The sequence below is a fragment of the Nostoc sp. genome, from assembly GCF_036919675.1.
Taxonomy (GTDB): Bacteria; Cyanobacteriota; Cyanobacteriia; order Cyanobacteriales; family Nostocaceae; genus Nostoc.
The window spans coordinates 1-97,152 of the sequence record NZ_JBALCP010000042.1 but is presented as its reverse complement, the minus strand read 5'-3'; the positions used below and the strand labels follow the sequence as shown (position 1 = coordinate 97,152).

Sequence of the window (97,152 nt, the reverse complement as noted above, 5' to 3'; positions counted from 1 at the left end):
CAGTTAGTATGATTCCTAACGCGCTAGGCATCATTTATCACTTAATTTCGGAACTCTATCTATCTTACGTTTTTTTTGGTTGACCTACTTATCTGGATTTAACCAATTGACTGCATCCGGTGGAACGTAGTTTTGCTGGTAGAATTTGGTATACCAATCTAAGCTTTTAACAATTGAGCCTCGCACGTTGGGGTCATCAAAACGAAGTTGACGTTTAGAGTCTAAAATTTGGACATTGTATGCTTCTAAAATCTGCTCAAATATGTAGTATGTATCCGCAGAAGCAACAGAGTAAGGAAAACCTAAGCCGTAAATTTTTGGTTTTTGATTCTGTTTTGGCTGTGCTTGTAAGTCATCTTGCACTTGTTTCCAGAATTCCCAAAAAGCATCCCAATCTTTAGGGATATCTTTTTGACTCCGACCGACTTGCTTTAATAAATCGCGCCAATAGTGGATATGAATTGTTAACTGATTAATTGGGACTGCATAATAGCTACCACTTTTAGCAACGTTATTATAAAAATGAACAGCTTCTAGTACAGTATCAGAATAAAGGCTTTTGACTGGCTCAAGAACATCTGAAACATCTGCCAGTTTACCATCCCACGCCAGATGCGGTATCAACTCCCTCTCGGCACTGCTACTCATCACGATGTCAGGCTGATTGCGCGCCTGAAGTGCCCTGTTAGTCTTCTCAGATAGTTCATCGTTAGTGTAAAAAGTCAGCTTGACTTTTTTACCACTTTGTTTTTCCCAGTTGCTAATCAGCAACTTGAGCGCTTCATCCTCTTCTAAATTAGAACCTTTATCCCACCAAATCCTTAAATCTGTACTTTGACTGGATAACTTATTGACTGGGGAAGGGGATGATTGATATGTGTTGGTGCAAGCAACAATTATCAAGCAGAGGATCAATGCCATGAGTGCATAGCGACGGTTGGTTCGTCTTGGCACTATGGTAAAAGCTTCCTTAGCTCTCTGCTGATTCTTAAAGACTTTAGTAATTTGACTGGCTTTTTTTTTTGGATACCACACTTATAGAGCTTATATTTTAACTGTGTAGATATACCCAATTTAATGCCTTTTGTCGCTAACTTGAAACCTAACTGCCATTGCCACTGGTAAGTTATGTCTGATGCATCTATAGGATTTACGTGTCAACCCCCTTAAAAAGGAGGCTTTAAGAGTTCCTTCCTTTTTAAGAGGGGATCTAGGTTTCAGGTTTTCAGTGCGTAGTGGAGCAACTGCCGTTCCCAACAAACTGAAACTGAAGTTGGGGAATCCTGGGCGCAACCTGTTGAATCAGCAAAATGCCTGTTTGCTTTCTCATTTTGGTAGATTTAGTAAGTATTTTGCTTGAATGCTTTCACAAAACGCCTAATTGCTTTCTGATTTTGGTAGATTCAGCAAGCAAACAGGTATTTTGCTTTCTCAAAATGCTTGAATGCTTTCTCATTTCGATATATGACGTATTCATTTCAGTAAATTCAGCAAGCAAACGGGCATTTTGCTTTCTCAAAACGCTTGAATGCTTTTTCATTTAAGTAGTTCACGCATTCATGTTCATATTTTCCGCATTTTCATGCTTCGGGCTGAAATTTTTTCCTTGGGATTGTCTTCTACCTTATGCCATTGATACTTCTCTTTTAACTTGGTACACGTCACCGCAAAAAGGGGTCGGAAATGCAAATTGCGATCGCATTAGACGCTACTCATTCCAAAGGTTAATTCTATACCTCCTTTAGGGTTGGCTATACTTAGCACCCTCAAATTATCCCAGCAATATTAAGAAACCCCTAGTAAAAGGTTAAAACAACAAATTATTTGTCAGCAAGTTGCCCTTAGCCTAATAGGGGAAAGGAATGGAAGCGAGCTTTTCCAAATTCCGTGAAAAATAAATTTGTTTTACTCTTTGCATAAATGAATAGAAATGGAGTGAAAAATAATCAATCTACTCGTGGAAGATAAGCACTCCACGAAACAAAAAATTTATAAACCCCATCATGATTATGGGGTATGAGGTAATTAAGTATGATTCATCACATATCTATTTCTGTTCAAAATCCCCTACACGTTGCCCAAGTTCTGGCTGAAGTCTTCAATGGGCAAGCTTTTCCCTTCTTCCCTAACTCAGGTAGCTATATGGTTTTTCCCTTTGACGAACATGGAACAGGGATTGAAGTTTATCCGTTAAAAACTCAGCTAATGCCTGGTGAAGGAGATAACCAGTGTATATTTGCAGAAGATGTTACTCCTTCTGGGTTCACAGCTACTCATGCAGCAATCTCGGTTTCTTCTAGTCAAGAAAAAATTGAGTTGATTGGCAAACGGGAAGGTTGGAGAGTATTACGTTGTAACCGCGACTCTTTATTTGATGTTATTGAGTTCTGGTTGGAAAACAAAGTCATGATAGAACTACTCACACCGGAAATGACGGCTCAATATTTGGCGGTAACGCAGCCAGAAAATTTGAATAAAGTTTTTAATTCATAACTCTGCTACTGCTAATTTAACAACACCATTAACAATTTAAAATTCAAAATTCTTCGCGCAGCGTCACGTTAGTGCAGCCTCTTGTAGAGAAGTGAAGAGAGTTTCAGGCTTTTATTTTAACCCAGACTGAAACTGAGCGGAGCCTGAGCCACTCCGCTTCCGAGGCAATATAGTTTGGTTAAGCTCTAAGCAGTATTAAGTATTGAAAACGAGAGCATTTCTAATTTGACTCTCACCTCCTTGTGTCTCAACTTTTTGGACGGAAATTTAGGCAGCACAACTCTTCAACTTCTTTCACCACAGTAGCGTGTTGTTGTAGTAGGGAAGTCTTTTGAAAGAACCATGTCTTGCACTAACAGATCAGTAATTTTTTTTATCTGTACTTGATTGAATAGCTTTGTTAAAATCCCGCAGCAAGTCTTCTTCCGCATCCCGCTCTTGCTTAAGTTCTCGAATCATTTCCTGACTCGAACCAATCACCAAACCAGCAACTGCACCGACAATGGCATATTTTTGATCCAAGTCTTTATACATTTGACTTGTGTAGGGACAAGGAAATAAATCAGCAGCAATAAAACCAATTCCTGCACCCACAAATGCTGTCACAATGCCAGAGAAAGCGATCAGTCTAGCATTCATTTGCTTTCCTTCAAAGTTTATAACTTTGCTAAATTATTAGAAGATACTCTACATTGTCTCAGCAGCTCCCAAAGTTGTAACTTAATCTTTACCTCTTGTAATAGAAGGCAGAATGGGGGAATAAGGAGGATGAAGGGGATGAAGATAATAACTCTTAACTCCCAACTCCCAACTCCCTATTCCCTTTTTCAATAACTCGAATCATTAGGTCTGTTATCATCAGCATTTTGCTTCACGATTACAGATGAATGTTGATGAGTGTTCGTTGTCGTTCGCGTTAGCGTCTCCGAAGGAGAAGACGTTGCCGTTGGCGAAGCCTCTCCAAGAGAAGGCATCGCTCTTGATTGTTCATCCTCATCTGCATTTGAGGCAGGCGGTTGGGAGCGATTAGAAGGTTTGTGCTTCAAGAAGCGATCTTCCAAAGTCTTGATGATTACGTATAGCACTGGAACAAAAAGCAAACTTAAGATCGTTGCCACGAGTAACCCCCCAAACAACGCCGTAACGACCAGCGCGAGGCAGAACCCGCTCCTGTGGCGATTACGAGAGGGAAAAATCCGAGCAGTGCTGCACTCGAAGTCATGACAATTGGTCGAAACCGCTCTTCGGCTGCGGTCAAGGCTGCCTCTCGAATCGTCATGCCTTGTTTATAGGCTTGGTTAGCAAACTCGACGATCAAAATGGCGTTTTTTGAGGCGAGTCCGATCAGCATCACCAACGCCACGTTCGCGTAGACATCGTTCATCAAACCGCGCAACGCCAGCGCACTCAACGCACCCAACAACGCTAACGGTACGGTCAGCAAAATAATTGTGGGATCGATATAACTTTCATACTGAGCAGCAAGTGTGAGAAACACCATAATGATCCCGAAGCCAAAAATTAGAATGCCCAAGTTACCTGCGCTTAATTCTTCGCGGGCAGTTCCAATCCAGTCACTGCCAACCCCTGGTGTTGCTACTTGGGTCACGGCTTGCTGCATTGCCTGGATCGCTTGTCCACTGCTGTAGCCCGATGCTTCTCTGCTTTGCAGATCGATAGCGCGGAAGCCGTTGTAGTGATTGATTACAGATGGTTCGATTGAGTGAGGTTGCAAAACTCACTCAATCGAACCATTTGGTTGTTTGTCGATCGCACATAAAGCTGACGAATATCATTCGGCGATCGCCGATAGTTGCCGTCTGCTTGAACATAAACGCGGTAGCTCTGCTGTCCGAGGATAAAATCATTTACATACTGCGAACCAATGGCGGTTCCAAGTGTGGTCACGGCATCCTGAAAATTGACATTGAGCGCTTCGAGACGATCACGATCAAAGTCGATTTCAAACTGTGGGGTACTGGCGGTAAACTGTGTAAACACACCGTCTTTGAGGGCTGGTTTTTGATTTGCTTGCGCTAGAACCGCTTGGGCATTGGCGAAAAAATCATCGATTGTCAATCGCCCGTTGGTGCGGTCTTCCAGCTGCAATTCAAATCCACCTAACATACTAAAGCCTTGAATCGGTGGGGGACTGACTGCGGTGATCACGGCTTCGGGAATCGTTTGAAATGCGCCATTAATTCGGGTTAAAATTGCAGAAGCACTTTGATCGGATTTGCTGCGATCTTCCCACGGCTTGAGCTGGGCAAAAAACACGCCTCGATTTGACCCACTACCTGCAAAGCCAAATCCCGAAGTTGCAAAAACGTTATTAATAAGCGGTTCTTTTTGGAGAATTTGTTCAACTTTTTCAAGTACTTGATCGGTATAGCCGAGGGCAACCCCCTCCGGGCCTTGAATAATGCCTAATAGAATGCCCTGATCTTCACTCGGAACAAATCCGGTCGGAACACGGGTGAACATAAAATAAGTCGCAGCTAAACCGACCACAAACAATCCAATGACAACGTAACGAATCCGAATCAGAAAATTGACGATCGCTAGATACCGTTGAATGATCCATGCCAATACTTGATTAAATCGGTCAAAAAACCAGCCAAGTGCGCCGCGTGCGGGTCGTGGCGGGCGCAGCAAAATCGCCGACATACTGGGACTGAATGAAAGCGCATTAAACGCTGAAATCGTGATCAAAAAGGCAATTACTAACGCGAACTGCTGATACATTTTTCCAGTCGAACCCCGGAAAAATGCCACTGGAATAAACACCGCCATCAACACCAGCGAGGTAGCAAGTACCGCTCCAGTGAGTTCGTCCATTGCCTCGACCGACGCTTGAAACGGTCTAACACCCTGTTCAATTTTACGGGCGACTGCCTCGACAACGATAATCGCATCATCTACGACTAATCCTGTCGCCAAAATTAATCCAAATAAAGTCAAATTGTTCAACGAGAATCGAAACGCGTAAGCAAATGCTAATGCGCCAATCAGCGAAACGGGAATGGCAACAATCGGAATAATCGTCGCTCGCCAGTTTTGCAGAAACAGAAAAATTACCAATACGACCAGGGCGATCGCTTCGACGAGGGTTTTCACCACTTCTTCGAGTGACGCTTGCACAAACCGAACGGTATCGTAAACAATCTTGGCTTTTAATCCGGGCGGAAAGTCTTTCATCAGGTCATTCATTTGCGCTTCAACGTTTTTCGCCACATCCAGCGCATTACTACCTGGTAATTGATAAATTGCGATGCCGATCGCCGGCTTGCCATTATTTCTCGCATTGCTGGCGTAAGTCTCCGAGCCGAGTTCAGCATGACCTACATCACTAAGTACAGTTTTGCGTAAAAGCGTAGCGTTTTTAATGCATCGGGATGCATTGGCATTGCAGGGGGACACATTAACATTGCACAGGAAATTCTGGATTTACACCTGCCTTGAGGCATCGGAAGATACCGAGTTTTAGTCCTTTAGGGGCGATGAGTTCGTCCATTATTGCTGAGTGGTTAATCCGATCGAAGCATTTTTCGATATCGAGTTCAATAACTCGTTTTTCTATTCCATTCGCCTTGGAGTTTAGGTTGTTGTAAATATACCGTTGGGCATCATGGGCAGAGCGCCCAGTTCTGAATCCATAACTCCTAGAGTGGAAAGTGGCTTCGTGTGCTGGTTCGAGTGCGTATTTTACTAGGCACTGCCAAGCCCTATCCGCGATGGTTGGTATTTTAAGCATTCTGGTTGTCCCGTCCTTTTTGGGGATGGGGATTTCCCGTAAGTCTTGATGTTTCCAATTTCCACTATTGTCTTTGAGTAGTTCTTCTAAATTGAAGCGTTCCTCGAATGATAGGGATTTCTTACCATCGATACCAGCCGTCTTCTTACCAGCATTTAGCTGAGATACTTGTCTTTATTGCAAGAAATCGAGCCGAGGTGGATTTAGAAATAAGCTTTTGGAGTGACCGAGCTTTCCGCTTGTCTCCAACAAGAATCGCTTTGTACACGCGATGAGTGAAGGCGGAAAAGATTTCGGCGGAATTTCTTCCACGGTAATGCTCTCCAAGATTCACTAGTTTTGTAACTGTGTCTAATCATTTTCTCTTCTGGAGTTTGTGTATTCTGAACACCTCAGACCAATTACGGTCTGTCCTACCCGAATTGTGGGGATTAATCCGCTCGTCTGGTCTACACGGGGTTCGACATCCCCTAGACCCACAATTCGTTTTTATTCGTTCCCTCGGAGAGATTGATTGTTCCGTTAGATGTAGCCAATTCGACTACTGGATTCCCTGGACTCTTACCGATAGTATTTAAATGTTCGGTGGGAATGTATTCCAGTGAAGTCAGGGGTTTTGTGTTGCGCCCTGCTCATGGCTAAGTCGCTTTTCTAGGCTCGATTTCATCATAGGAACTCCCTATTAGCGCCAGTGTCAACCCGCAACGGTCGTCTGATTGCGCCCTGTTCCCAGCTTCACTCTGCAAGAACCGAGCTTGTTCGGTGTGGGCAGGTAAGGAGTCAATTCTGAGTCTGAATGGTAGGGCTTTCACCTACATCTGACCGAGAGTTCAGCCTTTTTGGTGACAGTAATCTGCTGTCAGGCTGGATTAGTTATTTACGGACTGATTACCGTTATTCACCAATCAACGAATCGCACTTAAACTGACCATTGTACTCGCAGCGGAATTTCTATAACTTTGACCCGGAGGTACAGGCTGTTGACCCAACGTTCCGGCTCCTGCGAGAATGTTTTGCGATCGCAGTGCCGTTGCCACATCTGTCACGGTTAATTGCCGACCCGCCAGTGCATTCGGATCGAGCCACAGCCGCATGGCATACTCCTTTTCACCAAAAATCGTGATATCGCCAACTCCCGGTGTTCTCAGCAGCTGATCCCGCAAATTGAGGTCAATATAGTTACTAATGAAGAGTGCGTCATACTCATTATTTTGGGGATAAAGCGCATATACTAACAAAATGCTGGTTGAAGAAGTTTGCGCCGTCACACCGAATTATTGCACAGTCGTCGGCAAGCGAGGCGTGGCCCGGGCAATCCGATTCTGAACGTTCACTTGGTCAATATTTTTATCCGTCTGCGACTCAAAATATACCGAGATTTGGCTACTGCCTGCTGAACTATTCGAGGTCATGTACTGCATTCCCTCGACACCGTTTATTTGTCGCTCCAACGTGGTCGTCACCGCAGTTTCGACAGTTTCTACATCCGCCCCGGTATAGGTCGCTGAAACCTGAACGCGAATCGTTTTGCGTCAGCGTGGTGATCGTTTGTCCGGTGTTGACATAATCTCCCACTTTCACGGGAAAATAACCCACTACGCCAGTGTTCGGTGCTACCACTCGTTTGAAATTGAGATTGACTTGCGCGGCAACGGTACTCGCTTGGGCAGAGCGCACATTTGCCTGTGCTTGCCGAATCGCTGCGCCTGATGCAGCAACTTGTTTGTTTGCAGCTTGCAAATCGGCGTTCGCACTTTGTAAATTATTTCTGGCAAGGTCTAACTCTTGCCTAGCTATGGCTCCTTCGTTGACTAACTGTTGGTTACGATTGAATTGTGTTCGTTGCAGCTGAACATTTGCCGCGGCTTTAGTTCGCTGGGCTTCGGCTTGTTGAAACTTGTGCTTGAGCCGTTCCTAATACCGCTTGCGCTGAACTAGCCGCTGCGATCGAACTTGCAACATTTGCCTGCGTCTGATCCAAGCTCAACGATGCGATTTCTGTACCTTGCTGCACCTGCTGACCGCTAGACACGAGAATCGATTCGATTCTACCCTGAGTTTGTGGCTGGAGGGTGACTTTTTACTGCGCCTCTAACGTTCCTACAAACACAGAACTTTCTTCGAGCGTGCCTGCATCAATTTTCTGAAGTTTCACCGGCAATGCTGGGGGGCTGAGTGCCTTTGCTGCCGGATCGCTGTTTTGACAAGCGCTTGTCAATGCTGCGAGCATTAGGATGCTAACTAATACTGGATTTGCGAGTAATACGTTTAAGTATTTAAGTAGAAAATAACGTTTTAACATGAAACAAAATGTTAAGCGGCTAAATTTATACAATGCATAATTTTTCCGTCTCAATCCCTTGGCTTGAGAAGGCTTAACAACTCCAGCTTTACCGCAGTAAATTTTCTAGATGTTTAGATATTTTGTTGATCATTAGATGTATCTTTCGTCAGAATCGCGGCTTGACGGCAAACAAACTCATCTTTAGAAAAATCTCTGGATTAATACTACGTGAGTTCGAGGGCTTAAAAAAAATACCAAAGATAAAGATAATTAAGTTTGTCGGGTAGATATCAACGATTTTTGAGATTGATAAATCTTGATGAACAATCCACAATTGAATTGAGTAGAAACTTAAAAATACTACCCTAGCCAGTTCCACTGTTGAGAGTGTTAGGGGTGAGGTACTTGTACTCGACCTTAGACTTTGGAATAGTTACAGGGGTACAAAACTGAGACATCTGTGGAAAGCTTATAATTCTATGGAATTATCAGCTGACCCGTGTTTTGTGTGTTTAGCTGAAGAGTGGTTAACTTCGTAAACCCAACACAACCAAAGGAGTAACCCCAATGAGAGAATACCAAGACTTCATAGTAAACGCTTCTAAATTGATTGAGCAGGACCCTGATGCTAACTGGCTATTTCGCTACATCGGTGATGGACTCACCGAGCACGGATTCAGCAATAAGATGTCTGAAACTTATGCTGCACTCGTCATTGGGCAAGAGTTCTTCGATCCCAGTGAAAGTGATTTTACCTCTTATATCAGCAACGTCCGGTCAGAGTTCCCACAGGTAAGTCCTGAAGGTCACGACAAACTGCTAGAAGTGACTAGTAAATACGTTCAAGACTACTATCACCCAAAAGTAGACACACAAGAACCGTAGTCAGCAGAAAGCCGCTACTCTCAAGCGGCTTTCAAGCTCAACTGGTTACATATAGGGCAATACAACCATTTTTGTCTTCACCCTCTTGCCAACACCTACCCATCCGCGCTTCTAGCAAAACAAATCTGATTGCAAAGCTGTTCACATTAAGGCATTGTTGGGATTACAGCCTGTTGTAGTCGGATGATCGCAGAGTTTATTACTTAAAAGCGATCGCTCTTAAACTCACCGAATGTCGCCACCTGCTTGATCGGATTTTGGCGACTTCTCCCTAATCTAGGTCAAGCAATTCTTACTAATCTGGATTCAAATCGTTGTCGGGTAATAACTGGACTTTAGAGAATGTTTAATTTTTCCTATCACCCTATTCTATAGTTTTATACACCCTCATATAGAATTGGTATCAGCAGGTAAAATACAAGTTTAATCGGAGCAAATAGAATCTAGAAAAATCCCACTGGCTGGACGTTGCAACTATTGGCGCTTCTACTCCAACTTTAAATATAAATGTATCGTTTGCTGTAGATTCACTTACTCCAAACTGGAAGCTAAGAAGTTCAAATGTGGTGAGTCCAGTGCTGAAGACGGGTTTCCCGTCGCAGGCAACTGGCGAACCCGAAGGGTCAGATGTCTGAGATAAACCAAGGTTAAAATTATTTGTTCTTTTATTGCTCTCTACGCCAGGGAGGTTTTAGTGAATTTTGAATTGCTTACTATAATTTCCCCTTAGGAATTGACCCTTCAATTCCCTCAACATACCAATCCATCGCCAGTTGTCCCTGATCATCCAACACCTTACCCGTTGGGACTCGCACCACCCCTTTTTGGTCTTTCACCGGTCCATCAAAAGGATGTGCAGTACCCTGAATAAACTCATCGCGCTTCGCATTCACCAATTCTTGCACATCCGCAGGAATCGCCTGATTCATTGGGGAAATATCCACCATCCCTTCACCAATGCCATCCCAAACCTCTTGCGACTTCCAAGTATTACTCATTACAGCCAAGGCTTTATCTGTATAGAATTTGCCCCATTTGTTAATAGCTGATGTCAGGTGGGCTTTTTGACCAAATTTACTCATATCAGTGTTGTAGCCAAAAGCATAAATGCCTTTTTCCTCAGCCAATTGGACAACAGCACCAGAGTTAGTATGCTGCGTCAGTACATCCGCACCTAAATTGACCAAAGCTTGAGCCGCTTCTCTTTCTTTAGCTGGATCGTACCAACTTTGTACCCAAAGTACCTTAACTTTTGCTTGGGGATTTGTTAGCCGCACTCCTTGAGTGAATGCACCGATTCCCCGAATTACTTCTGGAATTGGGTATGCGCCAACAAAACCAACTACATTCGATTTTGTCATTTTGCCAGCAATCATGCCAGTTAAGTAACGCGGTTCTTCAAAACGTCCCAAATAAGTGCCGACATTGGCAGCACGTTTGTATCCTGTACAGTGTTCAAAGACAACATCACCAAAGTCTCTGGCAACTTTAATTGTTGGGTTCATGTACCCGAAGGAAGTTGTAAAAATCAACTTGTTACCATCTAATGCTAGTTGGCGAATCACCCTTTGAGCGTCAGCACCTTCGTTGACATTTTCGACAAAGGTAGTTTTTACCTTATCGTTAAGATTGGCTTCCATGTCTCTGCGACCTAAATCATGGGCATAAGTCCAGCCAAAATCACCCACAGGGCCCATATAAACAAATCCCACCTTCAGAGGTTCATTTGCCGCCACAGGCGACGCTGAGGGAGACAACTCACCCTGCGATTTGGAATTTTTGCCTTGAACACAACTCGTTAAGGCAAAGCTAGATCCTGCTAAAGTGACATACTTTAGAAAATTCCGACGATCCATATTTTATCGATGGGGTTTAGTTGCTGAAAAAGATTTTTCTGATTTCTAGTAACGATAGATACTCTATTTAGTTAATTTTAGCTCTTGTTTTTTGCCATCAACTTACTGACAAAAGAAAGCAAATAATGGTTGAATTGGGCATTGGGCACTTGTACTGAGCTTGTCCTGAGCGTAGCCGAAGGGCGGCGTCAAAGTATGGGGAATGTGGACAAGGAGGATAAGGGGGACAAGGAAAAAGTTTCTTTGCCAATGCCCAGTCCCTTTTACTAACAACTCCCACAAGAGGATGCGGTTTACTGGAGGTTTTTAATGAACTTATTTGAGCTTTTAGCAGGGGAAGACAATCATTCAGCCTTAGTTACACCTGGGGGGCGATCGCTAACCTATAAGCAATTGCGCGAGAATGTTGTTGGACTAGTATCCCAACTCAACAGCTTTGGATTGAAACGGAACGATCGCATTGCCATTGCCATGACTAACGGTTCACCAATGGCTATTACCTTTTTGGCTGCCGCCCTGTGTGGCACTGCTGCACCCTTGAATCCCAAATACAAGCAAGAAGAATTTGCCTTTTACTACGAAGATACCCAGGCAAAAGCACTGATTACGTTGTCTGAGGGGCCAGAAGCAGCCATTGCCGCCGTCACACCTAACATGATCCTGATTAATGCCAAGGTAAACACTGACGGCACATTGAGCTTTGAATTAGTCAAAACAGGCTCAGAACCAGCAGAATCCTCGAATCCCGTAGCCCCCAACGCCGATGATATGGCGATGATTCTCCACACTAGCGGCACTACCAGTCGTCCCAAGCGTGTGCCGATTCGTCATCGCAACTTAATCGCCTCAGCCGGCAACATCATTGCTGCTTACTCACTCACTGCGGCTGACACTACACTTTGCCTAATGCCCCTGTTCCACATTCACGGATTGGTCGGCTGCTTGCTGGCAACCCTGGCTTCGGGTGGCACACTAATTTGTCTCAATGGTTTTAATGCCCTAGAGTTTTGGAAACTGGTAGATACCTACAAACCTAGCTGGTACTCCGCAGCGCCAACCATGCACCAGACAATTTTGGCCCGCGCTAGCCGCAACACAGAAATTGTCAAAGCTAATCGCTTTCGTTTCATTCGCTCTAGTAGCGCTTCCTTGCCCCCGATAATCATTGAACAGCTAGAGGCAACTCTCAATGCTCCCGTGGTGGAATCTTACAGCATGACTGAAGCATCTCACTTAATGACCACCAACCCTCTACCGCCAAAAGTTCGCAAACCAGGTACTGTAGGTTATGGCTTTGGTGTGGAAGTCGGCATTATGGACTCTGAAGGCAATCTGCTATCTCAAGGAAGCTTGGGCGAGGTGGTGGTAAAAGCACCTAATGTCATAGATGGCTACGAAAACAACCCGGAAGCCAACGCCACAGCTTTTGTAAACGGTTGGTTCCGCACAGGGGATCAGGGCACACTGGATGCAGACGACTACCTCCGCTTAACTGGACGCATTAAAGAATTGATTAACCGGGGTGGGGAAAAAATTTCTCCTTTAGAAGTGGATGATGTCTTGCTGCACCATCCCGCCGTCGCCGAAGCCTTGGCCTTTGCCGTCCCTCACAAATCTTTAGGAGAAGATATCCACGCCGCTGTTGTTCTCAAGGCAGAAGCTGGCGAAAAAGAACTTTTAGCCTACTGTTCAACCATGCTAGCAGACTTCAAAGTTCCCAAGCAAGTTCACATTTTGGATCAACTACCTCGTGGTGCTACCGGGAAACTGCAACGGTTGGCTATGGCGAAATTGCTTAACATCGGGCAGTAGTGAGATGAGCAATCATTTGTTACATCTACGACTAACTTGGGTTAATGGACGCCCATTGTATGCAGACCAGAAGATATTGCCTTCTTGATGGGCTACAAAGCAACCTTATTTCAATGTAAGAGTTCAAACGACAGGTTAAGTCAGTGCTTGACATTCTTCAATAGTACATTTAAACTAATTTTTATTTAACCGGCCGGTTAAATAAAAATGTCTACCGATCAACTGAGCGTCATCTTTGCCGCCCTTGCCGATCCCACACGCCGTGCGATCCTGGCTCACCTCGCCAAGGGTGAGGCATCGGTCACTGAGTTAGCCAAGCCCTTCGAGATGAGTCTTCCGGCAATTTCTAAGCACCTGAAGGTACTGGAGCGTGCCGGACTGATCACGCGGAGTCGTGAGGCTCAATGGCGACCCTGCCAGATCGAAGCACAGCCACTCAAGGACGCGGCGGATTGGATCGAGCAATATCGCCAATTCTGGGAAGAGAGTCTTGATCGGCTGGATGATTACCTGCACGAATTACAAACCCAGGAGAAACAAAATGAGCAATAAAAATGATTCCACTGATGCTCAATCGGAACGCGAGATCGTCATCACCCGCGTCTTCAACGCGCCGCGTGAACTCGTGTTTAAGGCATGGACTGATCCGAAACACGTAGTGCAGTGGTGGGGACCGAAAGGCTTTACGACCCAGGTGACTGAATTGGATCTGCGTCCGGGCGGTAAATGGCGCTACGTCATGATTGGCCCAGACGGCACGGAGTACCCGGCTAAAGGCGTCTTCCGGGAAATCGTGCCCCTTGAACGGATTGTTACCAGTGATGAATTTGATGAAGGTTTTGAAAAGGTCATGAACGTTGATCTGCCAAGGGGAATGGTTACGACGGCGGTTTTCGAGGATTTGGGCACTAATACCAAACTCACACTCCGAATTATGCATGAGTCTGCTGAGGACCGTCGCAAGCATGAAGAGATGGGGGTTATCGAAGGCTGGAACTCCAGCTTTGACTGCCTCGACGAGTTATTGGCGAAGGCTTGAGTCTTCCTTGCCACGGAAAAGGCACGAAGTCTGCCAAAGGACATCTTTTGAAGTTGTCAGGCAGACAGAGACATTTCAGAAAAGACTGTGACCATTTGCTGAATAAGTGATTGGCTCGGTCTGTTCAGTCCGGTGCAACCTTAGTTTTTGAAGACCTCACGAACATTCGTAGTAGAGCAAAGATACGAAAGACTCAACGCCGCCGATTGCATGGATGGAGTTTTGCCTCGTGTTGCCTTGTTCCCAGTCTGAGACTGGGAATGCCAGTTCGGAGGCTCCGCCTCCCTCTCCTGGCGGCAGAGCCACCAGGGTATGCATTTCCAGCCAGAGACTCTTAACGAGATTTTACAAGGGTTATAGCTTAAGTTGACACTTATGGTTTGAGTGTCACACTGACTACAACACTGCGATGAATATTCGTGAGGACTTTCTAAAACTTAGGGCTGCGGTCAATCAGCCTACTGTGGTCTGCCCAGAAATGGGAACTTGAATCATAAGCCCCATCCCAAGAATGGGTAGGGCAGTTGACACACGTAAATGAGCTTTCAAAAGGAGAAAACATGGCTACTAAAATTTTCGTGAATCTCCCAGTAAAAGACCTCAATCGGTCTGTGGAGTTTTTTACTAAACTTGGCTTCAGTTTTAACGCCCAATTTACTGATGAGACGTCTACCAGTATGATCGTGAGCGATGACATATTCGTTATGCTATTGACTCACGAAAAATTCAAGACTTTTACGCCCAAAGAAATCTGTGATGCCACGAAAAGCACAGAAGTGCTTGTGTGTTTATCTTCCCAAAGCCGAGAAGAAGTCGATGAAATGGTTCGTAAGGCAGTCACCGCCGGCGGAACAACCTACAATGAACCACAAGACCACGGTTTTATGTACGGACATGGTTTTAGTGACTTAGATGGCCATATTTGGGAAATTATCTATATGGAGCCAAGTGCAATAAATCAAGCTTGAAAATGCAATGACACAATGCGCTCTCCAAGGCGCTCCAGCCGACCGTTTACGGCAAAACGTCGGCTGAACTGGGGCGTTATGCTGCCTGAGTGACCGCTGAGGGCAGCATTTGGAGATCATTTGTCGTTATTTCTGGATCTGAGCAAGAGTCAGAAGAACCACAAGATTGAATTCCCAGATTATTCGTGAGTCTACATCGCGAATAATCTTTCTTCTTTTATTTTTGCCAAATTGGGATGCTCCCTCTAAACTTACTTGCATAGGCAAGTAATAGGCAACATTCAAGAAGTATCTTAAAATTGGACTGAGTTTTTTAAAAAATAAAATAGGAGTCCTTTCTGCCTATTATAATAAATAGAAATACTTCTGATAAGAAGGATATATAACTGAATAAGAAAGCTGTGGATTCTTCCGCAACAGAAGTAGATTTAACCCTCCATATTCGTTGAACGATTGAAAGTGACCCTGATTATGGACTGTATTAATACTCACCAAATTTAACGAATTATAACAATACTATTTTTAGTAACTTGGGATAAGCGATACACTAAGGAAAATTCCTTGAGGAAGCGTTGATGGCACGGTCAAACGGGGTTAAAAATGAAACGTCTGCACAGGAATTGCCGACAATTTCAGACCAAGATACAGTGACAATTGAAGATTCGGCCGAACCAGTGGAGGATGCCCAGGATATTGACGACATCTTGAACTCACTTAAAAGCTTACTCAGTAACCTAGAAAAGCTTCAAAAAGTCCGTCAGGAAGTGGGCGACATCAAACCGTTGATTGGGCGGATGCTTGATGGGGAACTGGTTGCTGGTGAAGAACTTGAGCAACTCAAGGCAGGTGTAAGCAGTCTTTCCCGCCTTGTTCGTGCTTATAATGACCATCAACTAGCGTTGGCTAAAGCACAACCTGCTAGAAACTTGCTAGATCAAGTTCTCAAAGAGCGGAAAGCTAATTGAGATAAGAGCGATGTCTATGACGGGCTGTTCGGCGTCGCATTTTTTAATTTTAGGAAATGCGATCGCACCCAAGCATCTGTATTAGCGTTGCGGGCTGGTTTGCTTAATTAAAGTCACTGTACAGAAGCAACTGTACAGTGCTTGGTTGATTAACTTGAGAGGGGAGCGATGTCTACGATGGGCTGTTCGGCGTCGCACAGGAGTGACCTAGGAAAATCGCCTGCATAATACTGACTTGCGTTGTATACAAGGAGTAGCGCAACGCCAAAGTTTTGGCTACTGTGCAAATCCACAAACATATTTATCTGTGATTGAATTTGTAATTTGAGATTATTGTAGATTTGCCTTGCTAGCTTATCTTCAAAACTAGAGAGTGTCAGGTTGTGTAGGTCTAGGCATTAGCGAATGAATCTTTTGTTTTCCCTTCACCAGAGATAGTCCACTTCTATAAGCAAATTATCGACTTTTGTAAACAGGTTTTTGGTCAGGAACCAAAAATTGTGCAAGAAGCAACTTGGATGCTGACTGTATTAAGCTTAGTTGCAGGTGGAGTTGGGGTATCATTACTCCTGAAAAATGTCCAAAACATTCAGCGTCAGGGAGTTGTCTACAGACCAATTGAAGGAGAAAACTTGGAAATCCAGATTGTTGCACTAATGCGGCGCAATCACCAATCTACTGTGTTAAATGAGTTTTTACAGCTTGTCAAGGATATAGTAGCTACCAATTTGAAAAAAGAACGCGACAGATGGGAAGTGTAAGAACGGTCGTGGAGAATTTACGAACTAAAGTTGCTCAAAGAAATGAAAATTTGCACATAAGGCAGAAATGCTGATTTTCTCGTTGGTTCTTAACCTTAGTCGCGATCAAGAGTAATAAGGATATCAAATTTTGATAAGATATCTACTTATGATGATCAACGTTGCACCCGCCATTGTAGTACTAGGTCAAAATAGCGTGACAGTAGCACGCAAAATAATCACTGTCCTACCAGGGGCAACACTATACGGTCTAGCGGGCCGCACATCGGGAGTGGATGTCAGCTTTACTAATTTTGGCGAGACGTTGCGTGAGTTATTCGCCCAAGGAACGCCGCTGATTGGCATTTGTGCCGCCGGCATTCTGATCAGGACGCTGGCTCCCGTACTCTCGGATAAACAACAGGAACCACCAGTGCTAGCTGTGGCTGAAGATGGTAGTGCTGTTGTGCCCCTCTTGGGCGGACTTGCTGGAGTAAACGATTTGGCTCGCCGCATTGCCGAAGCGCTTGATGTCAAGCCTGCAATTACGACCACAGGTGACCTCCGTTTGGGCACAACGTTATTGTTTCCTCCCCCTGGATACCATTTAGCAAACCCAGACGATGCGAAGAAATTTATCTCAGATTTACTAGCTGGGGCGCAAGTCAAATTAGAAGGCACAGCAGCTTGGTTGAGCGATAGTAAACTGCCCATAGATCCAAAAGGAGATTTGACTATCCAAGTTACCGAACGTTTGGTCACTCCTAGAGCCAACTGCCTTGTCTACCACCCAGCAACTATAGCGATCGCAATTAGTGGCATGATTGGCTATGCAGATGATGCAGTCGCTTTAGTACAGCAGCTACTAGCTGATGCCAGACTAGAAAGAGCATCAGTCGCCGGGATATTTGCACCCATCACCGCTGCTGCCGATCCAGCAATCCACGCCGTAGCTAGCGCCTTGGGAGTGCCTGCCCGCTTTTTTACCCCAAATCAGCTAGAAAGCCTACTTTCACAAGGTTATAGCCCCGCCCAAGCAGCAGCGATCGCTGCCACAGGTACATCCCCCTTATCTCCCTCATCTCCCCATTTGGCGATCGCCATTGCCCCTCAACCAATTGACCCCAACACCATCGGTCAGCCACGCGGACGGTTAGCGATTATAGGCACGGGTCCTGGTGGATCGCAATGGATGTCTCCAGAAGTGAAGGAGATACTCAAGTCTGCAACTGATTTAGTAGGTTATAAAACTTATTTAGATTTAGTTGGTTCTTTGGCTAATGGCAAGCAACGGCATGAGTCCGACAACCGCGAAGAAGAAGCACGGGCAAAAATGGCCCTTGATTTGGCAGCATCTGGGCGATATGTAGCTGTAGTTTCATCTGGTGATCCCGGTATCTATGCAATGGCAACAGCGGTTTTTGAAGTATGCGATCGCTATGCCAAACCCGAATGGGATAGTATCGACATTCATGTAGCACCAGGCATCTCAGCCATGCAGGCAGCAGCAGCAGCGATTGGTGCGCCTCTTGGGCATGACTTCTGTGCTATTTCCCTTTCTGACATCTTGAAGCCTTGGTCTGCGATCGAACAACGAATTGCCGCTGCTGCTAAAGCTGATTTCGTAATTGCTTTCTACAATCCTGTTTCCAAAGAGCGTACCTGGCAACTGGCAGAAGCGAGAAAGATTTTACTGCTACATAGAACACCGGATACGCCAGTAGTGTTGGCGCAAAATCTCGGCAGACCAGGACAGACAGTGAAAGCGATCACACTTGACCAGTTAACACCAGCAACCGCTGATATGCGGACAATTATTCTCATTGGTTCCACAAAAACCCGAACCATCAAGCGCCGCGATGGTAATATCTGGGTTTATACGCCGCGTCGCTATATTGAACAGTAGGCATAATCAGCGCTGTAAACACAAGGCAAAACTTCTCTTTTGTTGAGGAGGTAGGATAAGTTTTCAGGCTAGATTTTGATAAACCATCAGCCTGCTATAGTTTGAGTGATTCTCACCCATCTCCTCACCTAACCTAATACGAAGATAAACCATCAACAGATAGAGGAAAAGTAGGGAAACCAATGATAGCTTGAAAGGATAGAAAACAAATAACAACCCATTATGAAGAATTCAGTATTAATTGCCCTCCCCCTATTAGCATGTATAGTCCTGTCGCCAGTTAGCAAAGCTGATATTGCCCAAGGTTCAACCAATCATGCCATCAAAATGTCTTCATTTAACCTCAGTTCCCAAAAATGGAAAAACCGCGTGCTACTAGTCTTTGCACCGTCTGTTGATAACCATACCTATCAGCAGCAAATGCAACTATTGCAAGAGCATAACAGCGGTTTTGCAGATCGGGATTTAGTTCTTGTTCAGGTTTTGGCAACAGATGAAAGCTATGCCAACAGACAGCCAATAGATGAGTCTTCTGCCGCCAAGTTGCGCGATCGCTTTGGAGTTGACAAAGAAAATTTCCGCGTGATTTTGGTGGGCAAAGATGGTGGTGTTAAGCGCAGTGATGCTACACCAGTCCAGGCGACAGCAATTTTTAAGGAAATTGACGCTATGCCCATGCGTCAGCAAGAAATGCAAAAGCGAGGCCGAAAGTAACTAGAATTGCTGTAGTTAAGATTAGCCTTTTCAAAGTGTAGGCATAAAAATAAGATTTTTCTTCACGTCTTCGTAGTTAAAAAACATTTTTTAACCGCAAATACACGAAGCAGACAAAGGTTAAATGCCAAAAATTGAATATATTTATCCAGGTTTTTGACCACTTTGGAAAGGCTAGTACCGCAAGGCGGAAGTCACTCATTCAAAAGTCAAAAGTATTATGGAATAAGCTCTTTAGGGATTTTAAATGGTTGCTCTATTTCCGCCGTGGTGTACTAGTCCGATGAATATACAGCTGAGAGAATAATCTGATGATCACTGTCCATCATTTGAACAACTCCCGTTCCCAGCGTGTGCTTTGGCTGCTGGAGGAACTCGGCATAGAGTACGAAGTCAAGCGCTACGATCGCAACCCGAAAACTATGTTAGCACCAGCGTCGCTGCGCGAGGTACATCCGCTCGGCAAGTCGCCAGTGATTACTGACGGCGCCCTGACCCTGGCCGAATCCGGTGCCATCATTGAGTATCTGGTCGAACGCTACGGTAACGGACGGCTGATTCCTGCTCCGGGTACGCCGGAGCGGCTACGCTACACCTACTGGCTGCATTACGCAGAAGGCTCGGCCATGCCTTTGCTGCTGCTGAAGCTCGTCTTTGACCAAATCGAAAAGGGGCCAATACCCTTTTTCGTGCGGCCGATCGCTCGGGCCATTGTCGAGCGCGTCAAGAACTCGTTTATTCAGCCTCAGATCGCGCAGCACCTAGATTATCAGGAAGCGGAGATCGGAAAAAGCACGTGGTTCGCTGGCAACGAATTCACCGCAGCTGATATCCAGATGAGCTTCCCCCTGGAGGCGGCTGCCGCGCGAGCCGGACTGGACGCGAGCCGTCCGAAGCTCATGGCCTTCCTGGATCGCATTCACACGCGTCCGGCCTACCAGCAGGCGCTGGAGCGCGGCGGTGCTTACGAGCTTCTGAGTTAAGGGAAGGCTCTGATGAATACAGGTCTAATTCCGCATCAGCCCTAGTTAGCTATGGAATTGACCAACAACCAGGGGATTTGAAAACTGCTGTTACTTACCACAACCAAGCGATCGCTCTTGAGCCAGACTTGCCAGTGGTGTATTATAACTTAGGCAGCATCCTGCAAGAACATGGTCAGTGGGTATGACCAAGCCTTAAAACTCAATCCCCAAAACTGGAAAATCTATAGCCGTTTGAGTCAAGTTTACCAAGCTCAAAACAATATTACAGAAGCGATTTCTGTGTATGATCAGGGATTAACTTTACTCAATCCCCACTATGCCAAAGCGGTGTCCGCTTACCAGAATGCTGCCATCACCCAAGAAATGCTCGCTATGAGGGGGCAGCGCTGCTAGGGCGGTTAAGGAGGGAATTCAATATTATCTGAAAAAATTTGTAGGGGCGCAAGGCCTTGCTACAAATGTACAAATAATTTTGGATAATTTATTTTTTGTCAGTCCCTAAAATGAACTACAATGACTGAAATTGGCCTGATGATGATGGACGTGTTAACAATAAGACAAGCATCTGGGGCCAATTTGCCACAGCAGCAATTATTTCAGATGGAAAATGACGTAAAGCAGTCAAAACAGGGTCAGTTAGAGATAACGGCTGAAGCCACACCACCTGAATTCATCCAGACAGATGGAATTTACCAGGTTTCTCCTTGTGCGATCGCAGTGGATAAAGAACACATACTTAAGAAAATCAGCAAAAAGAATCAGTTCCTAGCTTCTTCTAACTTAGGTGAGTCTAAGAAGTATTCTCAGCCTGGAGGTAAAGTCCGTGCAAAGGCTACAGGACGGTTCCAGAAGTTTAGTAGCCAACCTCTACCTACTCTTAATTTCGGTAGCTCTGGTGTTGCTGTTAGAGCCTTACAACAGCTTTTAGTGTCTAACGGTTATGCCGTAAGAGTAGATGGGATTTTTGGCGCACTGACAGAGACTGCTATCAAAGCCTTTCAAAACCAGCGGAATTTAGCAACAGATGGAATAGTTGGTCAACGTACCTGGCGGGCGTTGACAATTTAGACGCGATTAATCGCGTCTGTACAGGGGTTTGGAGAGACGCGATTAATCGCGTCTCTACAAGGGTTTGGAGTTAAGAAAATTTATTATTCTCTATATATTAAAAATAATCAGGGGGTGGAACATACTCATATTGGCTTACTTACAATCCCACTTTTTGACATTTCTTACCAATGACAATGAGAAGAATAACCCTCACACCTTACAGGGTATGAGGATAATAGGGTATTGATACCCTTGTTTTTTGACTGCTAGTTTAAATTATTTGCTTTCTCAACTGCTTCCTTTAACTCTTCAAAGGTAATACTGCCGTCTTTGTCTGAATCATAATTTACTAGCAATTCCTGGGGACTAGTGGTATTTGTTTCTGATGAGATGATTGCACTTAAGCCAGGACTTAAAAAAAGATCATTAATGGAGACTTTGCCGTCTTGATCGCTATCTAAGGTATTAAAAAGAGATTGAAGCTCTTGCTCGGTTGCCATAAGTTTCTATCTGAATTAATTTTTCAATTTAATATCTCAAAATCTTGACAAAGACGCAAGGATACTTAAGACAGTTCAGATGTACGCTGTGATACAGGGTATACAGTCTGACAATGAAAATCAATCGGCACGGTCGAGCCAAGATTCTCACACAGCAAGAGATACAGCTAATTTTCAGTGATGGCTTAGACAACGACCGTGATGCCTGCGGTTTTTGCTAGCCGACGCACTTTGTTTGGTGTCTGCCTGTTCAGTGCTGCGAGAATCCGCTTATTTCGTTGAAAAGGGACGCTTTATTTCAAACTCAATTACTTGAGGGTTACGACTTGCTGATGCTGGACGCTGATTGGTAGAGAACTAAGGCATTTTCACGTAAAATTGCTACAGCGATCGCCTCTGCTTGAGTCACAGTAATGTCAGAATCTGCAATTGCTTGCTCTAGCACTTCTTTTAAAAGCTGACGACCCCACTTTGCACCCAAGTAGTACAATTCTGGAATTGAATGGGCATCAGAAGAATACATTAATTTAGTCGTGGGAGTTAATTCTAACAGATGCCTGATTACTTCCCGCATCCCGGATACGCTTAAAACGTTCTTCAATTGATAAATATCCAGGGTCTTGATTCACCGGGTTTCCAGGTGTTAGACCACGCTGCACACCATCAAGTCCGGCAGCAATCACTGCTTCTATTGCTAAGTAAGGATTAGCTGAGGCATCCACAGTTTTCAATTCTAAGTGGCTGGGACAGCCCAAACCAGGGTCACTGGGGACTCTCACGGCTAGGCTTGAGGCTAGACCAATCTGGTACTAAGCGAATTTCACCTACTGGCCCTAAATCAGTTTCTGGCACAACCGCATCATACATCACAGGAATTCCCTGCTGCCCTAGGGAAATACCCATCCCATGCTCAAAGTAGTGAGCTAGCATCCCTACATGTACGGCTTTGCCACGGATAATGTTAGCATTATCGCACCAAAGAACTCGCACGAATTTGACACCTGTTTCTTCAAAATATTTACGTGTTTTTTTCCAGTTATTTTTTTCAACCATTGCCATCGCAATCCTAAGTGATTCATGAGAAAACACTATCTTGATTTATTAACGCTCAGTCAAAAATATGACAATTAAATTATGATTAAAACAAAGGCTTTCACAGCGCAAACAAGCAACCTACACATAGCATCTTGTAGAAAAATGGACATCGCCCACTAATTTTTCTTGGGCAAGTAGATTTGCTTATATACACAAAATTATTTATAAGCTAATCTGATGAATTATAGTGGATTTGCGGTCTTTCCAAGTCCATGAACTTGGAGATGGCAGATCCTTGCTAAAGTAATGGTTATGAATATTCAGAACCACAACCCATCTTCTATAAGAATATATGGATAACTATGAAATTATTTAGGGCGAACGATGGGAATTGAACCCACGAATGGTGGTACCACAAACCACTGCCTTAACCACTTGGCTACGCTCGCCATTCAACAATTTGAATTATAGCAATTATTTGGCAAGCGATCAAGAGTTTTTGTTCCAGGAACGGACTCAGTTGATTTAGAGTCTCTGAAATCTAACGATTACAAGGAATTTCACTTGGCAAATATGAAACCCCTAACCATCATTGCATATACTGGAGCAGCAGCAGGACTCGCCGCCTTAGGTGTGACAATGGCGAAGACCAATCCCAGTCAGCTTGAATATGAAGAATATGCAGTGCAACGGTTGACAAAATACTTAAAAACCGATGTATGCAAAAAAACTACGAATATTATCGAAAATTTAATCCGTTTTAATTGTGATAAGTTGGTTGACTCGGCTAACCCGCAAATCCAAGAAATTGTTGCCAGGACTACAGAAAGACAAGATTACATGATTTTTAGCATTTATCGTACAGATTTAAAAATAAATTCTTGGATGCCTTCTTACAAATTTGAAACGGTGGGAGCCTTTGATCAATTTTATACTTACACTGCCAAAGAAGAATAAGACAAGCAGGAGTGGGAGAATATAAAAGTGATTAATAATACTTATATTTAGTAATTGAGAATAGTTTCAATAATCACCAGAGTCCTTATTACCACCAGCTTAATATTAAGTAAAATATGAGAATTAGTAACTGAGAGTTTAAGCTTTGCCGATGTCATCTGCCTATCTGCTAGTATCTCACGGAAGTCGCGATCCGCGCCCAGAAATTGCTATGCAGCAACTAGCAAAGCTGGTATGCAACAAATTGCCAAAAAACCACAACCCATCAAATAGCGAACATCTGGTTGGTATAGCTGCTTTGGAAATGAGTTCTCAGCCTTTATCCGAGCAGATTCAACAATTTGCCAAGAGTGCTTTTTGCGATGTCTACGACGGGCTACGCCTACGCAAACTATCTGAAAACGAGAATCGCCTGAAAATTGTACCGCTATTTCTGCTGCCGGGAGTGCATGTGATGACAGATATTCCAGCCGAAGTAGCACTAGCACAACAGGCTCTTGGTCAAGATATGATCATTGAGTTGCAACCATATTTAGGCTCTCACCCAGATTTAGAAAAATTACTGGCAAAGCAAATCGCTACTATAAAAGCACAAGCATGGATTTTGTTAACTCATGGTAGCCGTCGCCCCGATTCTGAAAAACCAGTCCAAGCAATAGCAGGAAGTTTGGCAGCAGTGGTTGCTTATTGGTCTGTACCTCCTAGTTTAGAATCACGAGTCAAAGAGTTGGTAGCTGCTGGTTATCGGGAAATTGCAATTTTGCCATACTTTTTATTTGCTGGTGGAATAACTGATGCGATCGCCGCCTCAATAGAGGAGCTAAAATTACAATTTTCTGCGGTGAATTTCCAATTGGCAGAGCCACTAGGAGCAAGTGCAGAATTAGCCGAGCTAATTTGGGATTTAATAGATAGATGAACCGCACAATGACAGAGAAAAGTAAGTATTTGGGAAAGGTTTATTTAGTAGGTGCGGGGCCAGGAGATCCAGGATTAATTACCCTGAAGGCGAAAGGTTTATTAGAATGTGCAGATGTAGTTATCTATGATGCCTTGGTGAGTCCGGCAATTCTGGCAATGATTAATCCCCAAGCAGAGCAAATTAATGCTGGTAAGCGTGCGGGGAGACATTCGTTGTTGCAGTCAGAAACAACCCAATTGCTAATTGATAAAGCGCAGGATAATGCAATTGTGGTGCGGCTAAAGGGTGGCGATCCGTTTATTTTTGGTCGCGGTGGCGAAGAGATGGAAGAATTAGTCAAAGCTGGAATATCAACGGAAGTTGTGCCAGGGATTACATCGGGAATTGCAGCCGCCACCTATGCAGGTATCCCTTTGACTCATCGTCTATATAGTTCATCAGTGACATTTGTTACTGGTCACGAGGCGGCAGGTAAATATAGACCGATAGTGAATTGGAGTGCGATCGCCCATGGTTCCGAAACGATTGTAATTTATATGGGAATTCACAATCTGCCTTATATTGTGGAACAATTAAGTGCGGCTGGGTTGAATTTAGAAACGCCCATTGCTTTGGTGCGCTGGGGTACACGGCCAGAACAAGAAGAATTGATTGGGACTTTAGAGACAATTGTCAAACAGGTAGAGCAAACTGGATTTGGTGCGCCTGCGATCGCAGTAATTGGACAAGTAGTAAATATGCACAGTATTTTATCTGGTTGTCGTCCAATTTGATGGTTGGCACAAAAAAAGAAAAATCAGAAGTGGAGAGAAAGCCCTTTAGATGGTAGGGGTTTTCTCTCCACTGTATTTAACTTTCTCGAATCCAAAATGCCAATCCTCCTGCACGACCGCGAGCTGCAATGAAATCTTCCGTCTGTAAAAAGAAGCCGAAGAAGGGTAGTTTAGCTATGGGCAGGTTGTAGAAATCTTCTGTTTTAATTTTACCAAAACGGATTGGTCTGTTGTAAACGACACGACCAAACAGACTGATAAGCATGTGGTTAAAGTCAAACGCCAATAAATTTTTCTTACTGAAATATTGCACTGGCCCCGTGAGCTTCAACAAAAGTGGGCCATATTCAACCTGATTAACAATTTCGCCTCTGCCTGAATCCTGTTCCAAAGTGGCATTAAAGGAAACATGGATTGTTATAAACTTGGGTACATACAAACCCTTGCCTAATACAATTCCCCCGCGCTCTCTAACTTTATTAGTGCCAGTGACAAAGCAAAGTTGCCATTTACCTAAAAGAGACTCAAACGGATAAGTTAACCGTTGCTGCTTGGCAGATTTTTCTGCTTGTAGCAACGCATTTACTAATATTTCAGGATTAGGACGTGTGCCTTTGTGTTCTCGATACGCAGCCGCAGCCTCGGATAGCACGGTCACAAAGTTAAATATCGCTGTAGATGTTAAATCAGCGGTCATGAAGGCGCTCTGGATTTAAGTATTTCTTTGCTTTTCTGATAGATTGTAGCGTTATAGGGAGCAGGGAAGAGGTCTTTTGATGGTTGATTGTGAGATTTTTTCGGGATTGAGTGTCTTCATGAGCTAGATTGATTCTCTTGTAGGGTCGGCTGCGCCAACGGCGGTAACCATCCCTCCCCGATGAAAATACAGTGTGTCTAGACCTTTGGCTCTTGTTAATGACCAAATTCTGTGACAATGGTTAACAATAAGCCGGAATACTGAATCTAAGCTACTCATGAGCCAGAGTTATCAAAACAGCCCTTTGCCAGGCAAACCCGTTCAATCCTATTTCCATTGGTTATACGCTTTCTGGAAATTCTCTCGCCCTCACACGATTATTGGTACAAGTCTGAGTGTGTTGGGTTTGTATTTAATAGCCATTGCTGTTTCCTCTACTGGATTTTCTGGCATTCCACTGAGTCGGGTTTTGGGTGCGTGGATTGCTTGTCTGTGTGGCAATGTCTACATTGTGGGGCTGAATCAATTAGAAGATGTTGAGATTGACAAGATTAATAAGCCTCATTTACCGTTGGCATCAGGTGAGTTTTCTCAACAGACGGGGCAATTAATTGTCGCTTTGACTGGGATTTTGGCGCTAGTTGTGGCGTGGCTAACTGGGCCATTCTTATTGGGCATGGTAGCAATTAGTTTGGCCATTGGTACTGCTTATTCTTTACCGCCAATTCGCTTGAAACAGTTTCCATTTTGGGCAGCGCTGTGTATTTTTTCGGTGCGCGGCACGATTGTTAATTTAGGATTGTATTTGCACTATAGTTGGGTGCTGAAACAAAGCCAAGGAATTCCCCCTGTGGTGTGGGTGCTGACATTATTTATCTTGGTGTTTACTTTTGCGATCGCTATCTTTAAAGATATCCCAGATATGGAAGGCGATCGCCTCTATAATATCTCTACTTTCACTATCCAACTCGGTTCGCAAGCTGTGTTTAATCTGGCTCTTTGGGTGATAACTGTCTGCTATTTGGGGATAATTATAGTTGGTGTGCTACATGTTGCCTCAGTTAACCCCATATTTCTGGTAATTGCCCATTTAGCGCTGCTAGTTTGGATGTGGTTGCGGAGTTTGGCAGTAGACTTACAAGATAAAAGTGCGATCGCTCAATTTTATCAATTTATTTGGAAACTCTTTTTTATCGAATATCTTATTTTTCCTATCGCCTGCCTTTTGGCTTAGACAATGTTAGAAACCTTTCCCACTAGTTCTATTATCCCTGCTCTGGTAGTTGTTCTCAGTCTATCAATTCTTGGCTATTTCGCTTGGAAAACTTTGATTACCTCAGACTTGTTTCAAAAAGGAATCAATCTTGCTCAAGCAAAAGATTACCAAGGCGCAGAAGCAGCATTTCGCAAAGTGATTTCCCTCAACTCTACTAATGATGTGGTGCGCTTGTTTTTGGGAGATGTTTTAAACCAGCAAGGTCAAGTAGAGGAAGCAACAGAATTATTTCGGGAAGTGATTCGCCGCAGTCCGAAAAATCCTGATGCTTACTTGCGTCTGGCGAATATTCTCATGCAGCAAGAGCGAGAAGAGGAAGCCAAAACTAACCTGCTAGAAGCTAAAGATTTATTACAAAAACAACGTCAACCTGAAAAAGCTAAAAAAATCACTCAACTGTTAGATAAAATGAGTGCTAAGTCAAGTCAATCTGAAGTTGAGTGAAAACAAACTATTGATTAAACTTCAAATTGACTACTTTTACGCCTTTATAAGTTGCTATTTTTATTACCTCTGTTTTTCAATTTCGCAGCAACTATAAAGGTGCTAAATCGAAGTGCGCCAGCGACAAATGATGGTTCTGGAACAGCCTTCACAATACCGACATTAGTCGCTGCTAAATCAATGCCGCCAACAGTGTTAGGAGTATCTTGAGGAAATACAGATGCATTTGTCCAATCAAGCAGGTTAATTGGATTACCTTTATCATTTACATCTGGAGAAAATAGTGAGTAGCCGTAGATTTTGCTACCTGTTGTTGCTAATTTACAAAGAGGGATTAGCAAGCTGCCAAATTGTTGGGTAACACTTAAAACATTGCTAAAAGCACCAGCACTATTAGTAATTGTTGCTGGATAACCACCTCTTCTTATATAGCAATCCTAAATGAGTCGTGAAAATCTCCGATTGCGCCTCTGCGGTTAATTTATTTGTAAGGATTCAGGTCATACCTAAATCTCTACAATCATTTACCGATAACGCTTTCCGTGGATTAGCCACAATTTTATATTATCAATAAGAATTGCGTAAAGACTATATTATTGTACAGTGACAAATTAAATGGCGTTGAGACAAATTAGTGTCATCAAACTAGGACTGACCCACTTTAGACTTGTAACAATTTGTGTTGATACAGCTTGTAAGTTTCACATGGTGATTCTAGTCCGAACGCTTTTTGAGTCCAGGATTCATACCTTGATGACACTAATTTGTCATGGCGACAAATAAAAAGTCACTGTACAGTTTATTAATCAATCGTCTGAAACTTTTACGAGCGGATTTTAACATTAGTTCTAAAATTAACACAATATTTATAATTCCAGATTATATAATATTTATATAAATAAAACTTATTGTGTTTATTGCTCATTTGTGGTAAGAATAAGGAGTTATTTGAAATAGTGATTCATCATCTAATCTCTGACTTTCTCAAATTAGCATAATGAAGGATAGTATTTTTTAATTTTTTCCTTTAAAAAATCTTTAAATTATATAATATTAATAGAAATATAAAAATTAATAAAAAAAGTTTTTGCCATATCTAAATAGTTGAATGAAGTGTGTAGAAATGGAAAACTATATTCAATTCCAGTTACTTGTCAACTCAGGAATTAAAGTAACAAAAATGCTGAAAAGTAAGAATCTACTGGGAGTAGCTATTATCTGCTTGTGTTTGAACAATGCTAATACTGTTTTTGGTAAAGATGTTGGCGTTGTTTTATCAAAAATTCCTGGCTCAAATCAAGCAGCAGTTCCTCAGAAAAAAAACGCAGTTGCTAACTTTGAGCAAGGAACCAATCTCTACAAACAAGGAGATTTAAAAGGAGCAGAGGCGGCTTTTCGCAAAGCAATTGAACTAGAACCCAACTTTGCACAAGCTTATATTGCTTTGGCAAATACTCTCAACGATCAAGGTAAACCACAACAAGCGATCGCACAATACAATAAAGTTATCAGCTTCGATCCTAAAGACTCTGGAGCCTACTTGAATTTGGGTTTGACTTTAGCAAAACTGAATCAGTTAGAAGCTGCGATCGCCCAATATAAGAAAGCCCTCAGTCTTGATCCCAACTATGCAGACGCTCACTATAACTTAGGAAATGCTCTCTACGCTCAAGGAAAGCCAGCAGAAGCAGTCGCCGAATATACAGCAACCATCCGCCTCGATCCAAAAAATCCAGCAGGTTATAATGCCTTGGGAAATACTCTGTACGCTCAAGGCAAACTAGAAGAAGCGATCGCCCAGTATAAACAAGCCATTAGCTTCGATCCCAACTATGTAGATGCTCACTATAATTTAGCAAGTGCTTTTTACGCCCAAGGCAAGCTAACAGAGGCAATCGCCGACTATACCGAAGCGATTCGCCTTGATCCCAAACATGCACAGGCTCACACGGGTTTGGCAAATGCGATGGATGATCAAGGGAAATCAGAAGAAGCGATCGCACATTACAAAAAAGCCATTAGCCTCGTACCCAATGATGCATACACTTACTATAATTTGGGAATCACTTTGGGAAGGGAACAACAGCTAGAAGAAGCGATCGTTAATCTCAAAAAAGCCAGAGAGTTATTCCAAGCTGAGGAAAACAAGGAGATGGTTGAGCAAGTTAATCAGCTAATCCAAAAAATTAATCCCCGAACGAATTGAATAAAGGGCATTATCCATAGCTATCGATCTAGGCATTACTTAAAGATTACTGGTTGACGACCACCTTAAGTTCGTTGCACAAAGACCACACCAGTGATTAACAAAATTACTCCAACAACTCGCCAGAGACTCAGTGGGTGTACAGGAAAACCAACTAAACCAAAATGATCCAAAGTTATTGCCGCCAGCATTTGTCCCAGGATGATTAGCCCAATCATAGTGGCAGCCCCCAATAAGGGAGCCAAGACGATTGTTGCGGTTAGATATATCACACCAAGGAGTCCTCCTAACCATAAATACAAAGGAATCTGAATTAATCGTCCCAATGCAGGTAATGAGAGATGTGACATGACAGTAAACAGTAACAATGCCACTGTTCCCAATGAAAAGGATACTGTCGCTGCAAGTAGTGGATGTCCAAGCTGTTTGGCTAATTGAGCATTAATTCCAGCTTGAGTAGGCAGCAGCGTCCCTGCAAGCAACGCAAATACTAAAAACAGCAACTGCATCGTCTTAATTCCTCATACCTGGTTGATTCAACCCAGCGTTAACAGCATTGACTTGCGCTAATCCTGCCAATCAATTTTAGCTTGCTCGTGAGCGATCGCTGTGAAAGAATGCTCGCTTGGTCACTACATCCCTGAAGAGCGCCCTGACTATCTGATAGAGCAAATTCTTTCCTTCTTTGGAGAGGAAAAGCCATGAACACTAAAACATTTTGAACCTAATAACCGCGATCCGAAAAGACTATTGAAATGAGATATGGTATCCACACGTTTCTGTGGACGCAGAGGTTCCACAAGTCGAACCTCTAACTTTTCACGGGATGTAGAAATCCGGGTAAAGTTTGCAATATATTAAACGCGAACTTAATCGGATAACAAAAAACCTATTAGCGCTCCTTGACTGTCTAATCAGTATTTAAAGGTTTGAGACTCAAGCACAGTGCGAAGTTCTTGATAGGCATCGCCGTTCAGCAAAAACTTTTTGGTTTCTTTTTGGTTTACTGTTAACGGAGTTCTAAGCCTGATTAATGAGTATCAAAGATTCATTAAACTATGTCGTCACCCCAAGTTGTATTCTAAAACATATCTCTTCTGCCCCAATACTTCGACGCCGCTCAGTACAAGTGCCCAATCACAAATAACAAATGACAAATGACTATGACTCAAGAAAGGGGCAAAGTTTACCTCGTAGGTGCTGGACCTGGAGATGTGGCATACCTGACGGTAAAAGCTTACAATCTCTTAGCTGCTGCTCAGGTTTTAGTCTACGATGCCCTAGTAGATGCTCAATTATTGCAGTGCGTACCAACTGATTGCTTGAAGTTGAATGTCGGGAAACGCGGTGGTAAACCCAGTACAACCCAAGCACAGATTAACAAGTTACTGGTAAAGCATTGCCAGCAAGGAAAACAAGTTGTCCGGCTCAAATCAGGCGATCCGTTGATTTTTGGGCGTTGCACTTTTGAAATTGAAGCGTTGAAAGCATCTGGTTGTAATTTTGAACTCGTACCAGGAATTTCCTCAGCCCTTGCAGCACCTTTGTTAGCAGGAATTCCCCTCACAGATCCGGTGTTGAGTCGCACTTTTGCAGTGCTTACAGCTCATGAACCAGAGGTTTTAGACTGGGAAGCACTCTCACGCTTAGAGACACTGGTAATTTTGATGGGAGGGCAACATCTGCCAGAGATTGTCCATCAACTAGTGCGACACGGGCGATCGCACTTAACACCCATTGCCATCATCCGTTGGGCAGGAACTCCTCGTCAACAAATTTGGACAGCGCAACTGGGCAATATTCTGGAACAAACCACCGAATTATCCCTTTCCCCGGCAGTAATTGTTATTGGCGAAGTTGTTGGGCTACGCAAGTACTTACAACCTGAGAATATATATTTAGACGAAATTATCAGGCAGGAGCCTGGAGAAACGCATTCCCAACTTCTGCCTGGGAACGAGAGTACTCCCACACCCCAACCTATGTTAAGTAACTTCCCCCCCTCATCTCCTCTTCCCCTGACTGGCAAAACAATTCTGGTGACACGTTCAGTAGGACAGTCAAGCCAATTTAGCGATCGCCTGATTGCATCAGGTGCAACAGTGATCGAAATGCCTACCTTAGAAATCGGACCACCCTCCAGTTGGGAAGCTTTGGATAATGCGATCGCTCATTTATCTGACTTCGACTGGTTAATTCTCACTTCTACCAATGGCATAGACTACTTTTTTGCAAGGCTAATCGCCCAAGGTAAAGATACCCGTGCCTTAGCAGGCGTCAAAATTGCCGTTGTTGGCGAGAAAACAGCCCATAGTCTCAAACAACACTCTCTCCAACCAGATTTTATTCCCCCCAACTTTATTGCCGATTCTTTAGTGGAAAATTTCCCAGAGAAACTGGATGGTAAAAAGGTTTTATTTCCCAGAGTTGAAAGCGGCGGCAGAGAAGTTTTGGTTAAGGAATTAACTCTCAAGGGAGCAAAGGTGATAGAAGTTGCCGCATATCAATCTTGTTGTCCTAGTGGTATTCCACTTGAGGCAGAGTTAGTTCTCCAAAACCGCAAGGTAGATGTGATTACCTTTGCCAGTTCTAAAACTGTACAATTTTTCTGTCAACTTACTAACAACATATTTCCCAGCAACTCTGATGCTAGTCAATTATTAGAAGGAGTTTCTATTGCCTCTATCGGCCCGCAAACCTCCAAAACTTGTCATGCTTTATTCGGACGTGTGGATATAGAAGCTGAAGAATATACTTTAGATGGTTTAACCCAAGCAATGATAACATGGGCGACAAATTCTTAGTATTAAATGACCAATGTCTAAACGTATAATCGGCTTAACCGGAGGTATTGCCACAGGCAAAACCACTGTCACCAATTATTTAGCTAGCATTTATAACCTGCCGATTTTGGATGCAGATATTTATGCTAGAGATGCAGTATCTTTAGGTTCGCCTAATCTTGGTGCGATCGCTCAACGTTACGGCGAACAAATTTTACTACCAGATGGCAGCCTCAACCGCCAAAAGCTGGGTGAAATTATCTTTAATCGTGAAGATCAACGCAACTGGGTAGAGAATTTGATTCATCCAGATGTGCGTGATCGCTTCCTCAAAGCAATTGCCCAATCTTCCTCACAAACACTGGTGTTAGTAGTGCCTCTATTATTTGAAGCTGGGATGACTGATTTGGTTACAGAAATCTGGGTAGTGCGTTGTTCCCAAGAGCAACAACTACAAAGATTGATACAACGAAACCATTTAAATAGAGAACAGGCACGAGCCAGGATCAACAGCCAATTATCTATCGAAGAAAAAGTAGCTCATGCAGATGTCGTTTTAGATAACTCCTCCACCCTAGAAGTACTACTGAAGCAGGTAGATGTAGCCAGAAAAACCACAAGTAGGGACTAGATCGTATTTATCTTAAATAAATATACATATCCGACATTATAAAGATATAAAAGGTTTATAAATTGAATATTATCTAGTTAAAAAAATACTTATATCTAACCCCATATTGGCCAAGAATTCGGTGATTTTACAGTTGAAGCTGCGGTTGATGGTACTGTAAATTTAAGTAGTTAGTCAATCAATAGCTGCTATACACCTCTGATATGGTACGGGATAATATGATTAGCATGATGCTCAAAATTCAAGGTAAGAAACTAATCAATAGTATTATCAATAGTGAACTTTTACCTGATATATGCAACATGAGCAACGACCTCAAAGGGTGATTGGGCAAAATATATCATTTGGGAAAAATTAAACAATAATAATTTAAATTTTTTTTACAAGTACTTTATCAAAGAACTGCTTGTAATTTAGTTTTGCTAATTATAGGTGCAGACACTTAATTAGACATTGGGTGATTCATTGGCTTTACTAACTGTCAATGCGGTTGATTCCTAACTAGTACACTGTGGCGTCAGTTTGCCTACAAGACTTGGGACAAAATCCCTTGTTAAGCCCCAAGTCTTGTTAATTGAGATAGTAGGTGGATTTTTGCGCCCGCTGTACTAGATTGTCTACCTATTCGATTCTGGATTGGTGATTGAAAGGAATTGAGATTCACCTAGAGTCCAAAACTCTTCGTTATAGATTTCTTCTTTGGGAAAACTCACTTATGTCTTTGATCAGGACAAGTATGAACTTAAGTTTTAGTTTTTTAAGTAAGTTAGCCCTAGTTAGCCCAGCAAACGAATTAAAAAAGAAAAATAAAATACACGATTATAGCCTACAAGTTTGGGGAAGCGACTACGTATTTGAGCGCCTCAATGAAGGAATGATCGGGTACATGACTGGAGTCGGCAAAGGCATCAAACCCCGCGATCGCATTGTTTTACGACAAGGTTATGAATCTTATCAATATCAAGTTGAAGAAATTGATTACTACTCCGAGCCATCTGATATGTGGATAGCTTTACTCAAGCAAGTACTGGTTGAGTAAATGTTAAAGTAAACCAGTTGTTTCAATTCCATTCTTGCGATACGTGCGGCAAGCCCCAGACTAGAACTTTTACCCCATAAATTGGGCTACTTTCCTTAATTGGATAAAGTCGAACTAAGCTGTTGAAGAAACTTAATATTCAAATCTAGCTTTTCTCCTAACCATAGGGAATGAACCGCGTGGTCTGCGACAGCATCGCCTGTGTCAGGGTGGACGAGAATATCCAATCCCTCACGATTGAGCATTAACCAAGGAACGACTTTATCAAACTGATTCGGTAAGAAAGCAACTTGATACATTCCTTTTGGGTGAGGCCCAATGGGCTTGTCAAACCAGCGTCCGAGTTGCACATCAAACCTAGCGCCCAATCCTTCACGTACACGCGCAGCTACATCGCGACTCGCAGTATCGAAGTAAACATGAGCATGAAAACCAGTGATCTCGATAGTATCTTCTTTCATAGATCCACTTTTCGCTCTCAACTCTAATTTTGGGTAGCGGACTTTTTCTTTTTCACTGAAAAAGCGATGTCTAGGACGGGCTACGCCTACGCTCAATTTTAGCCTAATACCGTGCAGTTAAGGATCGTTTGTGGAGATTGACTCTACAGAGGTGATCGATTCAGGTAAGTAGGTAGGCGAGAATAAACCAAATTCAGAATTTGGTTCGCTAAGATTTATGCAATGTTAGTAGTTAGTTAACCCTGAAAGTTGCTTGAAGTTTTTTTTATAATTTCATCTGTTATCGGAGTAGCTGAAAGATGCACAACATGCACTGAACAAGAAGCATGGTGAAGAACATAGTTACTCACACTACCGAGAAATAGTTCCATCAGCCCAGAACGACCCCGACGCCCCATGACAATTAGGTCAGCACCATAACTATGGGCTAAATCACAGATGATGCGACCAGGATTACCAATATTTTGTGTAAATTCCGTAGTTACACCTGCTGTGCTAGCTTCGGCAGAGAAAGATTGCAGCATCTGGATTCCTTGATCTTTAAAGGTATCCCACTGCTTTTGGTATAATTCAAAGTTTTGACTGCTCAATCCCGGATAGTAGTCCAAATTAGACAGCATAGGGCCGTAAGGACTACCCTCTTCTTCGGGAGATAGAACATGCAGTAGCATTAAGCTAGCTTGTGTTAACTTTGCTAAACCCAACGCCTTCTCAAAAACTTGTTGCCCTATTTCCGAGCGATCTAATGCAACTAGAATCTTTTTAAACATCATATAGACCTCCGATTTCATTAGTAATTGGTCTTTACGGTTTCGGGTTTCCAGATGCTGGATTGTCAAAAATGACCAAACCCTCAACTATGTTTAGCAACTTTTGAATTTTAAATTTCTTAAAGGTTTTCGCCCCATATTTATATATACAGCAAAACAATTTGAGGAACTTGTGAAAAAAGTAAAGATTTATCTTTGATTATCAGGGAGCATCCCGTTTTAGAAGAAACATCTTTGGACTCTCAGCCTAAATTTCCTTCAATAAAAAACCTATTTTGGGTTTATCCCGTATTAGGTTTTAGAATTTAACAGAGTTCAGCAATATATACTAACTCTGATCGAGATCGAATAAACCATCGCCAGAAAAAAGGCAAGCTAAAGTGCCTAAATCAGTTTTCAGCGAAGAGTACAATCGGTTTCGCCAGCTACTTATCGAGGCGCGCAAAGCTGCCAAGCTCACTCAAGCAGAGTTGTCGGCAAAGCTAGAGCTTCCGCAATCCTATGTATCAAAGTATGAACGTGGAGAGCGTCGGCTTGACTTGATTGAATTTTTACAAGTTGCCCAAGTCCTTGAAATAGATCCGCTGGCTTTTATCAAAGAACTGCTGAAATCCCAAAAGGAGACGTAACAATTATTATTCAATATGTTGACTTTAACGCAGCAGATACAATCATTAATACCCAATACCAGAACGAATGGCATGAGATTAGTACTATTCTTACTAGAATGCCTTTGCACATCAAGGCTTCAGATCAAGCTGGAATTCAGGGTAATGCAATATTTGATCCAGTAGGTACAAACGAATATATTAAAGCTGCCTTTATTCATGATGGTTGGCAATCAAATATACCTATTCCAGTACCTTATAGATTTTTAGGTACAGACGTTGATTTTGCCAAAACTGGCATCATTATTGAAATTCAATTTTCTAACTATCCCTTCCTACTCAATAACACTTTGCGCTCAGAATTGTTCTTCAAAGCTAAAACCGAATTTGTTGGATACCCGACTAATTTGGTAATTATGGTGACAAAGGCTCTGATGTTTCCTGCTTCCAATAGCACTCTTTATTACGAGCAAGCTGTTAATCAGTTAACAGCTTTGGCTAAAAACAAAGTTTTTGATATACCAATCAGACTGGTTGGATTATTTGAACAACAAAATACAATAGTGCCCATTATCTGGACTGAGTATTTATTTAAAAGATATTCTAGAACTGTGAATACTAGAGTTAGTCGTGAATGCCAAATCATTGCTGGGCGTTCAGCCCGTAGTCGTTGTCTGCTTCGCTTATTGTAATAATTAATCTATTAACTCCATAATCTCAGTTCAATTTGTTCTACTTCTTCTACTTGCTTTACTATTGGATTTTGCAAAGAGGTCTTTTGACCATTGCCATTAAGCTTTGGATCTACTGGAATTTCTTCACCTCTTAGATTAGCTGCAAAAGCAGATTCTTCATAGATTAATCTATCTTCCATTTCTTGCAAGTGATACTCTTCTGGATAAATTTTTGCTTTGCTGCGTTCTGAAGCTTTATTTCCTACTTGCAGATCAAAATTGAATTTATCAATAGATTGGCCAGTTTTTTCAACGTAATCGCGCAATGTTTTTAAATTGGGAAAAGAATCATTTTTATCTGGATTGCCACTGAGACGGCGCAGCGCAACTTGATGATATTTTGGTTCAATTTCTGACCCGATAAAATGGCGTTCATGATCTCTAGCAACCACTGCCGCAGTACCAGATCCCATAAATGGATCAAAAACAATATCACTTTTGTTTGTTGTAGCTAAGATAATTCTAGCTACCAAGTCTTCTGGAAATTGGCAGGGATGTATAGTTTGTTCTTCATGATTATGTTTCACATTCCGAAATAGCCAAATATCACCAGGATTTTTACCTTCTGGATTACATGAAAGTTCCCCCTTACGATTTCCTCGATAATGTTTCTTATTTTGATACTTTTGCGGAACTCTAATAGCATCTAGATTAAATTTATAATTATCCGACTTAGTAAACCAAAGAATAGTTTCATGTCTACAAGAAAACTTTTTCTGGGCATGAAGACCATGCTGCCTAGCCCATATAATTCGGTTGCGAGGAATTAATCTGCATGACTCTAAAATCGGAAAAAAGCGAATATCCAAAGGAATCAGCATTCCTCGGTCAGAAAAAGCACCAACTTGCCAAAATAGCGAGCCTGTATTTTTGAGAATTCGGCTACATTCAAGCAGCACGGCTGTTTGTTCTTCCAAATAAATCTTAAGAGCCTGTCTTGATTCGTATTCTTTGCCTAGATTATAGGGTGGAGAGGATACAACTAAGTCAACACATGCATCTGGCAGATTACTGAGCAGTTGTAAGCTATCCTCTAAGAGAATCTGGTCTAAGGGTAGATTCTCTCTATTAGTCTTCATTACGATACCTACCTTGCAAGTAATAGTAGACTTTCATCATCATAACCTATTTTAGGTTATTGTCCAATTGTTGAGATAAATATCAATAGTAAGTAGAGTATAATACCCTACTTACTTTAATGATCTATCTTGCTGCCGTAGGCATACCCAAAGGCGATCGCAACACAATTATAGATACAATTATCAGTCTGTTAAAACGCTTCGGGTTAAAATTTTCATCACTTTGCCTGGTTCAGAAGCAGGTAAAAGTGGACTCCACTCGCTAATCTGTGCAAAACCCATTCTATAGAGTGTGTGAATGGTATTGGTGACAGTCTGGCGCGAACCAATGACGAGGAAACTAACAGGTTCTCGGTCTGAATGTGGTTGCATGGAAGGTAGAGAGTTTTTGTTCATTTGAGTTGACCTCAATTGTTACTAAAATTATGTTTGTAGTTACGAACATAACTAGTTTACCATCTTGTTCGTAATTACAAACATTTACTTGGTTATAAGCCTCTGACAAAATCGGAGGTATGGGAAAAGCAGGAAAAGCCCTCAAACGGGTACTAGAAATTTATGGCATCACCCAAAATCGATTGGCTGTAGTTATGGGAGTCAATCGTTCTAGTGTTTTTGGGTGGGTGAATGAGGTTGCAGATCCACCAGGTGATACAGTAGTGAAAATTCGCAAGGCACTACAGGAAATTGAGCCTGCTGCGGCTGAAGAGTTTGTCAAGCTGTTCTGGCGAGATTTAGAAAAGGATGAGGAACAGTAGTGAGTGAAGGATAGTAAATATCAGGTTCTATTTTACAGACTGACAAAAAAAAGGTGATCGCTTTATTAAGTTGCTTGATTGCTGCTTTTTCACCAGCGATATCCTCAAACAGTTTACAGCTATTTTCAGGTAAATAGACCACGCGGTAGGGGCGCAAGACGTTGCGCCCCTACGACAGATGTGGTTCAAATACATGAAAACTGCTGTAACTTCAGCATATTTAATTGGATAGGGATCAGCCGTAATTGTCCAGCCATCTTTAATTAAGGTATTTTTCACGGCATTATGGTAGATATCTTTTGCTGGCGTTTTTACCCAGATAATAAAAACTAGGTGGGCATTGCCCACCCTACTATATTTACTAACGCAAACTACTAGCTGGCATACCCAAAATATCCTCAAGCTTCGGCATATCTTCCAACGGAATCACGCGCCCTTCATCCTCAAAACCGGCGATTTGATCAAAGTTCAAATACCGATACAAATCATCAGCAAAAGGATGAATTCTCTTCGCCACAATATCCAAATATTCCTGCACTGTCGGAAGCCGTCCCAGCAGCGCACAAACTGCGGCTAATTCCGCTGAACCAAGATACACTCGCGCATCTTTACCCATGCGATTATTGAAGTTGCGGGTAGACGTAGAAAACACTGTTGTGCCATCAGCAACTCGCGCCTGATTACCCATACACAAACTGCATCCTGGCATTTCTGTTCTAGCACCCGCAGCCCCAAAAACGCTATACACACCTTCTTCTTTAAGTTGGTGTTCATCCATGCGCGTTGGTGGTGCAATCCACAGGCGAGTTTTAACTTCACCTGCACCTTCCAAAACTTTCGCTGTTGCCCGATAATGACCGATATTCGTCATACAAGAACCGACGAATACTTCTTGCACTGGATCATTAGCAACTTCCGATAATAACTTAACATTATCGGGGTCATTGGGAGCAGCAACAATTGGTTCTTTGATTTCGTTCAAATCAATTTCAATTATTTCGGCATACTCCGCATCAGCATCGCCTTCTAATAACACAGGATTTGCTAACCATTCTTCCATCTTTGCTACACGGCGCAGCATGGTACGCGGATCATCATAGCCCCGTGCTATCATATTTTTCAGCAGCGCTACGTTAGAACGCAGATATTCCGAAATTGTCTCTACACTCAGCTTAATTGTACATCCGGCACAAGAACGCTCGGCACTAGCATCGGTGAGTTCAAAGGCTTGTTCTACTTTTAAATCTGGCAAACCTTCTATTTCTAAAATTCGCCCGGAGAAAACGTTTTTCTTATTTTGCTTCTCTGCTGTCAACAAACCTTTTTGAATTGCCACGTAGGGAATGGCATTTACGACATCCCGCAGGGTGATACCTGGTTGCAATTCACCTTTAAATCTTACCAAAACTGACTCTGGCATATCTAAAGGCATGACACCCAAAGCCGCTGCAAATGCCACTAATCCCGAACCGGCGGCGAAGGAAATACCCAAGGGGAAGCGGGTGTGCGAGTCGCCGCCAGTTCCCACGGTGTCGGGTAGCAGCATCCGGTTTAACCAAGAGTGGATGATACCATCACCGGGGCGGAGGGCAACACCGCCACGAGAAGCAAAAAAGTCGGGGAGTTCGTGATGGGTTTTGATGTCTACTGGTTTGGGATAAGCAGCAGTGTGGCAGAAACTCTGAATCACTAAGTCTGCACTGAAACCAAGACAGGCGAGTTCTTTCAATTCGTCGCGGGTCATGGGGCCTGTGGTATCCTGGGAACCAACGGTAGTAATGATGGGTTCGCAGGATGTGCCGGGACGCACACCAGGTAATCCGCAAGCTTTACCTACCATTTTTTGTGCTAAGGTGTAGCCTTTCCCTGTATCAGAGGCTTGCTGGGGACGGGTGAAAATGGTGCTGGGTTCTAAACCAAGCGCAAGACGAGTTTTGTCGGTGAGGGTACGTCCGATAAGTAGGGGGATGCGTCCACCGGCGCGGACTTCATTGAGGATGGTGTCAGGTTTGAGGGCGAAGGTGGAAATGATTTCGCCTGCTTCATTGGTGATTTCGCCTTTGTAGGGATGGATGGTAATCATCATGCCAGTTTCTAGTTTGCTGACATCGCACTGAATAGGCAAAGCACCGGCATCTTCAGCTGTGTTAAAGAAGATTGGCGCGATCGCACCACCTAAAACATAACCCCCAGCGCGTTTGTTTGGCACAAAAGGTATATTATTTCCCATGTGCCACAATACCGAGTTGATGGCAGATTTACGCGAGGAACCTGTACCAACGACATCTCCCACATAAGCTACAGGATGCCCTTTTTTCTTCAGTTCGGCAATGGTTTTCAAACTTCCCGGTTGCCGTGACTCTAACATCACTAAGGCGTGTAAGGGAATATCTGGGCGAGTTGTGGCACTTTGGGCGGGGGATAAGTCGTCGGTGTTGGTTTCGCCAGGGACTTTAAAAACGGTGACAGTGATAGCTTCTGGTACTGTGGGACGAATAGTAAACCATTCAGCTTCCGCCCAAGAGTCAATTACCCGCTTGGCGAAAGGATTGGTTTTCGACAACTCTAAAACATCGTGGTACGCGTCGTACACCAAGAGGATTTTGCTTAAGGCGTTGGCGGCGTAGGCGGCGATGGGTTCCTTTCCTTGTCCACCCATCACCAGAGGCGTTTCAGATGAGTCTGAGAGGGATACGGTGGGGAATTGCAGCAAATCGATTAAAGATTGCACATTGTAACCACCTACCATCGTCCCTAGCAATTGCACTGCTTCTATCCGCGAAACCAAGGGACTGGTGATTTCCTTTTTGGCAATGGCGGTGAGAAATCCAGCTTTGACATAAGCTGCTGGATCAACACCAGGAGAAACGCGATCACTCAATAGATGCAATAATATATCCTCTTGACCCTTTGGCGGATTTTTCAGTAATTCACATAATTCTGAGGTTTGCTTCGCATCCAATGGTAAAGGCGGAATACCGAGTCCGGCGCGTTCCGCAACATGCTTACGGTATTGTTCTAGCATTTCTGTGTTCTCCATTGGGATGTTCTCCATTTAATTATGAAATATTTTTAGGCAATTTTTAGCTATAAAAGTTTACCTGATTTTTATAGCTGAAAGCTTTATGAGTAATCGGTTGTTTGCAAATCTTTTTTATACTGAAAGTTTAGTTTTCGTCAAGCAAATATCTTTAAACTTTTATAGTATACGAGCAACCCTGTTTAGTGTAGCTGTAGAATCCGACTTGGTTATAAATTAATTAATCTATTAATGATTTATAGCGGTTCTTGATCGAGTCAGGTAAAAATTGTACTTCACTTCCATTGCTCTCTCCTAAAAGAAGAGAGGCTTTGAATTTTTCCCACTTCCCGCTTCGGGAAAGGGGTTAGGGGGTTAGGTCTATTTGCATACCTGTATCTCACCGGATTGAAAATGGCTATATCCTTATTGTTGGTTTAACCAAGTTTCTAAATCAGCAACACTAGAAAAGTCTAGCAATGCTTCTCCTAAATTTTCTAATTGCTCAATCGATAAGTCTTGAATTTGCTCGATTAATGATGAATTAATCTCACCAATGCGGCGATTGAGTAAGCGTAAAACTAAACGTTGTTCTCCTTGTTTTTTTGCTTCCTGTACAGCTTGTTCTCTGTCTCTTTGATAAAGTGGTTTTAGTCGCATTATTAACTCATTATCAATCGAAATGAGTTAGATTGATTGTTGGTTTAACCAAGTTTCTAAATCAGCAACACTAGAAAAGTCTAGCAATGCTTCTCCTAAATTTTCTAATTTTTCAATGGATAAGCCTTTAATTCGCTCGATTAATGAGGCATCAATTTCACCAATACGGCGATTTAGTAGACGCAGTATTAAGTCTTGTTCTCCTTTTTGTTTTCCCTCTTGCCTTCCCTCTTCTTTGGCTTGTTCTCTATCTCTTTGATAAAGTGGTTCTAGTCGCATAATTAACTCCCGATCATCTGCTTCTAATTCTTGATTTACTCTCAAGTTTTCGCGCAAGTTGTAAACTAATTCTAGAGTTACTTTCTGGTATGGATGATCTAATGGTAACGCTTGCAATTCGATAATCGCTTGTGATTGCACACTTCCCCTACCCAGAAGCCTCAACCACAAAGTCTCTGGTATTTGCGGTAGTTGGTGTATCGCCACAATTGCTGTCCGCAAGGCATCTGGTAGAAAATGTACTCCCGACAACCAACCTTCTTTTTGCATAGTTCCAAAGCTAGACAATCTAGTTTCAGATATGGTAGGTGTAAGAATCCACAATTTGGGAATATCTGAGTCCTGAAGTTTGGTTTTATTGGCTTTAGCTTCTCGTCGCAATAAAGCCTTGACTTCTAATAATTTTAGAATACAGTCGCAGATTTCATCGGTAGAAGCTGGATTGCGGAAGGGTTCTATTATTGCAGGATATTCAGCCAATCTTCCTAACAAACCGAGTATTTGTAAATTAGAGTTTTGCTGTTTGGCAGGAGTAAATAAAACATCTATTTATTTAATCTCTCCTGCAACTTTTTCTGATGCTTTGACTTCTCCGTAATCTTTTAATAACTCTTCTAGATAGTCTTTAGCAAATTTATCATGTATAAACCGGGTCAACCCCTTTGGGTAAGTCAAAAGTCAAAAGTCAAAAGTCAAAATTAAGATTAAGAACCCCATAAATAAATTTAGTTGCTTTGTATTTTTTTTTCTGGTCATTCAATTTTCAGATTGCGGAAGTTCTGGGTTAATGCAAAGTTTTATTATATAGCAGTTCTGAATCATTCGTGAGACAATAGATCCCCGATTTCTTTGAGAAGTCGGGGATCTAGACACCTTGAATGTCACCTTCGGCTCATTACTTTTAATTTTTCATGCCTCGCCCAAAATACACTTAACTTTAGTCGCTTAAACTTCCGCGCAAGGGTACTAAGCGGTTATTGCATTTTTATTTGATATTTTATCTGTGTTACCTTTCAAGCGTGTCAATCTGCTTTTACGGATGCGTTCGCTGTCTCGAACGCCACCTGCAAGTTCATATTCATCGCTGTTTTTGCCGTACTTAAAACCAACCCCCACCAGCATTTTGTCTGAAACCTGACTTAAGGTTTTTTCTATCTCATCCAGCTTTTTTCTAGAAGAGTCAATCATAGCTATAGCAGCATTATAATCATTAAGCATATTGTGAAACTGCTCTATTAATTGACTCAGGTGTTGCAAGCTGTAAGTATCATCAAAATTGATATTTGGATCGATAGCTTTCAGTCCGGCAACTCTAAACTCAGCTTTTTCTAAAATCCGGGAACTACGTTTTGTTCGAGGCACAATTTTACACCTTTAATAGCTCTACAGAACTATTTTGTCTTAATTGACTTGTATTCTGGTTCAGCAAAAAGCGCATTTTTATGAACAAAAGTTTTTATTTATGCCAGTAATTTCTCGGAATTTAATCACGAAAGGTTGATTTTCAGTGAAATAATATTATGTTTAAGTTGTACGAAAACTACAATGTTGTTGCAAAAGCGATGCCTACGGTGGTCACTGAGCCTGTCGTTCGCGCAGCGTCTCGTAGAGAAGTGCGGTAAACTACGCACTTTTACTTCTATAGCGGTTATTGATACCCTGCCTTAGAGGTTGTTTGAAAAGTGGTATGTTGTGATTTTAATCGAGTTATTACCCCCCTTAATCCCCCCTTATAAAGGGGGGAAATAAGAAAATCCGGTTCCCTCCCCTTATAAAGGGGAGGGTTAGGGTGGGGTAATAAATATTTGATACATCAATCATGACTTTTCAAACAACCTCTTAAGCCGCTACGCGTCTATGGATGCAATACACAATATGGCACAGCATTGCTCATTGGTGTCAACTTAAGCTCAAATGCGTGTCCCACAGGCCTTTTACCCCCCTTAATCCCCCCTTATAAAGGGGGGAAACAAGGAAATTTAGTTCCCTCCCCTTTACAAGGGGAGGGTTAGGGTGGGGTGACGCGGATCGTGATGGGAAGCTAGAGAACTCAATATCACGTCTTGACAAGGGTTTCACATTAAGTTGACACGCATGAGCATTACTGTGCCCCTACAAATGGACTGTATTCTATGCAATTGAGAACCGCTATAGTCAAGAGCGAATCGCTTTAATCTTAAGCCTTAATGTCGTAACCTCAAGGCTTAATGTTCTAGCTTTAAGGCTTAATGTTGTAGCTCTAAAGCTTAATGTTGTAACCTTAAGCCTTCATGTTCTAGCTTTAAGGCTTAATATTATGATCTTAAGGCTTGATGTTCTAACCTTAAGAGTTAAAGTTATAACATTTTCTCAAAAGTTTGTTGGTGAGTGCATTATAGCAAGCATGGTATTTTAGCGATTTTTTTATGGCTCGCCCAAAACGCAATTTTCAATCTGGCTTTTGCTATCACATTACAACTCGCTGCAATAACCGCGAATTTCGTCTAACGCGGTTAGAATGCCGTGAAGTTTTTCTGTATGCCATCAAGAAGGCACAGGAAAAATATCAATTTAAGCTTTATGCATTGTGCATTATGAGCAATCATGTGCATTATCTATTAGAACCCAAACAGCCGGAAGATTTACCGAAAATTATGCACTGGTTGAATTGGTATACTGCTATGTGTTTTAACCGAATGCTCAACCGCACTGGGCATTTTTGGGAAAAGCGCTACCACAGTACAGGTTTTGCCAATACAGACCAACGCCGTGCCTTAAACACTCTGCGATATATCCACGCTAACCCGAAAGCAGCAGGAATACAGCAGGGTTTTTTCTACGACTTCAGCAATTACGGCACTCATGACCGTTTGAGTAGTGATGGTATTACTCAATGGCATCCGGCGTTTTTGCAATTGGGGAGAACGTTGTCAGAATGTGCGGCTAGATATCGCCAGTTTTGTAAGAAATATCGCCCAAAGCCGAAGCCAGAGAGAAGGAATCATTGGGGTAGTCGTTTTTTACCTTCTTTGAAGAATAAAGGTAAGAAGAAGTCACCGGGACAGATGAGTTTACCTTGGGACAAGCAGAGAGTAACTGAAGACACTGAGGTGCATGAGGTAGCAGAAAAATTTATTCAGGCGCAGTGCCAGGTATTGGAATTATGAAATGTTGATTCTACCGTGCATTCGGGGCTTGTAATAAATCTTTATAAATATCCGAAAGCCTTAGATGTTACAGTTTACAAGTCTCGATGCGAGAGAAGAGAACATTCCTATACGCTGTTCACCCACGGGGAGGTGTCCCTTAAGTGCTGAGGTGTCAAAAGTTACGTTCTTGTAATATATCCAACTACTATTTACTCTCCATCCTACGCGATCGCCAAACTTATCCCAGACTTCTTGGTAATACTCGCCGTCAGCTTTACCGCCCACGCTCAAGTAAATTTTCTTCTGGACGCTGAAGCCAAAGTGTCCATTGCTGTATTTTACCCACAAGCTGTCAATTGTGCGTAAGTCTTTGCAGGGGAAGTTTAATAATGTTTCGCTGCTCCATCTTTCGTTAAGAGCTTTGTTCATCACCTTATAAGTCTCACTATCCGCTTCTTTCCATTTTTTGTTGTCGAGCAGATTACATAGCTTAGTATAGTCAATGCCTCTTTCAGATTCAAGTGAGATGCATTCAGTAGACTGATTTAGTTTGATCAAAATCTCTCGACCTACCACTGATGTTACTAAGCCTACACTTCCCCAACCCGCCCATTTCAAAAATGGTCTCCTGGCTGTGTTTAATGGCAGACTAGTTGGGGTCGGTGTACTTGTTATTTTAGTTTCGGTTTGTAGGTTTTCTTGAGGCGGGTTAGGTGGTGGCTCGCGCGGTATTGTGTAGTTTTTTTCTGAGTCCAGGTTATCTGTTTTAGGCGTTGTCGGCTGAATTATGGGGGTTGTCTCCAGCTTTTCCCCAGTAATACCCCAAATCAACTGTTCCATCGGTTCAGGATACTGTAAACTGAAATCTACCCACACTAAACCTCTCAAAAATACAGGTAGTTTTGGCTCTTGTGGCGCATCTTGTAAAAGTACAGGAATGACTGGACATTTTCTATAAACAAATTCCCGCAAAAAAGCATTGATTTCTTGATCTTGCCAAGGGCCGAATCCTGAATTACCTACAAAAATAGCTGCTGCTCGAATCTGGTCTATTTGTTCTTCTAAAGAATTTTGCCAAGACAAACCAGGGCGTAAATGCCAAATATCCAACCAGGGTGAAATTCCGCGTTGCTTTAGCTGTTCGGCAACTAGGATAACCGCAGGCTTATCCTTGCTGTTGTGACAAAGAAAAACATCAAACTTTTCCATAGGTTACTCCTCCACACCAGCAATTTTTGCCAAAGCCTTGGCGTAATCTTCCAACCCACCGCGCAAAGCTTCCAACTCACTTCGCAACTTGGGTTCCTCCGACCAACTCTGCTCATGTTCTTTAGGACTCATCCCTACAGGTCGTCTAGCTTCCCACGCTTGCAACAACGGATGCCATTTAGCCAAAAACGGCCTTAACCCATTATTCAACACTGCGATCGCAATTCCCCCCACTGAATCACGAGAAGCACCCACATCCGGCCCGGCTGCTTTGAGAACTTCGCGGGTTGTGCCAAATAAACTATAAAGAGAGTTCATCGCTTCCCGTACCAAACCCTGGTCAACTTCTAATGGTTGCACAGCAATGCGCGTCACCAATTCCACATAAAGCGACCAAGCCGCCTTCTTTTGTGTAGTGTCAACTTTCCACGACATCGAACCAATGCCAAAAGGCAGACTTACAGATACAGTCTCTAAAGAAACGTGATCGCGCATATATATTTGTAATAAATTTAACTAATAATTCTAATTATAGTAATTAATGCTACTAGTCTAAGAGGTTGTTTGAAAAATGGTATGTTGTGATTTTAATTGAATTATTACCCCCCTTAATCCCCCCTTATAAAGGGGGGAAATAAGAAAATCCGGTTCCCTCCCCTTTATAAGGGGAGCCACTGCGGTCTTGGGGTTTCCCCAAGTGGAGCAAGTGGCGTGAGGGTTAGGGTGGGGTAAAAAATATTTGATACATCATTCATGATTTTTCAAACATCCTCTAAAAATTGTTCAGAATTAGTGACTATAATCTCAGGATTTAACCTAAACTTTTATGCTAGTATCTAGATATTTTTAACTAATTCAGATAAAATAATAAATTTGTTCGTTGCATCACCTTTCTTTGTATATGCCCAAAAGTTACACCGTAGAAATTCATCACCAAGGCGAAATTCATACCTTGCAAGTTCCTGAAGATGAAACAATCTTATCAGTTGCCGATGCTGCTGGTTTGGATTTGCCGAGTTCCTGTCATGCAGGTGTTTGCACAACTTGCGCCGGTCAAATAAGTGAGGGAACTGTGGATCAAACTGACGGTATGGGCGTTAGTCCAGATTTGCAAAAGCAAGGTTACGTATTGCTTTGTATTGCCAAACCCCTTTCTGATTTGAAAGTTCAGACTGAAAAAGAAGATGTACTTTATCAGTTACAATTTGGCAAAGACCAATAATCAGTAGATAGTTATCAGTATCGGGATTGATTATTGATAACTGTTCACTTAACATTACCAAATCTGATAAATAACATAAGTTTTTCAGAGCAACTGATATCAGCTATTCTAGAAACTACAAATCAACAGGATTTACCAAGATGACGACTCATTTTATTACCGCAGAAATTGATTTACAAGAAACTCCCGCAGAATTACTAAAAGTAATTGAAACAGAGTTGAATAAACAAGGGGAACCCCTCCGTTGGGCAGTTACCTCTGTGGACGTTGACAAACAAAAAGCTATAGTTGAAGCCGTGGTGACAAAGAATACCCAGTCTTTAGTAGTGAGTGCTGAGTTAGAAGTTGATAGTTGAGAGTGGGCAAAGACTATTTCATTTTCATCTAGCCCGCCTCAGAATGAATTCTGAGTCTAATAGCGAAAGTCGTCTAAAGACGACTGAGAAAAGGTTATAGTCCCTTAAAACGGACTTTAGTTATGAGGTGCGGAACTTTAGTTCTGGGCGGTTCATGTCTAGAACGAAATAGCCCTGGAGAGTGAGAAGTAATTATAATTTTTACTCATAACTCATAACTGGGTACTGATAACTATAAGATGAATCGTCCATACACAGCTATCTTAATTGTACCAACTGGCGTTGGGGCTGCCATTGGGGGTTATGCCGGAGATGCTTTACCTGTTGCCAAAGTTATAGCACAGGTTTGCGATCGCCTAATTACTCACCCCAATGTCCTTAATGGCGCAAGTTTGTACTGGAATCTCCCAAACGCTTTCTATGTTGAAGGTTACGGGCTTGACAAATTTGCTTCTGGATGCTGGGGCTTACATCCAGTCCGCACCAACAAAGTAGGTTTGCTTTTAGACCAAGCCATTGAGCCAGAGTTGCGACTACGACATATACAAGCAGCAGATGCAGCTAGAGCAACTTTGGGATTGACCTTAACAGATTATGTAATTACTGATGCAGCATTAAATGTAGAATTACGGAGTACAGCATCGGGAGCTAGTTGGGGAACAATTGGCAACCCGGATAGCTTATTACGGGCAGCTGAGATATTAATTAAGAAAGCGGGAGCAGAAGCGATCGCAGTTGTTGCCCGTTTCCCCGATGATATGGATGAGGAAGCAGTACAGAAATACCGCCACGGTGAAGGCGTCGATCCTTTAGCGGGTGCAGAAGCCGTAATTAGCCATTTGTTAGTGCGAACCTTTCAAATTCCTTGCGCCCATTCTCCTGCCCTTTTGAGCGAACCTCCACAACCTGATTTATCTCCCCGTTCCGCCGCTGAAGAATTGGGCTATACCTTTTTGCCGTGTGTCCTTGTAGGATTAAGTCATGCCCCACAATTTATAATAGAGAAAAGACTGATCCCATCAGAGCAAGAAGATATTTGGGCAGATCAAGTGGATGCTGCGATCGTACCTGCAACTGCTTGTGGTAGCAGTGCCTTACTGAGTTTAAGCCAAAGACGATGCCAAATAATTACAGTAGAAGAAAATAAAACCCTTATCAAAGTTCCTCCCCAACCCTTGGGGATCAAAACTATACAGGTAAACTCATATTTAGAAGCAGTGGGTGTATTAGCAGCACACAAAGCAGGCGTCAATCCCTCTGCTCTCCGTCCCAATTTATTACCTTTGCAGCCAGTAGTTAGGAGACGCGATTAATCGCGTACAGGAGTTAGGAGTTTGGAGAGACGCAATTAATCGCGTCTCTACAGGTTAAAAATTATAAGTTATTTCTCCCCCTGCCCCCCTGGTTACTGAGCGCAGTCGAAGTATGCCCCACTCCCCTTAAAAACCCGTGGTTGAACAACACAAACAAGAGCCAGAAATTCCATACCTGACGCGCATCCAAGTACTTGGGGCGATGGGAGCGACTGCAATCATTTTGTTGATAGTCGCCAAAGTTTCGTTGCACTTGGGCAACTTTTCCCTATTTTCTTGGGACTTGAACCAAAGAGAATTACTGTTGGGTGTAGGGTTAGGGTTCGTCATCACCGCATTAAGTGGCTTAATTTATCGCTTTTGGACTGCCTATCGTAAAAGTGCAGATTATTACCTAGAAGTGGTACTGAAACCCTTAGCCTTACCAGATTTAATTTGGCTGGGGTTACTACCGGGGTTGAGTGAAGAATTATTATTTAGAGGTGTGATGCTGCCAGCTTTAGGCTCTGATCTTACAGCTGTAATTTTATCCAGTCTTTGCTTTGGTATCTTGCATCTCAGCGGTTCCCAACAATGGCCTTATGTGATTTGGGCAACAATTGTCGGGATGATATTGGCATATAGCGCCTTGCTCACAGGCAACTTATTAGTGCCGATTGTCGCTCACATTATTACCAATTGGATTTCTAGCTATTTCTGGAAAATGTCGCAATTGTCGGCAATTAAAAAATAAATTTTGAGCTTGTAGGAATTAGTGCGTAGGCAAGCATTCATAACTACAGAAGAAGTTGTGTTAACTACAGCTTCAATTTTACTTATATATTATCTCGTTATCTCGTTAAGAGTCTCAGACTGGGAATGCCTAATGAGGAGCTGCTGCCTCAAGACTAGTACGCCACGGCGTAAATAGAGCAACCATTTAAAATCCCTAAAAAGCCCATTCCATAATACTTTTGACTTTTGACTTTTGACTTTTGACTTCCGCCTTGCGGTACTAGCGGCAGAGCCGCAATTGAAGAGCATTTCCAGCCAGAGGCTCTTAACGAGGTTGTCTCGTTTGTCTATCTCCTCTGCGTAAGTTTTAAAATGGTTATAGCAAGAAACAATAAACTATGTATTTTTACGCTCATATTGGTGTTGCTTTTAATGAGCAAGCTAGCAAAGCGATCGCCTGTTCGTGAACTTGAATCTGAGCGGGAAGCTTTTGTGAATGGATGATTATTCACAAAAGCTTTAATTTTTCTTATATAGGACTTACGCAAAAAACCTCTCAAACTCTCATTCCTCCGTGTCGCGCCAGTTGCTTCTCCTAAGGGAGACGCTGCGCGTAGCTTGCTTCCCCGCAGGGGTACAAGTCGGGGAATCGCAAGGGCGCACTGGCTTCTCTGTGTCTCTGTGGTTCGTTCTTTCATAACCTTCCCGGACTTCGTGCCGCTACCCAAACCTCAGCAAGGTGATTACTAAGCTTCTGTCCTGTCAAGCGCTTAAAGGCTTATTTTCGCATTATTCCTTCCCTTTCTTACGGGGGAGGCTAACTGTGAGAAGTCTGTATAATAAATATTGTTAAAAAAGAAAGATTGTTTGGCTGTCTTGCCAGAAAACCGCAACACCTGATGAGAAAATAAGACATTAAAACAAAGCGATCGCCATTTGATTGTTAACAAGCCCGTTAATCAGAAGATCAGATTTTTTTGAAGTTAAAGCCAACAAAAATATTATCGGACATGACGGAGAAGGTTAGTGCCTGAAAATACTCTTGAAAGCCAGTCTATGTTCAATAAGGTTTGTATAAAATTTGATGGTGAGGTTATTCACTTGATTCTGAATTTCAGCAATCCAGGTTTCATTTATGAGTCAGTCTTTTTCTCAAACTCAAGCAAGACGAAATCGTCAACAAAGGCTGTGGCAACAAAAATGGAGTTTAAAGACTAAAGCAATAGTTTGGGCACTAAGCATCAGCGTCCTTCCTGTGGTTACAATTGGAATAGCTACTTACTACTACGGCATTAATTTAATTACCAAACAAATTCCGCAAGTCAAACAAGAGAGTGCGAAAAGTTCAATACAAACTGAACTTGCTCTACAGGGACAACTGTCACTCTTGTTAACTGGGATGGGGGGAACAGCAATTTTGGCAGGTGCGATCGCAACTTTTATAGCTAATCGAGCTATTAGTCGAGTTAGCAAGGCTGCTGTCACTTCTAATATTATCAAAAATAAGCTACGTCCAGACAGTGAGTTTACTAAAACTTTCATCGCAAGCGAAGATGAATTAGTGATGTTAGAGAGAAACATCAACTTATTCACAGAGCTGCTTTCGGTTTTGGTACAGCAGAAAGAAACCGAAGCTGATTACTCGCAACTATTGATGAAAATTACCCGCTGGGTTCGAGAATCATTCAATGAAGAGGATGTTCTCAAAACTACATCAGAAGAAATTCGTAAAGCTTTAAGCATTGATCGCGTAACCATCTTTTGCTTCAACTCCAACACTAATGGAACCTTTATGGCAGAATCAGTAGCAGCTGGTTTACCGAAAATGTTAGGGGTTACAATCTCTGACCCTTGGTTCGAGGCAGGGTATATAGAAAAATACCAGAATGGTTGCATCCGTGCTATTGATGATATCTATCAGTCCGATCTCAATGATGGTGATATTGAGTTGCTGGAGCAATTTGGTGTCAAATCTAATTTAGTAGCACCTATTCTCAAAGGTAAGCAGCTATTCGGTTTATTGATTGCACATCAGTGTTCTAGAATTCGCTTTTGGCAGCAGTCTGAGATTGATTTGTTCGCTCAGATAGCCATGCAAGTAGGATTTGCCCTTGAGTATGCCAAGCTTCTAAAACAGGTAGATACGAAGGCAGATAAAGCTCAGGTATTTATCGAAATTACCCGCAGCATTCGCCAATCGCTCAACGAAGAGGATGTGATCAAAACGACCGTAGAAGAGGTTCGTAAAATACTGAGTACTGACCGAGTGTTGGTTTATAGCTTTAACGCTAATTGGTCTGGAGTTATAATTGCCGAATCAGTGGTTCCAGCTTATCCAAAAGTTTTACGGTCTGAAATCCGAGATCCATGTTTTGGTCAGGGCTATGTAGAAAAGTATCAGTCTGGTCGTGTTGTAGCCACAAACAATATTTATGAAGCCGATTTGGCTGATTGTCACATTAGCTTACTTGAATCATTTGCTGTCAAAGCAAATTTAGTAGCCCCGATTATCAAAGATGAGCAGCTATTTGGCTTATTAATTGCACATCAATGCTCCAGACCCCGTGATTGGCAACAGCCTGAGATTGATTTATTTGCCCAGATAGCGATGCAAGTGGGATTTGCTCTTGACCATGCCAGACTCCTACAACGAGTCAATGCTGAAGGTGTGCAAAGTCAGTTACTGGCGGATACTATCGGCAGCATTCGCCAATCGCTCAACGAAGAGGATGTCCTTAAAACCACTGTACAAGAGGTTCGGAAAATACTTAGTACTGACCGAGTAATGGTTTATAGCTTTAACCCGGATTGGTCTGGAACTGTGATTGCCGAATCAGTTGTTCTCACCTACCCAAAAGTTTTGCGAGCTGAAATTCAAGACCCATGTTTTGATGAAGGCTATGTAAAACAGTATCAGTCTGGTCGCGTTCTAGCCATAAACAACATTTATGAAGTTGGTTTGGCTGATTGTCACATTAGCTTACTCGAATCCTTTGGTGTCAAAGCAAATTTAGTAGCCCCGATTATTAAAGATGAACAGCTATTCGGTTTATTGATTGCACATCACTGCTCCAGACCCCGTGATTGGCAACAGTCTGAAATTGATTTATTTGCCCAGATAGCTATACAAGTGGGATTTGCTCTCGACCATGCAAGACTCCTGCAACGAATCGAAGCTGAAAGGATGCGAAGTCAGTTACTAGTGGATATTACCCGCAGCATTCGTCAATCGCTCAACGAAGATGATGTGATCAAAACCACTGTGGAAGAGGTTCGCAAAGCCCTGAGTACTGACCGAGTACTAGTTTATAGCTTTTACGCTAATTGGTTGGGAATTATAATTGCCGAATCAGTGGTTCCAGGTTATCCCAAAGTTTTGCGGTCTAAAATCCACGACTCCTGTTTCACTGAAGGCTATGTAGAAAAGTACCAGTCTGGTCGCGTTGTTGCAATCAACAACATTTATGAGTCTGATTTGGCTGATTGTCACATTAGCCTGCTCAAATCCTTTGCTGTGAAAGCAAATTTAGTAGCACCCATTATCAAAGATGAGCATCTATTTGGCTTGTTAATTGCACATCAGTGTTCTGAACCCCGTGATTGGCAACAGTCTGAGATTGATTTATTTGCCCAGATAGCCATGCAAGTAGGATTTACTCTCGATCATGCTAGGCTACTACAAGCGTATGAAGCTGCTGAAGCTAATGGTTAATAGGTTTGTGGGAGAGTAGCAAAAGTACCGCCGTTATTAGCGAGAATTCATAGAGTGCGCGTAGGTGCTACTCAAGTTTCTGCAATTTTGAACTTTGAATTTTGAATTTTTTATGTCTTCTTCTCAAAAACTGCGGCAGTTACTTACACGTCCTGAAATTATCGTCATCCCAGGTGTTTACGATTGTCTGGGAGCCAAGCTAGTCGAACAGACAGGTTTTGAAGTAGTGGCTACAAGTGGCTTTGGGATTGCCGCTTCCACACTGGGTTTACCAGACTACGGTTTTGTCACCGCTACCGAAATGCTCTATAGTGTGGGACGAATTGCTCAGTCGGTGAATATTCCCCTAATTGCAGATTTAGATACTGGTTATGGTAACGCTTTAAATGTTGTCCGCACGATTAAGGATGCTGTCCAGTTGGGGGTGGCTGGTGTACTACTAGAAGACCAAGAATGGCCGAAAAAATGTGGCCACTTTGAGGGCAAACGAGTTATTTCCCAGGCGGAACACGTTGGTAAAATCAGGGCAGCAGTGGAGGCGCGGGGTGATAGCGGTTTGGTGATTATTGCTCGCACTGATGTCCGTGCGTCACTAGGTTTAGAGTCAGCGATCGCTCGTGGTCGAGCTTACATTGCCGCTGGTGCAGATATACTATTTGTAGAGGCTCCCCAGTCTATTGAAGAATTAAAAGCGATCGCCGCAGCTTTCCCAGATGTGCCACTAGTAGCTAATATCGTTGAAGGTGGTAAAACTCCTGAAGTTTCTGTGGCGGAATTACAACAGTTGGGCTTCAAAATTGTGTTTTTCCCTCTAACTGCCTTACTAGCTGTCACAAAGGTAATGACTGCTTGTTTTCTTCATTTAAAAGAACAAGGAACCACCACTGAATTACCTGATTTGGTTAGCTTTCAAGATTTTCAAGAACTCGTCGGCGTTCCTGAATATCTGCAAATAGAACAGAAGTTTAAATCATGACTGTTGTTGCTCGTCATACCTAAATGCAACAGAGTGTTAGCTGTTTATTTATGACTTTTTATATTATGTCCGCTTGATTATTTATTAAACCCGAAGAACCCCACCCCGCCAAAGCTGTGCTTTGTCTCCCCTCCCGGAAGAGCCTACGGTGGTGTACAACACAAGTCGGAAATATCTTACGAACCTGGGTTTGGACTCTCGTATTACCCCACCCTAACCCTCCCCTTATAAAGGGGAGGGAACCAGATTTCCTGTTTCCCCCCTTTCCAAGGGGGGATTAAGGGGGGTAATACGACTTGTATATACACGGTAGCCCCGAAAAGCGGGGTAGGGTTCTTTTATTATCGCCAACAACATCATGTATTTTTACGTTAGGCTTAGTGTAACTTTTGACGAAGAGGCTGCCAGAGCGATCGCTAGGGGCAAAATCCGATGTTCCTGAATTTGAATCCTGGCGTGGAGTGTTTCTGCTGTATCATCCGGTAATACTGGTACTGCGGCTTGGATCAATATTGGGCCACTGTCCATTTCTAAACAAGTTATATGCGCTGTACACCCAGTGATTTTTACTCCAGATGCCAAGGCTTGTTCTACAGCATGAATTCCTTTGAAACTAGGTAACAAACTAGGATGGATATTAATAATCCTCTCAGGAAAGGCATCAATGAAAACTGACGTTACTAGTCGCATCCAACCTGCCAAAATCACCCATTCCACATCGTAGTGGTGCAATGTCTGCACAATTTTCTCATCAAACTCTTCTCGATTTTGATAGTTGCGGTGATTCAATAAAACAGCTTCTACACCTCTATTAGCTGCTTTTACGGCTGCTTTCGCTGAGGGGTTATTGTAAATTAAAACTTGAATTTGGGCGTTTAGCCGCCCATCTTGGATAGCTTGGGCAACTACATCAAAATTGCTGCCATTCCCAGAAGCCATAATTCCCAGCTTTAAAGGGGCGACTAGTTGGCAATCATCGCTAATGCTGGGAGAAACCAAGCTAGGGGTAGAATCAGGGCAAAGAATCATAACAGCTAAAAGGAAAAATTATAGATGTCAAAAAAATATACTAAGTCGTGGTTGGATAATGATACAGTAGCTGCCTGGATTTTTCTCACATAAATAGGTGGAATTTCATCCTTTGATTTAGCAATGTCTCTTTCCATGTTGCGATGTCTACGACGGGCTACGCCTACGCTTGATTAAATTTTGCTGTAAAAATTTAAACAAAACTCGTCCAATTGATATATGTGATATTTTAATACTTGGTATGAAGGGAACAACACAGAGATTAAAGCCGCAGAGGATTTGATCGCAGCATAGGTGAGTTAAATGGCGAAGTTAGCGTTGCTGATTGGGGTCAGTGAGTATGAGCCAGGGCTGAATCCGTTGCCCAGTGCAGTTAGAGATGTGGAAGCAGTGTGTGAGGTGCTGCTGCATCCAGAGATGGGCGAGTTTGCTGCGTCAGATATTCTCCTGCTAAAAAATCCTGAACGACAAGCTGTGGAAATGGCGATCGAAATGCTGTTCTCCAATCGGCACAAGGATGATTTGCTGCTACTGTACTTTTCAGGACACGGCATCAAAGATGATCGCGGTAGGCTGTATCTGGCGACTCACAACACCAGTAAGACACCGCAGGGTGAATTGATTCGCTCAACGTCGGTGTCTGCCAATTTTATTCACGATCGCATGATCGAAAGTCGCTCCCGGCGGCAGGTGGTAATTCTGGATAGCTGCTTTAGTGGCGCGTTTGCTGAGGGGATGTCTGCCAAAGATGACGGCACAATTGACATCCGGGAGCAGTTGGGCGGTGAAGGACGAGCCGTATTGACTTCTTCTACTTCGACTCAATATTCCTTTGAGCAAGAGGGGCAAGATTTATCGATTTACACTCGTTTTTTGGTTGAAGGTATCAAATCGGGAGAAGCCGATCGCGATCAGGATGAGTTTATCTCCATCGATGAACTCCATGAATACGCCAGTCAGAAGGTGCGAGAACTTCAACCTGCAATGAAGCCGGAAATCTATGCAATTCGAGAAGGCTTTAAAATTCGACTGACAAAGGTGGCTCCAGGTGATCCCAGACAGCGATACCGTAAAGAGGTAGCGCGATTTATTCATAGAGGCGAAATTTCCCTTGTTGGTCGTCGTACATTAGATTATCAGAGGACTCGTTTGGGATTGGAGACAACTGAGGCGAAGGCGATCGAAGATGAGGTGTTGGAACCGTATCGCAAGGAGTTCCGCGAAAAACTCCAGCAGTATCAGCAGGTGTTTACTGAACTACTGGAACGAGATGACACGATTACGGATAGCGATCGCCACGATCTGCAAAATCTCCAGCAAATTTTGGGGCTGCGGAATGAGGACACAATGCCGATTGAGGCACAAGTGACTGCACGGTTTAAGACGCATCAGCAAAACCTACAAACTTATGAGCAGGCGTTTACAACGGCACTACGACAGGAGTTTCCCCTGAGTGCAGCAAACCGCGATCGCTTACGGCAAACCCAGCAGCAATTAGAACTTGCAGATAGAGATATTGCCGCGATAGAATCCCAGATTACGGCTGAGGTAGAGGCATATCACCAGAAACTCCAGGACTACCAACGGCTGTTTTTTACTGCCACGCAGCAGGAATATCCTCTTAGCAAGGCAACCCGGAATAATTTACGCCAACAGCAGCAGCGCTTGGGACTGACGGATGTAGATGTTGCACCAATTGAAGCGCAAATCACAACCCAGATCGAAAGCTATCATCAAAAACTCCAGCAGTATGAGCAGGCGTTTGTGAAGGCGACGCAGCGCCAGCATTATCCAGATGAGGTGACGCGGAAGCAGTTGCAGCAAACCTGGCAGACGTTGGGGTTGAGTGAAGGGGATGTGGGTGCGATCGAGAGGCGGATTAATGCGGAGATTGCAACGCATCAAGCAAACTTTCGGCAATATGAGCAGGAGTTTACAGAAGCTGTTCAGCAAGAATATCCGCTCAGTGCTTTCAAACGCTCTCAACTAACGCAACGTCATCAAGCGTTGAATCTGACTGCTCGGAATGTGACTGCAATTGAAAATCCAATTATTGCTGCGATCGAGGAACATCGACAAAAGCTTCAGCAGTATGAAGATGTGTTTAGAGAGTCAATTCAATTTGAATATCCTCTTAGTGACACAACTTGTGAAGAACTTCAGCGCTTTCAACGAATTTTAGAACTAAATGATGCGGAAACATCTGCACTTGAAGCAATTATTATTCAATCATATTCACAAGCAGAATACAGAAAACAGCAAGATAAAATCAGACAGCAACAAGAGGCAGATAAACAACAACAAGAAGCTGTACGACTAAAGCAGCAGGAGGCAGAGAAACAAAGGTAGCGAGAGGAAGTAGAATATCGCCAAAGATTACAGCACTATGAGCAGGAATTAATTAAAACAATTAAAGCAGGAAATTCCTTTGATAGTGATGATGTTCGGCAGAAGTTAAGGCAACTTCAACGGACTTTAGGACTTAAACAAACGGACATCACTGCAATTGAAACTAGAGTTGTAGCAAGCCAAGAATTGATTAAATCTCCGATTCAGCAGTCAAGCTATGCTCAACCCACTCAACCAACTCAAGAGCGAATAACCCGACAAAAGTTTTTGAAGTGGGCTGGCTTGGGGGGTGTAGGTTTGATGACAGCAGTAGTAGGTCGTGAAATTTTTAAGGGTCAATCACCGACACCTGAATCTACTAATCAACCTGCTAATCAATCAACAACTATCTCTGTAGCTGAACCCAAATATATTCCCCCTACTAAAGAAGCATCTAAAGCATTGGGATTACCCTTGTGGACGGTTAAGTTTGAAACAATAACGGTAGATCAAAAGGGACAGGTAATTAAACGAGATTCTAATAAGCAAGCTAAATTCTTTAAGGAGGACTTAGGCAATGGCATAACTTTAGAGATGGTTGAGATTCTTGGAGGTTCTTTTAATATGGGTTCGCCACCTGATGAAAATGGTCGAACCGAATATGAACAACCACAGCACGCTGTAAATGTGCTTGCTTTTTTTATGAGCAAGTTTGAAGTGACTCAGGAACAGTATAAGCAAATAATGGGTAGCAATCCGTCTAATTTTAAGGGAGCAAAACGTCCTGTAGAGAGAGTGTCTTGGAATCATGCAGTAGAGTTTTGCAAAAAGCTGAGTCAAAAGGCTGGGCGTAAATATCGCCTACCTAGTGAAGCAGAGTGGGAATACGCCTGTCGTGCAGGAACAACGACATCATTTCACTTCGGCGAGACGATTACAACTGAGTTAGCTAACTACGATGGGAATTATACCTACGCTTCTGAACCAGAGGGCAAATATCGTCAAGAAACAACAGAAGTAGGAAGTTTTCCACCCAACGCTTTTGGATTATACGATATGTACGGGAATGTCTGGGAGTGGTGTCAAGATACTTTGCATAATAGCTATAAAGGAGCGCCTAGTGATGGAAGTGCATGGATAGATAATGATAATAAAAATCAGGTGCTGCGGGGCGGTTCCTGGATCACCGATCCTAAGGGCTGCCGTTCCGCGTCCCGCCTCAGCAACGGTAGGGCGGAGCGCGACGTCATCGGCTACCCTTTTGGTTTTCGTGTTGTCTGCGCGGTTGGGAGGACTCTTTAGCCCTTTATGCTTTAGCTCTTTTGCCCTCTGCCCTTCTTTCCTTTACCCTTTTTGAGTGTAGCGAAGCGGAACGATCTAATTTTTTTTTCAAAAAACAGAGTGGATCAAATTAGGATTAGGTTTAAGCAAAGACTGCAACTAGAGATAATTATGAACCAAGAGCTTACCCAAGCGATCGCCTTAGAAGTTCAGCTATTCCACAGCATTGAGCAGAAAGAAAATTTTCTATTTTTACTTGGTGCTTTACTTGCTAAAGTAATCAGCCTTCAAAAAGCCGCAGAAGTTATGCAACTGAAGCCAGCAGAATTCCTCAAAATTCTAGACCTCATGGGAATTGAATTTTCTTACCTTTCTGAAGAAGATGTTGCTGTGGAAAAAAACTGGTAAATGAATGCAAATTGTTCTCAATTCATCACCACTGATTTTTCTCGCTAAACTGAGCTACTTGAATCAATTTATCGAATATCCTGATGATTTCTACATTCCTCAATCTGTTGCTGAGGAAATTAGCGCTAAGTCAGATCCAGCTAGCCAATCCATTCAAACGCTAATCAACGCTGGTAAACTTCGAGTTCGTACATCCAGCCTTATAACCCTTCTCAACAGCTTAAATCAACGATTGGGTAAAGGAGAATCGGAAGCGATCGCTTTAGGGATTGAGTTGAATGCAGATTATGTTTTGTTAGACGACTCGACAGCTAGAAGAGAAGCTAAAAGACTTGGTTTGAATATCAAAGGAACGTTAGCCGTTATCAAAAAGATAAGCAAAGACGGTAAAATTAGTATTGAGAGTCTGGATAGTCTTTATCAACAGATTATTGAAATTGAGTTTAGGGTTAAGCGGTCTTTATTTGATGAAATTTTTTCTGAGGATTGAGTGTGGCAACTAGCTCATCTATAAAGCTTGCTGAAATTGCCTGTTGCTGGTTATATTCTCCGGCATAAACAGTGAGGCAATCGCAGGAACCGGGAAAACACACGCTTGATCAAGTACGTGCAGAACTAAGTTTAAGTAAAGACTCCAAGTAGAGATAATTATGAACCAAGAGCTTACCCAAGCGATCGCCTATGCTAAAATCCGATGTTCTTGAATTTGAATTCTGGCGTAGAGTATTTCTGCTGTATTATCCGGCAGTACTGATACTGCGGCTTACATAATTATTAAGCTAAGAGGAAAAATTATAGATGCCAAAAATATATACTAAATCGTGGTTGGATAATGATCCAGTAGCTGCCTGGATTTTTCTCACACCAGCACTAATTTTGCTGGGCGTTTTTATCATTTGGCCGATCGCCTATTTGTTTTACCTCAGTTTCACTGCTGGTAGTTTCACTCTAAAAGGTATTTATTGGATAGGCTTAAAAAACTATTGGCGCTTGCTACTCAACCCCGACTTTTGGCAAGTTTTGGGTAACACATTTTATTTTACTGTTGCCACCATCATTCCCAGTTTAGTTATCTCTTTGGGATTGGCAGTGTTATTAAACCGCTCTATTCCCTTGCGGGGCATCCTACGAAGTGCCTATTTTCTGCCTTCAATTATCTCACTTGTGGCAGCTGGGTTGGGATTTCGCTGGCTGTTTCAAACATCAGGGCCAGTTAACGGACTTTTAGATTTTTTTGGCATTCCAAACATACCTTGGCTAGGAGACACGTTTTGGGCAATGCCAGTAATTATTTTAATGAGTATTTGGAAACAACTCGGTTTCAATATGGTAGTTTTTTTAGCAGGGTTGCAAGCAATTCCTCCCAGTCGTTATGAAGCAGCAGATTTGGATGGAGCAAATGCTTGGCAACAATTTTGGTATATTACTCTGCCTGGATTGCGCCCTACTGTGATATTTGCAATCATCACTACCGCGATTTTTACATTGCGGAGTTTTGAGCAAGTTTTTGTGATGACTGGCGGTGGGCCACTGAATTCGACTAATTTGCTGGTTTACTACATTTACCAAGAGGCTTTTGAGCAATTTGATTTTGGTTATGCGGCAGCAGCAGCGACGGTGTTACTAGCAGTAACCTTGGTACTAGTTTATTTGCAACTGCAAACTTGGGGAGAGGAGTAGGGGGGCATACTTCGACTGCGCTCAGTAACCAGGGGGAATTTTGGAAGTTGCTAATTTATCCAGCAAATATGCAATGCCAAAAAATGTAGTGCATTCAGTTAGAAACAGCTAAAGTTTTTACTTTTTATATAGGCTGCGATATTCCCAAGGGTTAATAAATTTAGTATCACTCCAAACGCCAAGCCGTTGTTCCTTGGCTTTAGCTTCGGCTTGTTGAACTAAGTTTTTACTAGGACACTTGTTTAAATAGGGACGATACACTTTTGCTAAACCTTCTTGCAACAATACCTGTTGCACAAAAGTACCATTTTTTAAACGAATTTCGGCAATTTTACGTCCATAGCGATCACTATCGGTGATATTCAAAGTCACGCGATCGCCTCCTTGTTGCACCAGTTGTTGCACCCGTTGTTGAGCTTTCACACCCCAAGTAAATTGATTGCGATCGCTAATGCGTTTACTCTGCTTTTCTTTGTTAGTATGAGCTATTTCTGGCGCATCTAGACAAGCAAAGCGCACGGTAAAATTTTTGCCATCAGCATCTTTAACTACTATAGTATCCCCATCACTGACTCGCTCAACTGGTTCTCCAGAAGTACTGACAAAGCGATCGCAGCCGAGCAAACCCAAAATCATGATAGTTGCATAAAGCCAAAATCGCACTGGTTTAGTTAATTTATCCATTCAAACTCACCTGCATTACCTCTGTGGGATGATATTAGCAAAATGCAAAGATATATTTGTTAACTGTAGGCAATTCAAAATCCCAAATGGTAAGACGCTCTGGCAGCAACCGAATAGAAAATGCGGATTAGTATAAGAATTGTAACCTTCCAATTGTCAGCGGGAATTCCTGATGAACTTCTTGACTCACATTCTGCATCTAGCTGGTTCAGGTGTCTTTGCCTATTACTCTGCTGCTCAAATTCGTGATTTGAAAACCCGCCCCAACATCCTTGCGGGGTTTCAGTTGGCCGAATCTGGCTCTGTGCCGTTTTTATCTGCACTTAGCGATCGCGCAGCTGCCGAAGGCGATACATGGCTAGCGGAAAAACTAGCAAAACATGCATCAGATGAAACTAGGCATGGTAAAATTTTTGCCCACGCCTTACAACAGTTGGATAAACAAGTTATAGATTTCAAGCGTCAACCCCAAACTCCATCCACAAAAAAATCACAACAGCAGCGTAGTCCCTTTTTTGCAGCATTCTTTGAGGGCTACCCTCAAGAACAGCTCAAACCTCATGTGATTGATTGGGATGTGTTTATGGCTAGCACATACATTCTGGAGTTAGATGCTAGTAAAGACTTTGCGCGAATGGCGAAAGTATTACCTGATAACGAGCCAACCGCTCGGAACTTGAAGTTAGGAATGCTAAATATTGCCGAAGATGAAACTGGACATGCTGCTTATCTCTACGAAGCGATGATGCGACGGATGTCTCCAACCGAAGTGCAAAAACTCGTAGATATGTGGCGAACCCGCAAGGTAAACGCCGTGTTGGCAATGGTTGGTGGTATCCTCCAGCGCAACGGTGAAACGCGATCGCTAGTCCAGGATAGTGCGCCGTCGCAAATCGATTCTGAGTTGATAGCTACGTAATTATAGATATCTTTGCGTATCTAATGATTAACTACCCCTGGCTAACGAAAGTTTGAGTCAGGGGTTTCTACATTTCCTAGATAGCCTGAGATTTTTGACGCTTCTTGGATTTAGAGGTAATAACTATCTTTGGTGGTGAGTTCTTCGGCGAGATGGCACTGTTTACTGGGGAACCCAGTCCGGTATCAATCACCGCTGTTGATGATTTGCAAGTTCTTGTTATCTACTCAGATGCAGTAAATCTAATGATTGAACGTCAACCAAGCTTGGGGCGTGAGATCGGTCATAATTATAGAAGCTCGAAGCAAAGCGCTAAGTATGGCTCAACAGGCGGATGTTTCGTTCAATGCTGAGGTTGAATTGCCTATTAGGGTTTTGAAGTAATTGAGTATAGAAGACTTAAAACAACCAATAATCAACTCTTCCAGTATAATATAATGTTGATGAATATTTAATGCTTTTAAACACTTACTCGCCGTAGCTAAAGTTAGCTCCATCCAACAAAGAAGCATTATTTGCAGGGTTGAGACACAGTATAGAAGATGACTTTGGAGGCAGTCTTCATCTCTCATATATCTTTGCTTTTCACATTGCCAAAAAAATTTAGTCCATCAAACAGAGCAGTTAAACCTTGTGGAGTGTTGTGGATATACCTATACTTTAAACTAGCGGTACTACCCAGCAAACCCGAGTCAGGTACTTCCTAAAAACTAACTATGAAAGCTGAAGCAGAAAACAATAGCAGGCTAACTTGTGAAGTAGAAACTACCCTAAAGGTGATTGGCGGACGCTGGAAAGTTTTGATTATTAGAGAATTAATGATTGGCGTCAAACGGTTTGGTGAATTGCAACGGGCTTTACCTGGAGTTACGCAAAAGATGCTGACCCAACAACTTAGAGAAATGGAGGAAGACGGCATTATTCATCGACAAGTGTATGCTCAAATTCCACCCAAGGTAGAATATTCTCTGACGCCTTTAGGAGAAACTTTGCAACCAATTCTCTATGCTATGCATGAATGGGCTGTTCAACATTTAGCCAGAACAAATCACCATCAATATTGAGTATAGGTAATAAATAATAATTGCTAACTTATAATTTTAGATAGTAGATTTATCAGTAGGGTTTTAAATTTTGACTTATTTATTAATTGCTTCTTAAATATTCAATCGCTGCCTCTAATTTTGAGGAGTAACTTTCAGCAAACCTTTCAAACCAAAGTCCTTCAGACGAAAGTGGATCTACTTTGGCTAACCATTCTTTTGCCTGTACTTGCAAAGCCTCTAGTTGTTTGGCTTTGAGTTGTTCTTGTCGAACTCTTTCCTGTTCTAATTCTTGCTGTCTTTTTGACTCAATAGCAGCATCCTTTTCTGCAAAATCAGCCTGAACTTCTGCCAAAAGGTTATCCAAAAAAGATGCCGACTTTGGCGATGGTGGGATAAAAGATTTGGTTGTGGCTGATTTTGACTGCTGCTGTTGAGGTTGTACTTCTTTGTATTCACTTTGCAGTTCAGCTAACAGCTGATCAATGGAATCCATTTTTGTAATTCCTAATAATATAGTATAGCTAGTCATTAATGGCATTGAGCAGCACTTCCGATAGACTCAAATCTTCCATATCGTCCATAGTAATTGTGTCACAGATATCAAACTTAGCACCAGCACTTTGGAGTTCATCGTCTAAGACTTTGAGAAAGCGGGTAGCTTGGGGATCTGTGCCGACTTGAATGAAGGAAATTGCTAATTCTTCATCTCGATCAATACGGCGAGAAGCTTCAATAATCACTTTCATGACTGCTTTGCGATCGTCTGGTTCACCATCAGTAACCACTAAAATTGTTTCACCATTTGGCTTTGTTTGACCGGCTGCTTTCCGTTGTAAGTAATCATCGGTTGCGTGTTTTAACACACCTGCTAAGTCAGTTGTACCAGAGGGATCATTTTCTCGAAAAATTTGCGCTACTATGTTGGATGTCACATTTTCGTATCGCTTAAATTTACCAGAAAATACATAGATAGTGATACCATCTGGGTCAAATTGCTCACACTTACTAGCTAAAGCTAAAGTAGATTCTTGGGCTGCAACCCATCGGCTTCTACCACCCTTTTGATCTTGGGTTGCCATACTACCGCTTTTGTCGATAATCAAGGTATAGTCACGATTTTCTAGCATTCTTCAATTCTCCATTTAAAAGTTAAGAATTATTGGACTTTGGGCTGATATATGCATTAGTCAGTGATTGCGTTCGTCAATACATCTACAAGGCTCATATCTTCTAAGTCGTCTAAAGTGACGGTATCGCAAATATCAAATTTAGCGCCAACACTTTGCAACTGGTCATCCAAAGCTTTGAGGAACTTAGTTGCTTGGGCATCTGAACCTACTTGAATGATCGAAATTCCTAATTCTTCATCACGTTCCATCTGGCGAGTAGCATGAATGATGACTTCAAACACAGCTTTGCGATCGTCTGGTTCACCATCGGTGATGACTAAAATTGTCTCTCCGTTTGGCTTGCTTTTACCGGCAGCTTTGCGTTGAAAGTAATTATTTAGGGCATCCTGAAGTACACCTGCTAAGTTTGTCGTCCCAGAAGGGTCATTTTCGAGAAATATCTGTGCGACTTTGGCTGAGGTGACATCATCGTAGCGTTTAAATCTACCGGAAAACAAGTAAACAGTAATACCATCGGGGTCAAACTGTTCGGCCTTTCTTGCCAAAGCCAGAGTAGACTCTTGGGCTATCTCCCATCTACTTCTACCACCCATTTGGTCGGGTGTGGACATACTACCGCTTTTGTCAATGATTAATGTATAGTCGCGATCGCTCATCATAATATTCCGATGATTGTTACCCTGTAATTCTAGTTTAACCCCGTTTTTTTACTAGTAAGCAAGGCTTTTAAGCTTTTGTATTAATTCTGCTACTTAAAAAAACCACGCCACAGATGATGAATGCGTTGGCGTAGCCCGCCGCAGGCATCGCTAATGCATCTTTGTTCCTGGAGAGAATAAAATCTTCCTAGTCCGCAGCCGCCAATCTCCTGAAAACACCAAAAGTTAGACATTGCTTTGCTTGTTGCATCCATATTTAGTGTGGGAATAATAAATACTACTCATCTTGACACACAGAGCTAAATAAACCTGAGTTCGACAAACCTCTCCCTGCCTTGAATTTTCGTTCAAGTCTTTCCCTCTCCGACGGGCGAGAAGGGCAATTTTACGTAGTAAAACTAGAGAGAGGTTTCTTTATTGCTTAATTTTAGAGATAAATTCTGGTATGAACCATCCTAGATTTTTAGATAACCCCGCGCAAAAACAAAACACGCAGCAGCAAAACTTTTCACCGACATTTCTGCATCAAATGATCAATGGCATATCTGACCCAATTTTTGTCAAAGACCGTCAACATCGCTGGGTATTACTTAACGATACCTACTGTCATTTCGTCGGTCATAGCCGAGAAGAATTAATTGGCAAGTCAGACTATGATTTTTTTCCTCAAGCAGAAGCTGATGTGTTTCGGCAACAAGATGAACTGGTTTTCACCACAAATATTACTAATGAGAACCAGGATCTTTTTACCGATGCTCAGGGTATAACCCATATCATCTCTACAAAAAAGTCTTGCTTTGAGGATGAGACTGGTAATAAATTTCTGGTGGGTAGTATTCGAGATATCATTTTACAGAATGAAGCCGGAAAGGTTCTGGGTGTGACTGGCACACTGCGCGATCGCCAGCAAGCATCAGACCTACACCGCATTAATGCTGTGCTGCAAGCTCAACAAGAAGCTTCCATCGACGGAATTCTGATTATTGATGAAAATCGTACAGTTGCATCATTCAATCAGAAATTCTCCAAGTTATGGCAAATTCCTGCGGCACTCCTCCAGACAGGCGACGATCGCCAACTCCTAGGATGGGTAGTAGACCAACTAGTAAATCCAGACGAATTTCTGGCTAAGGTGGAGTATCTTTACCAGCATCCAGAGGAAAGCAGCCGTGATGAAATTTTCCTGAAGTTTGGAAAGATTTTTGACCGCTATTCTGCACCCGTGCGTAAACACCAAGGAGCTTGTGGTGAGACATCACCTTTAGAAGACTATTACGGTAGAATTTGGTATTTTCGCGACATTACCGAATACAAGCAAGCAGAGGCAGAACTCAGAGCTTCACAGCAAAGACTGGCGTTGCTGATTGAACAAACACCTTTAGCCATTATTGAATGGAATACTAACTTTGAGATTCAGACATGGAATCGGGCAGCAGAAAGAATCTTTGGATACACCCCAGAGGAAATGCTGGGGAATCCTTTTGAAATTATAGTACCTGAAAACGCCATAAAACACGTAAATGAGGTGATCACTGCCCTGTTAACACAACGTGGAGGAAGTTTTAGTGTCAACGAGAACGTCACTAAAGATGGCAGGACGATGGTCTGTGAGTGGTATAACAACGCGTTAGTGGCTCCTGATGGCCAGGTTGTTGGCGTTGCTTCAATGGTTCTGGACATTACAGAACGCAAACGAGCAGAAGAGGAACAGCAAAAATTTGTAGCATTGATTGAAAACAGCAGCGACTTTATTGGCATTGCTTCAATGGAAGGGCAAGTTCTCTATGTGAACCCTGCCGGACTCAAGATGGTGGGACTTAGTAGCCTAGAAGCAGCCAAAACTAAATCCTTGGTTGATTTTTATTCACCAGAAGCTTTTGTAGAATTCATCCAGCAAATTACTCCTTTGATCTTTCAACATGGTTTCTGGCAAGGCGAGTTTCGCTATAGGCATTTTCAAACGGGCATAGAAATTCCCACTGATTGCAGCCTGTTTATAGTTAAACATCCTGAAACAGGAGAGCCTTTCTGTCGGGTAGCTGTTGTTAGGGACATCACAGAACGTAAACAAGCCAAGGAAGCCCTGCTCAAGTCGGAAGCGCAACTACGACAACAAGCCGAAGAACTTAAAGTTGCACTCCGCGAACTTCAACACACGCAGACTCAGTTAATTCAAAGTGAAAAGATGTCCAGTTTGGGTCAACTAGTCGCAGGAGTGGCACACGAAATCAACAACCCGGTCAATTTTATCTATGGCAACCTCAGCCCTGCCAAGGAATACACTCAAGATTTACTTTCACTTTTGCAACTCTACCAAAGTCATTATCCTCAACCTGTGCCAGAAATTGAGGATTTTGCAGAACTAATCGAACTGGACTTTTTGAAGTCAGATTTGCCACAAATAATCAACTCAATGAACATTGGGGCAGACCGCATTCGGGAGATTGTGCTTTCCTTACGAACTTTTTCACGCTTAGATGAAGCCGAAATGAAAGCCGTTGATATCCATGAAGGAATCGACAGTACTCTGATGATTTTGCAAAGCCGCCTCAAGACTAATGACCAACGTCCGACAATTGAAATAATCAAAGAATACGGCAAACTACCGCAGGTTCAATGTTACGCTGGGCAGCTAAACCAAGTATTCATGAATATTTTGACAAATGCGATCGATGCTTTAGAAGAGAGAGTGAGGAGTGGGGATGAGGGCGACAAGCGGACAAGGAGAATAGCCATGCCCGATTCCCAATGTCCAATTTCGACAATTCGCATTTGTACCCAACTACAAGAGCCAAATCAGGTAACAATTAGAATTATCGACAATGGATTGGGAATACCAGAAGATTTTAAAAAACTACTATTTGACCCCTTCTTTACCACCAAGCCCATCGGCAAAGGTACGGGGATGGGACTTGCCATTAGCTACCAGATCATTACAGAAAGACATGGCGGTTCTTTAGAATGTATTTCGCAGCCAGGACAAGGCGCTGAGTTTTTGATTAAGATTCCCCTGATTCAGAATCAGTAAGTCGGCGCTAATATTTCAAGCTATATTAAGAAATTTAAATGTAGGGGAGCCAGTACGTTGCGGAGATTCCCAACGCAAGGGTAGCGCAGCGTTAGCAACTGTGCGTAGCGTCTGACTCGCTCTAAGCGAACGCGAACAGCGTCTCTAAGAGTTGCCATGCCGTTGGCGCAGCCTCTCGTAGAGAAGGCTTTACGCTGCGCTAACGTAATTCGTAATTTTAAGAGCTTTCATCCCGTGAGTAAAAAACAAAGTATTTCTACTACCGACAGCTACTTCCCTTCTAAAAGTAGTAATTACGAATTACGAATTAGTAATTATCTAAATACCTCCACTTCTTCAGGAACCTTGATTTGGTCGAGAATTCCCCAGATTTTTTGTAACATCGGCTCTAACCCGGTGCGAGTAACTGCTGAAATCACAAAAACTGGGGCGTAGGAGAGATGATTAAGTTGGGTAGCTAATGCCTCCAAATCGACACTTTCCCGATTAACTGCATCAATTTTGTTCAGCGCCAAAATTTGTGGGCGTTCTGCTAAACCCCGTCCATAGGCTTGTAATTCTTGCTTAATTGTGTTAAAGTCCCGAACCACATCATCACTAGTAGCATCAATTAAGTGAAGTAACACCCGCGTGCGCTCAATATGGCGCAAGAAATCATGTCCCAGCCCTGCTCCTTGAGCTGCTCCCTCAATTAGTCCGGGAATATCGGCGAAAACAGTACCATCACCAGTAGGTTTCCGCACTACACCCAAATTTGGGATGAGGGTAGTGAAGGGGTAGTCTGCGATTTTTGGACGTGCAGCTGATAAAGATGAAATTAAAGTGGATTTACCAGCATTTGGTAAGCCAATAATCCCCACTTCGGCCAAAAGTTTTAACTCCAGACGCAGCTGCTTTATTTCCCCTGGTAATCCTGGGAGGGCGTATTCTGGGGCGCGGTTACGGTTACTCAAGAAATGCTGATTTCCCAAGCCGCCTTTACCACCTTGGGCAATCCGCAAAGTTTGCTTAGGCTCAGTTAAATCCCCCAGCAATTCGCTAGTTTCAGCATCATAAATGGTTGTACCACAGGGAACTTCGATGATCAAATCCTTTCCTGCTGCTCCAGTGCAGTTATTTGGGCCACCACGAGTCCCTTTTTCTGCCTGAAAGCGATGGTTGTATCTGAAGTCTAGCAAGGTTTGCAGGTTTTCATCGGCAACGAAAAATACCGAACCGCCTCGTCCCCCATTACCACCAGAGGGGCCACCAGTCGGCACGTACTTCTCACGCCGGAAGGCGACTATACCATCGCCGCCCTTACCAGCTTCAACTTCAATTTTTGCTTGGTCGATAAATTGCATACTTAAATAATAGTGAGAAGTGAGGAGTTAGGAATTAGGAGTTAAAATTATAACTCCTCACTTCTCACTCTAACTAAATATATGGTGAAACATCTTCACCACATTTATCTGCCAGATAGGAGAGGGCGCGGAAACGTAAGCCCACCAGTTGCTCATATAACGGGTTAATTTTACACATCGGTGGGATGTGAACAATCTTACGTCCAAATAAGGTGACATCCCGCTCAAAGGGACACTGAGAGGGAATCATTTTACACAAAAAGCGGGCTACTCTTGGGTCTTGGATATCTAGCCGATCGAGCCAGTCGCGCAGGGGGTGTAGTGCATTAATTTGACGCTTTGTAAGTCTAGGGCTGGGGGTTGTTAAGTTAATTTGCAGTGGCTGTTCTAGGGTGTGGCGAAGGGCTTCGAGTAAATTCTCTGGCTGTTCTAAGGATTGGCAGAACTGTTGCAAAACCTGATCTTCGCTGGGAGAATAGGTACCATCTGCGATCGCTACCATTATCGCTGTCCTTAAGAAATTTTCCGCTGCTGGTGTACCTTTACCCAACACTGGGGCTAATTCCTCTGGCGTAATTATCTCTAGTGAGTCCCATTTAATCCCAAGAGCTAATTCATCTTTGGTGATGCTGGCAATTAATTCCTGTTCTTGAGGATCAAAATTACCATCTGCCCAAGCAATGGTGAGCAGTCCACGCAACCAAGCGGCAATCTGTTCGCTGCTGTAGGGGGATTGAACGGTACTTGTCATAAACTCACGTCTGGTAGCTTTCCTCAGTCACTACTAAGCTAGCCTACCCAGTGGCTATGAGGATGGTAGGGACAGCAGAGAAAAATCAAGAAAGTGCGATCGCACCACCAATACCAAGGGCAAACTCCTTGTGTATAAAGGTGTGTATAAAGGCGTAAACCAGAGAAATTTCCAAATCGCAACAATCGATCTTGAGGTAAAATCCGTCTGAGAGTAATCTTGAGAATTTTTATAATTAAATTTATGAATCAAATTAAAGTGATTATCGGTATTATACAAGAATTATGACTAATTCTCCTCTGAATAACAATGAAACAGACCCCATCACACCATATATAATCTCTAATTTGAAGTAGCATTTGATGCTGATAGGAGTAAGGTCACTATTGCTAAATAGTCGCATATATTCTCTTCTTTATATCAATTGGCACTAGTACCGCAAGGCGGAAGTCAAAAGTCAAAAGTATTATGGAATGGGCTTTTTAGGGATTTTAAATGGTTGCTCTATTTACGCCGTGGCGTACTAGTTAGATTAGGTTGAGCAAATTTTAGATTTTGGATTTAAAATCCTGTTGGGTAAAAACGTTTTAGCAGCCCTCGCAGTTTTAACTATGGAAAAATCCCAAATTGAGTGAGTCCAAATCATTGTAATTAAGGTAGATTTATAATGTTTTTATTTGGCATTGAGCATGAAGTCGCTTTCCTAAACAAAGAAGGAAAGTTTGCTGATTTTTCCCACACAAAATTTGCTGATTTCAATCAAATTATTGAAAGGCTACCTACATACCCCAGCGACTATCCTCAACTACGCATCGGCGATGCTGGTATTAAGATAAAGAGATGGTACATTGAGGGATTTGAAAGATTTGCAGATTCTGACAAGGTGATAGACTGTCATGCTAAAGGTATCGAAATTAGAACAACTATACATTCTGATATTCAAGGCGCTATTACTGAATTATCAGAAAGTTTTGATTTGCTACGTGAAGTTGCTGCTAACTTTGGTTTCTCACCTGTTTTGGTCAGTTTTAATCCCTACAATCTGGTTTTTAAGCCTCAACCCCCATTAAACGATTATGAAATAAAACAGCTAGAGGCTTATCCTGACGAACAAACTGCTAATATTCACATGGTGACATACGGTCCAGATTTAAATATTTCAGTGGCAGATTTGTCTACTGAAGGTGTGATTGATATTGGCAAAAAGTTAACTTATTACAGTCCTTATATCGTCCCTTTTAGTTATAGTTCCCCTTTTTATAACGGAGGTTTATGGGATGGGTTATCGGTACGAACGTTTATCAGAACCGGAAAAAGACCAGCAGCTCTGGTTTTTATTGAAAAACAGGAACAACTGATTAATAGCATACCTTCATTGACAAAAATCGCCCGCATTCCAGATGAAGTGGGACGCATCGAATTTAAGGCTTGTGATAGTTGTGATGATTTTTTAATCTATGCGGCTTTGCTGACATTATTGAAAGGTTTGGTGTTAGATAAAACTTTGCTGGGTAGAGCAACTGTACCCGATGCAGCGTTACATCAACTTTCTGCAAAAGAAGCGTTTGACAACGAGGATATTTTTGGAAATGCGACAAAAGTCTTACAAGCAGCGGAAGTCGCCTTGGGAGATGATCCAGATGTTCATTATTTAAGGCCGTTAAAAGTGCTGCTGGCGAAGCGAAAAACAAGATCCCATGAATTAATAGAAATGTTCCATCACGTAAGTTCAATAGAAGAGGTAATAAAGCAGACTTATCAAGTTTAGAGGAAATTGGGAATGGGGACTCTTAGAGGATGTTTGAAAAGTTATTCAGGTTGTCTGCAATTGGTAAAAGTTGCGTCAAGCGCAGTGGCAATTTGTACAAAAACCTCACTTGCAGGCGAAGTCCGATGTTAAGCGGTAAAACAAATGGGGTAAACTTGCGTGGATAATTTCACGCTCGTATTGAAACCCCAACTTTTCGAGAACTCTTTGTGACGCTTTGTTAGTCGTGAGAGTAAAGCAAACTATCTCTGGCAAATTTAGTAGTTCAAAACCAATTTTCAATATTTCCTTACCCATTTCTGTCGCTAACCCCTTCGCCCAGAATTTAGCTATTAAAGCGTAAGCTAATTCTACTTCATTGTTACCTTCTACATCAGTATTCCGAAGTCCAGCACGACCAACAAACTGATTATTAATTTTGTCTCTAAATACCCATAATCCGAATCCATAAAGCTGCCAATGATTCAAGTTATTTAGAATAAAAAGTCGTGTTTCTTCATCAGAACGAACACCGCCTAAAGTTGCCATAACTTGCAGGTCTTGATGCATCCGATGAAGTTCATTCAAATGTTTAAATTGCAGACGTTCAGCAACCAGACGGTGAGTAGTAAATGTATCAATTAACTGCATATTTTTCACTAAATCAATTTTTTATGAAAAGTGAATGATTGTTTGACATTGGTATAGCCCAAGCACCTGTACACAGAATGACTGCTTTAGCTTGAATGATAATATAATCTCCGTTTCTGACATCAAATCCCACCGCACCAATAGCACGTCCTTCTTTGACTAACACACGGGTTGCCATAAATCCCTAAATTCGCTGTGTAAATTTGTGTAATATAAGTACTTTTTATCGGTTTTTTGCAAAAAATCCGGTAATTTTAGCGATTTACCGGATTTTATCTGTTAAAATATTCACATGAATAAGCAGTAAACGCAAGAGCCTGCAAAAGTCTTTCTACTGGCGAGCATCCCAAATGTGTAATTTATATCAAACCCAAGGAATTGTAATTGCGATCGCAACTTAGTCCAGTGAGGCAATCGCCAGATACTACGAAACGCTACGCGAACACTACGCTGCCGTTCGCAATTACAAACATGTTCTGGCAAAATTGGGATGTTCTTTTCTACGGGAGCATCCCAATTCTGCTTAACTCTTTTCCCTCACCCCAGCCCCTCTTCCATGTTTGGGATTCGGGGTTAGGAGATGAGGGCTATCAAGGTTTTTGCACATTTGGGATGCTCCCTTTTCTACTGATTGCATAAAGTCAAGCTAACTGAACATAAATAGTAGAGCCATTCACCTGCCAAAACTAAATTAAGTCGATATACCTAGAGACTGATTCTATTGCAACTAAAGATATAGGAAATTTCATTCTAGAGATTGATGCAGGCGTTAGCGTTTTCAAAGTAAAAGTAAAAACAGGGAGCCTCGCAGAGAAGAATGTCAATATAAAATGTAGTGATTTTGCTAAAGAATTAAGGTGGTATTTGCTTATTATCCCTTACTAATTCGATGCATAAATACAAAGACAGTTTCTTCGTTAGGTTCGTTTTTGAAGAACTTCAAGATTGAAGCGTAGCTTGCTAGTTTTATTATTGCTCAAATGTGCCAAATAAGGTAATGAGCTTCCGCTCTTTCAGTAAAAGTTCTGCGTTTTTAAAGCTGTTATCGAGGATTTCAAATGAAGATTATTGCTTCTGTTTTATCTCTCTTAAGTCCAGTACGTTTTCTCGTTGTGGCTTTTACTTGCGCCTTACTATTGTTATCTAGTGCTTTTCCTGCTTTTGCGATCGATAGCTACCAAAGTGACCCGACCGAAGCTACTACACAACTGCTTGACATTCAGCGCAAAACTGACGAAGCCGCTCAAGCACCACCAGCTGGATTAGCAAAGGTTCAAAAGGAGTCCAACAAAGGACTAAATGAGGTTCAGGGAGATGCTGATATTGACAAACAAAAGCGTCCGGAAAATTCCCAGAGTTCAACCACAGCGGAAACAAATGTAAAGAATTTCTTGGATAAGATTACAGGTAAGTAACAGATTTAATACTTTCTTTTTTTGGTAATTTTTTGGTAGTAATGGGTGATTGCATAAAAGCAGTGACCCATTACTAAATAGTTATATAAAGCTGGCAATTTCAATTAAGTTGAAATACTTATGTTCAGCCTGAGCATTTTTGGGGAAATTTACGTTTAGATCGTTTGGATTATAGATGTCTTGATTTATAATTATATTTAATTAATATTTTTATGATTGTAGCTGCAAAAATCAATAAAGTTCGCTAAATACTAAGTATTGGCTTCAAACTACCTATTTAGACATAAGTATAATTATGGTTATGAGAATTAATTTCAAATCCTAATATTTCCTTTGGTTGATGTGGATTATCTCGGAAATTTGGTAGATTAATAAATAAGTTTGCTTAGGGATGGAAAACAATGCGTGCGATAAACATTGGTTTGACAGAAGAACAGCGTCAAGGTGTAATTAATCTGTTGAATCAAGATTTGGCAGATGCCTATCTACTGTTGGTGAAAACCAAAAAGTACCACTGGGATGTGGTCGGTCCTCAATTCCGCTCTTTGCACCAGCTTTGGGAAGAACACTACCAAAAGCTAACTCTAAATATTGATGCAGTGGCAGAGCGGATTCGTGCTTTGGGCGGTTATCCGGTTGGCTCATTGGAAGGATTTCTCAAGATTGCTACCCTCAAGGAACATGCTGGTAGTGTTCCTACAGCAACAGGGATGGTATCTAATCTAGTGGATGATCACGAGCAGGTTATTCGGAATTTAAGGGATCATCTGGATCAGTCTGGTGAAAAGTTCCACGATCAGGGAACTGCTGACTTTTTAACTGGACTGTTAGAACAGCATGAGGAAATAGCTTGGATGCTGCGTTCATTTATTGAAGGCGAAGCACTAGACGCAGATGGTAGACAGCCAGCAGCAGGGGCTAAGACTCCTGTTGGTGTGTAGCTCATAACGTCATCACTTGAGGATGGCTGTCTGTCAAACCAGTTAAGGGAGGAATGATTCCTCCCTTAATTGCTGTGAAAGGATTAATCTGGCTGCATCTACCTCTTCACCATATTTATTGCAAAAACAACATAATACAAGGACTATTTAAGTGCCAGAAGTATATAAAGCAGAACGTACTATCTCTGCTGTATTTAAAGAACAAAAGCAAATTGATGATGTGATTCGACGTTTACTAGACAGGGGTGTGCCTAGAGACCATATTTCGGTCATGGGCAGAAACTTCCAGTCAGAAACTAGAATTGCTGGCTTTATTACAAAAAAGGATGTGATTCTGGGAGGTTTGAGAACAGGGGCAGTTTTTGGTTCCTTGTTTGGTTCCTTTCTCAGCTTGCTCACGGGTGTGGGCGTACTATTTATTCCCTTTGTCGGTCCAATCGTGGCAGCAGGACCTATTGGTGCAGTACTGTTGGGGGCTGCCAGTGGAGCGATCGCAGGTAGTGCCGGGCCTGGTCTAGTATCGGTTCTAACTACTTTAGGGATGCCAGAAGATAAAGCGGCTATCTACCAAACCCGCTTACAAGCTGGCGACTTCTTAGTGATGGCAGAAGTTGGGAGCGATCGCACCGGCGAATTTCAATTGCTGCTCGAAAGTGCTGGTGCTGAAGATATTCACACAATTGAAAAAACCTTTGCTCGCCCTTGTCCTGGACAATGCAACAGCCCACAAGATTTGTCTCCTGAGGTTCGCGCTCATCTTTCTGATCAAGCTCAGAGTACATTCATTGAGCGCTATAACGCTGTCTTCAATGAGAAAAATGACGAGTTCACAGCTGAACAAGCTGCTTGGGACTCTGTTCATCAGCAATATGATGAAGATGAAAATGGTGTTTGGTCAAAAGCTAAGGTTAAAGCTTAAGGATTTCCAAGAAATAAATTATCCAATCTTATCGGGTGGCTATCTTGCCAGCCTTTAATTAAGGGCGGGGGAGATGCCCACCTTACAATCAGTTGTGTTAGTCCGCGTTTATCTGCGGTTTTAAATCTTCACTAGGGCAATTTATAGTTACTAACACGCAGGTTTAACTGACCTTGGCGCGGGTTCTGGCTGAATACAAATGCACCTTCTTGCCTTTCACCATTAGATAAAAAATCGATCTGTTGCTCTCCAGTTTCTATAACTTTGCCGTTAATCAGTAACTCAGCCATAATCTGAACTGACTCAGCTGTATCTCCTCCGGTGTTCACAACTTCAAAGGGAACATAAAATTGGCCACCAATTTCCCGAATTGTTTCTTTTTTGGTAACAGAAAGGATGGGAGGTTGATTCTTTTCGTTCAGCCAAGTGTAGCCAACCAGGCTCACAATGATTGCTAGGATAAGTGAAGCAACGCTGAATGTTACCCACTCTGCAATAGAGCGTGGTTGCTGTTCTGTTTTAGTCATATTGCTAACCTTCCGGCTGCACCGCCAATAGTTGCAGGTAATCCCAGCATCAATGTGTGATCTAACCACATTGTCCAAGGGTCGTTAAAAGTTAACTTTTGAAAGAACCACAGCATGAAAGCGCCTGCTAGCAGTGACACTAGGTAAGACATGATGGTTTCGCTCGATGGTCGTTGGAAAATTCCCTTTTGCTGTTTACGCTTTTGCTGGTTAGAAAAGCCTGCCTGAAATACAATGCCATAAGAAATCAGCAAAGATGTGGCGATCATTGCCAACTGCCAAGGTGGCGAGGCTGCGGCTGCTAGCATAGGAATTTCATCTGTTGGAGCAATGTTAAATGCAATTATAGTTGCACCAATCAGAGTTCCACCCACATCGGCGAAGGTGGCCTGTATCTCATCTTCTTTGTTATTGGTTGTGCTGTTTACCTGATCGGTTGCTTGTCCTTCTGGATCGCCATTTCTGGTATCTCCCAAAAGCTGGTTGGCTAATCCTACACCGAGAGCGAAGGGCACACTTTCAAAGATGATTTTCCCTAAAGGAATCTTTAGGGAAGTTTCTAGTGTTAATTCTCGCAATAGTAGCAGCACAAAGGCAGAGCAAGCTAGTCCGATCGCGATCGCTTTTACGGTATCCATTGCGGCTTGATGATCTAGCCAGCTATATCTGCGTTTCCGAAAACCTTCTGTCTGATTGAGCAAGTAAACCACAATAAACATCAATGCGATCGCCATCATCATCAGTTGTGGTTTTGCCAGTGATCCGATCCACCAAACTTCCATTGTGTACAGTAAAGGTATGCCAAATAAAAAACCTCCACAAGCACCCCGAATGATGTCATTAATTGCACTCATCCAGACATTTTTCTGACGTTTTGTTGCCACTCCTTTACTTTCCTTTGATTGAAAATTTGTTTTGATTTATACTAATTCTCTATGAAAATGCATATAGCAGTCCTAAATCATTCGTGAAAATTTAGATCCTCGACAACTTTTACGGAGTCGCGGATCTGGACACCGCAAGTTTTCATAACATATATCTTATTTATGATATATTCATTTTTTTTTACCTTGCGTGCTCTTATGATCCTCCGTATCTGTCTTAAGATAATATAATCTCTCAAACTATTCTATCGGTTGATGGAAGTAAAAATTAATCCGCTATTGTTAGTTTATGTAATAGCTTAATCAACTACAAGCTGGAAATAAAAACCATGAGTACCGAAAAAAGAGTAGAAGCTACTGCAAAAAATATTGAAGGAAAAATCCAAGAGGTTGTGGGTGAAGTAACCGGTAATCCACAAGATAAAGCTGAAGGACAAGCAAAGCAAGCTGAAGCCCAAGCTACTCACACTGTAGAAAATATTAAAGACGAACTTAAGAAAGCTATAGACTAATTTAGTTTGAACACTGCAAGTAGCAATATTAGCGATGATTCATTACTGATAGTCTAAGATTAATTACTCCACTAACTTTTAGGAAGTGGAGTTTTTTTGTTTGCGTAAAATCTGAAAAGGTGAATTATTGACAAATAAGTATTAAATTTCAATAAAAATTAATATTTTTATTGTCCAACGTTTAGGACGCGAGTATCGAGAGCATCATCCCTATCCAGAAAATATTTTTTTGTTAATTGAGTATACTAACTCAAGTTTAGAAAAAGATTTAGAGATAAAAAGCAAAATCTACGCAGAAGCAGGTATTTTAGAGTATTGGGTTGTCAATCTTAAAAAGCTACACCTTGTGGTGTTTCGAGAAATCTTAGATGGAGAATACGCAACAAAATTGACATTGACTGCGGGAACAATTCAACCTCTGGCGTTTCCAGATATTTCTGTTGCTGTGGAACAGATTATTAACAGTTAAGTTAATTACAATATCTTTTGATGAAAGCATATTCAATTGCTCTTCGCAAAAAAATAATATGGCGATCGCAGGCATAGTTAACCACATCGATACGAGGAATGCCATATTTTTTCTTTAGAGAAAAAAGCTTAACTTTTGGCGAACTTTTTTTCTTGTGTCATCATCGTAGTTGACTCCAATTGTAGGGGTTAAATGAAAGGCGATCGCCCTCGGCCAAGAGTCTGCGATCGCCTTTCTTATTCCAATATGTAGTATAGAATTATATTTATCAATAGTTCAATAAGTATTCTTACATAGAGTTAGGTGTGAAGATGTAATTAGTCATTAGTTATTAGTCATTTGTCCTTTGTAATTACAACTGGCCAAGGACAAATGACCAAGAACGACCATAACAAAAATTTTCACAACTCAAATAAGATTCCTATAAGTTCCTATATTGAATTCGGGCAGCCGTTTATTGAATTCGGGCAGTTGTTTATTGAATTCGGGCAGTCGTTTATTGAATTCAGGCAGTCGTTTATTGAATTCGGACAGTCGTTTATTGAATTCGGGCACTCGTTGATTGAATTCGGGCAGCCGTTTATTGAATTCGGACAGTTGTTGATTGAATTCGGGCAACCTCCAAGAATTTACATAAAGATAATTAATATATTTGTAATAAATGAATAAATCTATACTGAATAATGCGGGTGTCAATTAACCCTAATTATGTCTATCCTAGTGCTGTACAGTCCAGGGTATAAGTCAGTTTTTATCCTGACGCATTATTAATAATAGGAAAGTAATTTATGTCACGTCCAAAACGCGGGTCTAAAGTAATTGATAGAGCGCAGCGTCGGATTGCAGCTTTGAAATCGATCAATCCCACCTTAGACTTAGGAAATGGGGTAACAATTGACTCCTTTGCAGCCCTCATCAAAACAACGCAAGATAAATTGGAAGCTTATAACTCAAGTCTCTCCACCCTGGATATGACTCAGGGAGCCTTAGAAGTTACCGAAAAGTCGCTGATGGAACTAACAGAACACATGTTACTCAGTGTAGCTGCAAAGTATGGCAAGAATAGCGATGAGTACAAAATGGCGGGGGGCGTTCGTCGAAGCGATCGCAAGCGTCCGATACGAAAGCTTAAGCAAGACGCTGTTGCTTGATAAATCTGGGTTTTACCCCACCCTAACCCTCCCCGATATAAAGGGGAGGGAACCGGATTTTCTTATTTCCTCCCTTTTTAAGGGGGGTTAGGGGGGATCTATAAGGTCAAAAAGGAGTAAATTAGAATCTACCTCAAATCCCACCTATAAATTACTTAAATCTTGTAAAGATTTAAGCATTAACGTAAATGAATACAAATAAAATTACACTTTCCCAGTTAGAAAACTTTTTAATGGGAGCGGCGGATATTCTGCGGGGCAAAATGGATGCATCCGAATATAAAGAATATATTTTTGGGATGCTATTCCTGAAACGGATGTCTGATGTTTTTGATGAAAAGCGGGCTAAAATTCGTAAAGATTATCGGCATCTGCACGAAAATACTATTAATGAGTTATTAACAGAAAAAATTAGCTACGGTGAGACTTTTTTTGTTCCAAATCGCGCCCGATGGCACGATAGTTTTATAGATGAGAATAGCGTAAAACAACCCGCCATTAAGAATCTACAGAGCAATATTGGAGAAATGCTCAATAAAGCTTTGAATGCTTTAGAAGATGAGAATTCCGTACTTTCTGGAGTTCTTAAACATATTAATTTTAATCGGGAAATCAATAATCAACGAGTGGTAAAAGACCCAGATTTACGCTTATTGATTGACCATTTTAATAATCCTAAATTTGTTTTAATTAATGATAAATTTGAATTTCCTGATTTATTAGGTGCAGCTTATGAGTATTTGATTAAATTCTTTGCTGATAGTTCGGGTAAAAAAGGCGGACAGTTTTATACTCCTGCTTCTGTGGTGCGGTTGATAGTGCAGTTATTAAAACCACAAGAAAAAATGAGTATTTATGACCCCACTGCTGGTTCTGGGGGAATGTTAATTCAATCGGTGCAGTATGTTAATGAACAAGGGGGAAATGAGCAAAATCTGGAATTACATGGACAGGATAATGATGGTACGGTGGTTTCTATTTGCAAAATGAATTTGATTCTGCACAATATTTTTAAAGGTCATATTGAATTTGGTGATACTTTAGTTTCCCCTGCTAATGTCAAAGATGGCAAGATACACCAGTTTGATATTGTAATTGCTAATCCGCCCTTTGCTCAAAATTATAATAGTGCCGCACTCCAGCATCAAAACCGTTTTAGTTATGGATTTGCGCCGGAAACGAAAAAAGCTGATTTAATGTTTGTGCAGCATATTCTGGCTAGTTTAAAACAGAACGGACGGGCGGCGGTAGTTATGCCTCATGGGGTGTTATTTCGCGGCAGTGATGAGAAGAAAATCCGCGATAAAATGTTACAAGATAATGGTGGAGTGATTGAAGGCATTATTAGCTTACCTCAAAAATTGTTTTATGGGACTGGTATCCCGGCGGTGATTTTGGTATTGAATAAAAATAAGCCAGATGCACTACAAAATAAAGTATTTTTTATTAATGCTGATGCCGAATATGGAGAAGGGAAGAATCGTAACTTTTTAAGGTCTGAAGATATTGAAAAAATTGATTATATCTTTACCCGTAAAGAAGAAATAGACAAATATTCTCGGTTGGTGGATATTGCGGAAATTGCGGGGAATGATTGGAATCTTAACGTGCGTCGTTATGTTGATAATACTCCAGAACCCGAACCGGAAGATGTTAGGGCGCATTTATTGGGGGGTATTCCTAAGCCAGAAGTGGCTGCTAAGTCTCATATACTGGCAAAGTTGGGTTTAAAATCTGATTTGGTGTTTCAAGATAAAGATGCTGATTATTATGATTTTCACGCTCATATTCACAGGAAAGATGATTTAAAAACTCTGATTGAAAGCAATCAATATTTATGTCAAATTATTGATAATATGGATAGTTTGTTAGTTGATTGGTGGCAAGAAGCTCAGGATGATTTTGCTAGTTTAGCACCTATCTCACCCCGTCCTAACGGACACCCGTCTCCTGATAAGAGAGGGGAAGGGGGAGTTAAAAATGGCAATCAATTACCTCATGTCCGACAAGAATTGATTGATTCTTTGAAAAATAAATTAGTGCCTGTGAATGTGTTGGATTTGTTTCAAGTGGCGGGTGTGTTTGTTAATTGGTGGGATAATATTAGATATGATTTAAAAACGATTATCCAAAATGGTTGGAGTCCTACTTTAATCCCTGATTCCTATATTATTAAGGCATTTTTTCAAGCTGAAGCTGATGAAATTGAGCAGTTAGAAAGTGATATCGCTCAAAAGGATGCTGAGATTGATTCGTTGCTGGAAACGGCACAGGAATTATTAGAGTATGAAGCTGAAGAGGATGAAAAGATTACAGCTAAGTTAATGAAGGATGAACTAACGGCAAGGGTTAAAAGGAGTAAGGAAAAAATCGCCCTGCCTTTATTTTCTGGGGAAAATGCCAAGGAGTTAAAAGCGGAGGTAAAGGAATATGAGCAAGTTTTGAAACAATTTAAAAAAGCGGAGGATGAATTAAAGAATTTTAAGGCAACTCTTAAACAGAAACAACTGGAGTTTGAGTCAAAGATTTTATTAAAGAAATTTGGGGCTGAGGATCAGATTTATGAACATGAACAGTTATTAATTCAAGCTAGGAAGGAGTTGGCTGAGTTGGGGACGGAAGCGGAAGCTAAAAAGGATAAGGAGAAAAAGAAAAAATTTGCAGCTTTGACGGGGGATATTAAAAAGTTAGAAGCGAGAATTGGGAATATTCAGGATTTCATGGCAAGTTTTGGGGGTGTAATTACGGAGGAGGAAGCGAAGGAGTTGATTTTGCAAAAGCATTATGATTTAGTATCTGAACAGTTAGATAGATTTTTAAATGGAATTAGAAGAACGGTGATTTTTGTGTTTGAGAATTTTTGGGATAAATATGCGGTTGCTGCTGGAACGGTGGAACGGGAACGAGAGGAGACGTTACAAGAGTTAAATGATTTTTTGAATAAGCTCAATTATATTTAAATAATTATGAGGAAAAATTATTATGGTACAGTCAGCATCAAAACTGATGGCAATTAATGAATTTATTACTCAATATGGTGACAACAATCATTATGAAATAATTGATGGGGAATTAATCGAGATGGAACCAACAGGGCCCCATGAACAAGTATCATCTTTTACGAGTCGAAAACTGAATGTAGAAATTGATCGCTATAATTTACCATACTTTACACCCCATCGCTGTTTGATTAAATTATTAGGAACAAGTACGGCTTTTCGCCCCGATGTAATTGTACTCGATCAGACACAACTAATTAATGAACTATTATGGCAACAAGAACCTGTAATCACATCAGGAAAATCAATTAAATTAATTGCGAAATTTGTTAGTTGCAACTGGCAAAATGATTACGCTCGTAAAGTTGAAGATTACGCTTTATTAGGTGTACCTGAATATTGGATTATAGATTATTTGGGGGTAGGTGGTAGAGAATATATTGGCAAAAATAAGCAGCCAACGATTACTATTTGTAAGTTAATAGGAGATGAGTATCAAAAGAAGTTGTTTCAAAATGAGCATCAACTTGTTTCCTCTCTCTTTCCAAATTTACAATTAACAGCAAAACAAGTTTTGTCTGCTGCTGGTACTGTCACTATCTAGGAAATATAAGTATGGCTATGATTTTATACTGTAGGTTGGGTGGAATGCAGTGAAACCCGAAATTTTTGTGTTTCTGTTGGGTTTCGTTCTTCAAACCAATCTACGACTTAATTATATTTAGTTTGCAAATTATGATAAATGTAAATGCTGAAAATTGGAAAATTCAATATATTAGTGATTTAGGTACTATTTATTCTGGTTCAACTCCCTCAACTCATAATCAAGACTTTTGGAATGGTGATATTGCTTGGATTACTCCCAATGATTTAAGTGAAATTAAGAGCCTATTTATTCATTCAAGTGAGCGTAAAATTACAATTGCAGGTCTTCAAAGCTGTTCAGCTAAATTATTACCTGCAAAAAGTTTAGTAATATCATCTCGCGCTCCCATTGGTTATCTTGCGTTACCTACTACTAATTTCTGTACAAATCAAGGGTGTAAAAGTATTGTTTTTAATCCAGAACAAGATCCAGAGTTTCACTATTACAACCTTTTATTTAGAGTTAAATTAATTAAAGAAAAAGGCGAGGGTACAACTTTTTCAGAAATCTCTAAAGCTGCATTAAGTAAAATAAAAATACCTGTACCTTTATCAATAAGTACACAATCTAAAATAGCAGAAGTATTATCAAAAATAGATAAAGCGATCGCACAAACAGAAACCCTCATCGCTAAGTACAAAAGAATCAAAACCGGGTTAATGCAAGACCTCCTGACTCGCGGGATAGATGAACATGGTCAACTACGCGATCCAAGTACTCATAAATTTAAGCGATCGCCTTTAGGGATGATTCCCGATGAGTGGGATATTTTTCGTTTAGAAAACGTAACATTGAAAATTACAAGTGGATCAAGATTTTGGGCATCCTATTATTCAGATGAAGGTGCAAAGTTTATACGAATAGGTAATTTAACTAGGGAACACATCAATTTGCGACTTGATAATGTACAGTATGTAACACCTCCTTTAAGCAGTGAAGCAAAGCGAACTTTGCTAAAAACTGGTGATTTATTAGTCTCAGTTACCGCAGATTTAGGCATTATTGGTGTTGTACCAGAAAATTTTGGAGAAGCATATATTAACCAACACATAGCACTCATAACCTTAGATCAAGATAGAGTTAATCCTTGGTGGTTAGGAAATTTTTTAGCTGGTCACACTGCACAACAGTCTATTCCTCAACTTAATGAATCTGGTGCTAAAGCAGGATTAAATCTACCAACAGTTGCAAATTTATTAATTACTGTTCCAAGAAAATTAGAGGAACAAAATAGAGTAGCAAAAATTTTAAAAACCATAGATGACAAACTTGTAATTTTATATCAAAGTTGTGAAAAGCTAAATTTTATTAAACTCGGCTTAATGCAAGACCTCTTAACCGGAAAAACCTCCGTCAAACCCTTACTAACAAACCATGAGTGCATCCCAAAATCATAGAGAAAACCTTCGACTAGATGAAAAAAACCACGTTGAAGAACCCTTATTAAACACTTGCCAATGATACGCCCGATATTGTCATGGCAATGATGCAAAAATTCCAAGAAAAAGACTTAGAGATAATTTTCCCCAAATTAAACGAAAGTCCAAATATTTTGCTGATGATTGATGAAGCGCACCGTTCCCAATATACACAACTGGGGACAAATTTAGACCGTGCTTTACCCAATGCTACCAGAATCGCCTATACAGGAACTCCCATTGATAAAACCGAAGAAACCTTTGGCGACTATATCGACAAATACACCATGAGGGAGTCCATTGCAGACGGAACAACCTTAGAAATTGTTTACGAAGGACGTACCCACAACGCCGAAATTAGCGATAAAGCCGGAATGGATGCTAAATTTAGCGATGTTTTCAGTGAATATAATTTAAGTGAACGCTTGCAAATTTTGGGATATGGAACTCGTGACGCTTATTTAGAAGCCATGCCCATCATCGAGGCAAAAGCCCGTGATATGGTAGATCATTATATTGAATATGTCTTTTCTGGACGATTTAAAGCCCAAGTCGTCGCTACATCCAGAGAAGCAGCTTGGAGATATAAACAATGTTTAGATGCAGCCATTGAAGGCAAAATTACAGAATTAGAAGTCAACAATCCCTTCAATATCAATATAGCCAGACTGCGAGAATTAGAGACGGCTGTAGTGATTTCTGGGAATAATAACGATCCGCCTCATATTAAAACTTACACGAATAGTAACTATCACAATACCAGCATTCAACCCTTTAAATTATCCTTTGATGCAACTGAAACAGCCGGAAATACATCCATCAATGGCAAAGTCGGGATAATTATCGTCAATAATATGCTATTGGTTGGTTTTGATGCTCCCATCGAACAAGTTTTGTATTTAGATAGAGTGATTAGAGATCATAATTTATTACAAGCGATCGCCCGTGTCAATAGAGTAGGAGAAGAACACAAAGATAAAGGTTTTGTCGTTGATTATGTTGGCATTGGACATCATCTCAAAAAAGCTTTAGATACTTATCAAGATAAAGAACAACAAGAAATCATTAGCCAAATCCGTGACGAACAACAAGAAATTAACGATTTAATCTTAGCAAATCGAGAAGTATGGAACTTCTTAGAACAATACAAGTTAACAGATTTTTCTGATGCCGATGCCTTCTATGACTTATTCTATGATGAAGATATCCGCTTTGCATATATTCTCGCCTTTAAAAAACTAACCAAAACCTTTAATGTAGTTATGCCACGTAAAGAAGCCCTGGATTACTGGCAAGATTACAAAAATTTTATTGCGATTAATCACCTAGCTTATAAACATTTTCGGGATGCACGTTTTAGTCTTAAAGGCATACCTAAAAAATTGCGTAACATTGCTGATGAATTTCTCAAATCTCACGGCATTGAGCAGAAAGTCGCACCAATTTCTATTATAGATGATAACTTTGAAACCCTTATCAACAGCCGTACCCGCACAAAAACTAAAGCCGCCACAGTAGAACACGCAATTAGACATTATATCAACTTAAATCTTAACGAAGATCCTGAATTATTCCTTTCCTTCTCGGATAAATTAGAACAAATATTAACAGAATTTGCAGATAATTGGGAACGCATATATGAAGAAGTAGAAAAACTGAGAAAGGAGATTAAATCAAAGGAACAAGAAAACACTTATGGGCTAGATCGGAAAACTCAAATGCCAATTTTTCGTATTTTCAAAGCCCAACTATTTGATAACCGCGAACTGAATGAAGATGAGATTACCCAAGATGTCAACTTAACTTTACATACCTTCAATTTGATTAAGCAAGAAGTTCAAACTGCTGGATTTTGGGCTTCAATCCCGGCACAAAACCGACTGAAAGAAGAATTACAAAAACTCTTTCTTTCTCCTGATTTTGTTTCCTATCCTAATATTGTTCAACAAAGGAAAGAACTGATCTCTCGTCTGCTAGAATGGTCAAAAGAAAACCATGCTAAGTTGAGCAGAGAATAACCAATGAAGCTAGATTATCATATTATTTATTCGCCTCAACGTAAAAGCGTTACCCTTTCAGTAGAACGAGATAAAACAATATTAGTTCGCGCCCCTATAGGGCTATCTGAAGAGAAAATTCACCAAGCGGTTGAATCTAAAAAACTCTGGCTTTATGAAAAACTAAATCATAATCAAAAATACCCAGATAAAACCACTTACAAGGAATTTGTATCTGGGGAGACTTTGTTATATCTAGGTAAAAATTACCATTTAGAAATCACTGACGATCAAGTTCCTAATGTGCGCTTTCACTCTCGCTTTTTAATATCACGTTGTCATCAAGAAACTGCTTTTCAATTATTCCGCGATTGGTACATTAAACGCGCATATATTAAACTTCCCCCGAAAGTAAAAGATTTTGCTGAATCTTTGGGTGTGCAATATAATCAAATACTTTTTTCTGATTTAAAATACCGATGGGGTAGTTGTACACCTAATAATAATTTAAACTTTAACTGGAGGATTATGAAAGCTCCAGTCTTTGTGATTGATTACTTAATTGTGCATGAATTAGCCCATCTTTTAGAAAGTAATCACACCCCTAGATTTTGGAATATAGTTGCCGTTCAAGTTCCTAACTATCAAGTTGCAAAAAACTGGTTACGCGATAACGGAAATACCTTAGAAGAAGATTTTTTAGATAAAAAGTTGGGATTGACTACAGCAACAACTGATTAACCTATAGCCATTTTCAATCAGGTAAGGTACAAGTATGCAAATAGACCTAACCCCCTAACCCCCTTCCCGAAGCGGGAAGGGGGAAAAATTCAAAGCCTCTCTCCTTTTAGGAGAGAGGTTTGGAAAGAGGTCAAAATTGTAACTCACGCTTGTCGATAACCGTTATATTACATATGGGACTGACAAAAAATAAATTATCCAAAATTATTTGTACATTTGTAGGGGCGCAAGGCCTTGCGCCCCTACGATGGGATGTTTTTTTAACTGGAAGTCCCTTATATAAATCATGGTTTGCCTTGATAAAGTAGGGGCGAGTATTGGCATTACCGAAAACATCAAATTCCATGACTTTTACCAATTACCCAATTACGCCGGAAAAACCGGGCTAAAGCTGATTCTTCTAAGGAGAGATAAATTGGGCGTCCGTGGGGACAGGTGCGAGGGTTGCGAGTGCGTTGCCAATTATCTAAAAGTGTCTGCATTTCTTGTTGATTCATAGGTGTACCGTTACGAATGGCACTGCGACAAGCGACAGCTACTTGGGCTGTTTGTAAGTCGCCTCCCCAACTAAGTTCTAAAATTGCTTCTGCACAGTCGTCTCGCTGCTGTAAAGGTGCAGGGATGTTACGGACAGCCCAAAGTTGTTCGCCAAAGGGTTCTATTTCTAAACCGATGCGTTGCAGTTGCGATACTTGCGCTGGCGACAATTGATAAAGAATGATTGCAGGTTCGACGGGCACAAGTTGCCAATTATCACACAATTGCTCATACAAAACTCGCTCATGGGCAATGTGCTGTTCCACCAACCACATACCACGTGGATGTTCCGCCACAATATAGGTGTTGCTAACTTGAGCGACAGCCTTTAAGGAGTTAGGATTTTTGTGATCTTCGTTGGGATTTTGAGGATTGAAATTATAGCCGCCTTTGGCTTCTGCGGCTTTGAGTAATTTACTAACTCGTGTTGTGTGAACAGCTTCTTTGAGATTGGTAGAAGAGATGCTGAGTGCTTGGTTAATTGCTTGAGTAATTTGCTCTTGCCAATAAATGATTTCGTTAAGATAAATTTCTGTTTTTGCTGGATTGCGATTCCAGTTAATTTGATCGGGAGAAATGGCAAGATGTAAGAAACAAATTGGATAGCGATCGCGTGGTAATGTTCTGTGAAATGCTGATAATATCGTTTGCTCTAGTTCCGGTGTCTTAACCATCCGTCCGTTGATGGCTACACGTACCCAATCTGGACGATGACGATGAGTGCGATCGGGTAATCCTACCACTAAATTTAGTGAGGAGTGGGCAAAGACGCGATTAATCGCGTCTGTACAGGAGTTTGGCGGGTTGGGGAGTTCGAGTTTCACTTCTTGCAAGTCACCTTGTCGCAGCTGGGGTAAAATCTGCGGTAGCAGTTGCCCAGTTGTGGCAGCAGGACAGATGGTAAACCATTGACGGTCATTTTGCCAAATCTGCCAGGTGACGTGGGGATGACATAGGGCGATTTGTTGAATTGTGGCTTGCACGGCTTTCATTTGCTGTGCTGCTGTGGGTAATCCCTGACGACGAGATGAGCAATTACCGAAAAGATGAGAAACTGTAACCACTGTACCAGGTGCGATCGCAGTTACTTCAACTTGCACAACTTCCCCACCATTGCCATAGCTAATCTGCCATCCTAATTTTCCACCCACAGCACGACTCAAAATTTCCAAATCTGCCAGAGTCGTCAAACTGTGCAACGCCTCACCACGAAACCCTAAACTATTAATTTTCCATAAATCGGCACTAGAGCGAATTTTACTGGTACTGTGGGCTGTGGCTGCTTGTTGCAAATCATCTAGGTTCATTCCACAACCATTATCTGCCACACGAATTCGCCATTGTTGCGGCCATAGAGAAACCACAATTCGTGTTGCACCTGCGTCTAGGGAATTTTCTATCAATTCCCGCACCACAGAAGCTAAAGAGTCGATTACCTCACCAGCTGTAATGAGATATACGACTTCTGTTGGTAGAGCTTGAATAGTAGATGCCATAAATTATAGTTTATAGCTTCTGGTAACAAAGAAAGTGGGGCAAAGATGAGGAAGTTGAAAAAGATCAGCAGGCGAATTTTCGAGAGATTTTGATTAATTGTCAAGAAAGCTCAATTAAAAGGCGATTTTTGATAAATTGCTTCTAAGATTATCAGCAAGAAAAGCTTATGACTCACTCAAGTTGCTAGTTATTGATTCAGGCGATCGCTTTGTGCAATAAAATACCCTCCAGTCAGAAAAAGGGAGGGGAATATGCTAAATGAAATATATTACAGTCTATGCGATCATCGACGATCTATTAAAGGCGATTGCACATGATCAAGATTGCCGTAGATAAATTAGCAATACAGAAATGATCACTACAGCGGAGTGCTTAAGCTCATCCTCACCCTTTAGGTAATGGTTAATTAGTGTCTCTCATTGCTAAAACTTTAGGTGGTTCAGGTTTGAGCAACCCATTCAGTAGGGATGCAGGGCGTTGACTGTAAGGCCAAGCAAAGGCATGACGGAAAGCAGCATCCTGACAAGCTTGTAGTTGTGCAAAATTAATAATGTCGTAAGTCAAGAGATTCTCATACTCAAATGGCAGACGCATATTGTGCAACCCAGCATTATCAGTACATATAGCAATATCGACTTCAGCATCAAAACAACGGTCAAAAACTAATTTGAGTTGACGTATATCTTGCAAAGTACCAGTTTTCAGGTAAGTTGTGGGACAAACCTCTAAACACTGTCCGCGTTTAGCTACATCATTAAGTAACTCTGGATACAGTAGGGGGATTTGGATGCCGTGACCGATTCGCATCAAATAGGGTAACAGTTCAGGGTAACAACCGGCGGTGGTTTCATATAGATGTCCCGTGGTGTTAACGCCCAGCGATCGCGCATAATCATATAAGCTAATCCATTCATCTAAGCGATCGGCATAATAGCTATCACCTCCTGCTACATCTACTGCACAGACATACTGCTTATTTTGCGCCGCCAAATCAACAATCGCCTTGTTCACCTCATAGGGTAGGCGCGTGTGCATACAAAGAATTTGGCTAGTAACAATCGGATATTCTGGCTGGTGGCTGGCAAGTCCGACTACTTGCACGATTTCTGCCATCTTGTCAATTCTCTGTGATTGATTCAGATGCTCAGGTGTCCGTAAATAAGGAGTGTAGCGCAGTTCCAAATAAGCTAAATTTTCAAAAATGTAAGCACCCCGCACCAAGCGATAGATAAAATAAGGCAAAGTCTCCACAGTTTGCACACTTTCTACCAGGGTATGTAATTCTAGATACTCATCTAGGGTATTGCGTGGGCGAGTGTAAAAATCTTCAAATTCTGAATAGTCACTAAAGCGGGACATCAACTCCGAAGAATGTCGCTCGAAATATCCCCATAAAACTCGGGGTACGACCGAGCCGCCCAAGTGCCTATGTAATTCAGCATATAAAGCCATAGTGGTATTTTTAGGTATAAATTTCACTAATTGTAACAAAAACATAGAAAGAAAAAATCTCTACTCGAAAAAATTTAGCTTTTTGAGCACTTTTTTGTCCTGTCGGTAATTGCCTGCAACTGCACTGTAGCTTCGGGAATTATTGATCTGACTCAGATGGGGGTACAGGTTACTGCTGAAGAATGGTATCTAAGTTTGCTGCTACATAAACTCTGGACATCCTTGGACATCCAACATTATTTGACGTTTCATTGGGTGGAGTCGGTGGATTAGTTTTGTCAATTGAGAAAGTGCGACGCCGAACAGCCCATCGTAGACATCGCCTGTAATATTGGTGATGATGGTGCGCCATCATCACCAATATTACAAATACTTCTGCAATAATAACCCTAACTTTTCCTTGGTCGCCGCTGGTGCTTTATCCAACTGAGTCAAAATCGCATACTGCAACGCCGAATGCGCCTCACTCGGCGGTGGATTTTCACTCAAGCGCCGCACAGTTTCTTGAATCACCTTTTGAGCATTCACAGCATTCCGCAGCAAATTGCCAAGCACCATCTCCACTGTCACACTATCGTGATCTGGATACCAACAATCGTAATCTGTCACCAGCGCTAAGGTTGCATAGGCAATTTCGGCTTCCCTTGCCAACTTCGCCTCTGGTAAATTCGTCATCCCAATGATTGTTGCACCCCAACTGCGGTAAAGATTCGATTCTGCCTTAGTGGAAAAAGCTGGCCCTTCCATGCACACATAAATACCGCCGCGATGCAGAGTAACTTGTGGTAAATTCAGAGATGCGATCGCATCTGCCAACACAACAGCCAAGTTCTTACAAATCGGATCGCCAAAGGCAATGTGAGCAACAATTCCCTCACCGAAAAACGTTGAAATCCGATTTTTAGTTCTGTCAATAAACTGATCTGGCACCACCATATCCAGTGGTTTCGCCTCTTCCTTCAAGGAACCCACAGCACTAGCTGAAATTAAATACTCTACACCCAATTGCTTCATCGCATAGATATTAGCGCGAAACGGTAACTCAGACGGTAAAAGCGTGTGATTGCGGCCATGACGCGCCAAAAAAGCTACCTGTGTACCATCCAAAGTCCCCAAAATCAAAGCATCCGATGGTGAACCAAAGGGAGTCTCGACTCGCACCTCTTCTAAATCTTTGAGCGCATCCATTTTATACAGACCGCTACCACCAATAATCCCAATACTAGCGTGAGGCATGATTCTGAACCTGTTCCTTGGTGATCTGCTAAGTTATTTTATCGAAAATGGGAGTAGTAGAGAAACCAAGAAACTAAACGATTACATTTTGTGCCGCTAACACTATTGAATTATTACCTTCAGTTAATTATCACCATAGGGTCTAACCGATGCTTAATGTATACAAATGTTAAATAGACGCACTCTTGAGCAGGGAGAGAAAGTAAGGGTTATACTTTTGGGAAAAGGCTTATTTTAACCCCTGTTTTTAACATTTTCATAAATCAATGGCTCTCAATTTTCGCTTTGCAGTAGTCAGCGACTTACACCTGGCACTTCCCCACACAATCTGGGATCATCCCAGCAGATTTCATCTGGTAGAAGTCAGTATCTCGGCGTTTGAAAGTGTACTAGAACATTTAACACAACTCGATTTAGATTTTCTCTTGTTGCCAGGAGATTTAACCCAGCACGGCGAACCAGAAAACCACGCTTGGTTGCAACAACGGTTAGCCCAACTACCTTTTCCCGTCTATGTTGTTCCTGGTAATCATGACGTTCCTGTGCTGTTGGCTGATCAGCAATCAATCGCTTTTGCAGATTTTCCCTACTATTATACGAAGTTTGGCTATGACGATCCACAGCAGATTTACTACATTCGTCAGTTGCTGCCTGGAGTTAAGCTGATTGGACTGAATTCTAACTCCTTTAATGACCAGGGAGAGCAGGTGGGGTATTTGGATACCAAACAGCTACGGTGGTTAGAAGAGGTGCTAGCGGCGTCTGGTGATGAATTAGTTCTGGTGATGGTGCATCATAATGTGGTCGAGCATTTGCCCAATCAATCGAGCCACCCACTGGCAAATCGCTATATGTTAGCGAATTCAGCAGAACTGTTGCAGTTGCTAAGGCGCTACGGAGTCAAGCTAGTATTTACCGGGCATTTGCATGTTCAGGATATTGCTTACTCAGATGGAGTATATGATATTACCACTGGCTCTTTAGTTAGCTATCCTCACCCTTACCGGGTGCTAGAGTTTCATCGGGATAACCAAGGTAAAGAATCGTTGCAAATTTTATCCCATCGGGTAGAGTCAGTGCCTGAGTTCCCCGACTTGCAACAGTCATCGCGGCAGTGGATGGGCGATCGCTCTTTCCCCTTCCTAGTCAAGCTACTAACTCACTCTCCATTAAACTTACCATTATCACAGGCAAAAGAATTAGCTCCTAGTTTGCGAGACTTCTGGTCAACTATTGCTGATGGGGATGCAGTATTAGATTACCCTGATTTTCCGCTAGAAGTGCGGCGTTATATTCAGACCTATAATGCATCACAGCCCAATCCAGGTATGGCTACTAGTGGAATTCCCCTGATTGATAATAACAGCACACTTTTGCTGGGTTAGAAGTGATGAGTAGCCTCTTTCTATCAGCCCCCGGATCATCACACTGACTGGACTTTGTTTGACAAATCGTTCAAAGATTGCACCCAGTATTTACCCTGTTGTTGTGTGTTCCTTTTGAGATAGCGATCGCTCCTGCCATAATTCTCCGATCAAAAGTCACCTTGGCAGGGCTACTCCTAACTCTTGTACAGACGCGATTAATCGCGTCTCTAATTACCGATATCTTCATTCCAAAGTTCCGGGTTAGTTTGAATAAACTCACTCATCATTTGTTCGCATTCGTCAAGATTAAGATCAATTACTTCCACACCGTGAGATACCATAAATTCTTTGGCACCAGGAAAAGTGCTGGATTCTCCAGCGATGACTTTTTTAATGCCAAATTGTACCACTGCTCCAGCGCACAGATAACACGGCATTAAAGTTGAATAGAGTGTAGTACCTCTGTAGCTGCCAACTCTCCCAGCATTGCGGAGACAATCAATTTCGGCGTGAGTGACAGGATCGGCGTCTTGCACACGTTTATTGTGTCCTCTGCCGAGAATTTTGCCATCCTTGACGAGAACCGAACCAATGGGAATTCCACCTTCTTGTCTGCCTTGTTTTGCTTCTTGAATTGCTGCTTCCATAAACTTATCCATATTAATTCTCCTTTTATGTCGAAACAACTAGTATTAATGGATCACGATGGCGGTGTAGATGATTATCTAGCAACTATGCTGCTGTTGACAATGGATCATATTGAACTCCTTGGTGTTGTCGTCACTCCAGCAGATTGTTATGTCCAACCAGCTGTTAGCGCCACACGTAAAATTCTCGATTTGATGGGATTTTCTCATATCCCGGTTGCAGAAAGCACTGTGCGCGGTATCAATCCATTTCCTACTCTCTATCGCCGTGATTCGTTTATCGTTGACCATCTCCCCATTCTCAATCAAAGCGAAACCATCACTACGTCTCTGGTTGCCGAAACAGGTCAAGATTTTATGATCAAGGTGTTACGTAACGCATCAAGCCCCGTAACGTTGATAATAACTGGGCCTTTGACCACAGTTGCAGTAGCCTTGGACAAAGCACCAGACATTGAAGCCAAGATTCACAAAATTGTATGGATGGGGGGTGCGTTGAATGTTGGTGGTAATGTGGAAAAAAGTCTGGAAGCAGGACAAGATGGTTCTGCCGAATGGAATGTTTATTGGGACGCAATTTCAGCAGCGCGGGTATGGCAAACGCAAATTGAAATTATTATGTGTCCTTTGGATTTAACTAATAATGTTCCATTCACATCGGAATTAGTGCAAAAAATGGGACGACAACGCCATTATCCCATCTCTGATTTAGCTGGACAATGTTATGCACTAGTTATCCCCCAAGATTATTATTTCTGGGATGTGCTGGCAACAGCTTATCTGGGACACCCGGAATTCTATCAATTGGGCGAATGGGAAACAGAAATTATCACCACTGGTCTTAGTCAGGGGCGTACTAAAGTAGTTTCTGGTGGTCGGAAAATCTATGCAATGGATAAGGTAGATAAAGAGGCTTTTTATGCTTATATTTTGCAGCAATGGGCAAGATAAAAAACTAAAAAAATAGGTGGCGTGGATACTCAAACTTGTACTTACACAACAAAATCCTCAACTTGTTTGATTTGCTTTTAATAATTGGAAGCAACCCACAATTTTTCTTTCTCCTAGACTTGAGATTTAATATTTAAAGCTCATCTTCGCCCATATATTCTTTTCTAGCTCTTAAAATATCCTCTTTAGACAGTCTTGTTCCTGTTGTATTTATTCTTTGGAAAGCAGTTAACATTTCATCTTTAGTAACTTCATCTATCACTATTATTGGAATCTCATACTTTACAAATGCAGAAATTAACTCATTAAAATTTTTAACAAGGATTTGACTAGCATGGTGTGAAGCTAAAGTAATGGGAGCATCTCACCTTTGCAAAAATATCAGTTAGTAAGTTGACCATTGAGATAAGCAGCTCGAAGTTGTAACATTCGAGGCACATTTTCCAATT

95 protein-coding genes, 1 tRNA gene and 9 pseudogenes are annotated in these 97,152 nt (G+C 41.9%); 57 read left to right on the top strand and 48 right to left on the bottom strand.

The features are described from left to right. Positions 1 to 84 precede the first annotated feature (84 nt). Positions 85 to 1,035, bottom strand: a complete 951-nt coding sequence (locus V7K49_RS08555; protein ID WP_335205205.1) for an ABC transporter substrate-binding protein — start codon at positions 1,033 to 1,035, stop codon at positions 85 to 87. A 996-nt stretch (positions 1,036 to 2,031) separates the two neighbouring features. Between V7K49_RS08555 and V7K49_RS08550 the strand changes: the two genes are divergently transcribed. Further along, complete coding sequence (locus V7K49_RS08550; RefSeq protein WP_334874629.1) at positions 2,032 to 2,493, top strand: hypothetical protein; 462 nt, start codon at positions 2,032 to 2,034, stop codon at positions 2,491 to 2,493. Between the two features lie 360 nt (positions 2,494 to 2,853). Here the strand turns inward: V7K49_RS08550 and V7K49_RS08545 are convergent, their stop codons facing one another. From V7K49_RS08545 to V7K49_RS08505, 9 genes and pseudogenes are all read right to left on the bottom strand, one after another. Next, on the bottom strand, positions 2,854 to 3,132 hold the full coding sequence (locus V7K49_RS08545) for a hypothetical protein (protein WP_334874627.1): 279 nt from the start codon (positions 3,130 to 3,132) through the stop codon (positions 2,854 to 2,856). A gap of 188 nt (positions 3,133 to 3,320) precedes the next feature. Then, positions 3,321 to 3,611: a hypothetical protein gene (locus V7K49_RS08540; RefSeq protein ID WP_335205204.1), complete on the bottom strand. Its 291-nt coding sequence runs from the start codon at positions 3,609 to 3,611 to the stop codon at positions 3,321 to 3,323. Beyond that, complete coding sequence (locus tag V7K49_RS08535) at positions 3,596 to 4,228, bottom strand: efflux RND transporter permease subunit (RefSeq protein ID WP_335205203.1); 633 nt, start codon at positions 4,226 to 4,228, stop codon at positions 3,596 to 3,598. The genes V7K49_RS08540 and V7K49_RS08535 overlap by 16 nt, the downstream gene beginning before the upstream one ends. Next, a complete protein-coding gene (locus tag V7K49_RS08530) occupies positions 4,198 to 5,913 on the bottom strand; it encodes an efflux RND transporter permease subunit (RefSeq protein ID WP_335205202.1) in 1,716 nt (571 codons plus the stop codon). The genes V7K49_RS08535 and V7K49_RS08530 overlap by 31 nt, the downstream gene beginning before the upstream one ends. A 7-nt stretch (positions 5,914 to 5,920) precedes the next feature. Next, positions 5,921 to 6,606: pseudogene (locus tag V7K49_RS08525) on the bottom strand (reverse transcriptase N-terminal domain-containing protein); the annotation flags it as partial. Between the two features lie 546 nt (positions 6,607 to 7,152). After that, a pseudogene (locus tag V7K49_RS08520) lies at positions 7,153 to 7,710 on the bottom strand (efflux RND transporter permease subunit). After that, positions 7,646 to 7,987: a hypothetical protein gene (locus V7K49_RS08515; RefSeq protein ID WP_334874623.1), complete on the bottom strand. Its 342-nt coding sequence runs from the start codon at positions 7,985 to 7,987 to the stop codon at positions 7,646 to 7,648. Before V7K49_RS08515 ends, V7K49_RS08520 begins: the two are co-directional and overlap by 65 nt. Before the next feature lie 127 nt (positions 7,988 to 8,114). Further along, positions 8,115 to 8,285 carry a hypothetical protein gene (locus V7K49_RS08510; protein ID WP_442948658.1) on the bottom strand — a complete coding sequence of 57 codons (171 nt, stop codon included), beginning with the start codon at positions 8,283 to 8,285 and terminating at the stop codon, positions 8,115 to 8,117. Positions 8,286 to 8,327: 42 nt separating this feature from the next. Next, entirely contained in the window at positions 8,328 to 8,477 is a 150-nt protein-coding gene (locus V7K49_RS08505; RefSeq protein WP_335205200.1) for a hypothetical protein, read from the bottom strand. Between the two features lie 621 nt (positions 8,478 to 9,098). Here V7K49_RS08505 and V7K49_RS08500 point away from each other — a divergent pair. Then, complete coding sequence (locus tag V7K49_RS08500) at positions 9,099 to 9,416, top strand: hypothetical protein (RefSeq protein ID WP_334874617.1); 318 nt, start codon at positions 9,099 to 9,101, stop codon at positions 9,414 to 9,416. A 713-nt stretch (positions 9,417 to 10,129) separates the two neighbouring features. Here V7K49_RS08500 and V7K49_RS08495 read toward each other — a convergent pair. Next, positions 10,130 to 11,272 (bottom strand): BMP family ABC transporter substrate-binding protein, encoded by a 1,143-nt coding sequence (locus V7K49_RS08495; protein ID WP_335205199.1) that lies wholly within the window; start codon positions 11,270 to 11,272, stop codon positions 10,130 to 10,132. Between the two features lie 309 nt (positions 11,273 to 11,581). Here V7K49_RS08495 and V7K49_RS08490 point away from each other — a divergent pair, with 309 nt between their 5' ends. The 12 genes and pseudogenes from V7K49_RS08490 to V7K49_RS08435 all read left to right on the top strand — a co-directional run bounded on the left by V7K49_RS08490 (position 11,582) and on the right by V7K49_RS08435 (position 21,470). Continuing rightward, positions 11,582 to 13,084, top strand: a complete 1,503-nt coding sequence (locus V7K49_RS08490) for an acyl--CoA ligase (protein ID WP_335205198.1) — start codon at positions 11,582 to 11,584, stop codon at positions 13,082 to 13,084. A 207-nt stretch (positions 13,085 to 13,291) separates the two neighbouring features. After that, complete coding sequence (locus tag V7K49_RS08485; protein WP_334961445.1) at positions 13,292 to 13,636, top strand: ArsR/SmtB family transcription factor; 345 nt, start codon at positions 13,292 to 13,294, stop codon at positions 13,634 to 13,636. Further along, positions 13,626 to 14,123: an SRPBCC domain-containing protein gene (locus tag V7K49_RS08480; RefSeq protein ID WP_335205197.1), complete on the top strand. Its 498-nt coding sequence runs from the start codon at positions 13,626 to 13,628 to the stop codon at positions 14,121 to 14,123. The genes V7K49_RS08485 and V7K49_RS08480 overlap by 11 nt, the downstream gene beginning before the upstream one ends. A 560-nt stretch (positions 14,124 to 14,683) precedes the next feature. Then, a complete protein-coding gene (locus V7K49_RS08475) occupies positions 14,684 to 15,091 on the top strand; it encodes a VOC family protein (RefSeq protein WP_335205196.1) in 408 nt (135 codons plus the stop codon). A 575-nt stretch (positions 15,092 to 15,666) separates the two neighbouring features. Beyond that, the gene (locus tag V7K49_RS08470; RefSeq protein ID WP_334874603.1) at positions 15,667 to 16,056 is read left to right on the top strand and encodes a hypothetical protein; all 390 of its coding nucleotides are present in this window, start codon (positions 15,667 to 15,669) and stop codon (positions 16,054 to 16,056) included. A gap of 410 nt (positions 16,057 to 16,466) precedes the next feature. Next, positions 16,467 to 16,817 (top strand): annotated as a pseudogene (locus V7K49_RS08465) (LysR family substrate-binding domain-containing protein); the annotation flags it as partial. Between the two features lie 151 nt (positions 16,818 to 16,968). Then, positions 16,969 to 18,702, top strand: a complete 1,734-nt coding sequence (gene cobJ / locus V7K49_RS08460; RefSeq protein WP_442948657.1) for a precorrin-3B C(17)-methyltransferase — start codon at positions 16,969 to 16,971, stop codon at positions 18,700 to 18,702. Between the two features lie 222 nt (positions 18,703 to 18,924). After that, positions 18,925 to 19,416, top strand: coding sequence for a DUF4174 domain-containing protein (locus tag V7K49_RS08455; RefSeq protein ID WP_334874599.1), 492 nt, complete (start codon positions 18,925 to 18,927; stop codon positions 19,414 to 19,416). Between the two features lie 311 nt (positions 19,417 to 19,727). After that, positions 19,728 to 20,399, top strand: a complete 672-nt coding sequence (locus V7K49_RS08450) for a glutathione S-transferase family protein (RefSeq protein ID WP_335205194.1) — start codon at positions 19,728 to 19,730, stop codon at positions 20,397 to 20,399. Between the two features lie 77 nt (positions 20,400 to 20,476). After that, entirely contained in the window at positions 20,477 to 20,587 is a 111-nt protein-coding gene (locus tag V7K49_RS08445; RefSeq protein ID WP_335205193.1) for a tetratricopeptide repeat protein, read from the top strand. Beyond that, entirely contained in the window at positions 20,571 to 20,795 is a 225-nt protein-coding gene (locus tag V7K49_RS08440) for a tetratricopeptide repeat protein (protein ID WP_335205192.1), read from the top strand. Before V7K49_RS08445 ends, V7K49_RS08440 begins: the two co-directional genes overlap by 17 nt. A gap of 120 nt (positions 20,796 to 20,915) precedes the next feature. Continuing rightward, a complete protein-coding gene (locus V7K49_RS08435) occupies positions 20,916 to 21,470 on the top strand; it encodes a peptidoglycan-binding domain-containing protein (RefSeq protein ID WP_335205191.1) in 555 nt (184 codons plus the stop codon). 248 nt (positions 21,471 to 21,718) lie between these two features. On the opposite strand, the gene V7K49_RS08430 is transcribed toward V7K49_RS08435, so the two are convergent. The 5 genes from V7K49_RS08430 to V7K49_RS08410 all read right to left on the bottom strand — a co-directional run bounded on the left by V7K49_RS08430 (position 21,719) and on the right by V7K49_RS08410 (position 23,436). Continuing rightward, positions 21,719 to 21,952 (bottom strand): EF-hand domain-containing protein, encoded by a 234-nt coding sequence (locus V7K49_RS08430; RefSeq protein WP_334868720.1) that lies wholly within the window; start codon positions 21,950 to 21,952, stop codon positions 21,719 to 21,721. A 319-nt stretch (positions 21,953 to 22,271) separates the two neighbouring features. Beyond that, positions 22,272 to 22,475: a hypothetical protein gene (locus tag V7K49_RS08425; RefSeq protein ID WP_334868722.1), complete on the bottom strand. Its 204-nt coding sequence runs from the start codon at positions 22,473 to 22,475 to the stop codon at positions 22,272 to 22,274. 4 nt (positions 22,476 to 22,479) lie between these two features. Continuing rightward, positions 22,480 to 22,731 carry a hypothetical protein gene (locus tag V7K49_RS08420; protein WP_335205190.1) on the bottom strand — a complete coding sequence of 84 codons (252 nt, stop codon included), beginning with the start codon at positions 22,729 to 22,731 and terminating at the stop codon, positions 22,480 to 22,482. Further along, on the bottom strand, positions 22,715 to 23,005 hold the full coding sequence (locus V7K49_RS08415) for a hypothetical protein (RefSeq protein WP_335205189.1): 291 nt from the start codon (positions 23,003 to 23,005) through the stop codon (positions 22,715 to 22,717). The genes V7K49_RS08420 and V7K49_RS08415 overlap by 17 nt, the downstream gene beginning before the upstream one ends. A 358-nt stretch (positions 23,006 to 23,363) precedes the next feature. Continuing rightward, positions 23,364 to 23,436, bottom strand: a tRNA-His gene (locus tag V7K49_RS08410). Positions 23,437 to 23,560: 124 nt separating this feature from the next. Here V7K49_RS08410 and V7K49_RS08405 point away from each other — a divergent pair. The 3 genes from V7K49_RS08405 to cobA (V7K49_RS08395) all read left to right on the top strand — a co-directional run bounded on the left by V7K49_RS08405 (position 23,561) and on the right by cobA (V7K49_RS08395) (position 25,639). Then, the gene (locus V7K49_RS08405; protein WP_335205209.1) at positions 23,561 to 23,944 is read left to right on the top strand and encodes a DUF4359 domain-containing protein; all 384 of its coding nucleotides are present in this window, start codon (positions 23,561 to 23,563) and stop codon (positions 23,942 to 23,944) included. 151 nt (positions 23,945 to 24,095) lie between these two features. Continuing rightward, complete coding sequence (locus V7K49_RS08400) at positions 24,096 to 24,863, top strand: sirohydrochlorin chelatase (RefSeq protein ID WP_334868730.1); 768 nt, start codon at positions 24,096 to 24,098, stop codon at positions 24,861 to 24,863. Continuing rightward, positions 24,860 to 25,639: a uroporphyrinogen-III C-methyltransferase gene (gene cobA / locus V7K49_RS08395; protein ID WP_335205188.1), complete on the top strand. Its 780-nt coding sequence runs from the start codon at positions 24,860 to 24,862 to the stop codon at positions 25,637 to 25,639. Before V7K49_RS08400 ends, cobA (V7K49_RS08395) begins: the two co-directional genes overlap by 4 nt. A gap of 76 nt (positions 25,640 to 25,715) precedes the next feature. Here cobA (V7K49_RS08395) and V7K49_RS08390 read toward each other — a convergent pair whose 3' ends face one another. Further along, entirely contained in the window at positions 25,716 to 26,336 is a 621-nt protein-coding gene (locus V7K49_RS08390) for a hypothetical protein (RefSeq protein ID WP_334868734.1), read from the bottom strand. A gap of 277 nt (positions 26,337 to 26,613) precedes the next feature. On the opposite strand from V7K49_RS08390, the gene V7K49_RS08385 reads away from it, so the two are divergent. Further along, positions 26,614 to 27,570 carry a homogentisate phytyltransferase gene (locus tag V7K49_RS08385; protein WP_334868736.1) on the top strand — a complete coding sequence of 319 codons (957 nt, stop codon included), beginning with the start codon at positions 26,614 to 26,616 and terminating at the stop codon, positions 27,568 to 27,570. 3 nt (positions 27,571 to 27,573) lie between these two features. Then, positions 27,574 to 28,056 carry a tetratricopeptide repeat protein gene (locus V7K49_RS08380; RefSeq protein ID WP_334868738.1) on the top strand — a complete coding sequence of 161 codons (483 nt, stop codon included), beginning with the start codon at positions 27,574 to 27,576 and terminating at the stop codon, positions 28,054 to 28,056. Positions 28,057 to 28,100: 44 nt separating this feature from the next. Here the strand turns inward: V7K49_RS08380 and V7K49_RS08375 are convergent, their stop codons facing one another. After that, a complete protein-coding gene (locus V7K49_RS08375) occupies positions 28,101 to 28,397 on the bottom strand; it encodes a hypothetical protein (protein WP_334868740.1) in 297 nt (98 codons plus the stop codon). An 839-nt stretch (positions 28,398 to 29,236) separates the two neighbouring features. On the opposite strand from V7K49_RS08375, the gene V7K49_RS08370 reads away from it, so the two are divergent. Further along, on the top strand, positions 29,237 to 30,262 hold the full coding sequence (locus V7K49_RS08370; RefSeq protein ID WP_334868742.1) for a tetratricopeptide repeat protein: 1,026 nt from the start codon (positions 29,237 to 29,239) through the stop codon (positions 30,260 to 30,262). Between the two features lie 65 nt (positions 30,263 to 30,327). Here the strand turns inward: V7K49_RS08370 and V7K49_RS08365 are convergent, their stop codons facing one another. Beyond that, positions 30,328 to 30,771: a DMT family transporter gene (locus tag V7K49_RS08365; RefSeq protein ID WP_334868744.1), complete on the bottom strand. Its 444-nt coding sequence runs from the start codon at positions 30,769 to 30,771 to the stop codon at positions 30,328 to 30,330. A gap of 654 nt (positions 30,772 to 31,425) precedes the next feature. Between V7K49_RS08365 and cobA (V7K49_RS08360) the strand changes: the two genes are divergently transcribed. The 3 genes from cobA (V7K49_RS08360) to V7K49_RS08350 all read left to right on the top strand — a co-directional run bounded on the left by cobA (V7K49_RS08360) (position 31,426) and on the right by V7K49_RS08350 (position 34,715). Beyond that, entirely contained in the window at positions 31,426 to 33,066 is a 1,641-nt protein-coding gene (gene cobA / locus V7K49_RS08360; RefSeq protein ID WP_335205208.1) for a uroporphyrinogen-III C-methyltransferase, read from the top strand. A gap of 13 nt (positions 33,067 to 33,079) precedes the next feature. Continuing rightward, entirely contained in the window at positions 33,080 to 33,676 is a 597-nt protein-coding gene (coaE, locus tag V7K49_RS08355; protein WP_335205187.1) for a dephospho-CoA kinase, read from the top strand. Between the two features lie 736 nt (positions 33,677 to 34,412). Then, positions 34,413 to 34,715 (top strand): hypothetical protein, encoded by a 303-nt coding sequence (locus V7K49_RS08350; protein WP_335205186.1) that lies wholly within the window; start codon positions 34,413 to 34,415, stop codon positions 34,713 to 34,715. A 95-nt stretch (positions 34,716 to 34,810) separates the two neighbouring features. Here the strand turns inward: V7K49_RS08350 and V7K49_RS08345 are convergent, their stop codons facing one another. Both V7K49_RS08345 and V7K49_RS08340 read right to left on the bottom strand, forming a co-directional pair. Then, a complete protein-coding gene (locus V7K49_RS08345; protein ID WP_298920109.1) occupies positions 34,811 to 35,176 on the bottom strand; it encodes a DOPA 4,5-dioxygenase family protein in 366 nt (121 codons plus the stop codon). A gap of 236 nt (positions 35,177 to 35,412) precedes the next feature. After that, on the bottom strand, positions 35,413 to 35,946 hold the full coding sequence (locus V7K49_RS08340) for a universal stress protein (RefSeq protein ID WP_334868765.1): 534 nt from the start codon (positions 35,944 to 35,946) through the stop codon (positions 35,413 to 35,415). A gap of 380 nt (positions 35,947 to 36,326) precedes the next feature. Here V7K49_RS08340 and V7K49_RS08335 point away from each other — a divergent pair, with 380 nt between their 5' ends. Further along, on the top strand, positions 36,327 to 36,575 hold the full coding sequence (locus V7K49_RS08335) for a helix-turn-helix domain-containing protein (protein WP_335205185.1): 249 nt from the start codon (positions 36,327 to 36,329) through the stop codon (positions 36,573 to 36,575). After that, entirely contained in the window at positions 36,557 to 37,246 is a 690-nt protein-coding gene (locus tag V7K49_RS08330; RefSeq protein ID WP_335205207.1) for a BglII/BstYI family type II restriction endonuclease, read from the top strand. Before V7K49_RS08335 ends, V7K49_RS08330 begins: the two co-directional genes overlap by 19 nt. Before the next feature lie 11 nt (positions 37,247 to 37,257). On the opposite strand, the gene V7K49_RS08325 is transcribed toward V7K49_RS08330, so the two are convergent. Together V7K49_RS08325 and V7K49_RS08320 are read right to left on the bottom strand one after the other, a co-directional pair. After that, complete coding sequence (locus V7K49_RS08325) at positions 37,258 to 38,367, bottom strand: DNA-methyltransferase (RefSeq protein WP_335205184.1); 1,110 nt, start codon at positions 38,365 to 38,367, stop codon at positions 37,258 to 37,260. A gap of 183 nt (positions 38,368 to 38,550) precedes the next feature. Then, positions 38,551 to 38,763 carry a hypothetical protein gene (locus V7K49_RS08320; protein WP_335205183.1) on the bottom strand — a complete coding sequence of 71 codons (213 nt, stop codon included), beginning with the start codon at positions 38,761 to 38,763 and terminating at the stop codon, positions 38,551 to 38,553. Positions 38,764 to 38,882: 119 nt separating this feature from the next. On the opposite strand from V7K49_RS08320, the gene V7K49_RS08315 reads away from it, so the two are divergent. Next, the gene (locus tag V7K49_RS08315) at positions 38,883 to 39,125 is read left to right on the top strand and encodes a helix-turn-helix domain-containing protein (protein ID WP_335205182.1); all 243 of its coding nucleotides are present in this window, start codon (positions 38,883 to 38,885) and stop codon (positions 39,123 to 39,125) included. Between the two features lie 210 nt (positions 39,126 to 39,335). Here the strand turns inward: V7K49_RS08315 and V7K49_RS08310 are convergent. The 5 genes and pseudogenes from V7K49_RS08310 to V7K49_RS08290 all read right to left on the bottom strand — a co-directional run. Then, positions 39,336 to 39,446 (bottom strand): annotated as a pseudogene (locus V7K49_RS08310) (element excision factor XisH family protein); the annotation flags it as partial. 40 nt (positions 39,447 to 39,486) lie between these two features. Beyond that, the gene (acnB, locus tag V7K49_RS08305) at positions 39,487 to 42,150 is read right to left on the bottom strand and encodes a bifunctional aconitate hydratase 2/2-methylisocitrate dehydratase (RefSeq protein ID WP_335205206.1); all 2,664 of its coding nucleotides are present in this window, start codon (positions 42,148 to 42,150) and stop codon (positions 39,487 to 39,489) included. A gap of 420 nt (positions 42,151 to 42,570) precedes the next feature. Next, a pseudogene (locus V7K49_RS08300) lies at positions 42,571 to 42,819 on the bottom strand (DUF4351 domain-containing protein); the annotation flags it as partial. Positions 42,820 to 42,831: 12 nt separating this feature from the next. After that, positions 42,832 to 43,740 (bottom strand): annotated as a pseudogene (locus V7K49_RS08295) (DUF4351 domain-containing protein). A 309-nt stretch (positions 43,741 to 44,049) separates the two neighbouring features. After that, complete coding sequence (locus V7K49_RS08290; protein WP_334871642.1) at positions 44,050 to 44,445, bottom strand: hypothetical protein; 396 nt, start codon at positions 44,443 to 44,445, stop codon at positions 44,050 to 44,052. Positions 44,446 to 45,488: 1,043 nt separating this feature from the next. Here V7K49_RS08290 and V7K49_RS08285 point away from each other — a divergent pair. Next, positions 45,489 to 46,229 carry a transposase gene (locus tag V7K49_RS08285; RefSeq protein WP_335205180.1) on the top strand — a complete coding sequence of 247 codons (741 nt, stop codon included), beginning with the start codon at positions 45,489 to 45,491 and terminating at the stop codon, positions 46,227 to 46,229. A gap of 60 nt (positions 46,230 to 46,289) precedes the next feature. Here the strand turns inward: V7K49_RS08285 and V7K49_RS08280 are convergent, their stop codons facing one another. Both V7K49_RS08280 and V7K49_RS08275 read right to left on the bottom strand, forming a co-directional pair. Continuing rightward, on the bottom strand, positions 46,290 to 47,420 hold the full coding sequence (locus V7K49_RS08280) for a GUN4 domain-containing protein (RefSeq protein ID WP_335205179.1): 1,131 nt from the start codon (positions 47,418 to 47,420) through the stop codon (positions 46,290 to 46,292). 3 nt (positions 47,421 to 47,423) lie between these two features. Continuing rightward, a complete protein-coding gene (locus V7K49_RS08275) occupies positions 47,424 to 47,915 on the bottom strand; it encodes a hypothetical protein (RefSeq protein WP_335205178.1) in 492 nt (163 codons plus the stop codon). A 406-nt stretch (positions 47,916 to 48,321) separates the two neighbouring features. On the opposite strand from V7K49_RS08275, the gene V7K49_RS08270 reads away from it, so the two are divergent. From V7K49_RS08270 to V7K49_RS08245, 6 genes are all read left to right on the top strand, one after another. Further along, positions 48,322 to 48,642: a 2Fe-2S iron-sulfur cluster-binding protein gene (locus V7K49_RS08270; RefSeq protein WP_335113230.1), complete on the top strand. Its 321-nt coding sequence runs from the start codon at positions 48,322 to 48,324 to the stop codon at positions 48,640 to 48,642. Positions 48,643 to 48,782: 140 nt separating this feature from the next. Beyond that, the gene (locus V7K49_RS08265; RefSeq protein ID WP_335205177.1) at positions 48,783 to 48,998 is read left to right on the top strand and encodes a hypothetical protein; all 216 of its coding nucleotides are present in this window, start codon (positions 48,783 to 48,785) and stop codon (positions 48,996 to 48,998) included. 239 nt (positions 48,999 to 49,237) lie between these two features. Continuing rightward, on the top strand, positions 49,238 to 50,311 hold the full coding sequence (locus V7K49_RS08260) for a DUF3326 domain-containing protein (RefSeq protein WP_335205176.1): 1,074 nt from the start codon (positions 49,238 to 49,240) through the stop codon (positions 50,309 to 50,311). Positions 50,312 to 50,447: 136 nt separating this feature from the next. After that, a complete protein-coding gene (locus V7K49_RS08255; RefSeq protein WP_335205175.1) occupies positions 50,448 to 51,044 on the top strand; it encodes a CPBP family intramembrane glutamic endopeptidase in 597 nt (198 codons plus the stop codon). 1,116 nt (positions 51,045 to 52,160) lie between these two features. Further along, complete coding sequence (locus V7K49_RS08250; protein WP_335205174.1) at positions 52,161 to 54,737, top strand: GAF domain-containing protein; 2,577 nt, start codon at positions 52,161 to 52,163, stop codon at positions 54,735 to 54,737. A 112-nt stretch (positions 54,738 to 54,849) separates the two neighbouring features. Further along, on the top strand, positions 54,850 to 55,713 hold the full coding sequence (locus V7K49_RS08245; protein ID WP_335205173.1) for an isocitrate lyase/PEP mutase family protein: 864 nt from the start codon (positions 54,850 to 54,852) through the stop codon (positions 55,711 to 55,713). Positions 55,714 to 56,079: 366 nt separating this feature from the next. On the opposite strand, the gene purN is transcribed toward V7K49_RS08245, so the two are convergent. After that, positions 56,080 to 56,742, bottom strand: coding sequence for a phosphoribosylglycinamide formyltransferase (gene purN / locus V7K49_RS08240; protein ID WP_335205172.1), 663 nt, complete (start codon positions 56,740 to 56,742; stop codon positions 56,080 to 56,082). 303 nt (positions 56,743 to 57,045) lie between these two features. Here purN and V7K49_RS08235 point away from each other — a divergent pair, with 303 nt between their 5' ends. The 4 genes from V7K49_RS08235 (at position 57,046) to V7K49_RS08220 (ending at position 61,249) form a co-directional block, all read left to right on the top strand. After that, the gene (locus V7K49_RS08235; RefSeq protein ID WP_335205171.1) at positions 57,046 to 59,091 is read left to right on the top strand and encodes a caspase family protein; all 2,046 of its coding nucleotides are present in this window, start codon (positions 57,046 to 57,048) and stop codon (positions 59,089 to 59,091) included. A 186-nt stretch (positions 59,092 to 59,277) separates the two neighbouring features. Further along, the gene (locus tag V7K49_RS08230; protein ID WP_335205170.1) at positions 59,278 to 60,372 is read left to right on the top strand and encodes a formylglycine-generating enzyme family protein; all 1,095 of its coding nucleotides are present in this window, start codon (positions 59,278 to 59,280) and stop codon (positions 60,370 to 60,372) included. A 150-nt stretch (positions 60,373 to 60,522) separates the two neighbouring features. After that, positions 60,523 to 60,759, top strand: coding sequence for a hypothetical protein (locus tag V7K49_RS08225; RefSeq protein ID WP_335205169.1), 237 nt, complete (start codon positions 60,523 to 60,525; stop codon positions 60,757 to 60,759). A gap of 4 nt (positions 60,760 to 60,763) precedes the next feature. Further along, positions 60,764 to 61,249 carry a DUF3368 domain-containing protein gene (locus tag V7K49_RS08220; RefSeq protein WP_335205168.1) on the top strand — a complete coding sequence of 162 codons (486 nt, stop codon included), beginning with the start codon at positions 60,764 to 60,766 and terminating at the stop codon, positions 61,247 to 61,249. Positions 61,250 to 61,438: 189 nt separating this feature from the next. Here the strand turns inward: V7K49_RS08220 and V7K49_RS08215 are convergent. Then, positions 61,439 to 61,522 (bottom strand): annotated as a pseudogene (locus V7K49_RS08215) (phosphoribosylglycinamide formyltransferase); the annotation flags it as partial. A 35-nt stretch (positions 61,523 to 61,557) separates the two neighbouring features. Here V7K49_RS08215 and V7K49_RS08210 point away from each other — a divergent pair. After that, on the top strand, positions 61,558 to 62,439 hold the full coding sequence (locus V7K49_RS08210; protein WP_335205167.1) for a carbohydrate ABC transporter permease: 882 nt from the start codon (positions 61,558 to 61,560) through the stop codon (positions 62,437 to 62,439). Between the two features lie 117 nt (positions 62,440 to 62,556). Here the strand turns inward: V7K49_RS08210 and V7K49_RS08205 are convergent, their stop codons facing one another. After that, positions 62,557 to 63,123 carry a thermonuclease family protein gene (locus V7K49_RS08205; RefSeq protein WP_335205166.1) on the bottom strand — a complete coding sequence of 189 codons (567 nt, stop codon included), beginning with the start codon at positions 63,121 to 63,123 and terminating at the stop codon, positions 62,557 to 62,559. A gap of 172 nt (positions 63,124 to 63,295) precedes the next feature. On the opposite strand from V7K49_RS08205, the gene V7K49_RS08200 reads away from it, so the two are divergent. The 3 genes from V7K49_RS08200 to V7K49_RS08195 all read left to right on the top strand — a co-directional run bounded on the left by V7K49_RS08200 (position 63,296) and on the right by V7K49_RS08195 (position 65,106). Further along, positions 63,296 to 64,042: a ferritin-like domain-containing protein gene (locus V7K49_RS08200; RefSeq protein ID WP_335205165.1), complete on the top strand. Its 747-nt coding sequence runs from the start codon at positions 63,296 to 63,298 to the stop codon at positions 64,040 to 64,042. A gap of 104 nt (positions 64,043 to 64,146) precedes the next feature. After that, positions 64,147 to 64,395, top strand: coding sequence for a cyclic nucleotide-binding domain-containing protein (locus tag V7K49_RS34610; RefSeq protein WP_442948655.1), 249 nt, complete (start codon positions 64,147 to 64,149; stop codon positions 64,393 to 64,395). A 363-nt stretch (positions 64,396 to 64,758) separates the two neighbouring features. After that, positions 64,759 to 65,106 carry a winged helix-turn-helix transcriptional regulator gene (locus V7K49_RS08195; RefSeq protein WP_335205164.1) on the top strand — a complete coding sequence of 116 codons (348 nt, stop codon included), beginning with the start codon at positions 64,759 to 64,761 and terminating at the stop codon, positions 65,104 to 65,106. An 82-nt stretch (positions 65,107 to 65,188) separates the two neighbouring features. On the opposite strand, the gene V7K49_RS08190 is transcribed toward V7K49_RS08195, so the two are convergent. The 4 genes from V7K49_RS08190 to V7K49_RS08175 form a co-directional block, all read right to left on the bottom strand. Then, positions 65,189 to 65,581 (bottom strand): salt stress protein, Slr1339 family, encoded by a 393-nt coding sequence (locus V7K49_RS08190; RefSeq protein ID WP_335205163.1) that lies wholly within the window; start codon positions 65,579 to 65,581, stop codon positions 65,189 to 65,191. 28 nt (positions 65,582 to 65,609) lie between these two features. Continuing rightward, the gene (locus V7K49_RS08185) at positions 65,610 to 66,215 is read right to left on the bottom strand and encodes a vWA domain-containing protein (protein ID WP_335205162.1); all 606 of its coding nucleotides are present in this window, start codon (positions 66,213 to 66,215) and stop codon (positions 65,610 to 65,612) included. Positions 66,216 to 66,271: 56 nt separating this feature from the next. Beyond that, positions 66,272 to 66,877 carry a vWA domain-containing protein gene (locus V7K49_RS08180; RefSeq protein WP_334873556.1) on the bottom strand — a complete coding sequence of 202 codons (606 nt, stop codon included), beginning with the start codon at positions 66,875 to 66,877 and terminating at the stop codon, positions 66,272 to 66,274. Between the two features lie 89 nt (positions 66,878 to 66,966). Next, on the bottom strand, positions 66,967 to 67,131 hold the full coding sequence (locus V7K49_RS08175) for a hypothetical protein (RefSeq protein ID WP_334866493.1): 165 nt from the start codon (positions 67,129 to 67,131) through the stop codon (positions 66,967 to 66,969). 191 nt (positions 67,132 to 67,322) lie between these two features. On the opposite strand from V7K49_RS08175, the gene V7K49_RS08170 reads away from it, so the two are divergent. Further along, positions 67,323 to 69,905, top strand: coding sequence for a PAS domain S-box protein (locus V7K49_RS08170; RefSeq protein ID WP_335205161.1), 2,583 nt, complete (start codon positions 67,323 to 67,325; stop codon positions 69,903 to 69,905). A gap of 314 nt (positions 69,906 to 70,219) precedes the next feature. On the opposite strand, the gene obgE is transcribed toward V7K49_RS08170, so the two are convergent. Together obgE and V7K49_RS08160 are read right to left on the bottom strand one after the other, a co-directional pair. Then, a complete protein-coding gene (gene obgE, locus V7K49_RS08165; protein WP_334866489.1) occupies positions 70,220 to 71,248 on the bottom strand; it encodes a GTPase ObgE in 1,029 nt (342 codons plus the stop codon). Positions 71,249 to 71,321: 73 nt separating this feature from the next. Then, positions 71,322 to 71,999 carry a Mo-dependent nitrogenase C-terminal domain-containing protein gene (locus V7K49_RS08160; RefSeq protein ID WP_334866487.1) on the bottom strand — a complete coding sequence of 226 codons (678 nt, stop codon included), beginning with the start codon at positions 71,997 to 71,999 and terminating at the stop codon, positions 71,322 to 71,324. Between the two features lie 667 nt (positions 72,000 to 72,666). Here V7K49_RS08160 and V7K49_RS08155 point away from each other — a divergent pair. Continuing rightward, positions 72,667 to 73,767 (top strand): glutamate-cysteine ligase family protein, encoded by a 1,101-nt coding sequence (locus V7K49_RS08155; protein WP_335205160.1) that lies wholly within the window; start codon positions 72,667 to 72,669, stop codon positions 73,765 to 73,767. Between the two features lie 105 nt (positions 73,768 to 73,872). Here V7K49_RS08155 and V7K49_RS08150 read toward each other — a convergent pair whose 3' ends face one another. Both V7K49_RS08150 and V7K49_RS08145 read right to left on the bottom strand, forming a co-directional pair. Then, the gene (locus V7K49_RS08150) at positions 73,873 to 74,397 is read right to left on the bottom strand and encodes a GNAT family N-acetyltransferase (RefSeq protein ID WP_335205159.1); all 525 of its coding nucleotides are present in this window, start codon (positions 74,395 to 74,397) and stop codon (positions 73,873 to 73,875) included. 13 nt (positions 74,398 to 74,410) lie between these two features. After that, a complete protein-coding gene (locus tag V7K49_RS08145) occupies positions 74,411 to 74,575 on the bottom strand; it encodes a hypothetical protein (protein ID WP_334866550.1) in 165 nt (54 codons plus the stop codon). Positions 74,576 to 75,455: 880 nt separating this feature from the next. Here V7K49_RS08145 and V7K49_RS08140 point away from each other — a divergent pair. The 3 genes from V7K49_RS08140 (at position 75,456) to V7K49_RS08130 (ending at position 77,672) form a co-directional block, all read left to right on the top strand. Then, positions 75,456 to 75,812 carry a hypothetical protein gene (locus V7K49_RS08140; RefSeq protein ID WP_334866481.1) on the top strand — a complete coding sequence of 119 codons (357 nt, stop codon included), beginning with the start codon at positions 75,456 to 75,458 and terminating at the stop codon, positions 75,810 to 75,812. Positions 75,813 to 76,213: 401 nt separating this feature from the next. Then, positions 76,214 to 76,753, top strand: coding sequence for a Dps family protein (locus V7K49_RS08135; protein ID WP_334866479.1), 540 nt, complete (start codon positions 76,214 to 76,216; stop codon positions 76,751 to 76,753). A 151-nt stretch (positions 76,754 to 76,904) separates the two neighbouring features. Further along, a complete protein-coding gene (locus V7K49_RS08130; RefSeq protein WP_335205158.1) occupies positions 76,905 to 77,672 on the top strand; it encodes a ChaB family protein in 768 nt (255 codons plus the stop codon). 131 nt (positions 77,673 to 77,803) lie between these two features. Here the strand turns inward: V7K49_RS08130 and V7K49_RS08125 are convergent, their stop codons facing one another. Together V7K49_RS08125 and V7K49_RS08120 are read right to left on the bottom strand one after the other, a co-directional pair. Beyond that, the gene (locus V7K49_RS08125) at positions 77,804 to 78,199 is read right to left on the bottom strand and encodes a TIGR02588 family protein (protein ID WP_335205157.1); all 396 of its coding nucleotides are present in this window, start codon (positions 78,197 to 78,199) and stop codon (positions 77,804 to 77,806) included. Beyond that, positions 78,196 to 79,083, bottom strand: coding sequence for a TIGR02587 family membrane protein (locus V7K49_RS08120; RefSeq protein ID WP_335205156.1), 888 nt, complete (start codon positions 79,081 to 79,083; stop codon positions 78,196 to 78,198). Before V7K49_RS08120 ends, V7K49_RS08125 begins: the two co-directional genes overlap by 4 nt. 329 nt (positions 79,084 to 79,412) lie before the next feature. Here V7K49_RS08120 and V7K49_RS08115 point away from each other — a divergent pair, with 329 nt between their 5' ends. The 9 genes and pseudogenes from V7K49_RS08115 (at position 79,413) to V7K49_RS08080 (ending at position 89,016) form a co-directional block, all read left to right on the top strand. Beyond that, positions 79,413 to 79,595 carry a CsbD family protein gene (locus V7K49_RS08115; RefSeq protein ID WP_298904138.1) on the top strand — a complete coding sequence of 61 codons (183 nt, stop codon included), beginning with the start codon at positions 79,413 to 79,415 and terminating at the stop codon, positions 79,593 to 79,595. A gap of 160 nt (positions 79,596 to 79,755) precedes the next feature. Beyond that, positions 79,756 to 80,064, top strand: a pseudogene (locus V7K49_RS08110) (Uma2 family endonuclease); the annotation flags it as partial. Between the two features lie 788 nt (positions 80,065 to 80,852). After that, a complete protein-coding gene (locus tag V7K49_RS08105) occupies positions 80,853 to 81,215 on the top strand; it encodes a hypothetical protein (RefSeq protein ID WP_335205155.1) in 363 nt (120 codons plus the stop codon). Positions 81,216 to 81,403: 188 nt separating this feature from the next. Then, a complete protein-coding gene (locus tag V7K49_RS08100; RefSeq protein WP_335205154.1) occupies positions 81,404 to 84,175 on the top strand; it encodes an N-6 DNA methylase in 2,772 nt (923 codons plus the stop codon). A gap of 22 nt (positions 84,176 to 84,197) precedes the next feature. Beyond that, positions 84,198 to 84,818, top strand: coding sequence for a Uma2 family endonuclease (locus V7K49_RS08095; RefSeq protein ID WP_335205153.1), 621 nt, complete (start codon positions 84,198 to 84,200; stop codon positions 84,816 to 84,818). 131 nt (positions 84,819 to 84,949) lie between these two features. Next, positions 84,950 to 86,257, top strand: coding sequence for a restriction endonuclease subunit S (locus tag V7K49_RS08090; protein WP_335205152.1), 1,308 nt, complete (start codon positions 84,950 to 84,952; stop codon positions 86,255 to 86,257). Positions 86,258 to 86,328: 71 nt separating this feature from the next. Then, positions 86,329 to 86,688 (top strand): annotated as a pseudogene (locus V7K49_RS34605) (restriction endonuclease subunit R); the annotation flags it as partial. 60 nt (positions 86,689 to 86,748) lie between these two features. After that, positions 86,749 to 88,296, top strand: a complete 1,548-nt coding sequence (locus V7K49_RS08085; RefSeq protein WP_442948656.1) for a type I restriction enzyme subunit R domain-containing protein — start codon at positions 86,749 to 86,751, stop codon at positions 88,294 to 88,296. Between the two features lie 3 nt (positions 88,297 to 88,299). Then, on the top strand, positions 88,300 to 89,016 hold the full coding sequence (locus V7K49_RS08080) for a M48 family metallopeptidase (RefSeq protein WP_335205151.1): 717 nt from the start codon (positions 88,300 to 88,302) through the stop codon (positions 89,014 to 89,016). Between the two features lie 335 nt (positions 89,017 to 89,351). Here the strand turns inward: V7K49_RS08080 and mutL are convergent, their stop codons facing one another. The 3 genes from mutL to V7K49_RS08065 form a co-directional block, all read right to left on the bottom strand. Further along, positions 89,352 to 91,049 carry a DNA mismatch repair endonuclease MutL gene (gene mutL, locus V7K49_RS08075; RefSeq protein ID WP_335205150.1) on the bottom strand — a complete coding sequence of 566 codons (1,698 nt, stop codon included), beginning with the start codon at positions 91,047 to 91,049 and terminating at the stop codon, positions 89,352 to 89,354. 403 nt (positions 91,050 to 91,452) lie between these two features. Further along, entirely contained in the window at positions 91,453 to 92,502 is a 1,050-nt protein-coding gene (locus V7K49_RS08070; protein ID WP_335205149.1) for an adenosine deaminase, read from the bottom strand. A gap of 363 nt (positions 92,503 to 92,865) precedes the next feature. Next, a complete protein-coding gene (locus tag V7K49_RS08065; protein ID WP_334866462.1) occupies positions 92,866 to 93,738 on the bottom strand; it encodes an S-methyl-5'-thioadenosine phosphorylase in 873 nt (290 codons plus the stop codon). 266 nt (positions 93,739 to 94,004) lie between these two features. On the opposite strand from V7K49_RS08065, the gene V7K49_RS08060 reads away from it, so the two are divergent. Beyond that, entirely contained in the window at positions 94,005 to 95,123 is a 1,119-nt protein-coding gene (locus V7K49_RS08060) for a metallophosphoesterase family protein (RefSeq protein WP_334866461.1), read from the top strand. A gap of 209 nt (positions 95,124 to 95,332) precedes the next feature. On the opposite strand, the gene V7K49_RS08055 is transcribed toward V7K49_RS08060, so the two are convergent. Beyond that, a complete protein-coding gene (locus tag V7K49_RS08055; RefSeq protein ID WP_273764613.1) occupies positions 95,333 to 95,764 on the bottom strand; it encodes a nucleoside deaminase in 432 nt (143 codons plus the stop codon). A 15-nt stretch (positions 95,765 to 95,779) separates the two neighbouring features. Between V7K49_RS08055 and V7K49_RS08050 the strand changes: the two genes are divergently transcribed. Then, complete coding sequence (locus V7K49_RS08050; RefSeq protein ID WP_335205148.1) at positions 95,780 to 96,703, top strand: nucleoside hydrolase; 924 nt, start codon at positions 95,780 to 95,782, stop codon at positions 96,701 to 96,703. Positions 96,704 to 96,836: 133 nt separating this feature from the next. Here V7K49_RS08050 and V7K49_RS08045 read toward each other — a convergent pair whose 3' ends face one another. Beyond that, positions 96,837 to 96,965: a hypothetical protein gene (locus V7K49_RS08045; RefSeq protein WP_335205147.1), complete on the bottom strand. Its 129-nt coding sequence runs from the start codon at positions 96,963 to 96,965 to the stop codon at positions 96,837 to 96,839. Between the last annotated feature and the right edge of the window lie 187 nt (positions 96,966 to 97,152).

Excerpts from the sequence above, each read along its gene's own strand:
- V7K49_RS08550 (WP_334874629.1), top strand. The coding sequence starts at position 2,032 with ATGATTCATCACATATCTATTTCTGTTCAAAATCCCCTACACGTTGCC.
- V7K49_RS08545 (WP_334874627.1), bottom strand. The coding sequence starts at position 3,132 with ATGAATGCTAGACTGATCGCTTTCTCTGGCATTGTGACAGCATTTGTG.
- V7K49_RS08505 (WP_335205200.1), bottom strand. The coding sequence starts at position 8,477 with ATGCTCGCAGCATTGACAAGCGCTTGTCAAAACAGCGATCCGGCAGCA.
- V7K49_RS08500 (WP_334874617.1), top strand. The coding sequence starts at position 9,099 with ATGAGAGAATACCAAGACTTCATAGTAAACGCTTCTAAATTGATTGAG.
- V7K49_RS08495 (WP_335205199.1), bottom strand. The coding sequence starts at position 11,272 with ATGGATCGTCGGAATTTTCTAAAGTATGTCACTTTAGCAGGATCTAGC.
- V7K49_RS08490 (WP_335205198.1), top strand. The coding sequence starts at position 11,582 with ATGAACTTATTTGAGCTTTTAGCAGGGGAAGACAATCATTCAGCCTTA.
- V7K49_RS08485 (WP_334961445.1), top strand. The coding sequence starts at position 13,292 with ATGTCTACCGATCAACTGAGCGTCATCTTTGCCGCCCTTGCCGATCCC.
- V7K49_RS08480 (WP_335205197.1), top strand. The coding sequence starts at position 13,626 with ATGAGCAATAAAAATGATTCCACTGATGCTCAATCGGAACGCGAGATC.
- V7K49_RS08475 (WP_335205196.1), top strand. The coding sequence starts at position 14,684 with ATGGCTACTAAAATTTTCGTGAATCTCCCAGTAAAAGACCTCAATCGG.
- V7K49_RS08470 (WP_334874603.1), top strand. The coding sequence starts at position 15,667 with ATGGCACGGTCAAACGGGGTTAAAAATGAAACGTCTGCACAGGAATTG.
- cobJ (WP_442948657.1), top strand. The coding sequence starts at position 16,969 with ATGATCAACGTTGCACCCGCCATTGTAGTACTAGGTCAAAATAGCGTG.
- V7K49_RS08455 (WP_334874599.1), top strand. The coding sequence starts at position 18,925 with ATGAAGAATTCAGTATTAATTGCCCTCCCCCTATTAGCATGTATAGTC.
- V7K49_RS08450 (WP_335205194.1), top strand. The coding sequence starts at position 19,728 with ATGATCACTGTCCATCATTTGAACAACTCCCGTTCCCAGCGTGTGCTT.
- V7K49_RS08440 (WP_335205192.1), top strand. The coding sequence starts at position 20,571 with ATGGTCAGTGGGTATGACCAAGCCTTAAAACTCAATCCCCAAAACTGG.
- V7K49_RS08435 (WP_335205191.1), top strand. The coding sequence starts at position 20,916 with ATGACTGAAATTGGCCTGATGATGATGGACGTGTTAACAATAAGACAA.
- V7K49_RS08430 (WP_334868720.1), bottom strand. The coding sequence starts at position 21,952 with ATGGCAACCGAGCAAGAGCTTCAATCTCTTTTTAATACCTTAGATAGC.
- V7K49_RS08425 (WP_334868722.1), bottom strand. The coding sequence starts at position 22,475 with ATGTATTCTTCTGATGCCCATTCAATTCCAGAATTGTACTACTTGGGT.
- V7K49_RS08415 (WP_335205189.1), bottom strand. The coding sequence starts at position 23,005 with ATGGTTGAAAAAAATAACTGGAAAAAAACACGTAAATATTTTGAAGAA.
- V7K49_RS08405 (WP_335205209.1), top strand. The coding sequence starts at position 23,561 with ATGAAACCCCTAACCATCATTGCATATACTGGAGCAGCAGCAGGACTC.
- V7K49_RS08400 (WP_334868730.1), top strand. The coding sequence starts at position 24,096 with ATGTCATCTGCCTATCTGCTAGTATCTCACGGAAGTCGCGATCCGCGC.
- cobA (WP_335205188.1), top strand. The coding sequence starts at position 24,860 with ATGAACCGCACAATGACAGAGAAAAGTAAGTATTTGGGAAAGGTTTAT.
- V7K49_RS08390 (WP_334868734.1), bottom strand. The coding sequence starts at position 26,336 with ATGACCGCTGATTTAACATCTACAGCGATATTTAACTTTGTGACCGTG.
- V7K49_RS08385 (WP_334868736.1), top strand. The coding sequence starts at position 26,614 with ATGAGCCAGAGTTATCAAAACAGCCCTTTGCCAGGCAAACCCGTTCAA.
- V7K49_RS08380 (WP_334868738.1), top strand. The coding sequence starts at position 27,574 with ATGTTAGAAACCTTTCCCACTAGTTCTATTATCCCTGCTCTGGTAGTT.
- V7K49_RS08370 (WP_334868742.1), top strand. The coding sequence starts at position 29,237 with ATGCTGAAAAGTAAGAATCTACTGGGAGTAGCTATTATCTGCTTGTGT.
- V7K49_RS08365 (WP_334868744.1), bottom strand. The coding sequence starts at position 30,771 with ATGCAGTTGCTGTTTTTAGTATTTGCGTTGCTTGCAGGGACGCTGCTG.
- cobA (WP_335205208.1), top strand. The coding sequence starts at position 31,426 with ATGACTCAAGAAAGGGGCAAAGTTTACCTCGTAGGTGCTGGACCTGGA.
- coaE (WP_335205187.1), top strand. The coding sequence starts at position 33,080 with ATGTCTAAACGTATAATCGGCTTAACCGGAGGTATTGCCACAGGCAAA.
- V7K49_RS08350 (WP_335205186.1), top strand. The coding sequence starts at position 34,413 with ATGAACTTAAGTTTTAGTTTTTTAAGTAAGTTAGCCCTAGTTAGCCCA.
- V7K49_RS08345 (WP_298920109.1), bottom strand. The coding sequence starts at position 35,176 with ATGAAAGAAGATACTATCGAGATCACTGGTTTTCATGCTCATGTTTAC.
- V7K49_RS08340 (WP_334868765.1), bottom strand. The coding sequence starts at position 35,946 with ATGTTTAAAAAGATTCTAGTTGCATTAGATCGCTCGGAAATAGGGCAA.
- V7K49_RS08325 (WP_335205184.1), bottom strand. The coding sequence starts at position 38,367 with ATGAAGACTAATAGAGAGAATCTACCCTTAGACCAGATTCTCTTAGAG.
- V7K49_RS08320 (WP_335205183.1), bottom strand. The coding sequence starts at position 38,763 with ATGAACAAAAACTCTCTACCTTCCATGCAACCACATTCAGACCGAGAA.
- V7K49_RS08315 (WP_335205182.1), top strand. The coding sequence starts at position 38,883 with ATGGGAAAAGCAGGAAAAGCCCTCAAACGGGTACTAGAAATTTATGGC.
- acnB (WP_335205206.1), bottom strand. The coding sequence starts at position 42,150 with ATGCTAGAACAATACCGTAAGCATGTTGCGGAACGCGCCGGACTCGGT.
- V7K49_RS08285 (WP_335205180.1), top strand. The coding sequence starts at position 45,489 with ATGGCTCGCCCAAAACGCAATTTTCAATCTGGCTTTTGCTATCACATT.
- V7K49_RS08280 (WP_335205179.1), bottom strand. The coding sequence starts at position 47,420 with ATGGAAAAGTTTGATGTTTTTCTTTGTCACAACAGCAAGGATAAGCCT.
- V7K49_RS08275 (WP_335205178.1), bottom strand. The coding sequence starts at position 47,915 with ATGCGCGATCACGTTTCTTTAGAGACTGTATCTGTAAGTCTGCCTTTT.
- V7K49_RS08270 (WP_335113230.1), top strand. The coding sequence starts at position 48,322 with ATGCCCAAAAGTTACACCGTAGAAATTCATCACCAAGGCGAAATTCAT.
- V7K49_RS08265 (WP_335205177.1), top strand. The coding sequence starts at position 48,783 with ATGACGACTCATTTTATTACCGCAGAAATTGATTTACAAGAAACTCCC.
- V7K49_RS08260 (WP_335205176.1), top strand. The coding sequence starts at position 49,238 with ATGAATCGTCCATACACAGCTATCTTAATTGTACCAACTGGCGTTGGG.
- V7K49_RS08250 (WP_335205174.1), top strand. The coding sequence starts at position 52,161 with ATGAGTCAGTCTTTTTCTCAAACTCAAGCAAGACGAAATCGTCAACAA.
- V7K49_RS08245 (WP_335205173.1), top strand. The coding sequence starts at position 54,850 with ATGTCTTCTTCTCAAAAACTGCGGCAGTTACTTACACGTCCTGAAATT.
- purN (WP_335205172.1), bottom strand. The coding sequence starts at position 56,742 with ATGATTCTTTGCCCTGATTCTACCCCTAGCTTGGTTTCTCCCAGCATT.
- V7K49_RS08235 (WP_335205171.1), top strand. The coding sequence starts at position 57,046 with ATGGCGAAGTTAGCGTTGCTGATTGGGGTCAGTGAGTATGAGCCAGGG.
- V7K49_RS08225 (WP_335205169.1), top strand. The coding sequence starts at position 60,523 with ATGAACCAAGAGCTTACCCAAGCGATCGCCTTAGAAGTTCAGCTATTC.
- V7K49_RS08220 (WP_335205168.1), top strand. The coding sequence starts at position 60,764 with ATGCAAATTGTTCTCAATTCATCACCACTGATTTTTCTCGCTAAACTG.
- V7K49_RS08210 (WP_335205167.1), top strand. The coding sequence starts at position 61,558 with ATGCCAAAAATATATACTAAATCGTGGTTGGATAATGATCCAGTAGCT.
- V7K49_RS08205 (WP_335205166.1), bottom strand. The coding sequence starts at position 63,123 with ATGGATAAATTAACTAAACCAGTGCGATTTTGGCTTTATGCAACTATC.
- V7K49_RS08200 (WP_335205165.1), top strand. The coding sequence starts at position 63,296 with ATGAACTTCTTGACTCACATTCTGCATCTAGCTGGTTCAGGTGTCTTT.
- V7K49_RS08195 (WP_335205164.1), top strand. The coding sequence starts at position 64,759 with ATGAAAGCTGAAGCAGAAAACAATAGCAGGCTAACTTGTGAAGTAGAA.
- V7K49_RS08190 (WP_335205163.1), bottom strand. The coding sequence starts at position 65,581 with ATGGATTCCATTGATCAGCTGTTAGCTGAACTGCAAAGTGAATACAAA.
- V7K49_RS08185 (WP_335205162.1), bottom strand. The coding sequence starts at position 66,215 with ATGCTAGAAAATCGTGACTATACCTTGATTATCGACAAAAGCGGTAGT.
- V7K49_RS08180 (WP_334873556.1), bottom strand. The coding sequence starts at position 66,877 with ATGATGAGCGATCGCGACTATACATTAATCATTGACAAAAGCGGTAGT.
- V7K49_RS08175 (WP_334866493.1), bottom strand. The coding sequence starts at position 67,131 with ATGGATGCAACAAGCAAAGCAATGTCTAACTTTTGGTGTTTTCAGGAG.
- V7K49_RS08170 (WP_335205161.1), top strand. The coding sequence starts at position 67,323 with ATGAACCATCCTAGATTTTTAGATAACCCCGCGCAAAAACAAAACACG.
- obgE (WP_334866489.1), bottom strand. The coding sequence starts at position 71,248 with ATGCAATTTATCGACCAAGCAAAAATTGAAGTTGAAGCTGGTAAGGGC.
- V7K49_RS08160 (WP_334866487.1), bottom strand. The coding sequence starts at position 71,999 with ATGACAAGTACCGTTCAATCCCCCTACAGCAGCGAACAGATTGCCGCT.
- V7K49_RS08155 (WP_335205160.1), top strand. The coding sequence starts at position 72,667 with ATGTTTTTATTTGGCATTGAGCATGAAGTCGCTTTCCTAAACAAAGAA.
- V7K49_RS08150 (WP_335205159.1), bottom strand. The coding sequence starts at position 74,397 with ATGCAGTTAATTGATACATTTACTACTCACCGTCTGGTTGCTGAACGT.
- V7K49_RS08145 (WP_334866550.1), bottom strand. The coding sequence starts at position 74,575 with ATGGCAACCCGTGTGTTAGTCAAAGAAGGACGTGCTATTGGTGCGGTG.
- V7K49_RS08140 (WP_334866481.1), top strand. The coding sequence starts at position 75,456 with ATGAAGATTATTGCTTCTGTTTTATCTCTCTTAAGTCCAGTACGTTTT.
- V7K49_RS08135 (WP_334866479.1), top strand. The coding sequence starts at position 76,214 with ATGCGTGCGATAAACATTGGTTTGACAGAAGAACAGCGTCAAGGTGTA.
- V7K49_RS08125 (WP_335205157.1), bottom strand. The coding sequence starts at position 78,199 with ATGACTAAAACAGAACAGCAACCACGCTCTATTGCAGAGTGGGTAACA.
- V7K49_RS08115 (WP_298904138.1), top strand. The coding sequence starts at position 79,413 with ATGAGTACCGAAAAAAGAGTAGAAGCTACTGCAAAAAATATTGAAGGA.
- V7K49_RS08105 (WP_335205155.1), top strand. The coding sequence starts at position 80,853 with ATGTCACGTCCAAAACGCGGGTCTAAAGTAATTGATAGAGCGCAGCGT.
- V7K49_RS08100 (WP_335205154.1), top strand. The coding sequence starts at position 81,404 with ATGAATACAAATAAAATTACACTTTCCCAGTTAGAAAACTTTTTAATG.
- V7K49_RS08095 (WP_335205153.1), top strand. The coding sequence starts at position 84,198 with ATGGTACAGTCAGCATCAAAACTGATGGCAATTAATGAATTTATTACT.
- V7K49_RS08090 (WP_335205152.1), top strand. The coding sequence starts at position 84,950 with ATGATAAATGTAAATGCTGAAAATTGGAAAATTCAATATATTAGTGAT.
- V7K49_RS08085 (WP_442948656.1), top strand. The coding sequence starts at position 86,749 with ATGCCCATCATCGAGGCAAAAGCCCGTGATATGGTAGATCATTATATT.
- V7K49_RS08080 (WP_335205151.1), top strand. The coding sequence starts at position 88,300 with ATGAAGCTAGATTATCATATTATTTATTCGCCTCAACGTAAAAGCGTT.
- mutL (WP_335205150.1), bottom strand. The coding sequence starts at position 91,049 with ATGGCATCTACTATTCAAGCTCTACCAACAGAAGTCGTATATCTCATT.
- V7K49_RS08070 (WP_335205149.1), bottom strand. The coding sequence starts at position 92,502 with ATGGCTTTATATGCTGAATTACATAGGCACTTGGGCGGCTCGGTCGTA.
- V7K49_RS08065 (WP_334866462.1), bottom strand. The coding sequence starts at position 93,738 with ATGCCTCACGCTAGTATTGGGATTATTGGTGGTAGCGGTCTGTATAAA.
- V7K49_RS08060 (WP_334866461.1), top strand. The coding sequence starts at position 94,005 with ATGGCTCTCAATTTTCGCTTTGCAGTAGTCAGCGACTTACACCTGGCA.
- V7K49_RS08055 (WP_273764613.1), bottom strand. The coding sequence starts at position 95,764 with ATGGATAAGTTTATGGAAGCAGCAATTCAAGAAGCAAAACAAGGCAGA.
- V7K49_RS08050 (WP_335205148.1), top strand. The coding sequence starts at position 95,780 with ATGTCGAAACAACTAGTATTAATGGATCACGATGGCGGTGTAGATGAT.